The following is a 115,343-nucleotide window of genomic DNA, read 5'->3' as shown; positions in this document are numbered from 1 at the left end:
GCTCGACGATGCGCACTATCGCGCGAGCTTCGGCGTGCCCAATCCGAATCTGCCGCTGATCGCCGAGTTGAAGAAGGCCGGCGTGACCGTGTCCGTGTGCGGCCAGGCGGTCGCCGAACATCACTTCGAATACGACTGGCTCGCCAACGACGTGACGCTCGCGCTCTCCGGCCTCACGACGATCACCACGCTCGAATCCGACGGCTACGTGCTGATGCCGCTCTGACCGACATTCATCGCCCATCATCATGACGTCAACGTCCCAGCGTAAAACGCGCGTGTTCGCGGCCGTGATCGCGAGCCTTGCGGCGATCGTTTCCATCGCGTCGGTGCAGGCGGCGGACGTGTCGTCGCAAGCTTCCTTGTCGCCGCCGTGGCAGCACGGCGAGAACAACGACGCGATCGACCGCGGCTTCGACTTCACCGAGCCCGACGCCGACAATCTCGCCGATTTCCACGGCGATCCGCAGCACGCGGCGCTCGCGCTGTATGTCGGCGGCAACTACTACTTCGCGATGGCACCGCTCGTGAAGGCGTTCGAGACGCGCTATCCGCAGTATCGCGGCCACCTGTACTGGGAAACGATCCCGCCGGGCATGCTGGTCAAGCAGATTGACGACGGCGGCACGATCACCGTCGGCAATCTGACGTGGACCGTGAAGCCCGACGTGTATCTCGCCGGTCTGAAAGCGGTGCAGACGCAGATCGGCCGCAGGAAGCTGGTCGCGCCCGCCGTCCCGTACGCGACCAATACGCTGACGATCATGGTCGCGAAAGGCAATCCCGCGCACATAGAAAACCTCGCCGATCTCGGCAAGCAGCAAGTGAAGCTGGCGATGCCGAATCCTCAATTCGAAGGCATCGCGCGGCAGATCAAGGCGTCGCTCGCGCATGCGGGCGGCGATGCGCTGGTCGACAGCGTCTATACGTCGAAGGTGAACGATGGATCGACGAAGCTCACGCACATCCATCATCGGCAGACGCCGCTGTGGATCATGCAGGGCAAGGTCGAAGCTGGCGTGACGTGGCAATCCGAAGCGGTGTTCCAGGAGCAGATCGGTCATCCGATCGGCCACGTCGACATCTCCCCCGCCGACAACACCACGGCGATCTACGCCGGCGCGGTCGCCGCGAACGCGCCGCATCCACAAGCCGCGCGCCGCTGGCTCGACTTCATCCGCTCGCCCGAAGCACTGGCGATCTTCGAGCACTACGGCTTCAAGCCCTATCACCCGGAAACGCCGAACGGCCGGACCGACTGAAACTCTTCAACCCGTTTAAGCGCCGCGATCACAACCGCGCGGCGGTTCGCTGTCGCGCCTCGAAAGGAAATCGATCGTGTCTGCCAAATCCCTGTCCGTCGGCTCACAGTCGGGTCGCCCGACTGAACCCGGTTCGCTCGCCGGCTTGTTGCTGGCGGCGGCGATCGCCGGCTTCGCGCTGTGGCTCGGGCGCATGGTCCCCGTGGTCGGCGGTCCGGTGATTGGCATCGTCGCGGGCATCATCGTGCGCAACGTGTTTTCGCCCGGAAGCCGCTACGATCCGGGCATCCGTTTCGCGTCGAAGCACGTGCTGCAATGGTCGATCATCGCGCTCGGCGCGGGCCTGAGCCTGTCGCAGGTGGCGCGCACCGGCATGCATTCGCTCGCCGTCACGGCCGTCACGATCACCGTCGCGGGCGTCGCCGCGTGGGGACTCGGCAAGCTGCTCGGCGTGGGCGGCAAGCTCAAGCTGCTGATCGGCGTCGGCACGGCGATCTGCGGCGGCTCGGCGATCGCCGCGGTTACGCCGATCATCAAACCCGACGATCACGAGACCGCCTTCGCGATCTCGACGATCTTCCTGTTCAACCTCGTCGCCGTGCTGCTGTTTCCGGCGCTCGGCCATCTGCTGCATCTGTCGGACGCGGGCTTCGGCATGTGGGCCGGCACGGCGATCAACGATACGTCGTCGGTGGTCGCGGCCGGCTATACCTACAGCAAGGCCGCGGGCGACTACGCCACGGTCGTCAAGCTCACGCGCGCCACGCTGATCATTCCGATCTGTCTCGCGCTCACCGTCGCCGTCGCGTATCGCGCGAAGCAATCAGGCGCGGCGCAGTTCAGTCTGTCGCGCGTGTTTCCGTGGTTCATCCTCTGGTTTCTGGTGGCTTCCGCGATCCGCACCGCCAATCTGATTCCCGCGACCTGGCAGCCGGTCATCCACGACGCCGCGGAATTCATGATCATCGTCGCGCTGACGGCGATCGGACTGTCGTCGAATCTGCGGCGCATGGCGGCGACGGGCATTCGTCCGGTATTGCTCGGGCTAGGCGTATGGGTCGCGGTGTCGGTCAGCAGTCTCGCCGTGCAACTGGTCGCGGGTCAATTGTGAGCGAGCGCCCGCATGGCGCCCCCACCGTGCTACTCCCGCGCAAAAGTTCATCAGGCGGCGGCTGCGCTGGAGCCGCGGCTCGCACGAAGCTCGAAGCAAAATATCGCCCCCGTACCTTCGTGTTCGATCAGACGGATCTGCGTATGATGCAACTGCAACATACGCTGCACGATCAGCAGGCCAAACCCGCCACGGTGTGTGCCGCCCGAACCAGAAGGACGCTCGAATAGCCCATCGCGCAGGTTCGGCGGAACGCCCGGCCCCGTGTCGGTGACTGTCACCGAAACCTTGTCGTCGCGATACGCGAGATCGACGCGAACCGTGCCTTCGGCAGGCGTATGACGAATCGCGTTGTCGAGCAGATTGGTCAGCACGCGCTCGATCATTCCGAGGTCGGCGCATACCGTCGGCAGACGCCGCGGAACACCTGCGCGCAGTTGGATGTGGCGCGCTTCGGCCGGCAACTCGAATTTCTGGAACACGTCCTGCAGCAGATCGACCAGCGAGAACTCTTCCCATGCCGGTTGTACGTCGGCATGTTCCAGCCTGGCCAGCTCGAAGAGCGCCTGGGCCAGCCGCCCAACCTTGGCGCTTTGCGCGATGGCGATTGCCAGATAGCGTTTGCGCTCCGTTTCGTCGAGCGTGTCGGCCTTTAGCGATAGCGTTTCGAGGTAGCCGTGCAGCGACGTCAGCGGCGTGCGCAGGTCGTGTGAAATATTGGCCAGCAATTCGCGCCGCTGCTGGTCCTGCCTGATAAGCGCGCGCCACTGTTCACCGATGCGCGCGGCCATCTGTGCGAAGGTGGTCTCCAGTATGGCGAGTTCATCACGGGCTCCCGCCGAAGAGGAGCACGGCACCTGTGGCTGGGTATCCGGTTCGCCGTTGGCGTCGAAACGAAGCATCGCAGCCGATAGCCGCCGCAAGGGACGCGTGATGAGTCCAAATGCCATCAGACCCGCGAGTAATCCGAGCAACGCCACGAGTGCCATGTACCACAGCGTGGTGCGCAATACCGAACTGGCGTCCACGCGCTCGGCGAGCGCATCGTGTGCCTCGCCGAGCAGCACGACGTAGATGTAGCCAGATGGCGTTTGCCCATCTGCCCGCAATGGCGCGGCGCTGAACACCTTGCGCCCGTCGGTGCTGCGCGGGTCGTCGCCCAGAATGGGCAATGCGTCGCCCGCGATAAAGCGGCGAATGGGCGCCAGGTCCACCTGCTCGCGCTTCACATGTCCAGCGGGCGCGTCGTCGCCTCGGATGCGACCATGACTGTCGAGCAGATACACCTCGACGCTCGGATTGACCACCATCAACTCGCCGAACAGTTGCCGCACGGCATCGGGCCGCAGGCCCTGCGCGTCCATCAGCGAGGCGCTGCGCGCGATGTGAGCCGCGAGGTCGCGCGACAGGCCCTGTATCACGACCTTGTCATGCAGGTCGCTGGAGCGGATCTGCAGCCACGCCGACGCGCCGCAGCACGCGAGCAGCAGCGCGGAAAACACGATTGAAAGGCGTTGGGTGAGCGTGAGCTTCATCGCGCATCCGCCGTTGAGGTTCCCTGCGCCGACGCGTCGTCGGACGGCACGGCCAGCTTGTATCCGCGCCCCCACACGGTCAGTATCCGTGTGGGCTGCGCCGGATCGGCTTCGATCTTCGCCCGCAACCGGTTGATGTGCGTGTTGACGGTATGTTCGTATCCTTCGTGCTGGTAGCCCCATACCGCGTTGAGCAGAGCCATCCGCGAAAACACCTTGCCTGGCTGCTGCGCGAAAAAGTACAACAGATCGAATTCGCGCGGCGTCAGTTCAATCGGCCGGCCGTCGACGCTGGCCTCGCGTGTCAGCGGATCGACGGTGAGGCCGGCGATCTGGAGGATACCGGCGTCGATCCGCGAATCTTTTGCCATCGCTTCGACGCGTCGCAACAGTGCCTTGACGCGCGCGACCAGTTCCAGCACGGAGAACGGTTTCGCGAGGTAGTCGTCGGCGCCGAGTTCCAGGCCGAGAATCCGGTGGACCTCGCTGGACCGGGCGCTGGTGATGATGATCGGCGTGTAACGCGTCATCGCACGGGCGCGCCGGCAAATCTCCAGTCCGTCGACACCGGGCAGCATCAAATCGAGGATCAGCGCGTCCCAACCGCCCTGCTCCAGCAACCGCAGGCCTTCGTTGCCGTCGGCGCTGTGCACGACCTCGTAGCGTTCGTCCCGCAGATGCAGGGTCAGCACGTTGGCGATGTCTACATCGTCTTCGACGATCAGGATGCGCTTTGGATGATCCATGGAGCGTGTGAGTCTGCAGCGGTTGAGAGAAGTTGCCGGAACCGACACCGGAAAGCGACCGTTGCGTCATTGTGCAAAATTTCCGGGCAGCGAGTTATCACATTTAATTTAACTTTTCGTGAGGACTTCGATACTGCTCGCGCCATAGGATAACGCCACGTTCAGCAGATCTGGCCTTAAGGAGCACATCATGCAAAGTCGCAGACGCTTTGTGTTTTCAGGCGCCGCGGCCGTGGCGGCGCTGGCTGCCGCGAGCCGCTGGCGCTCGCTGGCCGCCGCGCCGACAGATACCGGCAAGCCAGCCGAAAGCTTCGAATTCGTGCGCACGGACGCGCAATGGCACCAGTTGCTGACGCCGTCACAGTACGCCGTTCTGCGCAAGGAAGGCACCGAGCGGCCTTATACCAGCCCGCTGAACGACGAGCACCGGGCGGGCGTGTTCGCCTGCGCCGGCTGCCGGCTCGACCTCTTTTCGTCGAGCACGAAGTTCGACAGCCATACGGGCTGGCCAAGCTTCTGGGCGCCGCTCGACCACGCGGTCGCGACTCGTGAAGACCGTTCATTCGGCATGTCGCGCACGGAGGTGCATTGCTCGCGCTGCGGCGGTCATCTCGGGCACGTCTTTGACGACGGCCCCAGGCCCACCGGCCTGCGCTACTGCATGAACGGCGTCGCCATGAACTTTACGCCGACGGCGACCTGAGCCCCGACGTCCCCGATAAACCGTTAAACCAACGCCTGGAACAGCCATGTTGCTCATCGTTCTCGCCTACCTCGGTGGTGTTCTGACGATCCTCAGCCCGTGCATCCTGCCGGTGCTGCCGTTCGTTTTCGCCCGTGCCGATCAGCCCTTCGTTCGCAGCGGGCTGCCCCTGCTCGCCGGCATGGCGCTGACGTTCGCCGTCGTGGCAACGCTTGCCGCGATTGGCGGCGGCTGGGTCACGCAGGCCAACCAGTACGGCCGCTGGTTGGCCATCGCGTTGCTCGCCGTATTCGGGTTGACGCTGCTGTTTCCGCGCTTTGGCGATCATTTGATGCAGCCGTTGGTGAGTGCCGGCAACCGGCTCACGAATCTTGCGCAGGCCGACGGCCACCCGGTGCGCGTAGGCTCATCATTTCTGCTCGGCATTGCGACCGGCCTGCTGTGGGCTCCGTGCGCCGGTCCCATTCTGGGATTGGTGCTGACCGGCGCCGCGCTGCGAGGCGCGAGTGTCGGCACGACGCTGCTGCTGATTGCCTATGCGGCCGGCGCGGCGACCTCCCTCGCGGTGGCATTGTTGATCGGTGGCCGGGTGTTCGCGGCGATGAAACGTTCGCTTGGAGCCGGCGAGTGGATCCGCCGCGGCATCGGCGCGGCGATGCTGGGTGGCGTGGTGGCGATTGCTTTCGGCCTCGACACAGGCGTACTTGCACGGGTCTCGACGGTTGCGACGGGCGGTATCGAACAGAAGCTCGTCGATCGTTTGTCGCCCGGCGCGAAGCCGGCCGATACGGCGAGCAACATCGCGAACGGTGGCGTCATGATGGCGGCGAAGACCGCCGCGGGTTCCGTCGACTCAACTGCCGCGGCCTCGGGCACGGCCGGCCTGGGCGGCGCGATGGTGGCTTCGTCGGGCGCCATGATGCATGCATCGCAAAGCGCGTCCGGGGATGCGCCGCCTCTGCCGGTCGAAGGCGTGCTGCCGTCGCTGAACGGTGCGGTTCAGTGGCTCAACTCGCCGCCGCTCAGCGTCCAGGGTCTGCGCGGCAAGGTGGTGCTGGTCGATTTCTGGACCTACTCGTGTATCAACTGCCTGCGGTCGCTGCCCTACGTGAAAGCGTGGGCGGACAAATACAAGGATCAGGGGCTCGTCGTCATCGGCGTGCACGCGCCGGAATTCGCGTTCGAACGCAATATCGACAATGTGAAGAAAGCGACGCACGACCTCGGCATCGACTATCCGGTGGCGATCGACAACAACTACGCGATCTGGCGCACGCTGAACAACCAGTACTGGCCGGCACACTACTTCGTGGACGCGCAGGGTCGCATCCGTTACCACCACTTCGGTGAAGGCGACTACGCGCAGTCGGAGAAGGTGATCCAGCAACTGCTGACGGAAGCGGGCCACGTGGACGCCGCAAAGATCGCGACCGGCTTGCCCGGCGGTCGCGCGAAAGGCGTGCTTGCGGCCGCCGACAATGACGACATGCAGTCGCCGGAGACTTATATCGGCTACGCGCGCGCCGAGAACTTCGCCTCGCCGGGCGGAGAAACCGAGGACAAGCCGTCTACGTACACCGCGCCTGTGCGGCCCGCGCTGAATGACTGGGGACTCGTGGGCAAGTGGCGCGTCGGCGCCGAGCACGCTACGCTCGCGGCCCCGTCCGGACAGATTGTCTACCGCTTCCACGCTCGCGACCTGCATCTGGTGCTGGGCCCGGACAAGGACGGCAAGCCCGTGCGGTTTCGCGTCAGCATCGACGGCGCCGCGCCGGGCAATGCGCACGGCAGCGATATCGGCGCCGACGGCATGGGCACGGTAACGGAGCAACGGCTCTATCAACTGGTGCGCCAGACCGGCGATATCAAGGACCATACGTTTTCGATCCAGTTTCTGGACCCCGGCGTCGAAGCCTATTCGTTCACATTCGGCTAAGCCACGACGGGACACCTCGACATCCGATATACGCATCACATTCAAAGGGGCTGACCATCGTGAGCAAAACAGCGACTACCCACGCTTCCCCGTGGAAGCGCTCTTCCATCGCCAGACTCGCGGGTATCGTTGCGCTCGCCGTTGGGGCGATCGCAGCGCAGCGGATGGCGAACTCCGCCGAACCGGCGACGAGAATTCCGCCACCGGCCCAGGACGAAAAAGCGACGGCGAACCATAGCGAGACCGCCCTATTTGCGGGCGGCTGTTTTTGGGGCGTGCAGGGCGTATTCGAACACGTGCGCGGCGTGCAACAGGTCGCCGCGGGCTATACCGGTGGCGCGGCTGACACCGCTCAATACGAAACAGTGAGCGAAGGCAATACCGGTCATGCGGAATCGGTTCAGATCACCTACGACCCGACGCAAATCACCTACGGGCGTTTGCTGCAAATCTTTTTCTCGGTGGCGCATAACCCGACCGAGCTGAACTACCAGGGGCCGGACCACGGCACGCAGTATCGCTCGGCCGTGTTTCCGCTGAACGCCGGGCAGCGCAGGGTCGCGCAGGCGTACATTGCGCAGATCGGCAGGGCGCAAGTGTTTTCCGCACCGGTGGTCACGCGTGTGGAAAACGCCACGGGATTCTATCCGGCGGAAAATTATCATCAGAATTTTCTCGCACTCCATCCCGACTACCCGTACATCGAAATTAACGATCTGCCGAAAATCGCCGATCTGAAGCGGATGTTCCCTGATATCTATCGCGGCGATCCGGTACTGTTCAAGACCGCTGCACGGTAGAAGGCGGTTGCGCACCGGCGGAGCTATACACGCCACGACATGATCGATATGCGCCGGGTCGGGGTGGCCTCATAGCGATTGTCGCCGTAATATACGCAAGACTACATCGCCCCGCTTACCAGCAGGATCTGGCCCGGAGACCCGAAGATGGACATCGTGCATACCACTGCTCCGCCCGCAACCATCGGGCAGACAGAAACGCTCCATATCACCGGCAGCGTTGAGCGTCCGATGGCACTCCCGTTCGATGCGCTTCGGCACTATCCAGGCGTGACGTGCGCCCCATTCGAGCTGCGCTGCTATACCACGCAGCGGTTCATCCGCACCGTTGCGCCCTATCGTGGCGTGCGCCTGACCGAACTGCTTCGTCAGGCCGGTCTGCGTAACGACGTGCACGGCGACTTCAAGCGCATGGTTTTCCTCGCGGTGGGACACGACGGCTACTTCGTGACGTTTTCATGGCACGAACTGTTCAACTCGCCAGTCGGCGAGCAGGTCATCGTCGCCTACGAGTGCGGCGGTACAGTGCTCGACGCCGACAGCGGCGGCCCCGTTCTTTTCTCCCGTGCCGATCTCGTTCCCGCGCCGCGCCATATCAAACGCCTTGCGCGCATCGAAGCCCGCGTACTCACCCTCTGACGCCGCATCGGCCCGATTCCGGGCAGCAACACGACTGACGGTTCCTGACGGGATGCGGGACGCAGTGCAGGTCCGGCATGCGCCGCGGCACATAGTCCCGATGTTCGTCCCGTTATAAACCCGGCGTGACTGGGCGAGCACGCATGACCCCGCAGATCTCCTGAATTGACATACCGCCATATCGGCCCGTATACAGCTATACACGGTGTAAAACAACGGCGGTTCGTATGTCCAGGGAAGTTATCGACTCCTACCTGCTCAAGGTCCTTCACACCTTGATCACCGAGGCAAGCGTTTCGCGGACGGCCGCATTGGTCGGCCAGTCGCAGCCGACGATCAGCGTCGCGCTGCGCAAGCTGCGCGCAATGACGGGCGATCCACTGCTGGTGCGCAGCGGCAGCCACATGGTTCCCACCAGCCATGCTCTCACGCTGATCGAGCCGACCGCGCAGGCGCTTGCGGGCATCGCCGCGGTGCTCCATCCCACTACGGCTTTCGATCCGTCCACGACGCGCAGGACCTTTCACATCGGCTCCCCCGACTATCTGGATGTGTTCTTCCTGCCCGCGGTCGTGGATGCTTTCCATACTCAGGCGCCGCGCGCGTATCGAATTCCAGCATCTGATGACGGTAGACGGAGGCTATGAGCACGGCCTGGAAAGTGGCGCGCTCGATCTCGTGATCGGGAACTGGCGCACACCGCCCGAGCATCTGCGCCTCCAGCCGTTGTGCAAGGACGATCTCGTCTGTCTGCTACGCGCGCAGCATCCAGTCAAACCCGGCAAGCTGAGCCGGGAGGTCTATCAGGAAGCTGGACACCTGGCCGTCACCACGCACAACGCACCGGGGCTCGGCACGATCGATATCGAACTCGCACGCAATGGTCTGGTGAGGAATGTGATGACCACCTTGCCGTACTTCGGCATGGCGCCATACGTGCTATTGCGCTCGAATCTGCTGTTTACGACCACGCGAGCGCTGGCCGCGCACTATTGCAATCTGCTTCCGCTCAGAATCGAGCCCATTCCCGGCGAGCCTCGGGCACTCACGTATTACCAACTCTGGCACGACCGCACGCATCGCAGCGCGGCGGCAATATGGTTGCGGCGTCTCGTGGCCGATGTCGCGAAAGGACTTGCACTGAATACCGGCGTTCCGATGCATTGATAAATCGTGAACGCCGGAACGCAACAGGCGCCCGGTCAGTGGCGGCGGCCCGTCGCCGGATGCGCGCGAACCACATCCGGTAGTCACGACACCGCGCGTTCCTGGTCGTACCCGCTACTCGTCATCTGCTTCAGCAAAGCAGCCTTTTCCGCGGTGGCGGCGCCGAGCAGGGCAAAGCCGGTCACGCGCCTCGTCACGACGTCTTCACAGACGGCGCGTACCGCGTGAGGCGGGTCCTGCAAAGGTGCCTCGACCATCCCGCGTCCGTCCGGCAACAGAGGCGCGACGACAACGGCCGGCACAGCGGGCGTCTTGACGACGACCGGCATCACCGGGAAATCGACGCGAGTGGGCGTCCCGCATAGCGTGCGGGCGAGCGCTCGCGCAGCGTGCATGATCGGCAAGACGTAGGGCTGGACGCGTCCCTCGATTGCCGCGCAATCACCGAGCGCATAGATATCTGGCGCACTGGTGCGGCACCATGCGTCCGTGCTGATGCCAGCTTCAACCCGCAGCCCGGCCTCTTTAGCCAGCGCCGTTCTCGGCACAAGGCCAGTCGCCGAGACGACGATATCGGCATCGAGCACGTTGCCATCGGTCAGCGTCAGCAGGTAACCCGGCTCACGCCGCGAAACAGCCGTTACGCCGCAACCCAGCCGCACGTCCACGCCAGCGTCGGACAATGCACGGGAAAACACGGCTCCCGCCTCGGCCGGCAGCAGCCGCGAGAGTGGCACGCCGGCCGGGTCGATCAGGGATACGGCGTGGCCGGCTGCGACCAGATCGTTGGCAAACTCACAGCCGATCAGGCCGGCACCGAGGATGGCCACCGAACGGCACGACGCGAGCGCCTCGCGAAAGCGGATGTAGTCGCCGAGGTCGTTGATGGAGCGCACGTCACACGCGCCGTCGCCTTCTACCGGAACGCGCCGCGGATCCGCGCCGGTCGCAAGCACCAGCGCGCGGTACGGCTGCCTCTGTCCGTCGACTACGATCACGTGCTCATCCGGCACGATCCGCTCGACGTGGCGATGGGTCCAGACACGCGCGCCCAGTTGCGCGGCCATTTCTTCCGCGTCGAAACTCGCGAGGTCATGCGGCGCCCTCTTCATCGCGAGTGCATTCGATAGCGCGGGCTTCGAATAGAAGCTGCCGTCGTCGCGGCTCACGACGATAACAGGCGTTTGCGGGTCGAACTTGCGCAGTTCGCGCGCCACTGTATAGCCACCAAGGCCCGTGCCGACGATCACGACGGGATCCGTTTGAGTCGCCGGGAGAACGGGCCGCGTCATGCCGTCACCAGCTGCATTTCGAAGTCGTGCTTGCCCGTCGCGCAGTCCGGGCACATCCAGTCGTCGGGCACATCCTCCCAGCGTGTGCCGGGCGCAATGCCCTCGTCGGGCAACCCTTTGGCCTCGTCATAGCGAAACCCGCAGATAACGCATTCCCAGATCTTCATTGCTTCGTCTCCCGGTGTGCACTAACGGACATATGCCTGGCCCAGTCCGATCTCCGCGAGTGCGCGGCGGTATGCACCGGACGAGCGGTCAGCGAGAATCGGCGCTTCGAGTGAACGGTCGACCGGCAGTTCCTCGGGACACTGCAACTCGACGATTGCCCGGTCTTCCTCGAATACCTGACGGTTGAACGCGTAGACGTCGTCAAGTGGCAAGTCCCTGTCGAAATTGCGCGCTATCGGAACGAAGAGACGCGTGAGCCGCGCGGACACCGGGCTCGCTGCATTGAGGATCGCGAGGCGACCATTGCCGGGAAAGTGGACGGTCAGCCGCGCGAAGAACGGCACATCGACCTCGAATACCCGGCGCCACAGGAAACCTTCCGGCGCGCGATGTTGCATCGGCTTCGGAAAGTTGCTCACCGTGCTCGCGTATTCCGCACGCAGACCGTTTGGGCGACGTTCGACGGAGTAGCGCGGAACAACCGGATTCCTGCGATCCGCAAAGCTGTCGTGATGGATCCACGCGAAATGCGCGACGTCGATGAAGCCTTCCGTCTGTCGCCCCGCCGATGCGCGGATGTCGATCGAGGGCGGCAGGATCTGCTGATATCCGTCCGTGTTCCAGGCCGGGAAATCCGGCAGCGGACATTCACCGCCGCCGAGCGACACCCACACGAGCCCATAGGCCTCCTGTACCGCATACGTCGTCAGGCATAGACGCTCCGGAATCGGGCCCTCGGGTTGCGAGGGAATGTAGCTGCATTTTCCATTGGCCGCGTATTCGAGGCCGTGATAAGGACAAACGAGATTGCCGTTGTCGACCCATCCGCGGCTCAGCGGCGCGCCGCGATGTGGACACACGTCGCGCGCCGCGACGATACGTTCTTTCGAACGAAAAACGACGAGCGGTTCGTCGAGCAAGGTGACGCTCAGCGGCTTGTCGCGCACGTCATTCGCGAATGCAACGGGATGCCAGTAACGGCTGAGAATCTCCCAGTCACGGGATTCGAAAGTGCAGTTGCGGGGCATGGCAGGCGACCCTGCACGGGTCAGCGTGACCACCTGGGGTTGAGTCATTCGTGTCTCCTGAATCGTGTGGACTCGTCAAAGCGCTATCGAGGACGGAATCGATCGCTGCGTGTACACAAGGTTATTCAGGTGCGGGGGCTCTTCCCATCCCGTCATCAACATGTAGTCTATGTAACCATCGGCATGGAATGGAACGACCAGGCCTGAATGGTGATTGCGGGCAAAAGACAGTGATTCGCTGTGTCCACTACCATTTACATAACTCCGCGTTGGAAGCGTGGTTTTCAGGTCCGCGAAGTCGAGCCCACTTTCGGTACCGCGCTATTCTCTTCATAGATCGGGTCCCAGTTAATCGCGAGCGCGACGAGGAGCCCGATCACCGGCACCACGGCGATATAAAGCAAAGTCGTCGCCATTCCCGCCGAGGCCGTGATGATCGGAAACAGGAAGAAGCCCAGGATGCTGCCGCCGCGCGCCATGCCTTGTCCCCAACCGGAGCCGAGGCCGCGCAGTTCGGTGGGGTAAGAGAGGGTCGCGAGCGTCATGCCCTGCCCCGGGCCGATCGAATGACCGAAGATCATGAAGGCAAGCAACCCGGCCATCAGATATGGGCTCAGTTGGCTGTGCATCGTGCCGAAGACCAGCAGGCTCACCGCTACGATACAGTACCCGAGCATCGACATGCGTCGTACGCCGACGGTGCCCGAATACCTCGCGCCGAGCGCCGCGCCCGCAATGCCGAACAGGTTGAAGCACACCGCGCCGAGAATGGCGTTGGTCATCGAATTTCCGAAAATGGCTTGTGACATCGACGGAATATTGAAGCCCACGGAGAAGTACTCGACCGCCTGAGTAATGCAGATGACCGACGCGAGGATCGTGCGCGGAAGATACTTGCCCTTGAAGAGCGCGGAGAGAGTCTGTTTCGCGTCGTGCGATTCCTTGAGGCTGGACGCTTGCAGATCAACGCGGATGTTGTAGGTCTTTTCCAGAATCTTCGCGGCCTGGTCGAGCGGCAGATTGTGCGCGGCCCAGCGCGGGCTTTCATCGGCGAAGAAGTAGCGTGCCAGCAGGATAATCAACGCGGGAATCGCGCCAAAGCCGATCGCGAAACGCCACAGATGATCGCCGAACACCGAGGTGTCGAACGGCAGAATGACGAGTCCGCTGAACGAGGCCGCGACATACCACATGACCTGCCAGCAGCCGACGCTCGCTGTCTTCGACTTCCTGTTCACGATTTCCGCCACGTACGACAGTGCCACGGGAAAATCCAGACCGACCCCGACTCCCATCAGCAGACGGAACGCGAGCAGCACCTCGAAGCTGGTCGACAGCGCCGCGCCGATTGCCGCGACGACCAGTAGCGCCACGTTGATGATGAGAATCTTGAAGCGGCCGATCCGGTCGATGTAACGCCCGCCGACGATGCCGCCGAGGCATGCGCCGAACGCCATGATCGCGGTGATTAGCCCGACTTCGGTCGGTGAGAGATGAAACGCCTGCCGCAATTGCACGATGCCGACACCGAGGCTCGCGAAATCATAGGCATCCACGAAGATGCCGCCGAGCGCGACGAGCGTAAGCAGTAGCGTGCGTTTGTCGGAGGGGTGCGCATCCACAAAGCGCTCTATGTCCTGCGGTGATTTGACAACGAGCCGATCCATGATGTGTCTCCTTCCATATATAAGTGTGATGTCGTGTCAGGCGGGTTCCGTGATTCGTGCTCGTAGTTCCGCGGGCTCCGGTACGATGCCTATGCCCGCCGCGTCGCCAAGTGAAACGCGTCCGTCCTTCGGCGTCGCGATCGATCCGCACAGCAGCGTGCGCAGAGGATTCGGATTGGCGTCGACTTCGAGCATGCCGTTGCCGCCCGCCGCCGCAAGGAGATGGCCTGACGCGAGAAGGCCGATGCCGCCGCCCAGGTAGTGCGGGCAATAACGTAGACCCGCGGCGCGCACCGCGTGGATCACCGGCCAGCAGCCGGAAATGCCGCCCCACTTGGCCGCATCGGGCTGTACGACGCTATAGGCACGCTGTTCGACATAGGTGGCGAACGTCGCGGCGTCCGCGAGGTTTTCGCCACCCGCGATCGGCACCGGAGATTGTTCGACGAGCGCGCGCCATTCATCGACGGGACGATTGCAACGCAGCGGCTCTTCCAGCCAGCCGAGGTCGAAAGGCGCGAATCCGCGAGCCATTTCGATCGCGGTTTGCAGATCCCACGCCTGATTCGCGTCGACCTGCAACGTGCATGCGTCGCCGATAATTTCACGCAAGCTCGCGAGACTGCGCAGATCGCGCTCACGCCCGAAGCCGACCTTCAGTTTGAACGAGCGATAACCTTCTTCCAGTTTTTCTCGCGCCAGCGTCTCCGCGCCAACCGGATTGAGGCCGCTTGCGTAGATATCGATTTCGCCGGAAGCACCGCCAAGCAGGCGCCACAGGGGCAGTTTCGCCCTGCGCGCCCATAGATCCCACAACGCCAGATCGATCCCCGCGATAGCCTGCGCGAACGGCCCCGCTTCGCCGGATTGCAGCGCAAGGACTTCAGTGCGCTGCGTGAGCATGTGAAACGTATCGACAGGATGCACGACCCGATGCTCGACGAGCATCGGCCGGAAGATCGATTCGACGAGCCGTGCGCGATGCTCCGCGCCCACCGACGGGAAATTGCACCAGACTTCGCCCCAGCCTGCGACGCCGTCGGCATCGGTCACGCGCACGAACACGGCGGGACGGTCGTGCATGGTGCCGAAGGATGTACGCACCGGCGTGGCGATCGGCGCGCGGAATACGAACGTATCGACACTGACGATGCTCGGCGGCTCCATGCCGTACGTGTCCAGTCGCGGAAACGCTCCGTGTCGCGTTTCGGTCATCTGTCTGTCTCCCGAAGTTATTTTCAAGATATAAAGTATGGTTTATAGTACTACCATGCTTTAGAACCTGGCAAATACTTTCGATGCAGCCCGGATGCAAACGCGGCATGGGCTCACACTGATGGACAGGAGACGGCCATGCGGAAAGATCAGAAGATTTACGACTACGTCATCGTCGGCGCGGGATCGGCGGGATGTGTGCTTGCCAACCGGCTTTCCGCCGACCCGGCGTGCCGCGTACTGTTGCTGGAGGCGGGCGGCAAGGACGGCCATTTCTGGTTGAAGCTGCCGGTCGGCTATTTCCGCAGCATCTACGATCCACGCTTCTCGTGGCAGTTCAAGGTCGAGCCCGAGGCGACCACCGGCATGCGCGAGATCGTGTGGCCGCGCGGACGCGTGCTCGGCGGATCGAGCGCGATCAACGGCCTGCTCTATATTCGCGGTCAACGTGCCGATTACGACGACTGGGAAGCGCTCGGCGCGCACGGCTGGTCGTTCCGGGACGTGCTGCCGTTCTTCAAGCGCTCGGAGAAATACGCGGGCGGCGAGACGCTTTATCACGGCGCGTCGGGTGAGTTGGGCGTGTCGGACCTGCGCAATGATCATCCCTATTGCGAGGCGTGGCTGCGCGCGGGCGAAGAGGCAGGCTTTTCGCGCACGAAGGATTTCAATGGCGAAAAGGACGACGGACTCGGGCCGTATCAATTGACGATTGCCGGCCACTGGCGTTGCAGCGCGGCGACCGCTTTCCTGCACCCGGTTCGTCATCGCTCGAATCTGACCGTGATCACCGGCGTGCACGTCACGCGCGTGCTCTTCGAAGGCAGTGATGCGTGCGGCGTCGAATACGTGCTCGACGGCGCGACGCATCAGGTCCGCGCCGAGCGCGAAACGCTGCTTGCAGCGGGCGCGCTGCAATCGCCGCAACTGTTGCAACTGTCCGGCATCGGCGATGCGGCACAACTCAGGCAGCACGGCATCACGGCGCGCGTGCATGCGCCGGAAGTCGGCCGCAATCTGCGCGATCACTATCAGGCACGCGTCATCGTCAAGCTGAAGGAACGCATGTCGCTCAACGACGACGTGCGCAATCCACTCAAGCTTGCCGGCATGGGCGCGCAGTGGCTGTTCGGCAAGCGCGGGCCGCTGACCGTCGGCGCGGGACAGGTGGGCGGGCTGGTGGCGACGGAACACGCGGAGCGCGGCCGTCCGGATGTCCTCTTCAACGTGATGCCGCTGTCGGTCGACAAACCCGGCGATCCGTTGCACGGCTTCTCGGGGTTTTCCGCTTCCGCGACGCAATGCCGGCCGGAATCAGCGGGAACGGTCGGGTTGCGCAGCGCCGATCCGTTCGCGCCCCCGCTGATCCATGCCCACTATCTACGTGAGACGAAGGACGTGAAGACGCTCGTCGCGGGCCTGAAGCTCCTGCGCGAAATCTACGATCAGCCGACATTCCGCCCGCTCGTCACCGGCGACGAATATTTACCCGGCACCGGCCTGAAAACCGATGCCCAGCTCGAGACCTTCGCGCGGCAGAAAGGCGGCACGGTATTTCATCCGGTCGGCACCTGCCGCATGGGCTCGGACGATCGGTCCGTCGTCGATGCCGAACTGCGGGTGCGCGGCGTGAACAGGCTGCGCGTTATCGACGCGTCGGTCATGCCCAGCATGATTTCGACCAACACGAACGCTGCCGCGATCATGATCGGCGAGAAGGGTGCCGCGCTCGTGCAGAAGCGGATCTCGTCGCCCGCGGCCGCAAACGCACTATAGTAGAGACTCCATAGTCCAGACATGCTGACAATGACACGTGCCTCGCTGGCAAGCCCTATCCCGCTTTACCTTCAGATCGCCGACGCGCTGCGTGACCGCATCACGCGCGGCGTGTGGCGGCAAGGCCAACTGATTCCGACGCTCGAGCAGATCGCCGATGAATTCGACGTGGCGCGCGTCACCGCGCGCCAGGCCGTGCAATTGCTGATGACCGAAGGCGCGCTCACGCCGCAGCGCGGGCGTGGCACGTTTGTGTCGGCGGCGGCGCCGTCGGTGAAGCCCGTGCAGGTTGTGACGACTCTGCAGGACCTCGCGGAGATGTACCGCAAAACCACGCCGGAGCTTTTGACAGTCGACGAGAACAGCCGCGCGCCTGCAATCGGCTCGGCGCAAGGGACGCTCGCGCCGGCGTATACGCACATGAAACGCGTGCATTCGACTGACGGCGCGCCCTATTGCGTGATTTCGCTTTATGTAGACGAGCGCATTTTTTCTAAAGCGCCAAAGCGTTTTCGCACACAGATGGTCATTCCGCTATTGATGGGCTTGAAACCATGTCCGATTGCGAAAGCCCACCAAACGCTCACCATCGGCAGCGCCGACGCGGAAACGGCGCGTCTCCTGCGCGTGCCCGCGGAGTCGCCGGTCGCACGCGTGGAACGCGTGTTCAATGACAAGGATGGCGTGGTTATCTATTACGCGGATGTCATCTATCGCGGCGATGTCGTGAGAGTGGAGATGGATCTGGGCGGGACGTTGGAGAGCAAGAAATAGATATTGAGGTTCACGGGCGTCAAATCACACCCTGGTCGTGACGCCAGCCCGGCACGATCACGACGAACACAACGCGCTTCATGTGCGAAGCGTCCCGACATCCGCTACCGACGCAGCCCAGCTTCCGGCGCGCCGCGGCCGGTTCTCGTAGGCGAACGATGCGCCGGCTGCCGACTGGACGATCCTGCCGCCCTCGAGGCGGATCACCCGGTCGGCCACGTTGAAATACCGGTCGTCGTGCGACACCACGATCAACGTCTTGCCCTGCCGTTTCAGCTCGGGCAGGAATTCCGTGTAGAACACACGCCGGAAGGTCGGGTCCTGATCGGCGGCCCATTCGTCGAACATCATGATCGGCCGTTGTTCGAGCATCGCGTGAATCAGCGCGAGCCGCTTGCGCTGTCCGGTCGACAGATCAATGGTCGAAAACGCGCCGTCCGCGATCTGAACCTTGTGCGCGATCTCAAGCTGTTCCAGATATGTTCCGGCACGCGCCAGCAATGCCGGATCCCGCACCACCAGATCGTCGAACAGGTAGTAGTCGGAAAACACGGCCGAGAAAAGCTGCCGGTAGTCGTCCCTTGCGTCGGCACCGACCGGCTCGCCGTTCAGAAGAATCTCGCCGCGATCCGGGACATACAAGCCCAGCAGAAGCTTGATCAGGGTGGTCTTGCCGCTGCCGTTCTCGCCGATTACGAACAGCGTTTCGCCGCCTTCGATCTTCAGGTCGAGCGGCCCCATCCGGAACGGCGCCTGGCCCTCGGACTGCGTAAAAGCCCACGTCGCGCCCGCCAGTTCAATGCTGCGGACTTCGGGCAAGGGCCTGGGTACCGCGTTATCGAGCAGGCGCGTTTCCCGGTTGGTAAACTGCGCGCTCAGCTCGCCGACGCGCTGGAACGACACGCTCGCCTGGCTCCACAGCGGCAGGCCGCCCACCAGGGTTTCAACGGGCCCCCGCACGTACAGCAGCACGATCACGAAGCCGCTGACGACCCCGCCCGGCACGCCCAGACGCTGCTGGCACAACAGGATCAGACCGATCACGATGAAGAACAGCATCGCGCCCGTGGCATTGGCGCCGTAGAACAACCGCATCGCCCGGATTTTCAGGTCTGCAACCTGATCGGCGGCGCCGGAAAGCAGCACGCCGTATACGTTGAACCGGCGGTCCCGGTTAATGCGTAACTCCTTCGCGCCTTCCGTGATCGCCCGGTACTGTTTCTGGAGTTCGTCCTGTGCGGCACGCACGCCCTTGTAGTGCCGCTGCCACTGCGACAACGCGTACTGGTTGATCAACGCACCCGCGACGATGGCCACCGCCGCGACGACGAACAGAACGGGCGACAACCCGATCATGTAGACGACGCACCCGATCGTCACTGCCAGCGCGACCGCATAGCTGGGGAAATTGAACGTGAACGCACTAATGGTTTCGACATCGCTGTTCAGCGTGGAGAGCAACCGATGGATGCGGTAGCGCTCGATGGCGTCGACCGGCGCGCAGACGATCCGCGCCGATATGTCCTTGCGCAGGGCAGCGACGACCTTCTGCCCGATCATGCTGTTCACGATTCCGGCGACGGCATTACACGAGAGCGTCACGACGCACAGCGCGGCGTAAGTCACGATCGCCTTCGTGCTGATCACGCCGGCCGCATGCAGCCCGTCGTTGATGACGGCGAGCAGCCACGCGGTGCACAGGCCACCGACGACACCCGCCGCCGTCGAAAGCAGGGCGACCGGCCAAAGCGGTCCAAGCAGCCAAAGCAATTCCTTGCCGAAGCCCGTCTTCATTTTTTCAACGTTTTCGTCAGCCATCTGAAACCTTCGTCTGGATTACGCTGCTGTATTCAGCGTACAAAGCTCATGGGGGTGCCCGTGTCGGGGTGCGCGATCACGCCCATGCGAATGCCGTAAATGGACTGCAAGCGCTCCGCGGTCATGATCTCGGCGGGCGTGCCCTGCGCGACCATCTCGCCGCCGTGCATCGCCACGATCCCGTCGCAATAGCTCGCCGCCATGTTGACGTCGTGAAGCACCACGACGATGCCGAGCCCCCGCTCGTGAGACAGTCGCCGAACGAGCGACAGCACCTCGACCTGGTGCGCGACGTCGAGCGCGGAAATGGGCTCGTCGAGCAGCAGATAGTCCGCGTCCTGAGCGATCAGCATCGCGAGCCAGACGCGTTGACGCTCGCCTCCCGAAAGCGTATCGACAAGCCGGTCCGCGAAACCCGTGACGTCCGTGAGCGCCATCGCCTCGGCCACTTTGCGCCGGTCCTCCGGGCCCGAACGGCCAAGCGCGCCATGCCACGGATAACGGCCAAAGGCGACCAGCTCCTTGACAAGCACACCGGCCGCCGAGGGCGGATATTGCGGCAGATAGGCGACCTTGCGCGAGAACGCTCGCAGGCTCCAGTCGTCCAGCGACCGGCCTTCGAATTCGATGACGCCGCCGGTCGGCGCCTGCTGCCGTGCGAGCATCCTGATCAAGGTGGATTTGCCCGAGCCATTATGGCCGATCAGCCCCACCACCCGGCGGGCCGGCAACGTCAAGGACACCGACGACACGAGCAGCCGCTGCTGGATCGAAAACGATACGTCCCGCAGCACGAAGATGCCGTCATCGGCGATGGTGGAAGCGGAAAAATCTGGTTGCATGTTTGACCACGAGGTGAAAGCCATGACGGGTACGCGTGAAACGGCGCGCTCAGGACCGCTGGCGGTACATCAGCAACAGAAAATACGGACCGCCGATGAAAGTCGCGAACAATCCGGCCGGGACCTGGTCCGGAAACAACACGTTGCGTCCCAGCCAGTCGGCCATCACGAGCAGGGTCGCGCCGATCAGCGCGCCGCCGAGCGCCTGTGCCACGGCGCGCCGGAAACCGAGCATGCGCGCGAGATGCGGTCCCATCAACCCGACGAACGAAATCGGCCCGACGATCAGGGTCGACGCGGCGGTCAATACGGCCGCAAGCAACAGAAGCAGCCGCCGGTGCACGCCGACGTCGAAGCCCAGCGAGCGCACCGTGGCGTCGCCCAGCGGCAGAATGTCGAGCGTGCGGGTAAATAGCGGCAACGCGACGCAACCGAGCGACGCAACCGCGAGCGCGGCAAACGCGTCGGGCGGCTCGACCCGATAGGTAGAGCCGGACATCCACGCCTGCAGCAGCGCCATGCGCGGGTCGCCCGCCGATACCAGAAGCGCGGCGAGACCGCTGAACACCGTCGTCACGGCGATCCCGGCCAGCACGAGCCGTTCCGGCGAAAATCCGCTGCGCCGCCCGAGCGCGAACATCAGCGACAGCGTCGCCAGCGCGCCCGCCAATGCGCAGATGAGCTGTTCGAACTTGCCGGGCGAACCGGTCATGAACAGCAGCACGACGAGGCCGAGCGACGCGCCCGACGAAATCCCCAGTACTTCCGGGCTCGCCATCGGATTGCCGGTCATGCGTTGCATCAACACGCCGGCGACCGCGAGCATGGCGCCCGCGGCGAGCGCGCCGCCCACACGCGGCAGCCGGATCGAAAGCAGCGGACGAAGCATGTCCCAATCGGCGAAGTGCCAACCGGTGGTGGTGCGATTGAAGTCCGAAGCCAGCCAGACGCTGACGGCAAGCAGCAGCAGCGCGGCGGCGATCCGCCCGGAGCGTGAACCCGTTGCCGGCGCGTGCGGCGCGGACTCCGGCAGCGCGAGCGTCTGGCCCTTGAGTCGCGGCAGAAGCCACAGGAGCAGCGGTCCGCCGAGCAGCGCGGTCGCCGTACCGGTCGGGATCTCGGTCATGAAAAGACCGGCGAGCTGAACCGTCTGATCCGAGATCCACAGCAGGCAGGCTGCGATCACGGGCGCCCAGACGATGCGTGCCTGCAGCGTGCGTGCACCCGCAAGGCGCGCGAGTGCCGGACCCGCGAGTCCGATGAAGCCGATCACACCGACCGCGCTGACCACCACGGCGGCAAGCGCCGCGCCGAGCACCATGGCGACCGCGCGAATCGCCGTCACCGGCAGTCCGAGGCTGCGGGCCGTCTCGTCGCCGATTTCAAGCATGGCGAGCGGACGGATCATCAGCGCGACGATAACGAAGCCGACCGCGATACGCGGCAACAGATAAGTCACCGCGCTCCAGTCGTTCTGGTCCAGCATGCCGCTCTGCCAGATGAACAGCGAACCGAGGCTGTCGCCGAAGAACAGGGTCAGCATCGACGAGAATGCTCCGGAACAGAGCGTGACGACGAGACCGCCCAGAATCACGGTCAACGGCGAGAGCGCGCGGCGCCATGCAATGGCGAGCACGACGGCCACCGCCGCGAGCGCGCCAGCGAGCGCGATCCATTCGCGTCCGAACAGCAGCCACGCTGGAAACCAGAGCGATGCCATCGTCAGCGCAAGGCTCGCTCCCGCCGCGACACCGAGCGTCGTCGGCTCGGCGACCGGATTGCGCAGCACGTACTGGAAGATCAACCCCGACAGTCCAAGCGCCGCGCCGCTCAGCACCGACACGACGACACGCGGCAGCAGCGCATACCGTATCACCACGACGTCGAGGCTGGCCGGATGCGCGTGCAGCACTTCGCCCCAGCGCGCGACAGGCAGATGCGCGGCTACGCTCGCCACGGTTTCAAGCACTGCGACCATCAGCATCAACACGGCGAACATCGCCGGCCCCGCAGTGCGATGGGACCGATCCGCCTCCACCACGCTAGCCATGCCGTATTTCCCCGTTGCTCAAGGCCGCGGCGAGATGACCGGCGAATGGCCCCGCAAGCGGCAGCGATCCGAACACGTCGAACAGCGGGATAGCGTGCACGCGCCCCGCCCGCACCATCGGCAGACTGTTCCAGAACGGGCTGACACGCAGCCTGCGAAGCGCCGCGGTCGTATCGAGGCCGTAATTCACATAGACGAGATCGGCATCGGGATGCGCGACGAGTTTCTCGACGCCGACAGTCACGAAGCCGAAGCCGTTGGTGTGGCCGTCCCACGCGTTCGGCACGCCCATCATCTTCATCACGTCGTACATGATGCTGTTGCGGCCATAGACGGTCATCGTGCGCCCACCGTCGTCCAGGGTGACGAGATAGGCCGGACGGTCACCCCGCGCGCGCAGCGCCGATGCGGCGCGCGCGATATCCGCTTCGAGCCGCGACACGTAAGTCCCGGCCACGGCCGAACGATCGACCACGCCAGCGAGGCGCCGGAACTCGGCGACCGCGCGGCCATAGGCGCCGGGCTCCCCGGTGTAGATGTCGAGGTTCAGCACGGGCGCGACGCGCGCCAGCATGCGGCGCGTATTCTGCGGAATCGTGCCGGTTACGATCATGGCGGGAGCCAGCGATTCGAGCACTTCCAGATTCGGCTCGACCGGCGGCCCGACATTGGGGATATCGGGCGGCAAATCCGGCGTGCCGCCCATCTCGCGATAAAAGTCGGCCGACGGCGCGCCGATGGGTTTGATCCCAAGAGCAAGCACGGATTCGGCGCCCGCGCGGTCAGGCGTGGCGATCCGCATCGCGTCGCCTTGCGCGATCAATCCGGACGCAGCGTAAACGTGGGGCGCAAGCACCCATGCGGGCGCCATCGTCAACGCATCGCGCAGGAACCGGCGTCGGGAAATCAACAGCATTCTGCACTTCCGTTTCAGGGCAAGGCAACGCGCCGACGACGACGGCACGCCGCCCTGCTACCTTCAGATTTTCGCGCGCAACGTGAACAGCACCTTCACAGGATCGCCATAGTAATTGCCGCCCGCACCCGCGACCGTTGCAAAGTACTTACGGTTAAACAGGTTCGTGACACTCAGCGCAGCCGAGATGTTTTTCGTGATCTGATAGCCGATCGTCGCGTCCACCGTTGCGTAGCCCGGCGCGACGACGTTACCCACACCGTCCGAATAGTACGTGCTGCTCTGCGCGTACAGTGCGCCGCCCACATTGAAGTCGTGCAGCTTGCCCGGCAACTGGTAGTTCGTCCAGAGTTTGAACAGATGCTTCGGCGTGGTCATCGAGAACGGCGAGCCCACGTTCACGCTCTTGTCCAGGCTGTTCACCATCGTATAGGTATAGCCACCCGACACGGTCCAGCCGGGCAGTACCTCGCCGCTCGCTTCGGTCTCCACGCCACGGCTGCGCGCATCGCCTTGCGCCAGATAGAAGCCCAGATGCTCGGGATCCGAAAACGCGCGATTGTTCTCGTCAATCTGGAACAATGCAACCGACGTATTCAGCTTGCCGCCGAAGTACTCGCCCTTCAGGCCGATTTCGTACTGGTTGCCTGTTACCGGCTTGATCATGCTGCCGTTGAAGGTGAAAAACGACGTCTGCGGCTTGTAGATCGACGTATAGCTTGCATACGCGGAATACGTGTCGTTGATGTCGTACACGAGACCGACGAACGGCGTGAATTTCGGCCCCTCGCTCGTATGCGAGTAGGTCTCGCCGAATTCGTTGTAGTCCGGATTGGAAGCGGGCGTCAGCGTGCTGTTCCACCACGTGATGCGGCCGCCTACAACGAGCGTCAGCGGATCGAGAATACTGAAGCGCGCATTGCCATATATGCCGTACTGGTTCGTCGACGTGCTGTACTGGTTGCGCGGGCCGCCCGCGAAGTCATCCGAGTAGAGCGATTGCGAAGTGAAAATGTTCGTGGCGTAGTCGCCCCAGATATCGAGTCCGCTATCCGGATTGATGAAGTACTGCGTCGAACGATCGCTCTGATGCAGGTAGTTCGCGCCGAACGTCAAATGGTGGGTACGGCCAAACAGCCTGAACGGTCCCGTCGCGTACAGGTCGACCGCATCCTGCGTGTTGGCGTCCTGGTAGTTGTAGCTGTACGGGTTGCCGTCATTGGTCGCGGGATCGACGGGACCGCCCGGCACGCCGTTGAGAAAGTGCGAATTGATCTGCAAATGGTTGTAGGCGACCTTCGCCGACCACCCGCCGCCGAGCTTCTGCTCGACTTCCGCGAAGGCGTTCGTCTTCTCGCTGTTCAGGTAGTCCCACGGCGCGCCGATATACGCGCTGCGCGGTACGGGCACGAGCGCGTAGTTCGAGTACGCGGGAATGCCGTACATCACGTGGCCAAACTCTTTCGTGTAGCTGAAGCCGACGCGTGCGGTCGTGGTCGAGGTCAGATCCGCCTCGAGGGTCCCATAGACCTGCTGGTCACGCTGCCAGGACCCGTCCTGCATCAGATGCTGGTCGTGCTGGTCCGCGACAATACGCCCCCGCAGCGTGCCTGCCGCGTTCAGCGGGCCGCCGATATCGACCTGCGCGCCGCGGTTGGCATAGGTGCCGACCGAGACTTGCGCCGACGCCTGAAACGTCGAGGGTGCCCGCTTACGCACGAGGTTGATCGTGCCGCCGTCTCCGCCAAAGCCGTTATAGAGGCCGGCCGGACCGCGCAGCACCTCGATCCGGTCATACATCGCCAGATTGTCGGCAATCATCCCGCCGCCGCTCGACGGGATCGCCGTCGGCACGCCGTCCAACTGGAATGTCGTAATCGGAAAGCCGCGCGCGTAATACCCGGTGTCTTTGGGATTGAGCAGGTTGACCGTCACGCCGGGCACGAACCGCATCACGTCATCGACGGACCTTGCGTTCTGAGCCTGAATCTGCTGCTGCGTGACGACGCTCACCGACTGCGGAATTTCACGTCGCGCAAGTGGAATCTTCGAGCCGACGGTGGTCGGAGGATTCACTGCATCCGCCGCCGCCCGATCCGCCGATATATTGACAGGCGGTAGTTCCGCGCCTGACGTCTCTGAGGTGGACGACGCCGCTTGCGCGGGCGCGGCTGCCTTCGTGGACGTCGTATCGGTGGACTGCTGCGCCTGCGCCACCATCGAAAAAACCATCCCTGCCGCGAACGCACCGGCGGTCAAAAAAAAGTGCCGCGCAACCGCGTCCGCCTTACCCTGTTCTGCTTTCCTGTTCTTCATGCCCCGATCTACCAAAGACAACTTCCCCAAAATTAAGGTCGAACCATATTGGTCGACCCGCCCCAAGCAAAAACACAAGCGATAGTGGGAAGGTTGCTATTTATTTTTTGTGCGGTACTTCAGCACGTGAATGCACTTCGACATGCCCGGCAACACAACGGATTTCGTCGCGTGACGTCCGCCGGGCGCGTTCACATACGCGGGGAAACGGCGCCGCCGAACTCATTACCAAATAAATGAGAACCATTAACAACGTATCCGGCGAGTTGCCCTAACCCATTGACTACATGGGAAGGATAGCGATTTCCACTGCGGAAAGGTCGAAATCGGATAACGAATTTCGGAAAATCTTTCGACACTTTTGCGTTATAGTGGCGGCTACCTGATGCTGGACGTCCATCGCGCCAACTCACCTCGAAGCCGGGCTATGAAAGAATTTCTGATCAAACGCTACCCAAGATCCCGCCAGCCCCTTGCGCGCAAAATCCTTGCATGGGTCACGCACTACCGCCACGGCGAACGTACGCCGTGGCATCAGCACGAGTATGGTCAGCTCGCCTTTGCGCTGCGCGGAGTCATCCGGCTGCTCACGCCAACCCGCACATGGACACTGCCACCGTCCCGCGCGATATGGCTGCCATCCGATATCGACCACGAACAGCACGCTGTCGGAGATTCGGAGGTATGTAACGTCTACATCGAGCCAGATGTATTCCCGTGGGCATGGACCCAACCCACCATCGTCGCCCCCACCTCGCTGGTCCGTGATCTGGCGATCACCTTGAGCGCGGGCGGAAGTAAATACGCACCCGACAGCCGCGAAGCACTCGCCGGTGCGCTGTTGCTAAAAATGCTGACGGAATTGCCGCCACTGCACGAAAGCGGGGTACCGTTGCCGCGCGACGAACGGCTGCTGAAGATCTGCGAGCACATGATGAACGACCCGTCGAGCGAGCGGACACTGGATTCCTGGGGCGAGCAACTCGGCGCGACGGGCCGGACCCTTGCCACTCATTTCAAGGCCGAAACGGGCCTGACGTTCGGGATGTGGCAACGGCAGTTGCGCGTGGCCGAAGCGATTACGCGTCTCGCCACGGGTCATTCGGTAAGGAAAGTATCGGACGAACTCGGCTACAGCACGCCCAGTGCATTCATAGCCATGTTCCGGCAAGTGACCGGGGACTCGCCCCAGCGCTATCTGGCAACGCGGTAGATCGCGTCGCTCTTTTAGTGCAGCGTCGCGGCGCATCTTCATAGGCCAGCAGGTTCTGGTGTATAGAACGGTCCGTGGTTTAACCTGATGTGCAATTCGCTCGATACCCAGTACTTTTCATATCGACACATTAGACGCCGCGGCGAATAACATCCCGATGCTCGTGCGGCGAGAATTGTAGTCACCCATGGTCCAGCTCGCTCGAGCAGACTATCCAGTGGCTAGGAAAAGCGGTAATCGAAATGGCTAAATGAGCGATACCCGTTCAGCGCATCCATCAGATGTCGATGATGGGTCGCAGTAGCGCCTGTCCCTCATACAGGTATCGCAAATGGCGCTCGCGGATGTCAGCGAGCGACAGCGACGACACCTGCGTGGTGATGGTAAGACTCGCGCGCATTTCGCCCGCCCGGTTCGTCAGCGGCACGCCGAGAATGCGCATTCCGACTTCGTACTCCTGGTCGAGCTCCGCATAACCCTGCACGCGGATCTGCTCGATGATTGCCTTGATCTCCGCGACCGACGTGCGCGTGAACGGCGTGAGCGGCTTGCGCTCGACCCGCGCAAGATACGCGTCCACCTCCTCGTCGGGCAACGAGGCCAGCCACAGGCGGCCGCTGCCGGTGCAGTACATCGGCAGTCTGTAGCCTTGCCGGATCGACAGCGACGACACATTCGCGATGCGGCTGCGCACGATATGCACCACCTCGTCGCCGTCGTGTACGGCGACCGACACGTGCTCGCGCGTTTCCGCCGCGACCTTTTCGACGATCGGCCGCAGCATGCGCGGCAAACGCGCCGAGTCCACGTAAGCCTGGCCCACGCGCAGCGTCTTGGGGGTGAGCCAGTATTTCCGGCTGTCGGTCTGCGCGTAGCCATCATGCACGAGCGTGAGCAAAAAGCGCCGCGCGGCGCTGCGCGTCAGACCGGCAAGGCGCGCGACATCGGCCACGCTGAGCTGCGGCATGTCTTCGGTGAACAGTTGAATGATCGCAAGACCTTTCTGCAAACCGACGATCAGATCGCGTTCGTGAATGACGGGTGAAACCATGATTTCGCCTGGGGAACCGTAAAAGTAGTGCGATTATCGCATCGCCATTGCGCTAATTGGTCGATCTTCCCGATAGCGGCGTTGCCCGCAACCGGGCCGGGTTGCAACATGAGTACCGTTCGTAACAAACGTCTGGTGCAATTCATGATTAGCGGCACGACCGAGCTGTTGGCCATCGTTGGTTCCCCCATCGCGCAGGTGAAGTCCCCGGAGAACTTCAACGCGTGGTTCGCCCGGCATAACAAAAACGCGTCGATGATCCCCATCGATCTCGAACGCGATTCGCTCGACAGTTTCGTCGACACGCTGCGCGCATGGCGTAATCTGCGCGGCTGCGTGGTGACCGTTCCCTACAAGCACGAGATCGCGAAGCGCGTCGACGTGCTCAGCGAAAGAGCGCGGGCACTCGCCTGCGTGAACGTGATCCGCCGTGAAGTCGACGGCACGCTGGTCGGCGACATGGTCGACGGCGACGGTTTCATCAACGCCGTGCGCCGCCACGGCTTCGAGCCGCGCGGCACGCGCGCGCTGATCGTCGGCGCTGGCGGCGCCGGCAGCGCGATCGCCTGGTCGCTGAGCGAGAACGGTGTCGCCAGCCTCACGCTCGCCGATCTCGATGCCGCGCGCGCGCAACGACTGGGCGCGCTGCTCGCCGCGCGCTTTCCGACAGTGGCGACGAGCTTGCAGTTCGATTCACTCGAACCGTTCGATCTCGTCATCAACGCGTCGCCGGCCGGCATGCCCGGCAACGACGTATTGCCGATCGCGGAGGATGGATTAGCCACGCTGCGCGCCGGCACGCTCGTCGCGGATGTCGTCACGACACCCGAAACCACGCGCTTCCTGGAGTTGGCTCACCGCACGGGCTGCCGCATCCAGACGGGGGCCGAAATGGCTCTGGCCCAGTTCGGCAATCTGGGCGCATTCATGAAAATGACGCCGCTTACGGCGTGATCGCCGTGGCCCCGCGTGCGCCGCACGGCGCGCGAGCGTGGCCACGGCACCCACTCGAACATCAAACAAGGAGACCACAGATGGACATCGACAAAAAAATCCCGGCGCCATCCCGGCAACAAACGAGGCGCGCGACAGCCAGCGGCTGGATCGGATCGGTGCTCGAGTACTACGACTTCTTCATCTACGCGCAGGCGGCGTCGATGGTGTTCCCGCAGTTGTTCTTCCCACATGGCAATCCGAAGCTGGCGATCGTCGCATCGCTCGCGACCTACGGCGTGGGTTACGTCGCACGGCCGATCGGCGGTTTCGTTCTCGGGCGCCGCGGCGACACGCACGGTCGCAAGCATCTGCTGCTGCTTTGCATGTTCCTGATGGGTGTCTCGACGTTCGCGGTCGGCCTGCTGCCCACCTATCAGCAGATCGGCATCGCAGCGCCGATCGCACTGGTCGTGCTGCGTCTGATCCAGGGCTTCGCGGTGGCCGGGGAAATCTCGGGCGCCAGTTCGATGATCCTCGAGCAGGCACCGTTCGGGCGGCGCGGCTATTACGCGAGCTACGCGCTGCAAGGCACGCAGGCAGGCCAGATTTTCGCGGCGGCCATCTTCATGCCGCTCGCGTACTGGTTGCCGGCCGACGCTTTCGCTTCGTGGGGCTGGCGCATCCCGTTCCTGCTCAGCGCGTTCGTGCTCGCGGCCGGCTACGTGATCCGGCGCAGCGTCCAGGAGTCCCGGGCTTTCATCGACGAAGGCTCGCAGGGCGCGATTCCCGAGTCGCCGATCCGGGTCGCCTTTCGCGAAAGCTGGCGGGACATCGTTCGCATCGCGGTGATGGCGTCAGCCGCCGTGATCGCGATGGTCGCGACGATTTTCGGCGCGGCCTATGCAGTGCAGCCGGCCTACGGTATCGGCTTTCATCCCGACACCTATCTCGTGATACCTCTGGTGGGCAACATCGTCGCCGTGATCGTGATCCCGTTCGTCGGCCGGCTGTCCGACCGGATCGGGCGGCGCATCCCCGTCGTCGTCGGTTCGCTGGGCGCGGGTCTGCTGTCGTACGTCTATCTGTATGCGATCAGCGCGGGCAATGCACCTGTCGCGATCGTCACATCGGTCCTGATGTGGGGTGTCGTCTATCAGGGCTTCAATGCCGTGTTTCCGAGCTTCATGCCCGAACTGTTTCCGACCCGTACGCGCGTGTCGGCAATGTCGATCGGGCAGAACGTCGGCATGGCGCTGACCGCGTTGCTGCCGTCGCTGTTCGCCGCGATCGCGCCGCCGGGCACGAAGGATATTCCGCTGTTAATCGGTACGGTCACGCTCGTGATCACCGCCGTCGCGGCGCTCGCGGCCTGGACGGCTCGGGAAACCTACCGTACGCCATTGCACGAACTGGGTGGACCTGGTTCGGGCCGGCGCCCGGCCGCGGGCATTGCATCCGCGGATGCGGTCGAGGCTCGCTGATGAAGAGGCACGCGTAGTGGCGAACGACGATCGCACTGAGGCGGCGGGCTGGCTGCTCTAGTCGATCGCGTCGTCGCGGTGGCGGCCTGCCTGGATTTCGACGTGATGGCCGGCAAAGAGAACTCGTCCATCGAAGACATCGCAGCCGAATCACTGTCCGACGAATCGTTTTTCGTCGACAAATTGGGAAGTAAATTCCGCCCGGAAGCGATGTAGAAGCAGAACCGCAGCCAATAACGCCACGATTGCACCAACGTAGAAGATCGACCAGCCGATGAATGGAAGCAATTGTGTGAGGCCGATCAGAAAGATTGTGCTTATCAGCCTGCTGATGCCGAACAGCGCGGCGTAGTCCGTGGCCGGCTGCTGACTACGCGCCCATCCAAGTATCGTTGCGCAGATCACGACATAAAAGCCGCTAACGCCGCCATTAACCGAAATCGTTCCAACGATGCACCAGGCCTGGACGTGGGTCTGAAGACCAAACAGCATCAATCCAACCGATGTGATGGAAATCGCAGCGAACGCAAGAATACTTCGCTGCGGACCCAGGCGAGTCAGGAGAGGAGCGGCAATAGCCGACGCCGCGAGTCCGCATAATGGTGTCAGCGTGCCAACGATCCAACCGATCTTCGCCAATGGCACCTTGACGTCGACGAGCATGATGCGGTTGAGACTGAACAGCGCAAAAAGCACACAGGAAGTGAATGCGAGCAATGCGAGTTGCCGGCCGTTGCCGGTGCGGCGTAAGGTGACGAGGAGACTCGCACGAAGCGGAGCAATATCACTCATCGGCGCATCGTAGTCGCGATTGAACACAAGAGGAAGCGGCGCAAAGAACATAAGAACCGCGAAGCCCAGAAATAAAGACTGCCATCCAAGCCTATGCGAAAGGGCGACGAATACACCTCCACCAATGATCGCCCCCAAGGAGAGCGCGCAAAGCTTGAGACTGGCGGCCACTGGCCTATAGGAAGGCGGCACGGCCGTGACAGACAATGCATCAAGAGCCACGTCCATCGTGGCAGCCGCAAATGCCACGGTGAGCGCGAGCCCAAACAGAATTGCGGGATGCACCGTTTCGGTGGCTGCAATCGCTAACAGAACAATGATCGAGACTGCCTGAGCCGCCAGGATCCAGGCAACCCGAGGGGTCTTCCGGGACAAAGGAATCGAGTCAACCAATGGAGCCCAAAGGAAGGTCAAGCCGAACGGCAGAAGAATAGCGAACAGCCACCCAATCGAGCCGATATCGAAGCCACGGCTGCGTAGCAGCGGCGGCAGGCCGCCTTGAAGCAATCCAAGAACAATTCCGAACGCGGCGTAGAGAATACCAATGGCAACCAGAAGCGGGATTGCCGAACGGTGGCTCTGAACAGTGATCGCCAAGGGTGTGTCCGCTGTTGTACCGGTTTTGTTTGATGTCGACATCGACTCACTTTCCTGAAGAATCAGAGTGGCTTTCAGAATTTGACGGAGGCGCCGACTCCGACTATCCGACCGGGACCGACGATGACCTCCTGCACACCACTGGCGGTCTGTCCAAGCGCTTCATAGCGCTTGTCGAGGAGGTTGTACGCAAACGCATAGACGCTGAGATCCTTACCTTGCCAACCCACTCGCGCATTGAGGATGTTGTAGGGATCGAGCCTGAAGCTGTTCTGGACATCGGCTGCTCGGCTGCCGACGTATTGGTAGGTTCCGTTGACAAAAATGGAACCGCCCGAGAACCCGAGTTTCCGCGCGGGCAAGTGGTAGTCCGCGGTAAGGTTCCCCGTGAAGTGGGGAACGTTCGGGACATCACTACCATTTACGGCGCCCGTTGGGCTACCAGTGGGAACGTCCTGAAACGAAGCATCCGTGTATCCGATGCCGCCACCAAGGCTGAGCCCGGGTGTCACCTGCACGTGGGTTTCAAACTCGCCGCCGAACGTGTGATAGCTCAGCACGTCAGTCTGGAATGCGATGCCTCCAGTGCCGAAGGCGATAATGTGGCCATTGGCAACGTCGTTGTAGAAAACGGCGCCGTTGAGGGTCACCCGGTCATCCCACAGCGTCGACTTGAATCCGGCTTCGTATGTCCAACTGAAAGACGTCGGGAATGGGTTCTCACGGTCGCCAAGCGGAGTATTCTGTGAAAGATAGGGGAACCCGCCAGCGACCGCACCGCGGCCCACATTAACGTAAGTCATGAAGTTCGGAGACCAGTCATAGCTGAGGCCAGCACGGCCGGTGACGAAGGTGTCCGAAAACGACGCGCTTTCTGCGAAATTGGCCACGGTAGTTGGAAAACCCCCGCCGATAAAATTGTAATTGGCGCTCTTGTCTTCATGGGTAAGGCGCAGGCCAAGCGTACCTTTCAGATGACCGGAAATAGGTACCGTCGCCTCGCCAAACGCGGCATAACTGTTGGTCGTGAGATCGTTATGCTGTTGGCCGCTGAAAGGACGGAGGCTGAACTGATCGACATTCGCACCGTCGGTAGCAGTCGAAAAAACCGACCTGAAGAAATTGACCCCCGCGGTCCAGAGGACGGGTTGTTCCGGTAGGGATGACACTCGGAGCTCCTGATAATATTCCGTGTCGCCCAGATTGAAACTCAGAAGGTTCTTTGTTGGATCGGCAAATGCCGAAGGTGGCAAGTCGAGGATCGCACCAAATATCAGTCCATCGGTGTTATCAAGCAACTGGCGGACATCGGTTCGACTGACGCTCGACAACGAGGTGAACTGGAAAGAGTCGAATGTGTGCTCAATCCTCAGATTCGCGCCATAACTGTGGCGCGTGAAATCAGGTCGCGGATCGGTGGCGCTGCACGGAAAGCAGGGGCTATCTCGCAAGATGCGGTAAGGGATCGAATCGTTATCGCGGTTGTAGCTGAACGTGAGGATTGCGAGCGTATTGTCATCCGGAGTAAACAATAGAGAGCCGCGAGCGGCACCAATCTGATTGTCGCCATCCTTACCGCCAGACGTGATGTTGGTGACGTCACCGGCCTTCGTGTTGTACTGAAGCGCAAGTCGCCCCGCCAACTTATCCGCCACCAATGGCGAATTCGCAATAAGCTCACCCAAACCCCAGCCATTACTGCCAACCTCCCCGCGCAGAGAGTAAGACGACCGGAAATCCGGCGTATTCGGTACAAGATTGATGGCGCCACCTTGCGAGTTTCGCCCCCAAAGCGTTCCTTGAGGCCCTCGCAGAACCTCACCGCGAGCCATGTCGAGCGTGGTAGCGGGAAGGCCATAGACCGACTGCGGTATCTCGCCGATGTAGAGGGGAACGGATGTGTCATCAGCCGACAAGGGATTGATGGAGCCCAGCCCCCGGATGTTGAACGAGTTAGCGTAAATGCCACCGAGTTGCACAAAACTCGTGTTCGGCGCGGACCTCGCAATTCCCGCGTTGGATGACGTTGGCGCGATGTCCTGAAACTGCCGTCCTGACAATACGGTCATGCTGATCGGAACCTGCTGGGCAGGCTCGTTCTGCTTACGTGCCGTCACTACGACCGGCGCAAGTTCGGTCGACGCCGAAGTGGCCGGAGAATCGGAGGGTGGCTGCGGGCTGCCTGGCTGGCCAGGCGTTGAACTTTCACTGGATGGCCCGCCTGTTTCTTCGGCAAAAGCCGGTCTTGCAATGCCAGAAGAGAAGACGGCAGCAACGGCCGCTCCCTGAATCAGCCATCGAAAGTGTACGCGCCTCAATAATCTCCCCGTACCCAATGCCATATCAGCCCCTTTTCAAGACAAATGTCAGCGAAGTCGCCACGTCTCATCAATTGATAATGCGACGTATTTCTTCTTTATTTCGTGAGTAGTGGCTCGAGTGATGTGATTTAAGTGCCCAATAGAAAACGATAGTGAACAACTGCCCGCTCGATTCGAGCCGGCTATCCAGCGAGTGTCGAGCAAAGATCGAATGACGGAACGGAACCCTTCGTCACCAGAAACGACTGAACACAAAGTCCAATCGTGTTTCCCAGACGGGCCATAAGCAGGTTAAGTGCGTCCCTGGTATCGGAAGCAGCTACCATGACGCCCTTTCCACCCTCAGATGTCTGCCGTACAGCAAGAGCAATCAGAATCACGCCCGTTCTTCGGGCATGGGCAATCGCGCATTCGAGTGTGCCGCTGAAATCAGCCGTTTCGAAGAGAATGCTGATCTGGAGTGAGTACATGACAGTGCTCGACCTGATACAGGAAACATGGATTGTTAGCCGCGCAATTGGCGACTCGAGGTCAAATGCATGACCGCGTCCACCTCTATCGCAGCATTAAGGGGAAGCGATGCAACAACAATAGTGGTCCGCGCCTGGTAAGGTTCCTGGAAATATTCCGACATGACCTCATTTACGATGGGCCAACTCGAAAAGTCCGTGAGATATAGAGTCAACTTGACGACAAGACTCAAGTCTCCTCCCGCTGTACGACAGACCGAGCGCAGGTTTCCGAACACACGGCGTATTTGTGGTTCGATTCCTTCCTCGAGCGTCATGGTCCCGGGATTGAGACCAATCTGGCCAGCAAGGTAAACGATGTCGCCGGCCAGGATTCCCTGTGAATAAGGTCCCAAGGCACGCGGTGCGTCAGCAGTCGATATGGCTTTCATGAAAACTCCTTAGTACGCCCGGAATCGGTACGGCGACATTTCACGATTTGCTTGCCGAGATGAAGGCGTCGGAATGGAATGTATGGATGGAAAGTCCGCGGGATGCGCAGAAATCACGGCGTGCGGCATCCACCATGGCCGGGGCCCCGCACGCGTATACTTCAAATTCGGACAGGTCATCGAAATCATCCATCACCGCGTGATGCACGAGACCGGTACGCCCAGACCAACGCTCACGCTCCGCGATGTCTGAAAGGACTGGAACATAACGAGTCAACCACCCGCTTTCCACCCACCGTTGCAAATGTGAAAGATAAAGATCCTGTTGCGTGCGGCAGCCCCAATAAAGAAACAAACTGCGTGAGTCGCCCCGCTTCCTCGACGCTTCAACAATTGACAGGATCGGTGCGATGCCCGTGCCGCTTGCAAGCAGTATTGCCGGGACCGAACGCTCCGGACGGAGACAAAACGTTCCGAACGGAGCCTCGATCCGTAATATGTCCTTTTCTTTCAGACCAGAAAGCATCTGATCGGAGAATCGCCCGCCCCGCATCTGTCTTACATGGAGCTGGATCTCGGTTACTCCGTCAGCGCCGGGCGTCGTGGCAATTGAATAACTGCGGCGCCCACCATCGCGCATCAGAATGTCGACGTATTGCCCCGCGGCGAATTTCAACGGGTTTATTTCGGGTAGTCTTAGCGTGAGAACCGTAACGTCGGGAGCAACACGTTCGATCTTGTGAACGCGCGCGGGCATACGTCTTGGTGTCACAGCGCCAACGACGAGCTCTTCTGCATCGATCACCAGGTCGGTCAATGGCTTCGCTTGACAAAGTAGCGTCGTACCAACGGACCGGTCGTTTTCCTGTATGTCTACCTGGCCTTCCAGCACGCGAGCCTCACATGCCCCGCAGATACCGTTGCGACAACTGTGGGGAAGCACGAGACCCGATTCCAGTGCACCGTCAAGCACCGTCTGGTCGCCGCGAACGACGTATGTTCGCCCGCTACGTAGCAGCTTGACGCAGAATTCACGATTTTCGGTCATTCGCGACATGGCAGTTCAGCGTTGAAGTTCACGCAATTCCCGGACAGACCAAAAAGGCCATGCGGCTAGCGCTATCGTCCCGATAGAGAGAATCAGGCTCGCACGGTAGTCACCGGTAACGTCATGCAGGATTCCGGCCGCCAATGCACCGAGCGATGAACCGACCGCACTGGTCGCCAGAATCGTTCCGTAAATCGTTGCCGCGCGCGGTCCAGAAAAATGCCTGGCCGAAAGGGCGGATACGATCGGGCCACGCGTTCCTTGGAACGCTCCATAGATCAACACGACACCGGCAAGCACGAGGAACTGATCCTGGACCGACAACAACAGGAGCAGCAACATGCCGATCGCCGTGCCCACGAAGCTCACAATCGCGGTAAGCCGTCCGCCCCACCTGTCCGACGCGACGCCACTCATCATGACGCTGATAACGGACAAGACGCTCATAATCCCGAAGCATCCCGCCGCAGTGAGAGGAGAGAATCCCAAATCTGTCAGATAGGCGATGAATTGCACCAGTACCGCGTACATTCCGATCGACGTGAAAAAGAAGACACGCACGAGGCTCCAGTAAAAGGGAGAACACAATGCTGCGCGCACCGTCCAGTGTGAATCTTTCCCATGTTGAAGAACATTGGAGTGGAGGCGCGAATCTCCCGTCTCGAAGCGTCGCCAGGGAACAAAAATCAGTTGTACTCCGACGAACAGCAATATGCCCGACCCAAGCGCGCGATATGCCGTTCGCCAGCCATCGCGCATCACGAGAAATTGCACTGTGGGCACCAGAATCAGTGATCCGACACCCGCCGCCGAAAATACGAAGCCAATCATCGACGCGAGACGTCGGCGATACCAGCGTGCCAATAAGGCGGAAGCCGGCACCATCCCGATCAGGGCGGAGCCGACACCCACAAGGCCGCCAATAGTTGCATAAAACTGCCAGAGATGATTAAGCGTGCTCGCGGCTATTAGCGAAAGCCCTACAACGAATAACCCGCCCACATACACAACACGCGGACCATAACGATCGACAATCAGACCCACTGCGGGAGCAACGATTCCGTTGAGGAGCAGATACAGCGAGTAGACACCGGTCAACTCCGTACGAGTCCACCCGAACTCCCGCTGCAACGGAAGCAACATGATCGTATAGGCATCGCCGATGCCCCGACTGAAGAGGTTAAACGCAAAGCACGTTGCCACAACAGCCAGGGCCGGATAGCGCTTGTCTATGCTCGAGGTCATTCTGCTTACAAGGTCAGACGGCTGACGACGCGACCTTTCACAAGGTGTTCATCGATAATTTCATCGATGTCCTCGCGTTCTACGAAGGTGTACCAAACCCCTTCCGGATAGACCACCATTACGGGGCCCTCATCGCAGCGATCAAGGCATCCCGCCTGGTTGATGCGTATCTTTCCAGGCCCGGCCAGTTTCAGCTCGCTGATTCTCGACTTCGCATAGTCCCTCATATCCTGAGATCCGTGATTGTTGCAACAGTTTTGCCCCTCGGCTCGCTGGTTACAGCAAAAGAAAACGTGATGCTGATAGAAATTCATGTTCCAATCCCCTTTCAGGAAGGCTCGACACGTCAGAGCAGGCGCAGAAAAGACTCTGCGTTGCCACTCATAAATTTGCGCAATGCCGAGTCGGGCTTGTCCTTCCAGAAATCCCATTCCATGACCATTTCGACAGTGTCAGGGAAGTGGGACTCCCCATGCGGATAGTCCGACTGATGCATCAGTGCGTCCTCACCTAACATTTCGACGCAGAATTTCGTGATTTCAGGTCCTTCAAACGGCTCCGCACCCACCCGAAAACGTCCCATACGCACGTAGTCGATCGGTTCGTATTTCGTTTGAGGCGTGGCTCCGCCGACATAGTTGACCATCTCGCCCAAGCGGGTTACCCAGTGAGGCAGCCAGCCATGTCCCACTTCCGATGCCGCAGCATTGATGTTGGGATAGCGATCGAAAATCTGTCCGACAATCAGATACGACAGGAAACGGGCGGCGGCCCACGGGTGTGCAGCGGTACGCGCTACTGCGGCATTCCCCCATACGTCCCGATAACCGGGGAAATACGGAGGTTCATAGAAAAAACTGTGGAAAATGATCGGTAAGTGCGCGTCGTTCATTTCATCCCACAGGGGATTCAAACAGGGATGATCTACCGGCATATCCGGCGGAAGAAGAGGCCATACCGACGACACCCACTTTTCCTTCTTCAGTCGCCTGACTTCCTCAACGGCCCACGCCGGGTCGGCACCCGGAATCAGAACCATGCTCTTCAAGCGATCGGGAGCCTGTGCGCAATACTCAGCGATGTAGTTGTGATATGCACGGTAAAGGCCTTCAATGAGCGTCACGTCCTTTACACCCGAAACAGCGGTACACCACGTTCCAGGAATGAGCAGATCGACATCCCGCCCTTCCATGTCCATGTCACCGAGTCGAGCGCTCGCATCTTCGTCCTGAACACCCGGCTGCGGATCGATTCGATGATGACTCGATCGTTTTGTCACCCGTTTCTCGAGAGCGCCTCGCCCACCTGCCGTAAGCTGGGTATTTTCGCTCTGTGGCGCTTCGCCCGGAAACCTGTCGTACGGGTAAGGAGCAACGGTAATGGTCGTGAACTTTCCGGAACCATAATCCTGCACCCGAAGGTACGGATCCAGTTCCTCGATCCGCGCCTTAAACGATGGATCCATGTATTTGACCAACGTATCGAAGCTGGGGTTGACATGGGTATCCATATCAATGACACGATAACCATTTTTCATTTTGACATCCTAAATAAAGTTGAAAAATTTATATACTAAGTTCAGAAACTTATATGGATCAAGACATATGCGTCCTCAAATGACGTTCGTTCGAAGTAGCTCTGGGGCAGCCATATAAGGATTTCCGAGAAAACGTTCCCGTAGTCGGCGCACTGCATCTGTTCCGTTCTTCTGGAAATCGCTGAGGAATTCCCAGCCAGCCGCATGCATCGCCATCTCAAGCTCATAAGGCTGTCGGTACTCGCACAAGTTGAGCTTACTGGCCAATTCGTAGGTCATCCAGGTTGCCGGTACGGTGCAGGGCACCTTCAGCGCACTGACCGTCGTCCGTGTATCTTCTGGCGAGGAAACTCCCCCGAGATAGAGTACGTCGGCGCCAGCTTCTTCGTATCGTTGCAGTCGCTCAATGATCTTCTCCAGCGGAGTATCACCATGGAAGTCGTAACAGCGCACGCGGATAACGAAGTCAGGGTCGAGCTTCTGCCGGATCAAACTCGCGGCGCGGATCTTCTCGACCATCTCTTCTGTTGGTACAACACCCATGCGGATGCCATGCTCCCGGTCCACATTGGCCGCACCGCTCCCCTCCGGGAAAATTCGGTCGTCGATATCCATGCCGGCAAGGCCAATGCCGATGTATTCCTCCACTGCCCGCTCCAGAAAAGCAGGCCCACGGCCACAAACTTCATCGCAATCCATCACGACTGGCAAAGAGACCGCGCGCACAAAGAACTTCGCGATGAACACTTTCTCCGTCATCGTAAGATAAGTGCCCGGCATCGCCAGCATCGTTCCGAATGTCACGTCTCCACCGAGAAAAATGTATTCAAAACCGGCCTTCTCGATCATTCGTGCCGCATAGGCTGTCGGTGCACTCGCTACGTGCATAACAGGCTGACCTTTCCGGGAAAAAATCTGCCGAAGCCTCGTGCTCTTTCTTTCTCCGTCATCCATATTCACTCTCCTTTTCATGTGACTTCATGTGACATTCACACTGGACAACCATGGTCGTTGACAAATTGGCCATCTGTGCATAGCCGTCGAGCGCACTCGATCGTGCTCATCGAGCAAGGTCAATTACGACATCCTCGTATTTTTCCGGTCTGGTTATCTGGTTGCTATCGGTCAGCAACTTAACAAGAGTTTCATAATTTTCTCGCGATAGCCTCCCGTCTCTTGAGAAAACAGGTGTCTTTTGGGTTTCGTCCAGAACCATCGCGTTAAGGATCGACGGATCCATTCCGCTGAAATAGGTTCGCGCAATCCTCGCGACTACCTCTGGGCTTGAATAGAGAGTCTGAATCCCCTTTTTGAGCGCTGCGACAATCTTGACCAGCAGCGCTCTACGCGGGCCGTCCAGCTCAGGCCCCACCAGCAACGCCTGTCCTGGGTAGATTTCAGTTCTGAAGTCGTGAATCACCTTTATTGACTTATCGAGCTGCATTTTCGTCAGGAACGGAGTCACAGTCATTGCGGCATCTATTTCTCCATGGCTGAGGGCGGCCGAAACCGTAGCACCAGAGCCCAATCCTATGATCTTGAAGTCGCTTTCCGTGAGCCCTTCCCTGCGGATGTACAGACGAAGGATCAGATCCGTGAGTGAGCCGGTCGCCGTCACACCAATCCGCTTGCCCTTCAGATCAGCAAGTGACCTGGCCATGCTGCTCGTGGGCACAACAAGAACACCCGGATCCTTGTCCTGGATGAGCGTCGCGACCCGGATGTTCTTGCCCTGCTCGCGCAGTTTGATAGCCGTCTCCGCAGCACTAAACGTCGCGTCAACGTTGCCTGAAAGAAGCGCACCGACGGCCGCTGGACCGCCCTTCATCGAAATCAGGTTCACGTCTAAACCTTGTTCCGCGAAGTAACCTTCGCTGATGGCGATATACAGAGGCATCACCGTGAACGATCGGCTGCCTTCGGCGATTTTGACCTCCGTGTTTCCGGAAGCTTGAGAAAAAGGTGTCATACCTGTAATTAGTAGAGCTATAAAAAATCTTGAGATTTTTGCGGGGATTTTCATTTTTTTGCCTTTCAGGTTACGGCTGTGATTTCAAGGCGTGACGTTAGCTTTCCATGGTGTGAGTCGCCGCCCAATGAACTGAACCGAAATATCCAGAAGAACAGCAATCAAACCCAGTACGATCAGGCCGACCATGACACCGGTAGTATCGAATATGCCGGCCGAGTACGCTATGTACCAGCCGAGTCCGTGGCTTGCAGCAATGAATTCCCCAATGATGGTCCCGATGAGAGACATAGCCACACTGGTTCTGAGCCCTCCGACAATCCACGGCAATGCCGAAGGTAACTGCACTTTCGTCAGCAACTGATAGGGTGTCGCACCCAGCGAGCGTCCAACCTGCAGCAAAACGGCATTTGCATTGGCCACCCCGTCGTAAGTCGAAAGAAGACAGACGAACAGCACAATCGAAGCACCGACCGCGACCTTTGATGCAATGCCAATCCCAAACCACACTACGAACAGTGGCGCAAGCGCCGCTCTCGGCAAGCCATTAATGGCAACCAGAAACGGATCAAGAATACGAGCTACCCGGGGCAACAGCGCGAGCAGTATTCCAAGGACCACACCAGCAACTGCGCCAATGACGAAAGCAAGGAATGTCTCTGCCGCTGTGACGTATATATGTTCGAACAAGGCACCGGAAGAAATCAGGGTGCCAAATCTGGCGATAATCTTCGATGGCGACGAGAAAAGATAACGATCCATCCATCGCAGATCGACGAAAGCCTCCCAGGCCGCCACAATCAGGAACAACACGCCGATTCGGCAAATCAGCAGGGACAATGAATTCCGGTACTTGTCGGATAAGCGCAATTTCCAGCGTTTATCGAAAGTGCGTACCTGTTCAAGCAGCATGTTGTTCTCCGCCTAGCGGTTCAATATCCTCCCATACGGGCTTCAGGTAACTGGCAAAGCGCGAATCAAGACGCGCCGTGCGACTGTCGCGTGGCCTGTCGAGAATGATCGGATGCTCGCGAATCACACGTCCTGGACGGGCTGCCATTGTGATGACGCGATCGGAGAGCACGACAGCCTCTTCGAGGTCGTGCGTGATAAAAATGACTGTCTTGTGCATCATCTGAAGCAGATGTAGCAACAGATTCTGCATGTGGATCTTCGTTTGCGCGTCCAGCGCGCCAAAGGGTTCGTCCATCAGCAATAGCTCTGGATCAATCGCTAGCACGCGGACAATCTCCGCCCGCTTGGCCATACCGCCAGATAGCTGATGCGGATAGGCTTCCGAGAACTCCGCAAGCCCTACCTGTTCGATCAGATCCATTGCTACGCGCCGACGTGTCCCGCGGTCCACGCCACGCAGTTCCAGTCCCAATTCGACATTGGCGCACACGGTCCGCCACGGCAGCAAGGACGGCTGCTGAAACGTATATCCGACGCTGCGGTGCGCACCTGTAACCGGCACACCTCGCATGGCAACCTGCCCGGAATCTGGTGTGACCAACCCCGCGATGATATTGAGAAGCGTGCTCTTTCCACATCCAGAACTACCGACAATGGAAACGAACTCACCTTCCTCGACGCGAAAGCTAACACCCGCGACTGCCGGGGAAGCGTGGCCCGCACGATCGAACCGCTTCCATACATTCGAGACTTCCAGCATGCTGGGCATATTCAGCTCCCGATTGCCTGCGCTCCGGCTTGCGCACACATTTCGTCTTCGCCGGCGAGCCCCCCTCCACATCCGACACCGCCAATCATGACCCCGTCGCGCGTGAGCGGGAATCCACCCGGGCCAGGCACCAGCTTGAGACTGTCCGAGATGCTGGTCCAAAAAGCCGGGTTCTGGCGAAAGTGTTCATCGTATTCATGCGTCGGCCTGCGAAAACCCGCCGCCATGACCGCTTTGCCTCGCGCCGTCTCGAATGTCGGGAAACTGCACGTATCGCCGCGCACGAAGTAGACGAGATTGCCGGACTCGTCGACCACCGCCACGCTCATCGTGATATGAAGCTCCCGCGCTCTGGTCTGCGCGGCATCGGCCACTGTGCGCGCAAGGGCTTCTGTCATGATTCGGGCCGGAATCTGCGCACGCCGGTCAGTCTGCAATGTTGTCATGGTGTTCTCTCTGCTGGGGACAGGGTATAAGGCATGCTGGCCGCATCTGAGGGCCGAGCGTAATACTGACGACGTCTGAGCGACTCAGCGTCCAGTTGTGGCCCGATAGGACCCGCGTCGACCAGTTGAGCCAGCGCATCCGAGATACTCCGGGCACACTCGGTGACATGTTTCGCGTGGTCTTCGAGCTGCTTGTCTCCGAACCTGGAGTTCGGGCCATACAACGCAACGCTACCGATTACCGTAGCTCCCGGCGCATGGATCGCCGCCGCCACGGAAGACCAGCCTTCGTGGCGCTCGCCATGGCTGACGACATAACCGGCTTTGCGCAATTCGGGAAGACTGCGTCGCAGCGCTTCGCTGTCCAGCAACCGGTCCGCTCCCTCTTCTCGTGCGCCGTTTTCGATCACAGTTTCGATGACTTCGACAGGCTGAAATGCGAGCAACAGCCGTCCGGAAGCCCCACGGTAAAGAGGGCCGCGCCATCCGACCGGAAAGACGACGCGTAGCATCTGCTCGCTCTCCACACTGGCGACGCAAACAGCCTCGTTGCCCTCCATCACCATGAGGGTCGCGGACTCTCCGCTCAGGGCGGCCATTCTGTTCAGGAATGGAGAAGCCACCGGCACCAGGTTATGGGCTCGCATCAGATTGGTGGCCAATTCGACGAGTCGCTCACCACTCGCATACAACCCCTGATCGCTCACCTGCACGATCAATCTTTCGCGCTTCAAGGCCTGTAGCACCCGGTGAATGCTGGCCACAGGCATATCCAGGTGTCGGCTGAGATCCCGCACACCCACGGGCGACTGTATTTTGCTGAGGAATTCCACCACTCGCATTGCGTTGCCAAGAAGATCTCTTTGCATAATGATCCGTTTAACGGAACGACTGTTCCAGTGAGGATGACCCAAAGTTAGGTGCTTAAAATTGCAACGTCAAGCGCTTTTATCGACGCATCGATAAATAGGCGTAGGGAATTTCCCCCATCCGATGGCTACGATCGACCCTTCGGCGTTGGGGGAAGCGGTGCTCCACACGACGACGTGCCCGCTCCATCCACTCACCGCAACCGCGCAGATGCGATGCGCCTCACCAGGGTCAACCCGAATTGTTGTAAACGTCGTCGCTCTCTATCTTTCAACGTCATACGTATGATGTAGAAGGAAAATCATGGCGACGTTGCATCGACAGGTTCTCAACCAGATAGGCGAACAGATTTGCTCCGGCAAATTCGCGCCCGGCGACATTCTTCCGTCCGAACCCGAGCTTGCGGAGCAATTGCAGGTCAGCCGGATCACGATCCGGGAGACGATGAAGTCGCTGTCCGCGAAGGGCATGCTCGAAGTCCGGCGCCGGTACGGCACGATCGTGCTGCCACGGTCGCAGTGGCAGTTATTCGACCCGGACGTCATGACCTGGCGGGCCCGCGCTGGCGCCGTCGACACCAGCGTGATCCGGGACCTGATGGAGCTGCGTCTGATCATCGAACCCAATGCGGCAAAGCTCGCGGCGAGGCGAGCAACCGACGACGACCGGAAAGCGATCCGGCGCGCGTTCAAGGCGATGGAGCGGGCGGTGGCCGGCCACTGCGAATATGTTCCAGCCGACCTCGCATTCCACGGTGCGATCCTTGCCGCTTGCCACAATCAGTTCGTCCAGCAGATGCAGAACGCCCTGTCGGCGATCCTGCGAACGAGCTTCGAGCTGAGCTCCGAGATCGTCGGCGGTCCGGCACGCTCGCTGCCGATGCACGAGGCGTTGTGCGTGGCGATCGAGCGCGGGGATGAAACAGCGGCCGAACAGGCGGTCCTGACGCTCATCCGGCGCGCCGAGCAGGATTTCGACGATCGCGCGAAGCTCGCGTCGACTGCGAACGACCAGCCGGTCTGATCTAAACCCCTTCACGAAACCTGATGCATCGCGCCCGGCAACGGGCTGCGAGGGGCGCTGTTGCATCCCGTTTCGCTCCACCCGACAAGGAAGACGACATGACACAGCTTTTTGACCTCAGCGGCCGCACGGCGCTGGTGACCGGTTCGGCGCGCGGCATCGGCTTCGCGCTCGCGGAAGGACTGGCCGCCGCGGGCGCACGCGTGGTACTGAATGGCACGCGCGCCGATACGGTGGCCGAAGCCGTCGCGTGTCTCGCCGCCAAAGGGTTCGACGTTCTCGGTCGCGCGTTCGACGTGACCGACGAGCAGGCGGTCGCCGCAGCCTTCGATGCATGGGATGCCGCGGGCATGCAGATCGACATCCTGATCAACAATGCGGGCATCCAGTTTCGCAAGCCGCTCGTCGAGCTGGAACTGAACGATTGGCAGCGCGTGATCGACACCAATCTGACGAGCGCGTTCATCGTCGCGAAGCAGGCAGCGCGGCGCATGATCGCGCGCGGTACGGGCGGCAAGATCGTCAACATCGGCTCGCTCACGAGCGAGGGCGCGCGTGCGACGGTCGGCGCCTACACGGCGGCCAAGGGCGGCATCAAGATGCTGACCCGCGCGATGTGCGCCGAGTGGGCGTCGTCGAACATCCAGGCCAACGCGATCGGCCCCGGCTACATCCTCACCGACATGAACAAGCCTCTCATCGAGAACGCGGCTTTCGACGCGTGGGTGAAGAGCAGCAATCCGTCCCAGCGCTGGGGCCGGCCGGACGAACTCGTCGGAACCGCGGTTTATCTGTCGTCGTCGGCATCGAGCTATGTGAACGGTCAGATCATCTTCGTCGACGGCGGGTGGCTCGCCGTTCTCTGATTCAGGTTCGCGCGGAGAACAGAAAAAAGGCATCCCGCGCGAACGCCCCTCTTGCGCCTTACCCATTCGGAGACGTCATGGAAAGTGTCAAACCCGTAGCAACACAGAGATGGTGGTATCTGATGCCCATCATCTTCATCACCTACAGCCTCGCCTATCTCGACCGCGCAAACTACGGCTTCGCGGCCGCGGCGGGTATCAGCGAGGATCTCGGCATCACGTCCGGCACGTCGTCGTTGATCGGCTCCCTGTTCTTTCTCGGCTATTGCCTGTTTCAGGTGCCGGGCGCGATCTACGCACAGCGCAACAGCGTGAAGAAGCTGATTTTCATCAGCCTGATTCTGTGGGGACTGTGTGCCGCCGCCACCGGGATGGTCAGCAACATTCCGATGCTGATGGCGCTGCGCTTCGTGCTCGGCATAGTGGAGGCGGCCGTGATGCCGTCGATGCTGATATACATCAGCCGATGGTTCACGCGCGACGAACGCTCCCGCGCCAACACGTATCTGATTCTCGGCAATCCGGTGACGGTCCTGTGGATGTCGGTGGTCTCCGGTTATCTCGTGCACAGCTTCGGATGGCGCGAGATGTTCGTGCTCGAAGGACTGCCCGCGCTGGTATGGGCCATAGTGTGGTGGGTCACGGTCAAGGATCGCCCGGCCGACGCACCGTGGATGACCGACGCGGAAAAGACCGAACTCAATGCACGCCTCGAAGCTGAACAGGCGCACATCGCGCCGGTGCGCAATTACAAGGCCGCCTTCCGTTCGCCGATCCTGCTCAAATGCTGCGCGATCCACGCACTGTGGAGCATCGGCGTGTACGGCTTCATCATGTGGCTGCCGTCGATTCTCAAGTCCGCGTCCACGATCGATATCGTGTCGGTCGGGTGGCTTGCCGCCGTGCCATATCTCGCCGCCATCGTACTGATGCTGCTTGCGTCCTGGCTCTCCGACAAGACGCGCAATCGCAAGCTCTTCGTTTGGCCGCTGCTGCTCGTCGGAACGATCGCGCTCGTCGCGTCGTACCTGATCGGCAGCTCGCACTTCTGGCTCTCGTTCGTTTTACTGGTCGTGGCGGGAGCGACGATGTACGCGCCATATGGGCCGTTCTTCGCGTTTGTGCCCGAGCTGATCCCGAGCAACGTACTCGGCGGAGCGATCGGACTCATCAATTCAAGCGGAGCACTGGGCGCGTTTCTCGGTTCCTGGATCGTCGGCTACCTGAACGGCGCGACCGGCAGTCCCGCCGCCTCCTATATCTTCATGGCCGCCGCGCTGCTGCTGTCCGTGATCCTGACGATAGCGCTTCCGGCCTCGACGGAGCAGCACGCCAGGCAAAGCGGCGCGTTTCCCGCCGCAACGCATACTCGCTGATCATTCACTTCGCGCTGACGAAAATGGCAACGTTCATCACTGATGTAAAAGTCATCCTGACCGCGCCGGAAGGCATCAACCTGACCGTCGTGAAGGTCGAGACCAACCAGCCCGGCCTCTACGGTCTCGGATGCGCGACTTTCGCGTACCGGCACGTCGCGGTCAAATGTCTGATCGAGGAGTATCTGCGGCCGCTGCTGATCGGTCGCGATGCCGAGGCAATCGAAGATCTCTGGCAACTGATGCATCAGAACGCGTACTGGCGCAACGGCCCGATCGAGAACAATGCGATCTCGGGCGTCGACATGGCGTTATGGGACATCAAGGGCAAGATGGCGAACATGCCGCTGTATCAACTCTTTGGCGGCAAGTGTCGCGAAGGCGTGCCGATCTATCGTCACGCAGACGGCCGCGACCTCAACGAACTGTGCGAAAACATTCAGAAGTATCGCGAGCAGGGGATCACGCATATCCGCTGCCAAAGTGGTGGGTATGGCGGTGGCGCCTATGGCGGCGCGCCATCGAGCGCGCCCCGCGGCGCAGCGCAAGGCGTGTATCTCGACAGCAGGAAATACATGCGCGAGACGCTTGAACTCTTCGACGGCATCCGCAGCAACATCGGCTTCGATGTCGAACTGTGCCACGACGTGCATGAGCGGCTAAAGCCCGTCGAAGCAATCCGGTTCGCCTGTGAGCTCGAAAAGTACGACCTGTTCTTCCTCGAAGACGCGATCGCGCTCGAGGAAGGCGAATGGATCCGTCAGTTGAGGGAAAAGACGATCACGCCGTTGGCGCAAGGCGAACTCTTCAATAACCCATACGAATGGCGCTTCCTGATCACGGAGCGGTTGATCGATTTCGTTCGCGTTCATCTGAGCCAGATCGGTGGCATTACGGCGGGACGCAAGCTACAGATCTTCGCGGAACAGTTCGGCGTGCGGACAGCCTGGCACGGTCCGGGCGACATGTCGCCGCTCGCGCACGCGGCGAACATCCATATCGATCTTGCGGCGCGCAACTTCGGCGTGCAGGAGTGGTCCGGCACGGAGCCGCCGAACTTCGTGATCCAGGAATTGCGCGGCCCGAAAGCCGCGCTGCTCGACGTATTCCCGGGCTTGCCGGAATTCCGTGACGGCCACGTGTATACGAACGACAAGCCGGGTCTTGGCGTCGATATCGACGAGGTCGAGGCCGCCAGGTATCCGTGTGAGAACACCGTGACGACCTGGACGCAGACGCGTCTTCGCGACGGGACGCTGCAGTCCCCCTGAGCGGGCATCATTGTGTTGCGCTGCCCGTTGAGTGGATTCAACCATGCACGTGTACGAACCGACCCTCAACCGTCTGAGTTCCGTTCACCCCTCTTCAGTGGCGTCGGCATGTATCAATACCGGCCGGTCCGCTTCCTCGAACCAGTGTTGGTCACAGTTCTCTCCTGGGCCGCCACGATCGATCACCAGAAAAGCTGCCTCGCGATCCGGCACGATGAGCGTGTGATGCCAGGTACCCGGACGATAGTTGACTCCCTGCGTTCCATCCGTGATGAAAGCACTGAGCCGCTTCGGCTTATCGGCATTCCGCTCCTCGGCCACGACCACGACAAATGGGCAACCGGTCAGCGGAATGAATGCCTGGCTCGACAATGGGTAGCGCTGTACGCATTTCACGGTAAAGGGAAACGTATTTGGCCGGGTCGTCAAAATACTCACGATCGGGCGTCCATGCTCCCTGGCAACGTCGATGTGCGCCAGATCGTGATAACGCCTGGCCATACCGTCATTGATCTGGAAACCCTGCTTGCCCCCGATCTCGACGACATCGCCGAACGAGGCGAATCGATCCCGCGTCAGGGGTTCAAGTGGTAACCGCTTGATGCTCATCGCGCGTACTCCATGATTTTTATCGGCCGGCGAGGCCCAGATTGATTCCCGCGCGCCGCGCGGCATAGTGAATATGCTGTTCGACGGCCAAACGCGCTTTGGCGGGATCAGAATCGGCAAGCGCATCGACGATCATCTCGATTTCCTCGATCGACGAGACAATCGAACTGAAGCGCTGGTCGGCGAATGCCCATTGATTACTTTGCTCAATCTCGGCGCGCAGGCTCTCCCCGATTTCCTCAGCCATACGGTTTCTTGACCAACGCAGGATATGGAAATGAAATGCCGTATTGCGCTCGCTCAGTGCGTAGATATCGTGGCGAACTGCTGCCTCGCGCATCTCGGCAACGATCCGCCTCAATTCACCCAGTTGCCTGTCGGAAAGCGACGACGCCAGCAGCATCACCGCCATGCCCTCGATGGCATAGCGCATCTGGTAGACCTCTTCCAGCGCATACTTTCCCGCCGACCGCCATTCCCGCGTCGCCTGTGTCTGACGCTGCTCGGCGGTCAGCACAAAGACCCCTCGCCCCGGTTCGATACGCAGATACCCCAGTGTCTCCAGGACGCTAAGCGCCTCGCGCAGCGAGTTTCTGCTCAAATTGAGCTGCTCCGCGAGGTCTCGTTGGGAAGGAAGGCGGTCACCCGCACGCCATGTTCCGTTGAGAATGAGTTGCTGGATCGTTTCCACCGCATGATGGCTGACCGGCAACCGATCCGGTCTTGGCGAGCTGCCCTGCGATAACGGCGTAATGGCATTGCGCGCGCGCTCGCGCGCGACTGATTCGTCCATAAATATTTCCTGGTCATGCGACAGTCCATGTCCGGATAGTCTAATCCACAAAATCGGCACGGCTTCCCGCCGACATCATTGTGTCGACGCCGTCGTCCTGATCTCCCGGCAGTTGTTGCCCCCGTTGTTGCCCCGTTTCGACAATTCTTTTTTTCTTGACGCATCACCTCGACGTTGGTTACTCTCAGTACCAGTCCTACTGGTCCTACCAGTAGGACTGGTACTCACTCTCTGACGGAACCCCTGCTATGGCGGCTGACCCTGTGATCCCCTCGCGCTCGCCCGGCGCGCGTGGCACCGCAATGACCTGGCTATCGAAACTCTACGTTCAGGTCATTATCGGCATGATCGTGGGCGGCTTCATCGGTTATTTCAGCCCGCATATCGGTCAGTCATTGATGCCGCTCGCCGAAGGGTTCATCAAGCTGATCAAAATGATGATCGCCCCCATCGTCTTCTGTTTCGTCGTGACAGGTATCTGCGGCGCGGGGGACCTGAAAAGGGCGGGTCGGGTTGCCGCAAAAACGATCATCTACTTCGAGATCGTCTCGACGATTGCCATTCTGATCGGGCTGGTTCTTGCTTACCTGCTTAAACCCGGCGCGGGTATGAACATCAATCCGGCCGCCCTCGATCCTTCCGCCGTCGCGGCGTTCGGCGGCAAATCCGCCCATGTCGGCAATGCCGTCGACTTCGTCCTGAACATTATCCCGTCCACGTTCCTGGGCGCGTTCGCCAAAGGCGACATCCTGCAAATCCTGCTGCTTGCCGTCCTGCTGGGTGTCGCCCTGCAAATGCTCGGCGAACGCGGCAAGCTGGTCGCCGGTTTTATCGATGACCTCTCGCAGGTGCTCTTCAAGGTGATGGGGATCATCGTCAGGCTGGCCCCCATCGGGGTCATGGGCGCCATCGCTTTCACCACCGCCAGATTCGGCATCGGCACCATCCAGCGACTGGGCGCGCTGGTCGCCGTGTATTACCTGTGTTGCGCCGTCTTCATTGTCGTCGTGCTTGGTACCGTGATGCGACTGGCCGGACTCAGCCTGTGGAAATTCACGAAGTATTTCAAGGATGAAATCCTGATCGCCATGGGATCCAGTTCATCGGATGCGGTGATGCCCGTAGTGATGGCAAAACTCCGGCATATGGGGATCAAAAGCACGACCGTCGGTCTCGTCATTCCCACCGGCTACTCATTCAATCTGGACGGCTTTTCGATCTGGCTATCCCTTTGTGTCGTCTTTATCGCTCAGGCCACCAACACGCCGTTGTCACTATCGGACCTCGCGCTGATCCTGGGCATCTCGCTTCTGACGTCCAAGGGAGCTCACGGCATTCCCGGCTCGGCAATCGTCGTGTTGGCGGCCACGCTCTCCGCCGTACCCGCGCTTCCGGTGGTTGCGCTCACTGTCGTCCTCGCGGTCGACAAGCTACTCGGCTATGTCCGCATCGCCGTCAATCTGCTCGGCAATTGCGTGGGGGCGGTCGCGATTGCGGCGTGGGAAAAAGATATCGACATGCCGCGCGCGCGCAGTGTCCTCGATGGCCATCTGGAATTCCGTTACGACGCGGAAGACAACGTATCCCCCGAGGCATTCAGCTCCTCACCACAGAACTGAACGGCAATCGCCCTGCCGCTCCAAACCAGCGGATGCCGCAATGATCCGCGATATCACCAGAACCACTTTTCGGAAGAGAATCGACATGGACAGACAACCTCCCGGTATTTTTGGTCACAACCGCGCCGCGCTCACCCCACTCTATGCCGTGATGCCGGCCGCAGGAGTGCTGGACAGCCGCTTGCCGGATTTCAGGAATACCGTGGTGCGCGTACTGACCTCGCCCGCCATGGGGGCCAAATTCGCCCAGATCCTGCTCGAGATCGGTCAGGATGGCGGCATGACGAAGACTCGCGACGACAACCTTGAACATTTTTTCTATGTCGTCGGCGGGACCGCGGCTCTGGAGATTGGAGAAACGACGCACACGCTGGCGGCGAGCGGATACGCTTACGTGCCGCCTGGTGTTGCATATCGCCTGCAAAACCGGACAGACGTGGCGGCCAAGGTCATCTGGATCAAGCGGCCTTATGACAGGATCGATCTACCGGTCCCGCAAGCGTTGACAGGACATCGCGAAAATGTTCCGAAGGTCAACAAGCACACGACGGGTCGTTATTGGCAGCATCTGCTTCCCGCGGGCGACATGGCGTTCGACATGGAAGTCAACATTCTGGGCTTCGCACCCGGGACGTATTTCCCCTGTGTCGAAACACACGTGATGGAGCACGGCCTGTACATGCTGGAAGGACAGGGCATGTATCTGCTGGGCAACGACTGGCATGAATGCTGGACAACTGATTTTGTCTATATGGGACCCTTCTGCCCGCAGTTTTTCTATGCGACGGGTTGGGAGGAAGCCGCCTATCTGCTATACAAGGACGTCAACCGCGACGTGAAATTCTGATGGCCGATTGAGTCTCGCCGATCCGGCGTGCCTGTGGCGCAGTGCAGTGACGTATTTCTCGAACTGCGCAAGCCCGGTACGCCACCTCCCCTCGTCACCAGTGCCGCGCTTTGCGCCGCGGCACACCTGTCATATCGGGCTCGCAACGCCTTCCAGCGGCTTCACCTCCGACAGGTGATTCGCCCGACTCTTGTTCATTCGACGTTCTTCTTCGTGCCGAATCAATGACGTCGATTCTCTTCCGCTACCCCCGTCGCCGGCGGTCCCGTTGGCACATCCATCCATCGCATCAACCATGAACAGCGGATTCACGCCGCCGTTGCAGGTCGCAACTGCCGTACGCGGCGCGCATCGATAAACAACGGTACATGCTGGGCGGCAAATCAGACCAGATAGCTAGGGATTCGGGTGTAACGTCGACTCGAGGGTTGTGTTTGCAGGCGGGAGGCAATCATAGTCCTATCAGCACGATACGAAATCGATCACGGATCAGTCATATGGAGACGAGGAACAACGAGATGGATTCGACAGCACTCGCGCAATACGCCGCGGACGAGCCACGCACATCCCGATGGGTGGTACTGGGCGCATCGTTAGGTACCGTATTCGAATGGTACGACTTCTTCCTTTACGGCAGCCTCGCCACCTATTTCGGCATCTGGTTCTTCCCGCCGGACAATCAGACAGCCGGCCTGCTTGCGAGCCTGGCCACGTTCGGAGCGGGATTCGCGGTACGTCCGCTGGGTTCGCTCGTCTTCGGCAGGCTCGGCGACATGGCGGGACGCAAGAACACGTTTCTGCTGACGATCATTCTGATGGGCGTGTCCACGGCGGCAGTGGGTGTGCTGCCGACCTTCGATCACATCGGCTGGACCGCGCCCGTGCTGCTGGTAGTACTGCGGCTGATACAGGGGCTCGCGGTAGGCGGCGAATTCGGCGGTGCGACTGTCTACATCGCCGAGCATTGCGCGCCGCGCGTACGCGGCTACAAAACGAGCTGGATCCAGATCACCGGTTCCGCGGGATTTCTGCTGGCCACGGTGGTGATTTTTGCGGCGCGCGCCCTTATTGGCCCACAGGCATTTGCGCAGTGGGGCTGGCGCGTGCCGTTCGGGTTTTCTCTGGTGCTGCTGGCCGTGTCGATCTGGATTCGCTTCAAGCTCGACGAGTCCCCCGTCTACCTGAAAATGAAGGCTGCCGGCCAGGTGTCGAAAGCGCCGCTCACCGAAGCGTTCGCCGAGCCACGCAACCTCAGGGCCATGTGCATCGCGCTGCTCGGCGGCACCATGCCGCTCGGCGTAACGTCCATCGCGGCCTCCGTCGCTCCGCTGATCCTGCTGTCAGGTCCCCTTCACGTCGATGCGCTGCAGGTCTACGGGATGATGGCCGTCGCCCTGATCGTCACGCTGCCGCTGTATGTGGTGTTCGGCAGTTTGTCCGACAGGATCGGGCGCCGCAAAGTGATGCTCTGCGGTTGCTTGCTCGCGCTGCTTACGTGCTATCCGGTCTTCTCATTGCTGGGCCGTTATGCGAATCCGGGCCTGATGGAATTTCAGCAGCGCGTGCCCGTCACGGTCGCCGCGCGCGATTGTCATATGCGTTTCTTCGTAACACCGAACACCCGCCTGTCGACATGCGACAAGGCACAGCAGTTCCTGTCTCGCGCCGGAGTGAATTACACGAGCGTACCCGCCGACGGTACGGATGACGTCGTCACGCACATCGGCACGACCACCCTGACGGGCTTCGACGAAGCGCACTACCGGGCCGCCCTGGCGGCAGCGGGCTGGACGCCGTCGGCAAATCCCGCACGCGTCGACCGGGTCGCGGTAACCTTGCTGCTGATGGTGTTGCTGGCCTGTACCGCGATGATCAGCGGTCCGATGGCCGCTTATCTGAGCGAGCTCTTTCCAGCGCGGATCCGTTACACCGCGGTTTCCTTTCCATTCCATATCGGCAACGGCTGGTTCGGCGGCTTCCTGCCGCTGGTCATGAGCGCGCTCGCAACCAGTACGGGCAACATGATCGCCGGCGTGGCCTATCCGATCGTCATGCTGGCGATAGCGTTCGTCGTAGGCTTGCGTTATATGCGCGACGCCCCTGTCGAACCGATGTAGCAGGTCGATGAATTAAACAACCGGCCGGACCGGGGCAGCCCGATCAGTTGTTCTGATCGGGCTGCTTTCTTTTCGGCAGATCATGATGGATCTCCGTTACGTCTATCGCGTCTATCGGAATCGGCAACCCAGTAAAAAGGCCAGAACCGTGCAGACGATTCTGGCCGGCGCGTGACCGGCACGGCCGATGCCGTGCCGAAGCCCGATGTGTCAGTCCGCTGTTTCCGCGAGTTTGTCGAGGCCCGCGATTTCCCCTTCGTTCGCCAGCAGCGCACGCTTGCGCACATAGCGCATGATGCTCGTCGCGCCATAACGCGAGCCGCCCATCCCCGATTGCTTGAACGCTGTCTTTTCGCCGTCGAACATCATGACGCGCGGCAACTCGGTATCGTTGATGCTGACGCCGCCCGCCTCCATCTTCGTCGCGAAGTCTCCGGCAGTATGCGTGTCGGGGCCGAACACCGCGCCGCTCAGTCCATAAATTGAATCGTTCATCAACTGTTCGGCCTGTGCATCGCTGGCAAAGCGCATCACCGGCACGATCGGGCCGAACGTTTCTTCCGTCATCAGCTTCATGCCGTGATCGACATTCGTGACGATGGTCGGATCGATCCATACGGCGCCGTCCACGCGCTCGCTCCTGCCCCCGAGGGCGAGCGACGCGCCTTTGTCGATCGCGTCCCGCAGTTGCGCGTCGATGATCGACGCCTGTCGCTCGAATATCATTGGACCGTAGTGGCCGCCATCCCCCATCACATAGCTGCGCCGCAGACTCCCGGCCTGCATGCACAGCTCGTCGACGAGCGCGTCGTACAGCGACTCGTGAGCATAGACACGCTCGATCGCATAGCAGACCTGCCCGGAATTGTAGAGCGCGCTGCGCAGGATGCAGGTGGCCGCGCGCTTCACGTCGGAGCCCGCGAGCACCACCGCCGCGTCCTTGCCGCCGAGTTCGAGGAAAGCGGGAATGAACGCCTGCGCGGCCGCGCTCGCGATCTTCCGCCCGGTCGACACACTGCCGGTGAACACGACCGCGTCCGCCTGCGCAACGAGCGCCGCGCCCGTGTCCGCGCCGCCGGTCACCAGAGTAATCACGCCGCGCAACGCGGGCACGGCTTCGATCGAGCGGCGCAGCGGCTCGATGAAGCGCGGCGTGATTTCGCTCGGCTTGATCACGACAGTTGCACCCGCGACGAGCGCCGGAATCGCGTCGATGAACGACAGCACCAGCGGAAAATTCCACGGGCTGATCACGCCGACGACCGGATAAGCGGGGTACGTCACCTTGAACACGATATCCGGATGCGCGGCGAGCTTGCGAAACGGTGTCGCGAGCACGTTCGGCGCATGTTCGCAGAAACCGTGGATAAAGTGGGTCACGGCACCCAGTTCTTCGGCGGAGATGCGATGGCGCGCGGTATCGATCGACAGCGCGGTGACGATGTCGTCGCCATGCGCTTCGAGCGAGGCGGCCCACTCGAGCAGCGCCGCGGTGCGATGCGCCAGCCCGCCCGCCTCCCACGCGCGCTGCGCGCCGCGGCAACGGCCGCGCCGATCCGCGCGGCATCCATGTTTTCGATTTCGTAGTCGAACTCGCCGGTCCGAGGGTTGCGTACAGCGATAGAGGTCATCGTGTTTTCCTTGCGTTGCGAAGAGGTCGCCAGCCCGCGCGCTCAATCGCGCGGGTCTCGCGGTATCGATTCATGCTAGCAACGGAACAACGCGGGGAATACGCGCGCAGCGGCAATACAGCCGTTTTCCTATATCAAAGTGCGCGACGCGAACGCATGGGCAATACTCACGGCCGCTCGGACGGCGTGCGCTTCGCCGCGTCCTTGCACGGCGCGTCAGCGCGCGGCGCCGCTTCGTCAGCCGGCACGCGCCGCGCGATCTGGCGCGCGACCACGCCCCCGTCGGCAGGCGGCAGCGATGCATGGGATGACGCAAGCGCAATCGGACTCGCGAGACGGCGCGCGTCCTTGGGCGCGAAGCCGAAGTAGTCGCGAAACGCCGCCGTGAAACTCGTCTGATGCTGATAGCCGACCGCCAGCGCGACCTGTCCAACCGGCTGACGCTCGCCGACGAGCAGGCGCAGCGCATGGCTCATCCGGCAGCGATGGCCATATTCGAAGATCGTCATCCCGTACAGGAACTTGAACCCGCGTTTGAGCTTCGACGCGTTGGTACCGACCGCACGCGCGAGTTCGGGAATCGTCGGAGCGAGACGCATGTCGCCGACGATCATCTCCCGCGCCTGCTCGATCAGCCGCAGATCGCGCGCCGATAGCGTCTCGCCGGGGTTATCGGCCCGCGCGTGCGCGAGCCACATTTCGATGCATGCGCAAAGGATCTCGGTGCACTTGCCTTCCAGATAGAGCATCTGCCGCGCGCCCCGGTACGGCGACGCAAGCAGTTGTCCGGCGATCTGAAGCGCCTCGACGCTGAACGGCATCTGGCGGTTGTAGATCTGATCGAATGCGACCGCCGCGAGCTCGGCGTGAATGCGGTCGGCCTCGCTGCCGAGCGCGCGCAGCAACCGGTCGAAATAGCGCTGGGTGACGTAGAGCCCGACCGATTGCCAGGGGCCCGGCCCGCACGTCACCTGATAGCGCACATCGGCGCCCTGGCGGCATACGAGCAGATTCGGCGCGTTGACCTGCAGCGTGCCCGTATCGGAGAAGTCGACGCTTGCCGGCCCGGACAGCGAAAAATGGAACTCGACGAACGATTCGGGCAGCACGCTCTCCGAGCGGCTGTGTGCGTAATTGCAATCGGAAATGACGAGGAATATCTCGTCGCGAATGCTGGCCATGCGCCAGACGCCCTCTTCCGCGCCGCCCGGCACCGGCACCACGGCGCCATACAGTCCGAATTCGGGCACGCTGATGCAATCGGGCCGCGTGCGCAGGTTGTCGAACGCCTCGGTCAGGCGGGACTCGGGTCCGGCGAGTGAAGTGCGAAACAGACCAGATGACGACGTCGGCATAACGGGCTCCGGATGAAGGGCGGCACGGCCACCCGGCATTATCCGCCCGCCGCGAACGCGCGCGACGCGCGGCCACGCGCTGTCGCGCGGATAAAAACCGCATTTCCTAATTCGGCGCCCCGATCGATGCGCTGGCGCCGCCGCGTCGCGGGTATAAGTCGAAGATCGGCCACACCGCGCGGTGACGCGACGTCTGCCTGTCGTCGCGCCCATGCGGTGAACCGCCACTGCATTCCACTCCATCCCTGAACGGAAGTCGCGACACGATGAGACATTACCTTTCCCGCCTGCGCGCGCGCGGCGAACTGCTGAGCGTCAAGCGCGAGGTCGATCCGCGCTACGAAATCGCCGCGGTCGCGCGCCGGCTTCAGCAGGAAACGACGAGGCCCGTGCTGTTCGAGAACGTTCGTGGCAGCCGCCTGCCGGTGCTGATGAATCTGTACACCGACCACCGGCGGCTGTGCGAAATCATCCGCTGCGAAGGCAACGAAACATTCTGCGCGCGGCTCGATCGCGAAATCTCGCTCGCCGCGACGCTCGAGACGCCGACCGAACGCGTCGGGATGCCCGCCGACTGGATCACGGGCAAGCTCTCCGACCTGCCGGTTCCCACGTATCACGCGCGCGACGGCGCGCCGTACATCACGGCCGGCGTGTTCGTTGCCAAAGACCCCAGCGGCGGCCGTGCGAATCTCTCGTTCCATCGTTCGATGATCGTCTCCGACGACGAGTTGCGCATCCGGCTCGGCGGCACCCACGATCTCGCGCGTTTCCAGCAGCAGGCCGAAGCCCGCGGCGAACCGCTGGAGGCCGCGATCCTGATCGGCGCGGATCCCGAGATATTCATGAGCGCATGCGTGTCGTTGCCGCCGGACGGCGACGAGCTCGCGCTCGCCGCCGCCATGCGCGGCGGCCCGATCGCCATGCGCCCGGCGTGCACGATCGATCTCGAGGTGCCCGTCTCGGCCGAGATCGTCATCGAAGGACGCATTCTGCCGAACGTGCGCAGGCCCGAAGGTCCGTTCGGCGAATTCATGGGCTATTACGTCGAAGTCGGCGACAACCATGTGTTCGAAGTCACCCATGTCGGCTGGCGCGAAGGCGCGGTCTTTCAAGGTCTGATCTGCGGTTCGCACGAAGATCTGCGTCCGCTCGAAGCCGCCACCGCCGCGCGCATCTACAAGGCCATTTCGAGCCAGGTGCGCGGGGTGCTCGACGTGAGCTGCCGGCCGACCGTGATGAACACCATCATCAAGCTCGACAAACAGTACGAAGGTCACGCGCAACACGCGCTGCTCGCCGCGCTCGGCTCGCATCTCGACTACAACAAGCTCGTCATCGTAGTGGACAAGGATGTCGACATCTACGACATGGAAGACGTGATCTGGGCGTTTCTCACGCGAGGGCGAGCCGACACGCGCACGATGGTGCTGCACGACGTGCCGGGCTTCTACCGCGACGCGCACAAGGACCACTGGGGCCGTCTCGCGCTCGACGCCACCCGGCCGTGGGGGCGCGAGGCCGAGTTCGAGCGCAAGACCATTCCCGGTGACGCACAGATCGTGCTCGACGACTACCTGCCGCATTTCTCCGCGCAGGCGGCGACATGAGCGGTGTCGCGCAAAAGCGCGTCGTCGTCGCGATCACGGGCGCGACGGGCGCTGTCTATGGCGTGCGGCTGCTCGACATGCTGCGCCGCTGCGGCGTCGTCACGCATCTGGTGGTGTCGCGCGCGGGCTGGATGACGCTGCTCGACGAGACCGGTCTCGAGCGCAACGCGCTGCGCGACGCGGCGAGCGTCTGTCACGACCCGAACGAGGTGGGCGCGAGCATCGCAAGCGGCTCGTTCCTGCACGACGGCATGGTAATCGCGCCATGCTCGATGAAAACGCTCGCGGCCATCGCCCACGGCCTCGACGACAACCTCGTTGCGCGGGCCGCGAGCGTCACGCTCAAGGAGCACCGCAAACTCGTGCTGCTCGCGCGCGAAACCCCGCTCACGCTCGCGCATCTGCGCAACATGACGCTGGCGGCCGAGATGGGCGCGACGGTGATGCCGCCGCTGCCCGCGTTCTATGCAAAGCCCGACAGCCTCGAAGCGATGGTCGACTATACGGTGATGCGCGTGCTCGATCAGTTGCACATCGAGCCGCCGGCGGCCATGCCACGCTGGCAAGGACTTTTCGCCGCGCGCTAGCCTGCTCGCGCCGGCCGCGCCTCGCGCAGCAGACCTGTCCCGTCAACCTGCTTGCACCGTTGCCCCGGCGGACTTCCGGCGATTTGCACCGCGCTTCCCGCGCTGTGCCATCGAGAGCAGCGTGACGAGCACGAACAAAGACGTAACGAGCTTCAGGTCGGAAGGCTGGAAGCCGATCACGAGCACGACGGAAATGAGCTGGAAATAGACGACCGAGCCGAGGACAGGCGCGAGCACCTGACGCACCATCGAGCGATTGCCGACGATCGCCTCGCCGAGCAGCAGCGCCGCGAGTCCGTTGACCAGCACGCCGAAGCCCATGTTCACGTCGGCGAAACCCTGGTTCTGCGCGAGCAGCGCGCCGCCGAGCGCCGCGAACAGATTCGCGAGACCGAGACCGACCAGCGTATAGACCTTCACGTTGATGCCCTGCGCCTTGGCCATCGACGGGCTCGAGCCGATCGCGCGCATCGCCAGCCCGTGCTGCGTGCCGAGGAACCAGAGCACGCCCGCGCCGAGCACGGTGTCGATCGCGCCGAGCAGCACGATACGCGGCAGATAACCGCCACCCGCGTCCGGCAGCCACGAGAATACGCTCGCATAGGCGAACAGCGCCGAGTTCGGCTGCCCCATCACGCGAATGTTGACCGAGTACAGCATCGAGAGCACGAGAATGCCGCACAGCAGCGTGTTGATCTTCGCTTTCTCGTGGATCGCGGCGGTGAGCAGCCCCGCGGCGAAACCCGCGAGCGCGCCGCCGAGCAGCCCGATCACCGGATCGAAGCCCATCATCAGCAGCTTCGCGCAGACGCACGCGCCGAACGGAAACGACCCCTCGGCCGTCATGTCCGAAAAGCTGAGAATGCGAAACGGGATCATGATTGCGAGCGCAATCAGCGCATAGGTCAGGCCCTGCATCATCCCGACCGGAAAAAGCCCGATAAAGCCACTGATCAGATTCATGCGTTCACCGTTCGCGTGATGGGCTGCTCTTCGTTGAAGGTCGCCATCAGGCGCTCCATCGTCATCGCGCGTTTCGCTTCGCCGGTCAGATCGCCCACGATGCGGCCATCGCGCATCATCACGAGACGGTTGCCGAAATCGAGCGCGTGCTGCATGTTGTGCGTCACCATCAGCGTCGTGAGTTTCGCTTCGCGCACGACCTGTTCGGTCACGCGCATCACGATCGCGGCGGTGCGCGGATCGAGCGCGGCCGTGTGCTCGTCGAGCAACAGCAGCAGCGGTCGCTGCAGCACGGCCATCAGCAGCGAGAGCGCCTGCCGCTGGCCGCCCGACAACAGCGACGCCTGGGCCTTCATCCGCTTCTCGAGGCCGAGGTCGAAAGACGCGATCCGGTCGCGGAACGCATCGGCCTGCGCGCGCGTGAGTCCGCGCCCGAAGCCACGCGCGAAGCCGCGCTGGTTCGCGACGGCGAGATTTTCCTCCAGGCTCAGCGCGGCGGCCGTGCCGATCGACGGGTCCTGGAACACCCGTGCAATATACCTGGCCCGCCGGTGCGTCGGCAGCGCGGTGATCTCGCGGCCATCGATCGAGATCGACCCCTGGTCCGGCATCACCTCGCCCGCGAGCAGATTCAGGAAAGTCGACTTGCCCGCGCCGTTGCCACCCACCACCACCGCGAAATCGCCGGGCAACAGCTTCAGCGACACGTCGGTCAACGCAACACGCTCGTCGATCGTGCCGGCATGGAACGTCTTGCCGATCCGCTCGACCGACAGGAGCGGCGTGTCCTTTTCATGCATCGTCATCACCCGGGCGGATTGCCGCGTTTTCAGTTGATCAGGCATCGGCAATCCTCGAAAGACTTCGGAATGGTCAGACCCAGCTTCGCGAACTGGCCGCGGCTGATCGACATCACGTAGTCCGACTTCGCCGGCTTCATGACGGGCAGTGCCGAGGTAGCCTCGCCCTTCAACGCGCGCACCGCCACCCGCGCCGCGTTCGCGCCGACCGATTCGAGCGATACCGCATACGACGCATCGGCCATGCCCCGCTTGATGGCTTCCGTTTCCGAGCTGATGACCGGCACCTTCATCCTCTGCATGGCCGCGGCCACGGCGGGAATGGCCGACTGCACGAGATTCGAGCCCGTGATATAGACGAACCCCACGCCGTTCAGCAACTGCGCGCGCTGCGTGATGTCGTTCACGCTGTCCACGCTCACCGGCCGGAACTCCAGTCCCGCGCGCGCGGCGGCAGCCTGCAACGCATGGGTCGTGACGACGTCGTTGGCCTCCCCGGCATCGTAAAGCGCACCGAACGATTTCACGCCCGGCAGCAGCTTTTTGGCGAAGGCAAGCACCGCATCGAAGTCCTGCAGATCGGACGCGCCGGTGAAGCGCTCGCCGCCATGCGTCCAGCCCGGCGTGAGACCGGCCGCGACCGGATCCGTGACCTCCGCGAAAATCAGCGGAATATGGCGATCGCCTACCGCCGACAACGCGACCTGCGACACGGATGTCGTCAGCGTCAATATCAGCGCGGGCTGCTTCGACAGGATCTGCGAGAACATTTGCGGCATCAGCGCCTGCGTGAAATTCGCGTCGCTGTACACATAGTCGACGTTCTTGCCATCGACGTATCCCTCGCGCGCCATCTCGTCCTTGAACCCCTGAATCGTCCTCGCGAGCGACGGATGCGGCCCGAGGTTCGCAATGCCGACCGTCACCGGCTGGCTGGCCTGCGCACTCGCCGGCGCCGGCGCGGCCAGCCAGCCGGCGAGCGCGATCACTCCCGCGACGAGCGCCGCGCGCCATGTCTGCCGCGCAACGGGCTTGTGAAGTGCTGTAGTGGTCGATTCGTTCATTACGGGTATCCCGCGGGTAGATGGGTGGGGAATTTGTAGCATCGATAGCGCGGGCGAACTTATTCGACAGGCGGCTTTTGCCGTTTCGCTAAGAATTCGTTCGCTTTGCCTGGATTTGCGCGCGTTCGAGCACGATCCCGGCGGCGCGCTCGCCGCTCGCGCAGGCTCCCGTGAGCAGCGCCTGCGCGGTCCAGTCGCCGCAGTAGACGACCGGCCGCTCGCTCGCGCGCGCCGGGTCTTCCTGCCAGCGCCAGAATGCGCGCAAGCGCTCGCCGTAGCCCGGCGCGAATACCGGCAATTTGCAAGGTAGCCACTGATTGGCGACTGCCACGACGTGCCGGTCGAAATCCGGCACGCGCGCGCGCAACTCGTCGCGCAGGAGCGTATCGAGGTCGTCCGTGCAGCCGCGCCGCCGCGCTTCGTCCACGGCCTCGGGGGTCAACTGGCAATAGATCTGCGTGAGCGGTCGGCCGCTCGCCGGCGCCGCCGGCATCTGCTGAAACGTCGAGATGCGGCTCGCGACGTCGCGCGACGCGAACTGCATCAAGGCGGGCAGCGGCTGCGCGAAGCCATAGTGAACGACACCGAGCGCGTTGTATCGCACCTCGGCAAGCATCTCGCGTTCCGCGGCCTCGGGCGTGCGCATCAGCGCGCCCGCGAGCGAGCCCTCGACCGCGCAGACCACGTGATCGGCCAAAAGCGTCTCACCGCCGGCGAGCGTCACCGCGACACGCCGCGCATCGGCCTCGCGCCGATATTCGACCGACGCAACCCGCGCGCCGGTTCGCACGTCCAGTTGCCGGGCGAGTGTCTGGCACACGAGTCCCATTCCGCCTCGCAAGGTATGGACCGTGTCCTCGCCGACGAGATGCGGCACCGTGGTGAGATAGAACAGCGACGACAGCGTCTCCGGATTGAAGCTGCGCGTCGCGCGAAACACCGGTTCGACCAGGCTTGCGAGCGCATGCGGACCGATCTCGCCGCGTATGTAGTCGGCCAGCGTCAGCCGGTCGGCTGCGGGATCGACGTCGAGCGCGCTCACCGCCCAGTCCGGGTCGACGCGGCGCTTCAACGCCCGCATCCGCAGCGCGTGCGCGATCAGCGCCACGCGCTCGCCCATCGGCAGCCCCGGTGTCATCAGCGAACGCACCGTCGGCATCAGTTCGATCAGATGCTCGCCGCGCGGCGTCACGCAGCGTGCGCTCAGATTGCGTAGCGGGATCAGCGCGTCGCCGAGCGCGAGGTCGGCAATCAGCCGGTTGAATGTGCGCCCGAACGGATAGACGAGCCGCGCGCCGCTGTTGAACACGAGGTCGCCGGCGTGCCGGTCGCCCATGCGGCCACCGACCGTATCGGCCGCCTCGAGCACCGTCACGCTCAGGCCCGCCTGCCGGAGCCGGTACGCCGCCGTGAGCCCGGCAATGCCGGCGCCGATCACGACGACCTGTGCGCCGTTGCCGCCCGACCTTGCGGCCGCCATGGACGGATCGCGCGCGAGCGCGTCCGCCGTACAGAGTTTTTCAGTCATCTCGACACGACACGACGTTCAGGGTTTACGCAAGCGGCTTGCCGACCGAACGCGGCACGCGCAGCTCGATCAGCTTGACGCCCGGCCGCGCGAGCGCATCGGCGAGCGCAGGCGCGAACCCGGCCGTCTCGTCGACCACCCATCCCCTGGCGCCGAATGCGTTCGCGAGCGCGGCGAAATCGATCATGCCGAGTTCGGTGCCGACGCTGCGCCCGAACAGGCGTCGTTGCGCGCCGTCGATCGCGCCGTACGCGCAGTTGTTGATCACCAGCACGAGCAGCGACACGCCGAGGCGAACCGCCGTCTCCAGTTCCTCCACGTGCATCGTCAGGCAGCCGTCGCCGGCGATCGCAACGATCTGGCGTGTCGGCGCAGAAACGAGCGCCGCGCCGATGGCCGCCGCGAGACCGTAACCCATCGCCCCGCTCTTCGGCCCGAGTTGGGTCCCGTAGCGGCGATGCTTCAGATAGCGCTGCGGCCACACTGCATACGCGCCCGCGCCGGACGTGACGATCGCGTCATCGTCGAGCGCGTCGTTCAGCGTCGCGTAGACGGCGCGCAGATCGACGGGGCCTTCGCAGCGTCCGCCCGACACGAACGCAAGCCGCGCGGCGCGCGCATCGGCCAGCCAGCGCCGGCGTTCGTCGAGTCGCTCGGGCGCGATCCAGGGCTCGGCTTCGGCCATGCTCTCGCGATACCAGGCATCGACCGCGGCATTCGGCTCCGCGAGCAGCGCGAGGTCGGCATGATAGACCGCGTTCAGCTCGCTCGCATCGGCATGGACATGCACGAGGCGCTGCGCACGCATGCGCCGGTTTGGGTCCGGCTCGATCAGCGCGAAGCCCTTGAAGCCCTCGCCGAGCGTGTTCAGCTCGCCGAGCCGCCCGTTCAGCACGATCAGCAGGTCCGCATCGGCGACGCGCGCGGCGAGCGCCGGGTCGATGCCAATGCCGATTTCGCCGATGAAAACGTCGTCGTCGTGATCGACCAGATCGCGGCGGCGATAGGTGGTCGCCACCGGTATCGCGTGCCGATGCGCGAGCTCGGCGAGCCGCGTCAGCGAACCCGGCTGCCAGCCCGTGCCGCCCGCGACCAGCACTGGCCGGCTCGCGTGCCGCAGCAGATCGCGCAACGAGCCCAGTTCGTCGTGCGCGATCGAAGGCCGCGGTGCGCACGGCAGCAATGGAACCGACGCGCGCGCCTGCGCCTGCGCGACGTCTTCCGGCAGCACCAGCGCCACCGGCCCGCGCCGTCCGCTCATCGCGATGCTCCACGCGCGCGCGAACATTTCGCCGATCCGCTCCGGCGCGTCGATCGTGCCGACCCATTTCGTCAGTGATCCAAACGCTTTCGGGAAATCGTCATACCCGAGCATCGCTTCGCGGCCGGAAATCGCGCGGCTCGCCTGACCGATGATCAGGATCATCGGCGCGCTGTCGGTAAAGGCGGTGTGCACCGCGAGCGTCGTGTTCAGCGCGCCGGGCGCGCGCGCGACGACGCATACGCCAGGCTTGCCGCTCAACTGCCCGATCGCTTGCGCGGCGTAGGCACAACCGGCTTCGTGGCGAAAGCTCGCCAGCGCGATCCGCGGTGCGTGGGTCGCGAGCGCATCGACGACCTCCAGCACGCCCTCGCCCGGAATGTACGTGACGACGGGAACGTCGAAGGCCGCCAGCGTATCGGCGAGGATTCGCGCGCCGCTCGCCGCCGGCTGCGCATCCACGGCTGTCGTACTGTCGCGCGGGGCGTCACCCGCGGCTCTTTCTCGATTCATCTGCTCCTCGGCATGTCATTCATCCTGTACGGTTGCTCCGCTACCCGGCGCGACGCGCTCAGAATCGATGGTAAATCCCCGCGGTGATCGCGACCTGACGTTTGGTCGACGAGGCGCCACCGCTGCCGCTCGCATACTCGATATTGGCGTGCTGCGCATCGCCTGCCGCCAACTGGAAGATACCGACCAGGTACAGCGCCGTGCGCTTCGAAAGGAAATAGTTGTTGATCAACGAAAACTGATGATATTGAGGGCGGAAGTCGGTCGGTTGCACGTCGCCGAGGGTATACACATAGTCGAAGTTGACCTGGAAGACGGGCGTAAAGAAGTGGCTGACGTTCGCTTCGAGATTGGTGTAGCTCGCCCGCCCGTTCTGCAGGCCAAGCTGCCCGACACCGAGGTTGTCGAAGCGGCTGTGCGTAACGACGAGCCCGGCGAAGGTATCGCGCGTGAACGCATACTGGCCACCCGCGCCATACAGCTCCATGCTCGACGGCGTGATCGCATAAGTGTAGGTCGGCGAGGCGGCCGAAATCGACGCGAATTGCGACGTGTTCCAGAGCCCCTCGCTGGCGGCCGACGCGGGATGATTCATCCGCATGTACGCGGCGGACAGCTTGACGCTGCCCTGCGCGTAGTTCACGCCGAAGCCGAGCGCGCTCTGGTTGCCGAAGCTGCCGGCCACGCCGCCGAAACTGTACATCGCACCCGCCTGCAGGCCCCGGTACGACGGCGACACGTACTTCACGGCATTATTCGTGCGGAACTGATAGTTAAAGTTGTTGTTGTCGCCCACGGTCGCGGTATAGCCGTTCCACATGAGCGGCGACGAATACTGCGCGAGCCAGTCCTGCGTGAGATCGTACTGGCGCCCGAATGTCAGCGCGCCGAAGCGGTCGTCCTGCAGGCCGACGTACGCCTGGCGTCCGAACAGACGACTACCCTGGGCCATCGTACCGGTGTTCGGATTGAAACCACCCTCGAGCACGAACACGCTGCGCGTGCCGCCGCCGAGATCCTCGACACCGCGAAAGCCCCAGCGGCTAGGACCGTTTGCCGTACCCAGCGAAGCGCCTTTCAGCGAGTTGTTCGAATAGATGAGACCTCCCATGACCACCCCGTACAGGGTGACACTGGAACCCGTCGTACTGCTCTGCGCGTGTGCTGCAAGTGCCACCGAAAGAAGCAGGGCCGTGGTACAGATACGTTTCATCTTTATAGTCCGGTGATAAGACGGTGAGGAACGGAAACTGGATGGGTCGGGTCGTGCACGCCGCGTTCACCCATGAACGCATTCGCAGGGACAAAGACTAGAAAGCGACACCCCTTATGACAATCGCACCAAAATAGTTAGAACCGTTTTCCTTCATCTAAGGATCGCTTCACTAGGGCGACGCGTCTGCCCGCGCGTTGTACGGAACTCCGGCTAGCGACGGCATGATTCGACGTGCTTGCCCGGTTCATGTGCTTTGCGCTTCAAGAACTAGTCAATCGGAACTGTTTGTGTCCCTGCAAGGAATTGCGCCCGGGTGATGGGCGAAAATTCGACGCGTCGGGTCTATCCGCGCGCGGGTGACGATATGAGTCCCGCCGCGGAACCCAGCAATTGACGACGACAATGAGCAAAGAGACGCTTTCAAGCCGCGCAATCGCGGCGCCGGCTACGCGTGCGCGCACCGTTCATGGCGTGAGCATGGGCATCCTGACGCTCGACACCGGCTTCGAGCGCTTGCCCGGCGACATCGGCCACGGCGCGACCTGGCGCTTCCCGGTGCAGTATGGCGTCGTGACCGGCGTGACCGGCCCTCAGGTGATGGCGGCGACAGGCGGCGACTTCGCGGCCGCGCAGCCGTTGATCGACCGGTTCGCCGAAGCCGCCGCGCGGCTCGTCGAGCTCGGCGTGGACGGCATCGCGACGAGCTGCGGGTTCCTGGTGGCGTTCCAGGCGGCGCTGACGGAATGCTGCACGGTGCCGGTCGCGACCTCGGCGCTGCTGCAGATTCCCTCTGTCGCGGCGCTGCTGCCGCAACGGCAGTGCGTCGGCATTCTGACCGCGCGCCGGAGCGCGTTGACGGCCGGGCACCTGCGCGCGGCGAACGCGCCAGCCGATCTGCCCGTCGCGGGCCTGCGCGACGATAGCCGCTTCCTGAAGAATCAGCTCACGAACGCGCCGCGGGTCGATTTCGACGAACAGGCGAACGATCTGCTCGAGTGCGCGAACCGGCTGATGTCCGGGCATCCGAACGTCGGCGCCATCGTCAGCGAATGCAGCAACTTCGCGCCCTACTCGGCGCTGTTGAGCGAGCGGTTCGGCGTTCCCGTGTTCGACATCGTCACGATGGTCGAGTGGTTTCATGGGGGGCTGCGGCCGAGGCGCTTCTGACGTTTCCGATCCCTGCGCCGTGCAACGCGGCGAGCCGGACACGTTACGTGCTAGAGATCCGGCCAATTCATTTGCTCGCGGCATTTGTTTGAAGCAGGGATTGACAAACTTGATCATCTCGCTAGAATAACGGTCTAGCTTGAAGACGTGCCCAGGTGGCGGAATTGGTAGACGCACTAGGTTCAGGTCCTAGCGGTGGCAACACTGTGGAGGTTCGAGTCCTCTCCTGGGCACCAGAAAAATAGATCCAGATTAGCTTGCTGGATGATGGCAAAGTCCGCTCTATTGCGGACTTTTTGCTTTTGGGGGCGCCTGAAAGACGTCGCGTCCCGCGACAAGCCGACATCGAGTGAGTACGTTTTTTGAGTACATGAAAGTTCGAGTCCTGGAAATGTACTCACCGCACCGCCTCGCATTTCTGCCGCAGGGCGCAAAACCAGGTTTGCCTTCCATCGTTTCTCCCCGCAGTCCAACACGCCTTACTTCGCCGACATCGCTAACAGTTGCTGCGCCGGCCGCAGACTTCGCACGTGCAGTTGGAGCACAGCTCTGGCGCCTCGGCCGTTGCCGTGGCCAATCTCACCCAGGATAATGCCTACTCCTGCTGACTAACGCCGCGCGCACGGACGGCTGCATGACCGACTCTCCAAGCCCTTGGGGCGACGACGATTACCGACACTGGTTGACTGAGCTCAAGCAACGGGTCGAGTTCGCTCGTCAACGTGCAGCGGCAAGCGTGAATCGCGAACTGGTCACTCTGTACTGGCAGATCGGGCGCGATATCCTGGACCGTCAGCAACGCCAAGGCTGGGGCGCAAAGGTCATCGACCGGCTTGCACGGGATCTAAAGGCGGCTTTTCCCGACATGCAAGGATTTTCACCGCGCAATCTGAAGTACATGCGGGCGTTGGCCCAGGCATGGCCGACGCCGGCAATTGTGCAACAGGCCGTTGCACAATTGCCTTGGTCTCATATCGTGACCTTGCTGGACAAGCTCAAGGAGCCGAGCGCACGCGACTGGTACGCGGCCCAATCGCTCGAGCACGGCTGGTCCCGCAACGTCCTTGCGATGCAGATCGATACCCACGCTTATTCGCGCGCCGGTGCCGCCATCACCAATTTTGACGCGCGGCTGCCGCCGCCGCAATCCGATCTGGCGCGCGAAGCATTGAAGGATCCGTACGTGTTCGATTTCCTGGGGCTAACGGAAGATGCTCAGGAGCGCCATATCGAAACTGAGCTCACGCGTCACATTACGCGTTTTCTGCTCGAGCTGGGCGCGGGCTTCGCGTTCGTTGGTCGCCAGTACCGGCTCGTAGTCGGTGGCGACGAATTTTTCATCGACCTGTTGTTCTATCACCTCAAGCTGCGCAGCTACGTGGTGGTCGAATTGAAGGCGACGCCCTTCCGTCCCGAATACGCGGGCCAACTCAACTTTTATCTCTCTGCGGTCGACGCGGAACTGAAGGGGCCCGAGGATCAGCCGACGATCGGCTTGCTCTTATGCCGGGAAAAGAACCGGCTCGTCGCAGAATACGCGCTGCGCGGGATGACCAATCCGATGGGCGTCGCGGAATACCAGCTTTTGCGTCAGGTGCCGGCCCCGCTCGAAGCGGGCTTGCCATCGATCGATCAGATCGAGGCGGAACTCGGCCCCGATCTGCCCGACGCCGAATGACGTCGGTATAAAAGGCGTCCAGCGGGATAGTAGACGTAGACATCTCGCTCTTGACCGATGCGATGGCGCGGTCTGTAGGCTGATCCTCTTTGGCTGGGTCCACGTGCGCATGTAGTGGATCACATGATTGGCCGCCTGAATGTTGACGCCAAACCCTACGGCAAGCAGAGAAAGACCGCCCACAAGGTCTTACGGGGGTTTTTGTTTATGCCGGCCAAGCCGGAACACGGCAAGCCATGCGCGGATGAGTGCGTTTTTAAGTACATTGAAAGTTCGAGATCACCCGATGTACTCACCCTGTCTCTCACCGTCCGCGAAGTCGAAGCCTCCCGCCCCGGCCGAAGCCCTACGGTGTCGCCGACGGCGACGGTCCGGTCGCCGATATTCTCAACCTCGATAACATGCTCCATTGCACCGCTATCGAAGGCGAGACCTCTGGCCGGTTAACGGCTAACGGGCAACGGCGGACTTGCGCCGCAGCCATTCACCCAAGACCAGCAGCGAGATCGAGAACAGCACCAGGATCGTGGCCAACGCAACGATCGTCGGCGTAATGCTGTCACGAATGCCGCTGAACATCTGGCGCGGTATCGTGACCTGATCCGGGCCGGCGAGAAACAACGTGATGACGACTTCGTCGAACGACGTGGCGAATGCGAACAATGCGCCGGAAAGCACGCCTGGCAGGATCAGCGGCAACGTCACGCGGAAAAACGTCTCCACGCGTCCCGCGCCGAGGCTCAGGCTTGCGTTCACGAGCGTCCTGTCGAAGCCCTTCAGCACCGCGCCGACCGTCGTCACCACGAACGGCGCGCCCAGCAGCGAGTGCGCGATGATGAGCCCGACGAATGTCCCCGCCAGATGCAGCCTCATGTAGAACAGGTACATGCCGACGGCAACCACGACCAGGGGCGCCACGAGCGGAGAAAGAATCACCGCGGTCAGCAGCCGCTTGCCCGGAAAGCTCGCACGGTCGAGCCCGAGCGCGCAAAGCGTACCGAGCACGGTGGCCAGCACCGTGGCGCTCGGCGCGACGATGAAGCTGTTGCGGATTGCGCGCCACCAGATATCGGAAGTGAACAGCACGCGATACCAATGGAGCGACCAGTGCGACACCGGGTACACGAGGAACGAATCCGCCGAAAACGACAGCGGCACGAGCGCGACAATGGGCAGCGCGAGATACGCGAGCAACCCGTAGCAGAGCACGCGCAACGCGATGTACCAGACTTTCTCCGGCAAGCCTGTCGACGGCTCGAATGCGGGCATGAGTCTCATGGCGTCACCGCCGCCCGGAACATGTGCCGGCGCCCTGCGATGAGCATCCGGTAGACGACGAACAGCAACGCGGTCGCAATCAGCAGCAGCGCGCTCAACGCGGCGGCGAGACCCCAGTTGATCGAGGTGTTCGTGAAGTAGGCGATGTAGTAGCTCAGCATCTGGTCGCCCGCCCCGCCGAGCAGCGCCGGCGCGATGTAGTAGCCGAGCGCGCTCACGAACACGAGAAGCGCGCCGGCTGCGACGCCGGGCGCCGTGAGCGGTGCGTAGACCCGCCAGAACGCGCTGAACGGATGACTGCCGAGCGAGACGGCGGCGCGCTGATAGGTGGGTGGAATGCCTCGCATGACCGCGTTCAGCGGCAAGACCATGAACGGAATCAGGATGTGCACCATCGAAATGACGACGCCCGTGCGGTTATAGATGAGATCGAGCGGCGTATCGACGACGTGCATCGCGAGCGCCAGCCGGTTGATCACGCCCTCGCGCGGCAGCACGACCATCCAGGCCGCGATGCGCACGAGAATCGACGTCCAGAACGGGATCAACACCGCCATCAGCATGAGCCGCTGCCGCGCCGCGGGAAGCCTGCTCAGCCAGTAGGTAAGCGGAAAGCCGAATACGACGACGAGCGCGGTCACCACTGCGCTGATTCCGAAAGTGCGCCCGAGTATCGGCAGAAAAACGCGCTGCTCGGGCGGCAGCATGGCGACGCTGCCGTTGGTGTCGAGATGGCTGTCGACGGCGCGCAGCAGATAGACAGCCGTCAAAGGCCGCACCGCGCGTCCGATTGCCTGCCACGTTTGCGCGTCGCCCCAGCGCGCGTCGAGCTGAACCAGATCCGCTTTCGCGGCGGCGCCGTCACGGGCGGCGCCTGCCGGCCCCGCGCTTTCGGCAAGGTGATCCAGGTGGCGGCGCGTGCGCAACAGCAGCACCCGCATGCCGGGCACGTCGCGGTTGAGCCGCTCCGTCGCGTCGCCGAGCGTCCCCGCGTCGTCCGCGGCGACGATATCGGCCGATAGCGTGCTGAACGCCGCCGCGGGCGGCACCGACACGCCGTCCCAGGTCGCCAGTGCGCGCGCCGTGGCCGGGAACGCCTGCGCGACTGCCGGATCCCACGCAGCCCGCGTCAACAGGCTCGCGATCGGCACGACGAAAAAGACCAGCATGAACAACGCAAGCGGCGCGATCAGCAGCAGCGCGCCGCCCACATCGCCACGTGAGCGCGGCCTGCGCGCAACGCGCGAGCGAGCGGCCGCGGGCGGGCGCTCCGGCGCGTCGACCATCGTTCCCATCTCCTGAGCGCCCGACGGATTCGACATGGCGGCCGCCCGATCAGCGCGCGGCCCAGGCGGCGAAGCGCTGGTCGAGGTCATCGCCGTGCTCGTCCCAGAACTCGCGGTCGTTCACGACGCCGACCTTCGCGTGCTCGGGCGTATTGGGCAGGTTCTTCAACTGCTCGGGTGACATCTTCGCGAGCGCTTTGGTATTGGCCGGGCCGCCGGGCTGCTTCGCAAGGAATGCGGCCTGCTGATCGACGCCGCTCACAAAGTTGATGAACTTCAGTGCATCGTCCTTCATCGGCGAGCCCTTCGGAATGACCCAGTAGTCATAGTCCGAAATCGCGCCGTTCCAGACGAGGTCGAGCGGCTGCCCGGCTTTCTGCGCCGTAATGATCCGGCCGCTGAAGACGGTCGACATGGCGACGTCGCCGGACACGAGGAATTGTGCCGGCTGGGCGCCCGCGTCCCACCACTGGATGTTGGGCCGAAGTTCGTCGAGCTTGCGGAAGGCACGGTCGACGCCTGCGGGCGTAGCCAGCACCTTGTACACGTCGGCCGGTTTCACGCCGTCCGCCATCAACGCGAATTCGAGGTTGCCTCGCGCGGTCTTGCGCATGCCGCGCTTGCCCGGGAATTTCTTCGTGTCCCAGAAGTCCGCCCAGCCGGCCGGCGCGCTCTTCAGCAGCTTCGTGTTGTACGCGAACGTATTGGCCCACGCGAAGATGCCCACGCCACAACGCGTCTTCGCCGCATGATCGAGCTGGCCGCTTTCCGCGATCTTCGACCAGTCGATGCGCTCGTACAGACCGCTGTCGCAGCCGCGGCCAACATCGGTCGATTCGACCTCCACGACATCCCAGCTCACCTGGTGGCCGTCGACCATCGCCTTGACCTTCGCCTGTTCGCCCGAATACGAGGACGCCGTCACGTCGATGCCCGTCGCGGCCTGAAACGGTGCGATGAATGCGCTTTGCTGCGCGTCGGCCAGCGTGCCACCGTAGTTGACGACAGCGAGCGGCCGCGCGAGAACGCCGCAGGACAGCGATTGAAGCGCGCATGCGACCGCCAGCGCGCCGATCCATTGAGTATTACGCATGATGTCTCCCCCGATTGATTGAAAAAGCGTTAAGCGAAGATCCGCACGTGTCGTTCGGCAAAACGCAGTACGACCGCGTCGCCATTCCCTATGCCGCCGAGGCCCGCGTCGTCCAGCGGCACCTTGACGAACCCCGAACCCTGCCCGGCCACGGAGAACCGGAAGCGAACGTGGTCGCCGAAATACAGCGTCCCCTCCGATCGCGTCCGCATCGTGTTGACCGTCGCGTCCGCGCCCTCCGCGCTTGCCTGTTCGCCCAGCGCGATCCGTTCCGGACGCACGCAGGCGCGCACCGCATCGCCAACGCGCGGCGCACCGATCACCCGGCCCATCAGCACTTCGCCGCCCGGCAGACCGACCTCGCCTCTCTCGCCATCGAGCGACAGCAGGCGGCCAACGAAGACATTGGTGTCACCGACAAAATTCGCGACGATGCCGTTGCCCGGCGTTTCGTAGAGCGCATCGACGCGGTCGATCTGCTGGATCCGCCCGTCGTCGAACACCGCCACGCGGTCGGACATGGTGAGCGCTTCGCTCTGGTCGTGCGTCACGTAGACGAACGTCAATCCAAGCCTCGCGTGCAGATCCTTCAGCTCGATCTGCATGTGTTCGCGCAGACGCTTGTCGAGCGCGCCAAGCGGCTCGTCCATCAGGACGAGCCGCGGGTTGAACACCAGGGCCCGCGCGAGCGCAATGCGCTGCTGCTGCCCGCCCGAAAGACTTGCCGGCAAGCGCGTGGCGTACTGGCTCATCTGCACCATGTCCAGGGCGCGCTTCACGGCAGCCTGTCTTTCGGCCGCGCCTACCCGGCGCACCGTCAGCGGATAGGCGACGTTTTGCGTGACCGTCATGTGCGGAAACAGCGCGTAGTTCTGGAACACCATGCCGATATTCCGCTTGTGTGGCGGCGTGACGTTCAGCAGCGTGTCACCGAGCCAGATTTCGCCCTCGGTCGGCGATTCGAAACCGGCCAGCATCATGAGACACGTGGTCTTGCCCGACCCGGACGGTCCGAGCAGCGAGAGAAACTCGCCTTCGTAGATGTCGAGATCGAGTCCTTCCACCACGCGATTGACGCCGTCGTAGCTCTTGCCTACGCCACGAAATCGCACCAGCGGCTTGCGGTCATTGACCATGACGGCCTCCCTCCTGAGGAATCCACCCTGCGCGCATGCGCTCAGGACATCGCCGCGACGACGAGGTCGCCCATCTGCGCCGTGCCCACCCGCTTCGTTCCCGGCTCGGCGATGTCCGCCGTGCGGTAACCGGAGGCGAGCACCCGGCGCACCGCGCGCTCGATACGCGTGGCGGCCGCATCGTCCGCGAAGCTCATGCGCAGCATCATGGCCGCGGAGAGGATCGAAGCCAGCGGATTCGCGATGTCCTTCCCGGCAATGTCCGGCGCGCAGCCGTGCACGGGTTCGTAGAGCCCCTTCGTTCCCTCGCCGAGCGACGCCGACGGCAACATGCCGATCGAGCCCGTGAGCATCGACGCCTCGTCCGAGAGAATGTCGCCGAACAGATTGCCGGTCACGATCACGTCGAAATGCCTTGGAGTCCGCAGCAGCGCCATTGCCGCCGCATCGATATAGAGGTGTTCGAGTACGACGTCGGGATAGTCGCGCGCGACCTCGTCCATCACCTCGCGCCAGAGTTCCATCGCTTCGAGCACGTTCGCCTTGTCCACCGAGCACACGCGCGACCGGCGCTGGCGCGCGGCGCGGAATGCGACGTGCGCGATTCGCCGTATTTCCAGTTCGTCGTAGCGCATCGTATTCACACCCACGCGCATCCCGTTCTCTACCGTCACGCCGCGCGGGCTGCCGAAATACAGGTCGCCCGTCAGTTCCCGCAGGATCAGCAGGTCCAGCCCGTCGATATGCGCCGATTTCAGCGGCGACGCGCCGAACAGCTCCGGATACGCGAGCACCGGCCGGAAATTCGCAAAGAGCTGCAATTCCTGGCGCAAGCTCAGCAGCGCGTCGCCGGGACGCAGGCCGCGCGGCAGCGTTTCATATTCGAAGCCGCCTTCGGCCCCGAACAGGATCGCATCGGCTTCGAGGGCGAGCTGCCTTGTCGCTTGCGGAAGCGGGTGGCCGGTACTGTCGTAGGCGCAGCCGCCGATGAGCGCATGCTCGCATTCGAGCGGCATGCCTTCGTTGCGTAGCACGCCCAGCACCTTGAGCGCCTGCGCCGTCACTTCCGGGCCAATCCCGTCTCCGGGGAGCACTGCGATTTTCATTCTTCGTCCTATGTCAGGTTTCGGTCCGTATGCCCGGGAGAGATTGCCGCCCGCACCGCGTCTACGTTCGGCCGGGACCATTGCGACGCTCGAAGTCGTCGATCTTCGCGGCAAGGCGCAACGTGATGTCGATTTCGTCGAGACCATCGACGAGGGCTTCTTTTGAGAACGCGTCGATGTCGAACACAAGCGTTTTGCCGTCCGGCGCGATCACGCGTTGCCCCGGCAGATCGACCCTGATGCGCGCACCGGGTCGATCGGCCAACCACGCGCTCACGTGCGCGACGAATGCGGCGTCCGCGCGGATCGGCAAGACGCCGTTCTTCAGACAGTTGCTGAAGAAGATGTCGCCGAAGGTGGTCCCGACGATGGCGCGAATGCCGAAGTCGGCCAGCGCGTGGACGGCCTGCTCGCGCGACGAACCGCAGCCGAAGTTCGGGCCGGTCACGAGGATCCGAGCATTCGCATAGTCGTGCCGGTTCAGCACGAAATCCGGGCGAACCTCGCCGGTTTGCGGATCGAACCGTTGATCGTGGAAGAAGTAGCGCCCGTAATCGCGCCGGCGGGCATGCATGAAGCGCGCCGGAATGAGCTGATCGGTGTCGATGTCGGCGGCGGGCAGCGGCACCGCCACGGCCTCAAGCGTGGTCAACGGTTGCATCGCGCAGCAGCTCCCGATAGTCGACGATATATCCCGTAACAGCGGCGCCCGCGGCCATGCCGGGGCTCATGAGGTGCGTGCGTACGCCCCGCCCCTGGCGCCCGACGAAATTGCGGTTGGTCGTGGATGCGATACGCTCGCCGGAACGGCCTTCATCGCCGTTGATCGCGAGGCACATCGAGCAGCCCGGCTCACGCCACGCCGCGCCGGCCGCCATGAAAATGCGGTCGAGACCTTCCGCCACCGCGGCGTTCTGCACCGCACGCGAACCCGGCACGATCAGCGTGGGCACGCGAACCCGCCGGCCGTCCAGCACGGCTGCCGCCGCGCGCAGATCTTCGAGCCGGCCGTTGGTGCAGGAGCCGATGAACACCCGGTCGATCGCGATTCCCTCCACGGGCTGCGCGGGTTGCAAATCCATGTAGTCGAGCGCGGCAAGCGTGCGCTCCCGCTGCGCGGTGTCGCCGATGTCGGCGGGATCGATCACCGTTCCGCCGATCGGCGTCGACTGCGCGGGATTCGTCCCCCAGGTGACCATCGGCGCGACCCGTGACGCGTCGAGGCGCACCTCGCGCTCGAACGCCGCACCGGCATCGGTCCGCAGGGTTCTCCAGCCGGCAACCGCGGTATCCCACGCAGCGTCCTTCGGCGCGAAAGCGCGGCCACGCAGCCATGCGAACGTGGTTTCGTCAGGGGCGATCAAGCCGGCGCGGGCACCCGCCTCGATCGACAGATTGCACAGCGTCATGCGTGCTTCGACGGACAAGGCGGCGACCGTCTCGCCCGCGTACTCGACCACGTGACCGACGCCGCCGGCCACGCCGATCCGCGCAATCATCGCGAGTGCGAGATCCTTGGCGGTCACGCCGGCAGCGAGGCGGCCCGTGAACGCCGCGCGCATGGTGGCCGGGCGGCGCTGCCACAGCGTCTGCGTCGCCAGCACGTGCGCGACTTCCGATGCCCCTATGCCGAAGCCGAACGCTCCGAGCGCGCCGTGCGTCGACGTATGACTGTCACCGCACACCACGGTCATGCCCGGCAGCGTGAGCCCCTGTTCCGGGCCGCTCACGTGCACGATGCCGTGGCGCGGATCGTCGAGCGCGAACATCGGCACGCCCTGTTCGCGTGTGAAGTGAATCAGCCGCTCGACCAGTTCGCGCCGGTCGTCATCGACGATATCGGCGATCGTCCGGCCGCGGGAGGACGCATAGTGGTCGGCCATCGCGAACGTCGCCTCCGGCCGCCGCACGCGCAGCCCCTTGCGCGCGAGGATGTCGAACGTGTCGCGCGGCAGGTCGTCGCCGACGTAATGCCGGTCGATGTAGATCAGCGTGTGTCCGTCGTCGCGCTCATGGACGACATGCCGGTCCCACAGCTTGTCGAACAGCGTGCGCGCGGAGGTCGAGGGAGAAGTCACACAGGCTCCAGAACGTACCGCCGGGTGGCCGGTACCGATGGAGCCCAGTTTGCGTGCATCAAAAATACGGCTGAAGACGTATTTCGGAACACATGATGCGTCAACCGCGATGGCAGGCGCCGCCGTGCCGCGGCAGCGTCAAGCCGTAAGGAAGTCGACGAGCAGACGTGTCGCGGTCGGCAATTCCTCCGCCTGGCGAATGCAGAGCTTGTGGAGGCGGCTTGCCCACGGCTCGTCGAGTGGTATTTCCGCGATGTGCATTGCCGCGGCGCGACCGGTGACGAAATAGTCCGGCACGATGCCGATGCCGAGTTCGGCCTGCGCCATCCGGCATACCGCATCGAAACCCGCCACGCGGATGCGCGATCGCAACACCCGGCCCGCCTCGCGCGCGAGCCGCTCGATGAGCGCCTGGATCGAGCTGTACGGCTCCTGCATGATGAGCGTGTAATCGAGCAATTCTTCGAAGCGCAGGTCCCGGCGTCCGACGAGTGGATGGCTGGCCGGCGCGACGACCACGAGCCGGTCCACATAGCAGGGCATCACGTCGAGATTGTCGACCGGCTGATCGCCCCAGAAGATGCCGAGGTCGGCTGCGCCTTCGCGGACCGCATGAACGACGCCGGTGCTCGTATCGGGCCGAAGCTCGACGGTCACGTTCGGGTAATCCCGCATGAAACGCCCTAATGCGTCGGGGAAAAAACCGAACAGCGCCGACTCGTTCGCCGACGCGCAAATATGTCCGCGGGCGCCTTGCGTCCCGGCGGTGAATTCCGCCATTTCGCTTTCGAGCCGCGTCAGATCGCGCAGGATGCGGCGAGAGTGACTGAGCAGTGCTTCGCCGGCACTCGTCAGCGTCACGCCGCGGCGATGACGTTCGAGCAGCGGCACGCCCAGCGCGAGTTCGAGATCCGCAAGGCGCTTGCTGACCGCCGACGGCGCCAGATGCTCGCGTTCGGCTGCCTTCCCGATGCTCGCCTCCTCCACAACGGCGATGAAGAGCCGTAACGTCACGAGGTCGAGCCGCGAGAGAAGCTGACTGCGCAACGGCGACGACGGACAGACTTCCTCGCAGCTGCTTTCGGAGCGGGTCTTGTACATGGTTTTCACGACGTCGGGGTGTTGTGGTTCACCGGGTTGCGGGAATAGAGCTGGCGCACCAGATGTGGGATCGATAATTGTACGCAGTCGATCGCTACGCAGCGAGCGGCACTATCATCCAGGACAACCGCTTCAGTGAGGCTTCGGGCGTCCTGGACATGTTTGGCCCAGAAGAACGGCTTCGGAGCGCCGGTTTGGCATGGGCACCCGCTTGCGTAAGCAACGCTTATGGTTAGGAACAACGCCGCTTAGGCATCCACGTTTCGCAGCGGGTTCGGCTACCGTAGGGCAACGCGCGCGGTGCTCGAGGCCGGCGCGCCGCCGCCGGCGAATCATGCGCGCAAACGAACCCGAGGGTATTGAACATGCAGAGTCTGGCTTTCGGACACGTTTTTCGTGCCGATTCACCTCTCGTCCTCGTCACACCGCACAGCGGCACCCGGATTCCCGACGAGCTTCTGGGCAACGCGTCGTGGGCCGCGATCGAGGGACGTATAGCCGATCCGGCGGGTCTCGCGCTCGCAGCCCTCGCCGCGAAGCGCGGCATCACGACGATCAGCGCGCGCTACCATCCGTGCGTCATCGACTTCAACGTGGCAACGGAAAACCGTCCGTTATCGCTGCGCCTGAACCGCGGCGGCCTGTGCCGCACGCACACGTCGCGCGGCGAGCCGCTCTACGACGACGCTCACCCGCCGTCCGAACGCGAGATCGAAGCACGCGTCGAACAGTACTGGCGTCCCTTTCACGCGGCCGTGGCGGCGGAAATCGAACGCTTGCGCAGCCTTCACGCCAACGTGTTGCTGCTGGTCCCGCACGCGAGCTACTGGCTCTCGCCTTACCGCAACCAGAGCGGCGCGCTCGACTGCAACATCGGCAGTAATCGCGGCCGTTCGTGCGACAGGCAACTGGTGTCCGCGCTCACCGATACCGTCGGCGAGCACGGCCGCTCGTGGGTCGTGAACGGCAAGGTCGCGGACGTGTTCGCGGCACAGTGCTACGGCGTGCCCGGTGAAGGCATTCACGCCGTCGAAATGGAGATCGCGGGCCGCTGGCGCACCGCGCTCGAATACGAACGCGAGCAGGAAGAAGGCGCCGAGGCCATCGCCACGCTCGGCGCGCTGCTCGATGCGCTGGAGGACGCGGTCGCACGCTTGCCGGCCGCACATGCGCACGCGCCATCACACGCCACGCCGGCCCACGCCGGGCGGCTTCCGAAGTAGCGGCGACGCGCCCTTCCCCAATATGGGCGCTCAGGCAACCGTGTTAACATTTTGGCTGTCACGTCGCAGGCGACCATGAAAGAAAGCGCACCTGAACATTATCCGGACTGGGATCTGCTCGCGAGCTGGGTGGCCGTCGTCGAATCGGGTTCGATTTCGGACGCGGCGAGCCGCCTCGCGATCTCGCAAGCAGGCGTCTCACAACGCATCAAGGCGCTCGAAACCATCCTCGACACCACGTTGCTCGATCGCGCCACGCGTCCCGCGCGGCCCACCGCTGCCGGTCAACGCCTGTTCGAACATGCGACGGTGCTGCTGCAAGGCGCGGACCAGATGGTCGAAGCGGTGCGCAACGTCACGCGCGCCAAGCGGGTCGTCGTGCGTCTCGGCTGTGTCGATTCGTTCGCGGCCACCATCGGCCCGATCATCATCAAGGCGCTCGCGGGCACTTCGCATCAAATCCGTCTGTGGTCGGGCATCACGCCCACGCTCGACGCGCAGCTCGACGCGCGCCAGCTCGACATGGCCGTGACCACCACCGAGCTTTCGCAGGCGCCCGGCATTCGCCGCCAGAAGCTGTTTTCGGAACCCTACGTGGTCGTGTTGCCGCGCAGCTTCGAAGTGGACCGCTTCACGACGCTCACCGAACTGAGCCGCCAGCTTCAGTTGATCCGCTACAGCGCGCGCTCGGTCATCGGCCAGCACGTCGATGCGTATCTCGCCGCCAACGCCGAAAACATCGAGCGCACCTGCGAATTCGACGCAACCGATCCGATGCTGAGTCTCGTTGCCGCCGGCCTCGGCTTCGCGGTGAGCACGCCACTGTGTCTGTGGCAATCGCGCCATTACGTGCCCGATCTGCGCGTGGTCGCGCTTTCATCGTTCTCGCGGCACGGCCGAACGTACCAGGGCCTGAGCCGCTCGTTCTTTCTCGCCTCGCGCGAGAACGAACTCGGTCATCTGCCCGCCGATCTCTACGATCTGCTCAAGCGCGCTTTCGAGCGCCAGGTGTCGCGCGACATCGCCAAGGCGCTCGCGCTCGCGCCCGAGGAAGTCTGTATCGCCGACGAGGAATGAAGCGCGCCGCGCGTTCCACCGCTTCCATAACGCGCGCCGATCCAAAGCATAAGTCGGCGTTTAGCAACGCCCGGTTTACCGCCTTGCCTCTAGTCTGGACACTGAGCCTCGCCTTCGGCGACGAGCGGCGCCGGCGGTGTTTTCGAATCCCCTTCCCTAAGGAGCCAGTGTGATTTCAGGTCCTCAATTCCCGCTGCCCGCGAACGAACCCGAAGTGCATTTCGGCGCGGGCACGCAGGCGCAAGTGGCACTGCGCAAGGCGCTCGAACAGCGCGACGTGGTCGACATTCCTGCCGTGATCGACGGCAAGCGCTACTTCTCGAACGACGTCGTCGAAGTGCGCGCGCCGCACGACACGCAACGCCTGCTCGCCCGCATTCACCGTCCGGGCGAAGCGCAGATCCATGAAGCAATCGCGAGCGGCAAGCGCGTGGCGAAGGACTGGGCCCGACTCACGCATGCAAGCCGCGCCACCATCCTGCATCGTGCCGCCGACATCATCGCGACGCGCTCGCGCATGAGGATCAACGCCGCGACGATGCTCGGCCAGAGCAAGACGGTCGAAGAGGCCGAGCCGGACAGCGCCTGCGAGCTGATCGACTTCCTCCGCTTCAACGCCTATAACGCGCAACGCGTGTACGCGGAGCAGCCGATGTCGGTGGCGACCGCCGCGAACCGCGCCGACTGGCGCCCGCTCGAAGGCTTCGTCTACGCGGTTTCGCCGTTCAACTTCACGGCCATCGGCGGCAATCTGACCACGGCGCCCGCGATCATGGGCAATACCGTGCTGTGGAAGCCTTCGGAAAAATCGGCGCTCGCCAATTACATCTTCTTTGAAGCGCTCGAAGAAGCGGGGCTGCCGCCCGGCGTGATCAACTTCGTGCCGGGCGAAGCGGAACTCACCACGCGCGTGGCGATGGCCTCGCCGGATCTCGCGGGCATTCACTTCACGGGCTCGTCGGCGGTGTTCCAGTCGCTCTGGAAGGGCGTGGCGTCAAAGGTCGATTCGTTCCGCACGATTCCGCGTCTCGTGGGCGAAACGGGCGGCAAGGATTTCGTGCTCGCGCACGCGTCGGCTCATCCGTCCGAAGTGGCCATCGCGCTGATTCGCGGCGCGTTCGGCTATCAAGGGCAAAAGTGCAGCGCCGCCTCGCGCGCCTACATCCCGCGCAGCCTGTGGTCCGCCGTGCGCGACGAACTGCGCGAGCGTCTCGCGGAGCTGAAGGTCGGCGACGTGGCCGATTTCAGCACGTTCATGGGTGCCGTGATTTCCGAAGCCTCGCATCAGAAGCTGAGCCGCGTGCTGGCCGCGGCAAAGGATGACCCGGCCGTGACGTTCGTGAGCGGCGGCAAGACATGGTCGGAGCCGGGCTACTTCGTCGAGCCGACCGTGCTCGAAGTGAGCGACCCGAAGCACGCGCTGATGACCGAAGAACTGTTCGGGCCGATCCTCGCGGTGTTCGTCTACGACGACAACGCGTGGAACGACACGCTCACGCTGATCGATTCGACGAGCCCCTACGCGCTCACCGGCTCGATCTTCTGCACCGACCGCTTCGCGCTGCATCAGGCCGAAGACGTGCTGGTCAACGCCGCGGGCAACCTCTACCTGAACGACAAGCCGACCGGCGCAATGATCGGCCAGCAGCCGTTCGGCGGCGGCCGCGCGAGCGGCACGAACGACAAGGCCGGTTCGTATCTGAACCTGTTGCGCTGGGCCTCGCCGCGCGTCGTGAAGGAAACGTATCTGCCGACGCGCGAGTGGCGCTTCGGCGCGTAACCGCGCGCCAGCCGTTGCGTCCCGGCATCGTCGGGGCGCCGTGAAAAAGGGCTCATCGCACGATGAGCCCTTTTGCCTTACATGTTCGGATAGTTGGGACCGCCGCCGCCTTCAGGCGTGACCCAGACGATATTTTGCGTCGGGTCCTTGATATCGCAGGTCTTGCAGTGAATGCAGTTCTGCGCGTTGATCACGAGCGCGCGCTCGCCTGCTGGCGCATCCGTGAACTCATACACACCCGCCGGGCAAAACCGCGTTTCCGGCCCGGCATAGCGGGCGAGATTCACGCGCACGGGCACGCTCGTGTCCTTGAGCGTGAGATGGGCGGGCTGGTTCTCTTCGTGATTCGTGTTCGAGAGAAACACCGACGAAAGCCGGTCGAAGCTGAGCTTGCCATCGGGCTTCGGATACTCGATCGGCTTGCATCGCGCTGCCGGAAGAAACGTTTCGTTATCTGAATGACGATGATGGAGCGTCCACGGCACGCGACCACCCAGCACCTTTTGCTCGAAACCGACCATCATCGTGCCGACGTAAAGCCCTTTGCTCATCCACTGCTTGAAATTGCGCGCGCGATGCAGTTCCTCCCTGAGCCACGACTGCTCGAATGCCTCGGGATAGGCGTCGAGCGTGTCGTTGCCGCGCCCCGCTTCCAGCGCCTCGAACGCGGCTTGCGCGGCCATCCTGCCCGACGCGATCGCCGCGTGACTGCCCTTGATACGCGACGCATTGAGCAGGCCCGCTTCGCAGCCGATCAGCGCGCCGCCGGGAAACACGAACTTCGGTATCGACATGAGCCCGCCCGCCGCAATGGCGCGCGCGCCATACGAAAGACGCCGGCCGCCTTCGAGAAACCGCCGGATCGAGGGGTGCGTCTTGTAACGCTGAAATTCCTCGAACGGCGACAGATACGGATTCGTATAGCCCAGCCCGACGACGAACCCCACCGCCACCTGGTTGTCGTTCAGGTGATAAAGGAACGAGCCGCCATAGGTGTCGCTTTCGAGCGGCCAGCCGGCGGTGTGAATCACGAGGCCCGGCTGATGCGAGGCCGGATCGATCTCCCAGAGTTCCTTGATGCCGAGGCCGTACACCTGCGGATCGGCGCTTTCATCCAGCCTGAAACGGCCGATCAGCTCACGGCCGAGATGGCCGCGCGCGCCTTCCGCAAAGAGCGTATAGCGCGCATGCAGCTCCATGCCGGGCTGGAAGTTCGCGGTCGGCTCGCCGTTCCTGCCGACGCCCATGTTGCCCGTCGCCACCCCGCGCACTTCGCCGTGTTCGCCGTAGAGCACTTCCGCCGCCGCGAAGCCCGCGAAGATCTCCACGCCGAGCGCCTCGGCCTGCTCCGCGAGCCAGCGTGTCACGTTGCCGAGACTCACGACGTAATTGCCGTGGTTCCTGAAGTTGTCGGGCAGCAGCCAGTTCGGCACCTGTTTCGCGCCGCGTTCGGAAAGAAAGAGAAAGCGGTCTTCGGTCACCGGCACGTCGAGCGGCGCGCCGCGTTCCTTCCAGTCGGGCATCAGTTCGGAAAGTGCGCGCGGGTCCATGACTGCACCCGACAAGGTGTGCGCGCCGATGGCCGAACCCTTTTCGAGCACGCACACGCTGACGTCCGTGTCGCGTTCCCGCGCCAACTGCTTGAGACGGATCGCGGCCGACAAGCCGGCCGGACCTCCACCGACGATAACGACGTCATACGCCATCGAGTCGCGCGGGCCAAACCGCGCTGCGAAGTTATTCGTATCCATTTCGACCGATATTCGACTGTGCAGGACGGCTGCCGCGCGCGCCTGCATGAGCGGGCCGCAGCCTCGTGGATTTCCCGGCACGCCCCGCGCAAGGCGGCGCGACCGGCCTGAAATCCATCCTACGTCGCCGGATACCGGATGCCCGCGACATCACCTGCGCTTATACAGCATTCAAGCCCGCGTTGGCCTCGCAGGCACCCCGGATCTGATTCAACGCGGCGACGCGAGCGCGTCCCAACAATCGTCGATGCGCTTCGACAGCGATTGCTTCTGAATGCGCTGTGTGGGCGTCTTCGGAAACTCGTCGACGAGCGCGATGAAACGCGGCACCTGGAACTTCGCCATGTTCGCCTCGCACCACGCGACGAACGATTCGGGCGTGAACGCGGCAGCGCCCGGGCGCAGCTTGACGAACAGCTTCAGGTCTTCATCGGCGAACTCGTTGGTCACGCCGATCAGCGCGCTTTCCTCGACATCGGGATGGCCGTTCGCGACGTTCTCGACTTCCCACGCGGAGATGTTTTCGCCACGACGCCGCACGCTGTCCTTTTTGCGGCCGAGAAAATAGAAATAGCCATCGGCGTCCTGACGACCGAGGTCGCCCGTGTAGAGCCAGCCATTGCGCAGTGCTTCGCGCGTTTTCTCCGGGTTGCGGAAATAGCCTTCCGTGATCGTGCCCGGCTCTCGCGCCGCCACGCGAATTTCGCCGATCGATCCGGGCGGCAACGGCTGATCGTCGTCGCCCACGATCTCCACGTCGAAATAGTCGACGGCCTTGCCGATCGAACCGATCCGGCCGTCGAGATTCACGACGCTGAAGCTCGACGTTTCCGTCATGCCATAGCCTTCGCGCACGGGAATGCCGAAGCGCTTTTCGAACGCCTGCCACACGTCTACCGGCGCCCCGCCACCCCATGCGATCCGCAGCGTATGCTCGCGGTCACGCGGCGCTGGCGGCTGCTTGAGCAGCAGTTGCAGCACGCCGCCCACGAAATGCAGATGCGTGGCGCGATAACGCGCGACTTCGTCCCAGAAACGCGAGGCGCTGAAGCGCGGTACGAACGCGAGCGTGATCGGCTTCATCAGCGCCATCACCAGCACTTCGCTGCCGAACACGTGATAGATCGGGTCCCAGAAATGCAGCACGCTGCCGGGCGTGATCGAGCCGATCCACGACGAGCCAAGCGCCGCCGCGCGATACATGCGATCGCTCATCAGTACGCCCTTGGCGGGCCCACTCGTGCCCGAGGTGTAGAGAATCGCGCGCAGGTCCGCATCCTGTGCGGCGAAATCCGGCTCGGACTCGTCCACGTCGTCGCGAAGCCGCGCGAACTCGCCGCCGCCGTCCCCGGTGCGCCAGATCGCGCGCAACGCCGGAACGCGCGCCACCGCCGGCTCGAGCGACGGCGCATACACGTCGTCCGCAAGCGCGAACGCGGGCTCCGAGTCGACCAGCACGTGTTCGAGCGCCGCGCCCTTCAGATGCACGTTGACCGGCACCTGTACCGCGCCGAGCTTGCACAGCGCGAAGTACGCGAGCGCGTGATCGACGTGATGGGAAAGCATCACGGCCACGCGGGTTTGCGCGCGCACGCCGATGCGCGCGAGGCCGTTGGCGAGGCGGTTCACGCGCGCGTTGAGTTCGGCGTAGGTGAGCGAAACGTCGCCGGTACGGCAGAATACATGTTCGGGGTTGCATGCCGCACAGTCGCGCAGCAGTCTGGGGATGCTGTCATCCGCCGAAAAATGCGCCATCGATCGTATCCTCGTTGCGTTGGCCGGCCCGCTCACCAGAGCCACGTTTTCGTGTCGGTGAAGGTCCAGCGCTCGAAGCCGCTCGCTTCGTCGTAGTGACGCTCGAGTCGTACGTGACCGTTTAGCGTGCGCACGCTCATGTCGAAGAACGCGAATACCGCCGCGCGCAGCTGTGCCGAATGCGGGTACGGGAACGGCTCGAAGGTTTCGAAACTCAATTCGGCGGCGTCTTCGCCCAGCGCCTTCCATTGCGGCGCATTCCTGAACGCACCGATGATCGTGACATAAGTTTGCGCGAGCGCGGCCGGGCTATTGCCTTCGACCTCCGTCGCGGCCTTCAGCGACGGCGTGAACTGCACAGCCAGCAGTTTCATCGCTGCGGCGATCATATAGCTCGCCGCCTGCATGCCGAACTGACCGACCACCACTTCGATCGCATGCTTCACGTAATCGGCCGCGTAGTTCGCGCTGCCCTTCATCACGCGCGCTTCCGGCCACTGCGCCGGGTCGAGCCTGGGCGCCTTCGCCGCATCGAACTCGGGCGAACGATCGACATGCTCCACGCGAAAACGTTCTTCCGGGCTCAGATCGTGGTCGTACTCCATGAAATAGCCTTCGTCGTACGGGTGGCCTTCCGCGACGAACTTCGTCGCCACCCAGCCGAGTCGCGGACAACCGAGCAATTCGCCATTGCGCGGATGCCACGTCGACAGAATCGTGCGCCGTACCGACGACGGCACCGCCAGCGCGGAAATACCGGGAAACGTGCCCCACGGCGGCATATAGCGGATCCAGACTTTCTTCGGTGATTCCTCGACATATTGCAGTGTGAGTCCGCCGATCGAATTGCTGAAATAGTGATACTTCGCGGCCGTCACGGCAGGCGGATCGTTGCGAATGCCGAGCTTTTCCAGCGCCTCGACGAAGCGCTGCGACTGCTCCGCCGCCATCAGCGTGCGCCATACGTTGTTGAGCGCGGCCTCGCCTTTCTCGCGCAGGACGATGGCCGTCACGCCCGACACGACCGACCAGCCAAACGCCCCCGCAATGTCGACGCGCTTTTTCAGCGCCGCCATATCGTCATTGCCGAACTGCTTCGCTTCCATGCTTCCTCCTGTTTTCCGTTTTACCCGTGTCGCGCGCGCACTCACGACATCGTCCATTCCTTGAAGCGGCGCGTGATTTCATCGAAATTCTTTGCCCACCATGCGTCGTCCATCAACACGCTGTTTGCCGATTGCAGGTCGGGAATCCATTTGCGGCTTTCCGGGCTCATCAACGTAAGGGCTTTCCTGCTGCCCGGCGTATTGCCGATCAATTCCATGAAGGCCGCCTGCCGGTCGGGGCGCGCGGCGAACGCGAGGAACTTCATCGCGTTGGCCTTGTTCGGCGCGTTCTTCACGACGGCGAGATATTCGAAGCCATTGACGGTTTGCTCGAACGAGAAATCGACGGACTGTCCGGACGCCCTCGCAGGCTTGACGCGCGACGCGTAGGTGTAGCTGAAGTCGGTTTCTCCCGTTTGCAGCAGCGTGAGCGTTTGCGGCGTCTGGTCGATCCACTTCACCACGTTCGGCTTGATGCGCTCCAGTACGCGAAAGGCGCGATCCACGTCGAGCGGATAGAGCTGCTTCGGCGGAACGCCGTCGGCGAGCAGCGCGGCTTCGAAGGTTTCGCTCGGCCGGTTGCGGAAGGTGCGGCGCCCCGGAAACGCCTTCACGTCGAAATACTCGCGGAAATTACGCGGATGCTTGCCCGGCGGATATTTCGCCGGGTCCCACGCAATGCCGCCCACGAACACATACCAGGGCAGCAGATTGTTCCTGATGTCGATGACGAGATCGCTGCGATCGAACATCGACAGATCGAGCGGCTCCCAGAAGCCCGCGTTCGCGCCGGCCACCCCGAGCGCATTGGGCGCGTCGAACACGTCCCACTGTACGTTGTTGGTCTGGATCTGTGCCTTCAGTTTCGCGAGATCGGGCGTATCGATGATCGTGACCTGAACGCCGGTCTCTTTCGTGAACGGCTTGACGACTGACTCTTCCACGGCTTGCCGGTACGCGCCGCCCCAACTCACGAGCGTCATCTGACCGCCGGCCGCATGCGCTTTTCCCGAAGACAGAATGGCCGGCGCCGCGGCGGCGGCCAGTGCGATGCTCGAGACACCCGAGACGAATTGCCTGCGTCCCGTTGAAACGCTTTTCTGACGAAGTTTTGACATGGCGGGTCTTCTCACACTGTGGTTGGAATGAAGTGCCCGGCGAATCACGACACGTTCGCCGGTTCTGGATTCGGCGTGGAACGAGCCGTTACACCGAAGCTATGCAACCACAAATCGGCGGGGGGCATCGAGCACAAATGCTTATCCAATGAATAAGGCATAGTGATTCTGTTCGCGTCGCCGGGATGGCGAAATCGCCGGACCTGCAAACGGCAAGCCACCCCGGAACCGCGTGAATGGCACCCGAATACCGAGCAAACCGGTCCGTGCGGCATGCCAGCGCGACGGCCGCTTTTACTAATCATCGATCCTGCTTATATTGGCGCCCCGCGGTTTGTGGCGCTTCACACTTCGCCCCATACCCTTTGCTCAGGAAAGGACGCGAAACCGTGGACAAATATGATGTGGTCGTGATCGGCGCTGGCGTGATCGGCAGCTCCGTCGCATTTCAACTGGCGAAGCTCGGCGCGAAAAAAGTACTCGTGCTCGATCGAGGCACGATTGGGGCCGGCACTACGTCGCAGTCGTCCGGCATCCTGCGCACCCACTATTCCGTCAAGGAGAACGTGGAACTCGCGCTCAGGAGCTGGGACGTCTTCAACAACTTCGCCGCTTATCTCGGCGACGAAGAAGCGTCCTGCGGACTCGTGAAGTGCGGCTACATGATCGTCGCGAGCGACGGCGACAAGCTCGAACCGCTGCGCGCCTCGCTCGATCAGCAAAAGGCCCAGGGGGTGCCGCTCGAATTGCTCGACGCGAAAGCCGCGCACGAGCTGCTGCCGATCGCCCGCTTCGACGACGCCGCGCTGATCGGCTACGAGCCCGAAGCCGGCTTTGCCGACGCGTATCTCGTCGCTACCAGTTTCGCGCGCGCCGCGCGCCGCGGCGGCGTGACGATCCGCGAGAACGTCGCCGTCGACAGGATTCTTTTCGAAGGCAACCACGTAGTCGGCGTATCGACGAGCGTGGGCGACTTCGCCGCGGGCGTCGTCATCAGCACGCAGAACATCTGGACGCCCGAACTCGCGGGCTGGACCGGCCGCAACCTGCCCGTGATGCCCGAGCGCCACGCGGTGCTCGCGCTCGAATGCGACGCGGCGAAATACACGTTCTCGATGCCCGTCTTCAAGGATCTGGCCTCGCCCGGCATGCTCTATTACCGCAGCTACGGCGGCAGCCAGATGCTGGTGAGCGAAGGCGTCGTGGGCGAAAAACTCGCCGCCGCGCAAACCGAGCAAGGCGACATTCCGATGGACTACGTCGTCGAAGTCGGCGCGCAGGTGGCCGAGCGCTTCCCGGCGTACGAGACGGCGGGCATCGCGTCGTCATGGACCGGCGTCTACGACGTCACGCCCGATTGGAATCCCGTGCTCGGCCGCCTGCCCGGCATCGAAGGTCTGGTGGTCGGCTATGGCTTCTCGGGGCACGGCTTCAAGCTTTCGCCGACGGTGGGCCGGGTGCTCGCCCAGGAAGCGCTCGGTCTGCCTACCGACGTCCCGCTCGAGCCGTATTCGATCGGGCGCTTCGAAACGGGCGCGCTGCTCACCGGCAAATACGGCCTTGGCGCGGTGTCGTGAGCGCGCGCCGATAAACGCCGCCCAGGCGCGCGCGTCGTGCTCGTCAGGTTGTCGCCCATCGCATCGACATCAACGAATGCAATTGAGTATTCCGAGGAAACCGGCATGAAAGTGATTACCGCGGTCAAGCGCGTCGTCGATTACAACGTGAAGGTCCGCGCCAAGGCGGACGGCAGCGGCGTCGATATCGGCAACGTCAGGATGTCGATGAATCCCTTCGACGAAATCGCCACCGAAGCGGCCACGCGCCTCAAGGAAGCGGGCCACGCCACCGAAGTCGTGGCCGTCTCGTGCGGCGTCGCGCAAAGCCAGGAAACGCTGCGCACCGCGCTCGCCATCGGCGCGGACCGCGGCATTCTCGTGGAAACCGCGGCGGAATTGCAGCCGCTCGCGGTCGCGAAACTGCTCAAAGCGGTGATCGAAAAAGAGCAGCCGCAACTGGTGATTCTCGGCAAGCAGGCCATCGACGACGACGCGGGTCAAACTGGCCAGTTGCTCGCCGCCCTGCTCGACTGGCCGCAGGCGACATTCGCGAGCGCGATCGAAATCGGCGACGGCACGGCCACCGTCACGCGCGAAGTCGACGGCGGTCTCGAAGTGATCTCGCTGCGCCTGCCCGCCATCGTGACGACGGATCTGCGCCTGAACGAACCACGCTACGTCACGTTGCCCAACATCATGAAAGCGAAGAAAAAGCCCATTGAAACGCTCACGCCCGAGCAGCTCGGCGTCGATCCCGCGCCGCGCCTGAAGACGCTCAAGGTCGTCGAGCCGCCCGTGCGCAAGGCCGGCGTGATCGTGCCGGACGTAGCCACGCTCGTCGAAAAACTCAAAACCGAAGCGAAAGTGATTTGAATGACGACTCTGGTGATCGCCGAACACGGCGAAGGTCAACTAAAGCCCGCGACGCTGCACACGATCGCCGCCGCGCAGCAGATCGGCGACGGCGTGCACGTGCTCGTGACGGGCCACGCCGCGCGCGCCGCGGCGCAAGCCGCAAGCCGCGTGGCCGGCGTCGACGAGGTCATGCTGATCGATGCGCCGCATCTCGCGGATGCGCTCGCGGAGAACGTGGCGGCGCAGGTCGTGGCGCTCGCCTCCGGTTACACGCATCTGTTCTTCCCCGCCACCGCGTTCGGCAAGAACGTCGCGCCGCGCGTGGCCGCGAAGCTCGACGCGTCGCAAATCTCGGACGTAATCGCGATCGACGCTCCGGACACGTTCCAGCGCCCGATCTACGCTGGTAACGCGATTGCCACGGTGCAATCCGGCGACGCCGTGAAGGTCGCGACGATCCGTATGAGCGCGTTCGAAGCGGCGCCGGCGGAAGGCGGCGGCGCGTCGATCGCCGAAGTACCGGCGGTGCCCGATAGCGGCCTCTCGTCGTTCGTGCGCCGCGAGATCGCGACGAGCGATCGGCCCGATCTCACGTCGGCGCGTGTGGTGGTGTCGGGCGGTCGCGGCCTCGGCAGCGCCGAAGACTTCGCGCGCCTCGATCCGCTCGCGGAAAAGCTCGGCGCGGCCATCGGCGCGTCGCGCGCCGCCGTCGATTCGGGTTATGCGCCGAACGATCTGCAAGTCGGGCAAACCGGCAAGATCGTCGCGCCGGAGCTCTACGTGGCGGTCGGCATTTCGGGCGCGATCCAGCATCTCGCGGGCATGAAGGATTCGAAGGTGATCGTCGCGATCAACAAGGACGCCGATGCGCCGATCTTCGGCGTGGCCGATTACGGTCTGGTCGCCGATCTGTTCGAAGCGGTTCCCGCGCTCGCGCAAGCGCTGTAATGCGTCGCGGCGTTCGCGCCGCGTTCGTCAGCGATTCCTCACGTTCAGCGTCCCAGCGCCCGCACCGCCTCGAACGCCGTCGTCACCATACGCTCGACCACGGGCTCGACCTTGCGCGCGATTTCAGGCCGGTACGCGAACGGCGGCGTCTCGCTCATGTACGTCGACTGGCACATTTCGAGCTGCACCGCGTGCACGCCCTTCCGCGGCTCGCCATACGCGCGCGTGTTGTAGCCCCCCTTGAAGCGCCCGTTGACGATCCACGTGAACGGCTGACCGTCGAGCGTGCGCGTGATCGCGTCGAGCACGCTGGCGTCGCAACTGAGTCCGCTGTTCGTGCCGAGGTTGAGATCGGGCAGCTTGCCGTCGAACAGGCGCGGCAGAACGCTCGCGATCGAATGCGCTTCCCACAGCAGCACGGCGCCGGATTCGGCGGTCAGGCGATCGAGTTCCGCGCGCAACTGCGCGTGATACGGATACCAGTACTGTTCGAGACGGCGCGCGACTTCGGCAGCGTCCGGTCCGCTGCCGTTGCGATACAGCGGCTCGCCGCGAAACGTTTCGGTCGGGCACAGGCCGGTGGTCGTCTGGCCCGGATAGAGGCTTTCGCCCGACGGCGGCCGGTTCAGGTCGATCACGTAGCGCGACACCCGCGCGCCCAGCACCGACGCGCCCAGCTTTTCCGCGAATGCGTAGAGACGATCGAGATGCCAGTCGGTATCGGCGACTTCGCCGGCGACATCGGTCAACTGCTCGCGGATGTCGGCGGGAATCGCCGTGCCCAGATGCGGAATAGAGATGAGCAACGGCACCGTGCCGCAGCGAAAATCGAAGGTCGGGGAAGTCATGTGGGAGCGATGGTCGTGACGTTGAGGGGAGCGGCGTGCGTTGCTTGCGATAACAGCGATAGCACGCGGCCGTGCGCGGCGAGACGATCCGCGCCGAGCGCGGCAATGCTCGTGCAGCCGAGCAAACGCATGCAGATGTCGAATTCATTGCATAGCAGCGCCAGCACACCGCGCGCGCCGTCGAGACCGTCGGCCGCGAGCCCATAGAGCGGCGCGCGGCCGAGCAGCACGCCTTGCGCGCCCAGCGCGACGGCCTTCGCGATATCGCTGCCGCGCCGGATGCCGCCATCCACGAGAATTTCCGCGCCGCGCGGCGCGATGGCCGCCGTATGCGCAAGGATGTCGATGGGGCTTAGCGCGCCGTCCAGTTGCCGGCCGCCGTGATTCGACAGCACGACGCCATCGGCTTCATGACGAAACGCCAGCGCGGCATCCGCGACGGTCTGGATACCCTTGATGAAGATCTTGCCGTGCCAGTGACGGCGCAGCCACGCGATGTCGCGCCAGGCGAGCGAGGTATCCATCTGCCGGCCGAGCGCCGCCGCCTGGGCTTCGATTCCCGCTCCGAGCCGCGCGCTGCGCGCGAGATTCACGAGTTGCGGCACGCCGTGCACGCCCACTTTCGCAAGCCAGCGCGGATGCGTGGCGATGTCCCACAGCAAGCGCGGCGTCCAGCGCAGCGGCAACGTGAAACCCGTGCGCGCGTAGTGATCGCGCTGGCCCGTCACGGGCGTATCCACGGTCAGCAGCAGCGTCGAGAACCGCGCGGCCCGCGCGCGCGCCATGATGTCTTCGGCGATGCGCCGGTCCTGCTGCACGTAAAGCTGGAGCCAGAGCGCGCCGTCCGACGCGGCGCGCACGTCTTCGAGCAGACTCGTCGAAGCCGTCGAGAGCGCGAACGGCAGTCCGGCCGCATGCGCCGCGCGCGCGAGCGCTTCCTCGGCGCCGCGGCAGTAAAGACCGTTCAGACCGGTCGGTCCCACGACGGCGGGCCACGCGGCCTCGCACCCCCCGAGCGTCGTGTGCGTGCTCACGGTCGAGACGTCGACCAGCACTTTCGGCGCGAAGGCGATCGACTCGTAGGCGGCGCGATTGCGCCGCATCGTGATCGCATCTTCGGCGCCGCCTTCCAGATACGACCACGCGAAATCGGGCAGATAACGCCGGGCCGCTTCGCGGTAATCGGCAACGTTGGCGAACACCATTGGCGCGACTACGCGGCAGCGGACGACGACGCGGGCAGCACGCGGCCCGGATTCATCGTGTCGTTCGGATCGAGCAGGTGCTTCATCTGCCGCATCAACGCAAGTTCGTTCGCGTCCTTGTAAAGCGACATCTCGGGCACGTGCAGCGAACCGATGCCGTGTTCCGCGCTGAACGTCCCGCCCATGCCCGCCGCGATGTCGTAAAGACGATGACTCAGCGCGAGTTGCACGCCGGCCTTGTCCGCGACGCTCGCCCAGTACGCGTGCGAAAACATCGCGATGTAGTGGAGATTGCCGTCGCCCATATGGCCGACCACCACTTGCGTGGCCTGCGGATAATGCTCGCCCAACGTCTTCTGCGCCGCTTCGATGAAATCGGGAATGCGATACGTGGGCACCGCGATGTCGTGCGTGAGGCCCATGCCTTCGCGGCCATTCGCTTCGGTCACGTGATGGCGGATGTGCCACAGGTCCGCGCGCTGCTGCGCGCTCGCGGCCACCACCGCGTCGATTATCACGTTTGCTTCGAACGACGGCGCAAGCGCATCCGTCAGGCGCGCCGCGATGGCTGCGTCGTCGCCCGACGAGGCGGCCAGTTCGACGAGCACGATCCACGCCGGCGTTTCGTCGAACGGATTGCGCGCCTTGGCGGCATGGCGCAGCGAAATTTCGAATTCGCTGCACGAGATCAGTTCGAGCCCGACCAGTTCGCCCGGAAACGCCGCCTGAAGCCTGAGCCCTTCCTGCACGGCGGCGTGCACCGTATCGACGCCCAGCATCGCCGTGGCCGTCGCGCGCGGACGCGGGTAAAGCTTCAACGCCGCCTGCGTAACCACGCCCAGCGTGCCTTCGGCGCCCACGAACAGATTCTTCAGATCGTAGCCGCTGTTGTTCTTGCGCAGCGTGCGAATGCCGTTCCAGACACGCCCGTCGGCAAGCACGACTTCGAGTCCGAGCACGAGGTCACGCGTGTTGCCGAAACGCAGCACGTTGGTACCGCCCGCATTCGTCGCGATGTTGCCGCCGATCTGACACGAGCCTTCCGCGCCGAGCGTGAGCGGAAAAATGCGGTCGGCGTCGAGCGCGGCCTGCTGGAGATCCGCGAGAATGCAGCCGGCCTCGACGGTCATCGAATTGTTGCCGGCGTTGACTTCGATGATGCGGTTCATCTTCGCGAGGTTCAGCAGCACGCTGTTACCCGACGCGTCGGGCACCGAGCCGCCGCACACGCTCGTGTTGCCGCCTTGCGGAAACACCTTCACGCCGTGCGAGTCGCACCACGCCAGCACCTTCGACACCTGCGCGGTGTCGCGCGGAAACACGACGCACGCGGCGCGCCCCGAATGGCGCTTGCGCCAGTCGATCAGATGCGGCGCCATGTCGGCATCGCTTTCCAGCACGTTGGCGATACCCGCGAGTTCGCGCATTGCCTCGACAATCATGGCCCGATTCATGGTTCGATCATTTCCTCAACACGACGGCATCGCGCGCGGCCCAGCGCACAGCCAGTTGCTGCCCGACATTCGCGCGTTCCGCGGCGCGCGCCGAAATGCCCTTCACGAGCAGCGTCGCGCCGTCGGCGAGCGTCAGCTCGAAGCGCGTCATGCCGCCCACGAACGAGACCTGCGCGATCGTGCCCACGCACGTGTTGTCGTCCTCGGGGCGCATCTGCTCCACTACGTCGATCTTTTCCGGACGCACCAGCACCTTCACTTTCGCGCCGATCGCGTGACCTTCGATGCTGCGCACCTTGAGCACGCGATTCGCGGAAACACGCACCACGCCATCGGCCTGCACGGCGCCTTCGATCAGGTTGGACTCACCGACGAAGTCCGCGACGAACTCGTTGACCGGCTCGAAGTACAACTCGTCGGGGGTGCCGAGTTGCGCGATGCGTCCGCCGTTCATCAGACACACGCGGTCCGAGAGATTGAGCGCCTCCTCCTGATCGTGCGTGACGTACACCAGCGTCGTGCCGAGATCGCGATGCAGCCGCTTGATTTCGCCCTGCAACTGATCGCGCAGTTTCTTGTCGAGCGCGCCGAGCGGCTCGTCCATCAGGATCACCGAAGGCGAATAGACGATGCAGCGCGCGATGCCCACGCGTTGTTGCTGGCCGCCCGACATCTCGCGCGGCTTGCGATTCTCGTAGCCGGTCAAGCCGACGCGTTCGAGTGCGTTGCGCACGCGCTGCTGGATCTCCGACTTCGCGATGCCGCGAATGCGCAGCGGAAACGCCACATTGTCGAACACATTCAGATGCTGCAGCAGCGCGTAGTTCTGGAACACCATGCCGAGGCCGCGCTCGCGCGGCGGCACGCTCGACACGTCCTTGCCGTCGAGCACGATGGTGCCCTCGGTCGGCGCGACGGCGCCCGCGATGATGTTGAGAATCGTGCTCTTGCCCGAGCCGCTCGGTCCGAGCAGGCTCAGGAATTCGCCTTTGCGGACCGAAAAGTCCATGCTGTGCAGCGCGACCGCGCTGCCGTAATGCTTGCTCACGCCGCGAAACACGATCATGTCTTCCATGCCGCGCTGCGCCGCGACGCTACTCGAGGCTTCCTGGCCCGCCTGCGCGGTCCCGGCCGGCGGACGGCCGTCGTTATCCAGTAGAACGTGTGACATGTTTTTCTCCAACCTCAATGCGACGACTCGGGCGCAGCCGGCTGAAGCCAAACCGACACGCAACAGAAAACCAGCGAAAGCAACGTGAGCAACGCGGACACGGCCGCGATCACCGGCGAAATATCCCATTGAATGCTGCTGTACATCCGTACCGGCAACGTGGTCGTCGCGGGGCTCGTGAGAAACCATGCGATGACGACTTCGTCGAACGACACCAGAAACGCGAACAACGCACCCGCGAGAATCGACGGACGAAGCTGCGGCAAGACCACCTTGAAGAACACGGTGCCGCGCTTCGCGCCCATGATCGTGGACGCGAATTCCAGCGCCGGGTCGAGCTTCTTCACGCCGGCCATCACCGTCATCATCATGAACGGCGTGACATAGGCGACGTGGCTCACGACGAGGCCGAACGTCGAGCCGACCAGATGCAGCCGCGAAAGGTACAGATAAAGGCCGAGCGACATCACGATCACCGGAACCAGAATCGGGCTCATGAGCAGCAGCATCACGAAGCGCTTGCCGGGAAACTCGTGACGCACGAGTCCGTATGAGGCAGGTAGTCCCAGCAGCACGGAAACGAGCATGGTGAGACTCGCGACCTTCAGGCTCTGCAGGATCGGACCGACCCAGCTAGCCGACGTGAAGAGATGCACGTACAGCGACGTCGACCACACGCGCGGCGGGAAGGTCAGCTCTCCGTCGCCGCCGAACGAAATCGGAATGACGATGAGCGTGGGCACGAGAATGAAGACATACACCAGAATGGCGACGAGGTTGCGCAGCCGCGCATAACGACGTGCCAGTCCATCGACGACGACACCGCGCCGCACTGCCGGCAAACCTGCTTGCATCGATGTGCTCATGCCATCACCCTTTTCGAATCGCGCTTCTGGAACCGCTCCGCGCCGAGCGCCGCGAGCGTGACGATGCCGAGCAGAATCACGCCGATGGCCGACGCCATGTTCCAGTCCATCGTTTCGCGCGTGTAGAAGTCGACGAGATTGGACATCATCGCGTCCTTGCGGCCGCCCAGCAGCGCCGGAATCACGAAGAAGCCCATCGACATCACGGTGGTGCTCAACGCCGCGGCGGCCACGCCCGGCATGGACAACGGCAGCGTGATGCGAAAGAAAATACGCGGCGGCTTCGCGCCCATGATTTCCGAAGCGCGGTAGAGCGACTGATCGATGGCGAGCAGACTCGCGAGCACCGGGAAGACGATGAACGGGATCAGATAATTGGTCATTCCGACCATCACGCCGAAGCGGTTGAACAGCATCGGCAGTTGCACCTGCGTGGCGAACACGACCGACAACAGCTTGTTGACGAGCCCGTCGCGGCCGAGCAGGACCGTGAACGCATAGCTTTTCACGAGAATGCTGGTCCAGAACGGCACCAGCACGAGCACCATGCAGAGGGCACGCTTCTTCGGCGTTTGTTTCGCGAGATGCATGGCGATCGGATAGCCGAGCAGCAGGCTGCACAGCGACGCGCAAATGCTGATCTCGAACGTCGACCACAACGTGCGCAGAAAGAGTTCACTGCCGAAAAGGCGTCGATAGGCCGAAAGCGACAGGCCGCCGTCCACCCAGAAACTCGTGTAGACCACATACGTCAGCGGTACGAGCACGACGAGAAATAAAAATAGCGTTGCGGGGCCGACGTACAGCAACCCGTCTTTTCTGCCCTTCATCATGCCTCCTCCTGCTGAGATGCCCGACTGCGAACCACGCGCCTCGACGTTACGACAGCACCCACTCCTTGAAGCGCAGCGTAAGTTCGTCGTAATGCTCGGCCCACCAGACGTCGTTGCTGATCAGGTTCATCTTGTTGTTCGGGTCCGACATCCATTTGCGCACGTCGGGCTTGACGAGCGCAAGCGCCTTCCTGCTGGCCGGCGTGTTGCCGAGATAGTCCATGAGCGCCGCCTGGCGATCCGGGCGCATCGCGAACTGCACGAACTTCATCGCGCTCTGCCGGTTGGGCGCATTCTTCAGAACGACCAGATATTCGAGCCCGGTGAGCGTCTGCCTGAACGAGAAGTCGATCGGCTTGCCCGCTTCCTGCGCGGCCTTCACGCGAGTCGAGTAGGTGTAGCTGTAATCCACCTGATCCGTTTCGACGAGCGAGACCGTTTGCGGCGTCTGGTCCACCCATTTGCCGATATACGGCTTGATGCGGTTGAGCGCGCGAAATGCGCGTTCGACGTCGAGCGGATAAATCTTTTCCGGCGGCACGCCGTCGGCGAGCAACGCGATTTCGAGGGTTTCGCTCGCGCGGTTGCGCAGCGTGCGCTGGCCGGGAAACTTCTTCACGTCGAAGTAATCGGCGAATGTTTCCGGGTGCTTGCCCGCCGGATATTTGCTGTTGTCCCAGCAGATGCCGCCCGTAAAACCGTAGAACGGCACCGCGAATTTCGTCATCGGCGCGATCAGGTCGCTCGGGTCGAACAGCGCCGGGTCGAGCGGTTCCCAATAGCCGTTCTTCGCGCCCGTCATCGCCATCGGGCCCACCGCGTCGAACACGTCCCATTGCACGTTGTTCGTCATCACCTGCGCCTTGACGCGGGCGAGATCGGGCGTATCGACGAGTGTCACATGGACGCCGAATTCCTTTTCGAACGGCTTGGCGAGCGCTTCCTCGACGCCCTGATGGTAGTTGCCGCCCCAGCTCACGACCGTGAGATTGCTCGCGGCCGCCGCCTTGCGCGAGGTGACGATCAGCGGCGCGGCAACGGCCCCCGAGAGCAGCGTGGCACCCGCCGCCTGAAGAAAACGGCGGCGCGGAAGAACGAGGTTGTTATCGGATGACATGGGATCCTCTCTTTTCGTATCGATGATCTCGGTGCGACTCACACGCCCGCCGCGGCTGGGGAATACCCGGCCTCGCGCGCGACGAGCGGTGCCATCACGTCGGCGAGACGCCGGCGAAGCGCGGCCGATGCGGGCTCGAGCGGCGCCAGTACGTCGCCGAACGGGAGGCCTAGAAGCGACAGCGCGGCCTTGATCGGCGCGGGATTCGGCTCGGCGAAGATCGCGTCGATCAACGGGCGCAGCGTGGCATGCAGCGCGACGGCCTGTTCGAGCTGGCCGTTCGAGGCCAGCGCCAGCACGCGCGCCCACTGCTTCGGCACGAGGTTCGAGCTGGAGATGATGCCGCCCACGGCGCCCATCGCGACGTGCAGCGGCAGCACGTCTTCCTCGCCGCTCAGGATGGCGATCTTCGAAGCGGTGAGTTCGGCCGCGCGCATCTGCGTGGCGAGATCCGGGTTGCAGGCCTTGATGCCCACCACGCGCGTGAGCGCGGCGAGCTTCGCGACGGTTTCGTAATGGAGCGAGACGCCCGTGCGATACGGGATTTCGTAGAGGATGATGTCGGCGTCGACTTCATCGGCGAAACGCTGGTAGTAATCGACGATGCCTTCCTGCGTGGGCCGGAAGTAATACGGCGTGACGACCATCAGCGCCTTCGCGCCGGCCGCGACGAAGGCCCTCGCGTTATCGACGGCGTCGCCGAGTCCCGGCGAAAGAATGCCCGGCACGACGGGCAACGCGCCCGCCGCCGCTTCGAGCGACGTTTCGACGACGCGCAGGCGTTCCGCGAACGACAGCGACGTGTATTCGCCGGTGCCGCCCAGCGGCACCACGCCGTCCGCGCCGGCTTCGACGAGTTTTCCGATCTGCGCGGCGAGCGGCGCGGCGACGAAGCGGCCGCCCGCATCGAGAGGAGTGGGGACTGCCGTCAAAATGCCTGCATAGGGATGCAACTTGCTCATCGGTACGCTCTCGAGAATGGGCCGGTCAAGGTCGCCGGGAATTTGAATGACACGCCATGGCTGGAACGATAAGGAGGCAAAAAACCCCGGCCCGCACCATCAGTATCAGTTACCCTCTTTATAAGGCCTCGTTATTCAATGAAGAAAGGAATGGGCGGAATGACGCGCGGCCGGTCGGAGTCCAGCGCTCCAATCCGCGCAAACGGCCATGAGGCGAGGGTTTCCGCCGATGCGCCGATGTGGCACCCATCTACCATAACTCAGACGATTTCGCGCGGACAATGCGTTGATCTGACGCTCAGCCTGTGCTTCCCCCCATCCGGCAACCGTGTAATCCCGGATGCGCCGAGCCATAAATTCGCATGATAACTGGCTTAAAAATTATTAGTTTCCTAAGACTCCTTTCAAAGCCTATGCTGCGTTCACTTGCATATCGCAAGCATCGCGCCAGTCGATTTCGAATAAGCGGCCGCACGTCATCATTCATCCCCTTTAGGTGGTCATAATGCGCCTGACACCAGCACAGCTCCGTCAATTCAATGAAGACGGTGTTCTCATTCTTCCCAATCTTTTTTCGGATGCCGAAGTCGAAGTTTTACGCGCCGCGATGAATCGCGTATTGACTCAGGATAATCCGGCGAATATCAGGGAAAAGAAAAGCGAGGTCGTGCGAACGGCAATGGGACTTCACGTGCGTGACGAAGTGTTTGCGCGGCTTTCCCGCCATCCGCGTTTCGTCGAACCGGCCAGACAGATTACCGGCCAGAATCTGTATATCCAGCAGTCGAAAATCAACGTGAAGGAAGCGTTCACGGGCGAAGTGTGGCAATGGCATCAGGATTTCCCGACGCATCATCGCGACGACGGCGTGCCGCGGCCCGAAGCGCTCAATCTGCACGTGCTGCTCGACGACGTGAACGAATTCAACGGCCCGCTGTATTTCATTCGCGGATCGCACCGGTTCGGGCCGGCGGCCAGCATTTACGACACAACCACGACCAGCCATCCGCTCTGGGTGATCGATCCCGGCGTCGTCAGGCAAATGACCGATAAAGGCGATCTGATTTCCGCCAAAGGCAAAGCCGGCACCGCATTGATCTTCGGTGAATGTGTCGCGCATTGCTCACCGCCGAATCTTTCACCGTGGACGCGGGCGATTTTCTCGCTGATCCTGAATCCGGTCGCGAACCGGTTCACCAACCCGAAGCGTCCGGAATATATCCATCATCGCGATCTCACGCCGGTCACGCCGCTTCACGACGGCTGCCTGCTCGATGAACTGGAGCCGGTGGCATGAATATCCAATAAGAAGCGCCGGATTATCACCAGCATAATCCGGCGCCGGAATGCCGACGAGTCATAGACGCTCGAGCGCCCCCCAATAAGTCTCGCCAAGGAGATCACCCATGAAACAGCCCGCGCGCAAAGCATCGCTTATCGCGTATCTCGTGTTTGCCGCGTTATCGGTGGCCGGCGCGGCAAGCCACGCGCAGACCGGCGCCGCGAGCGCGTCGGCGACGGCAGCGAAGGTAGTCAGGATCGGCGTCGCCGGGCCGTTGACGGGTGGGCTCGCGCACTTCGGCAAGGACAACGAGAACGGCGCGCGCCTCGCTGTCGAGGAAATCAACCAGACCGGCCTCGTCATCAACGGTCAGCGCATCACACTGGCGATCGACTCGCAGGACGACGCAGCCGATCCGAAAACCGGCACGCAGGTCGCGCAGAAACTGGTCGACGACGGCGTCGTGGCCGTCGTCGGGCACTACAACTCAGGCGTCTCGATCCCCGCGTCGCGAATCTACAGCGATGCCGGCATCGCGCAGATCTCGCCGTCGTCCACGATTCCCGATTACACGCTGCAAGGCTTCAAAACGACGTTTCGCCTCGTCGCCACCGACGCCGCGCAAAGCCCCGCGCTGGCGGCGTACGCGGTCAGGCATCTCGGCGTGAAACGCGTCGCCGTCGTCGACGACGCGACACAGGCCGGCCTCGGCCAGGCGAGCGAATTCGAAAAGGCGGTGCGCGCCGACGGCGGCACGATCGTCGCGCGCGAGGCGACGACTGCCAGCGCCATCGACTTCCGCGCGATCCTCACGAAGATCAAGGCCACGCGCCCCGACACGATCTACTTCGGCGGCACCGACGCCGGCGCGGGCCCATTCGCGAAGCAGGCCGCCGGACTCGGCCTGACGGCGCGCATTCTCGGCTCGGACGGCATCTGCACGGAGAAAATGGCCGAACTGGCCGGAGACGCGGTGAACCGGGTCACGTGTTCGGAGGCCGGCATGCCGCTCTCGAAGATGAGCCGGGGCGACGCGTTCAACTCGCGATACAAGGCGCGCTACGGCGAGCCGTTGGTGCTGTACGCGCCGTTCACGTACGACGCGGTGTTCGTGATCGTCGAGGCGATGAAGCGCTCGAATTCGACCGATCACGCGAAGATCCTCGACGCGATTCACCAGACCGACTACACCGGCGTGACAGGCCACATCGTGTTCGACGCCAAAGGCGACATCAAGGAGCCGGCGATCTCGATCTTCGATTTCGAGCGCAACAGGAAGACGCTGCTCGACGTCGTCAGGCTCTGAGCCCGCATCATCTCTCCACGGGAAAGAGCATGACCACGTCCACGCTCGCCGGTTTTTCCAACGACGTCGATTCATTTCCCGCCTGGGCGGAAATCGATCTCGACGCGCTCGGCCGCAACTTCGATCTTCTGAAGGCGCGCGTCGGCGCGGACCGCCAGATCATCGTGCCGGTCAAGGCGAACGCGTATGGCCACGGCGCGGTAAGCGTCGCCCGGCATCTCGCCGCGCGCGGCGCGTACGCGGTGCAGACCGCGTGCGTGCGCGACGCGGTCGAGATCCGCCGCTCGGGCAATCCGGTCAGAATCGTCACCTATCCCGGCGATCTTCGCGCCGACCTGTCGACGCTGCTTCAACACGACATCGTGCCGAGCGTCGTCGATCTCGACGGTGCGCGGCACGTGTCCGACACCGTGTCGCGGCCGACCGCGATCTACGTGAAAATCGACGCGGGATTGCAGCGCCTCGGCGTGTTGCTCGAACACGCCGAAGACGTCGTGATGCGGATGGCCGCGTTGCCGAACCTGTCCATCGACGGTCTGTACACGCACCTGCCGATTTCCGATATGCGTCACGCGGCGTGGGCGCGATCGCGAATCCGCGCGTTCGAAGCGCTCGTACTCGATCTCGAACGCCGCGGCCTCGAGCTGCCGATGACCCAGGCGCGGGCAAGCGCGCACGTGATGGCGCGGATCGACGACGGCTTGAGCGCCGTGTGCGCCGGTCATCTTCTCTACGGCCTGAGCCCTTTCGCGACTTCCGAAGCAATCGATTTTCCGACGAAGCCGGTGCTGGGCGCATTCCGCTCGCGTCTGATCCAGGTCCGCCCGACCGGAAAGTCCTGCACCGAAACGCCCTACGGCGGGGACTTCCGGAACGTCGAAACGACCGGCGTGATTCCCGTCGGCCGCGCGCATGGCGTCCGCCGTCCGCTGAAGCAGCCGGCGAGCGCCGTTCTCGTAGCGGGCCGTCCCGCGCGGATCCTCTCCGTCACGCTCGAATACACCGTCATCGATCTGACGGACCACCCGAACGTCCGTCCCGGCGAAATCGTTACGTTGCTCGGCGACGATGGCGATGCTTCACTGAGCCTCGACGATGTCGCGACGCGCCCGGACTGTACGCCGCTCGATTTCTGCATCGGCTTGCGCGGCGTCGCGTTCCGCTATCGCGGCGCGCGGTGAACGGAACTACAGCGCCGGCAGCAGCGATCGCACGTGCTGCTCGAACCGCTCGAGCAGTCGCGACGGCGGCCGCCGGCCGCGCTTCACGGTCAGACCGATCACCGGAAGCGCCGGCAGCCCGCTCGATTCCGGCAGCACTTCGAGATCCGGCGGCACCGCGGTCTGCGTAATGACGGCGATCGCCTGACCCGAGCGCACGACCGCCGTGAGCCCGATCATGCTGCCGCTCGCATAGGCGATGCGATAGCTGCGGCCGGCGCGATCGAGACACGAAATGGCCGCCTGATGGTCCAGCGTGTCCGGCTCCGAAAGCGCGAGCTGAAGCGGATCGAAGTTCATCGCGTCGCCGCCGCGGCTCTGCACCCATACGAACGGCTCGCTGCGCAGGAACTGATCGCGATTGTTTCCGGTGTCGGGCAGCGACACGATCGCGAGATCGAGGACGTGATCGTCGAGCTGTTCGAGCAGGCGCGTGGTCTGCGCGCACACCACTTCGACGAGCACCTGCGGATGCTGCTGCGCGAAGCTCTGCAGCAGGGTCGGCAGAAAAACGTACGAGTAATCTTCCGGGCATCCGAAGCGCAGACTGCCCGACAGACTCTCGCCCATCAGCTCGGCGACAGCTTCGTCGTGCACGTCGAGAATGCGCTTGGCGTGCAGCAGGAAGCGCTCGCCGTACATCGTGAGCATTACGCCGCGCGCGGTGCGAATCAGCAGCGGCTGCTGCACCATGATTTCGAGCCGCTTGATCTGCTGACTCAACGCGGCCTGCGTGCGGCCGACCTGCCCGGCGGCGCGGCTCATCACGCCGGACTCCGCGACGGCCACGAAGTTGCGCAACAGATCGGGATCGAGATGGGGAATCATGCGGCAAACTTAACCGACTTCCGTGGCGCGCACAATCTAGGGTTTGCCGGCGTTCCCGCACCCGGGAATCTCACGAGCGGACCGGGAACGTCAGCGCGTCCAGCTCCGTCGGGCCGCCCGTTAATGCGATGGGTCCGGTGTCGCCTATCAGCACGGTGTCCGAATGACGAAAGCCGCCCACTCCGTCGATATAAAGACCCGGTTCGATGGTCAGGCACATGCCCTTTTCGATTGGCCGCTCGTAGCCGTCGGCGAAAAACGGTGCTTCGTGCGCGGTGACGCCCATCCCGTGCCCGGCGCGGTGGAGCAGCCGATCGCCCATCCCTGCGCGGCGGAAGTGATCGTTGACCCGTCGATCGACCTCGCTCAGTAGCTCGCCCGGTACCGCGGTCTCGAACGCGATGCGCCGCGCTTCCATCATCACGTCAAACGTCTGCCTGGCCGCATCGGGCACGTGGCCGATGAAGAATGTCCGCTCGACTTCCGCGCCCGTGCCGTTCATCACCGCGTTAACGACCGACACGTGCGGTCCGCCTTCTGCCATCCGCATGTCGATGTCGGTGAAATTGTGCGGGTCATGCGAAACGCTGCCCGGCTGGAAGACCGCAATGATCCGGGTCGCGGTCGGATTGATGGACGGATCGTCGGCAAGCAGGCGCGACATGATCATCCCGCGCAGCTTCGCCGACGTCTCGGCCATGCCGAGACCGGGGCGCGCCTCGGCCAGCAGCGCATTGTGCGCGTCGGTCGCGAGGCCGCATGCATAGACATGCCGACCGATCTCATAAGCCGACTTGATCATGCGGACGTCATCGACGATGTCGACGCATACGCGCTCGCCCGGAATCTCCATGTAGATCTGCAACGGACAAATCGACTCCACGCCGACCCGCTCCCCCGCTTCGAACAACTCCTTGAACCGGTCGCTCCACGCGAGCCCGGCCGGCGCCGGGAACTCGAAATAGGAAACGACTTCGATATCGCCGATGGCGCGCGTCTTCACGTGCGGGATTTCGAGTTGAGGCACGACGAACTGCGGCCGCCCGCTACGCGGGATGACGAGAACGAATGGCCGCTCGTGAACCATATTCGCAAAGTTCGTCAGGTAATAGATGTTGTCGGGATTGAACGACACATATCGATCGAGCCCTGCTGCTGCCATTCTGGTCTGCACGCGTTCGAGGCGTCCGCATCCCGCACAATCTGAATGTCAGCTTCAACTTTGTCGAAGGCGAATCGCTGATCATGGGCATCAAGGGCGTGGCCGTGTCGTCGGGCTCGGCCTGCACGTCGGCGTCGCTCGAGCCCTCTTACGTTCTACGCGCGCTGGGACGCAGCGACGAGCTCGCGCACAGTTCGATCCGCTTCACGCTGGGACGCTTCACCACCGAAGCCGAAGTCGACGAGGTCGTTCGCCAGGTCACGCAGACGGTGACGAAACTGCGCTCGCTGAGCCCGTTGTGGGACATGCATCAGGAAGGCATCGACCTCAGCACGATTCAATGGGCGGCGCACTGAAATCGCGCGTTCGCCTACGCACCGGCCGCGCGGGCCGCCGCCCGTTGCTGGCTGGCCTGCAGGTGCGCGAGGTCGAGCGCGGCCTGGTCACCGTTGCTCACGAGGCGGTCGACCAGCGAGCACAACACCTTGAATTCGGTGCGCGTGACGCCTTCGAACAGCACGTCGTTGATGCGTTGCTGGGTGGGCAGGAGATCATTGAGCAGGCGGTTTCCGGCGGTGGTCACGGTAAGCCGCAATTTGCGCTTGTCTTCCGGATTGGCCTTCTTGTCCACGACTCCGAGCTTCTTGAGCTTGTTGGTCTCGACCGTCACGAACGCGCCGCTCAGATGCAGATGCTCCGCGAGGCGGTTGACCGTTACCTCTTCGCGCGCCGAGAGATGCGCAATCGAGCGCAGCAACGAATATTGCACGCCCGTGAGCCCCGCGAGGCTTCCGAAACCGTCCCGTATCGACAATAGACGCGCGGCGAACGGAAGCAAGCCGTTGACGAGGTGCCGGAATTCGGCATCCGATCCGTCAACGAGGCAGGAAGAATGAGTAACGGTGAGAAGTTTTGAATTGGCGCCGGCTGCCATAGGTCTATGCTCCATTAGCTTGTTTTCCAAGCTTTGGAACTAATTTTAGCAGATGCCGATGCGTGCCCATCTCAGGATGCGGAGGTGCTCCTCGCCGGCAACACCCTGAAACCATCGGACACCCAGGGGCATCGCCGCGGGGTGCGCCGCACGTCGCCAATCGGCCCTCTGGCGCACAAGCGAACGCTTTATGCCCGGCACGCAGCCGCGTACACGCCAATGACTTCGCGAATCTTGCTCTGGATGAGACTCCCTGGCGAAGCATCGATCAGACCGCGGCGGAACTGCCAGTACTGTTCGGGCAGATAGCGACTCAGCAGGTTTTCGGGAATAGCGACGTTCGTCAGATTGTTCATCAGCGTTTGTGCTGCCCCGTCGATTTCCGGATCCGCCCAGTAATAGCGTACCCGGTCGCTATAGCTGTAGGTTCGCAGCAGTCGTTTTTCCTGGTCATTGCCGTGGTAGTACTGTTCCCAGTTTCCCGGTCTGGCAAGCATCACCCTCTCGACGATCTCCGGCAGGTTCGACCTTGTGTCGGCGGGAACGAGCTCGCGCTCGATGTCGGCGAGCGCACACAGTGCCTCCCGCAGCGCAAAGGTGACGCCCGGCCCCACTTTCAGAATGGCGAATCCATCGCGGACCAGCGCGGTGAGCGACTCCGGCTTCTGATAGTCGGTGGAGTGCGCTTCGAAGACCATGCCAGGCAACTGCTCGAGAACGCAGGAGAGATTCGTCGCCAGCTCGGGCTTGTAGTCGACCACCTTCGTGTGGTCGAACTCCACGCCGGGCTGAACGACGAGCGCGATTACACGTTGCCATGCATCATCGAGGCCCCGCTCATGCCAGGCCTGTCTATGGACGGCAATCGTATCCAGCGCCGCCTCCGGACGGGTGACTTCGACCGTATCCAGTTCTTCCGCGGCACCGCCGGGAACGGGAACCTCGGTGCCAATGATATAGACCGGTTTTTCGCGTTTGCCTGCGCCTTTGCCTGCGCGTTCGGCCGCCGCTTCGGCGATCGCGCACAATCGCGACGCCCTCGCCGCAACGATATCGTCCGAGAGACGCGCGGGATCCCCGGCACAGCTCATGCTGGTATCGAGGTGAATCTTGGTGAAGCCCGCCGACACGTACGCGTCGATCAGTGCCTCCGCGCGTTGCATGGCCTCCTCCGCGGGAAGTCTGCGCCACGCGTTGGGCCCGAGATGGTCGCCGCCGAGAATGAGCCTCGTGCGCGGCAGGCCGGCGCGGTCCGCGAGAAGATGAACGAATTGGACAAAATCCGCGGGCTTCATGCCCGTGTAGCCGCCGAACTGGTCGACCTGATTCGACGTCGATTCGATCAGCAGCGGCGTGTCGTCAGCCAGCGCCTGCTTCATCGCCGCCTCGAGCACCCATGGGTGCGCGGAGCATATCGAGTAGATACCCTTGAGTTTCCTCGCGGCGCCCTCGTCGCCCGAGAGCCGGGATACGACATTAGCCATGAGATTGCTCCGAGGATTGAGCAATGAAGTCATCGAGTTGCGCGAGCGTTGCCGTGCCTTCCATCGGACCGCGAAAAGTCACGGCCCGCGCGCCGGCCGCGCACGCGTAATTCAGAGCCTTCTCGACGCCAAAGCCCTGGGCGCGACAGGCAATCCAGGTTCCGCCAAAGCAGTCGCCGGCTCCGGTCGGGTCGACCTCCTCCACGGCCAGGGCCGGCAGACTGAGCTCCGTCGTGCCGTCGTAGTAACTGCAGCCGTCCTTTCCGCGCTTGATCACCACTTCACGCACGCCACGCTTCAGGAGTTCGTCGACGGCGCCCCGCTCGGTACTCGCACTCGCGAGGAGCATCACTTCGTGTCCGCTCGGCAGGAACACGTCGGTGTAGTCGAGGATGAAGTCGAGTGCTTCGCGCATTTCCGGAATACGGAGCATTTCCTTACGGATGTTCGGGTCGAAACTGACCGTGCCACCGTGTCCCTTGACGGTCTCGATGACCTTCTTCATCGCTTCGATGATGCGAAACGAGAAGAGCGAGGAACCCATCACGTGAAAGTGGCCACACTGCTTCAGCAGATCGTCCCGGATATTGCCGACCGAAAGATGTCCCGACGCGCTGTTCGCAATGTTGTAGATGAAGTCGCGCTCGCCGTCTTCACGATAGGTCACGAATGCGCTGCCGGTCGTCGCCGTCCTGATGACCGAGATGCCTGAAACATCGACACCGTCCGCGCGCAAACGCTCGACGTTGAGTGCGCCGAAGTCGTCGTCGCCGACGCAGCCTATCATCGCGCCGCGGCTTCCGGCCTTCGCGACCTGGTCGATGAAGATAGCCGGCGCGCCGCTCGCGTAGGGGCCGATGAGCGTGCCGGGCCGGCGAAACGACTGGCCACGCCCGGTCGCCATGATCTCGACCAGGATTTCGCCCATCGTCAGGATGTAGCCGGCTTTACCGGCCCTGTTCAGTTCAGTTTCAGTGTTAGGCATGGCGCTTCTTCGTTTGAACGTCGATGCAAACGGCGACGAGAATCACGACGCCCTTTACGATCAGTTGGTAAAAATACGGAACACTCAGCAGGTTCATGCCGTTGTTGATGACACCGATGATGAGCGCGCCGATCAACGTGCCCGCAATCGTGCCGTAGCCGCCGTTCAGGCTCGTGCCACCGAGTACGGCGGCGGCGATTGCGTCGAGTTCGTAGCCAAGACCCGCATTGGGCTGCGCGGAATACAGACGCGAGGTCATCAGTACGCCGCCGATGCTCGCCATCAGGCCCGAGAGCATGAAGATCGTAATCCTGAGGCGCTTGACATTGATGCCCGAATAGAGGGCTGCTTCGCGATTTCCCCCTGCCAGATAGGCCTTCCGGCCAAAAACCGTTCTGGAGAGGACAAAGTGGTTGAGCGCCAGCAGGACGAGCAAAACCCAGATTGGAATCGCGATACCCAGCACGGAAGCATTACCCAGCGCGGCGAAGCGGTCGTCGTCGATCGAGATCGGTACGCCCGCCGATGTGATGTAAGCCAGTCCGCGAAAAACGCCCATCGTTGCGACCGTGACGATGAACGACGGAATGGTGAGTGCCGCGGTCAGCGTGCCGTTGACGAATCCGAGCAGCAGCCCGGATGCCATTGCCAGCACGACGGCCAGCGCGGGATGCAGGCCGTGTTGCATCGCGAAGGCCGCGACGGTACCGACGAGCGCCATCACGGCGCCCACCGAGAGGTCGATATCGCCCAGCAGCAGCACATAGGTCATGCCGAAGCCGAGGATGGCGATGATGGACACCTGCATGACGACGTTCAGCAGGTTGCCGAGCGTCAGAAAGTTCGACGACAGAACGGCGAAGAGCACGCAAAGCAGGATGAGCCCACAAACGATGCCGCCATAGTGGCGCAGCCACTTCGAGAATGCGGTCACGCTACGCGTACGACCGCTCGACGGATCCATGCCGGCGTTGGGAGTGAGTTCGGAGGGTTTCATGCTTGTGAAGCTCCTGTTGCATACGACATCACCGTTTCCTGCGTCAGTCCTGTCGTATCGAATTCCTTGACGAGACGCTTCTCGCGCATTACGGCGAGGCGATCGCTCATGGCCAATACCTCGGGCAACTCCGAGGAAACCAGAACGATTGCGGTGCCGGCGTCGGCAAGTTCGCGCATCACACGATAGATTTCGAACTTCGCGCCGACATCGACGCCCCGTGTGGGTTCGTCCAGAATCAGCACTCGCGGCCTTAACGAGAGCCATTTCGAAAAGACGACCTTCTGCTGGTTTCCCCCGCTCAGATCGCCCACTGCCTGATGCGGGCCGGCAGTCCGGATCTTCATCCGGTCGATCGCGTCATGCGTCTCCCGTTCCTCGAATCGGCGGTCGAGGATGCCGAATCGCGCACCTTTTCTCTCGAAGCTCGCCATCGTGACGTTTTGCGCGATCGAATGCATGAGCACGAGCCCTTCGTGCTTGCGATCTTCGGTCACGAACGCAATCCCTGCTGAAATCGCGTTCTCCGGAGAGCGCAAACGCAACGGTTTGCCGTCCATCACGATCTGGCCGTCCGGGCGTCCGATGCCGAACAACGCGTTCATCACATCGGAACGACCGGCGCCGATCAGGCCAAAGAATCCAAATATCTCGCCGGGCCGCACACTGAAGCTGATGTCGTGGAACTTTCCTTCGATCGTCAGATTTCTGACTTCGAGCAGCGGTGAGCGCCGCGCGTCGAGCGCCGTGGTACGCGGCAGATAGGCACCGCTCATCTCGCGCCCGACCATCAGGTTGATCAGCGCTCCGATGGTCGTCCCGTTCTTGTCGTGCGTGCAGATGTACTGACCATCGCGCATCACCGAGATATCGTCCGAGATGCGCATGATCTCGTCCATCCGGTGCGAGATATAGACAACGGCCGTGCCCCTTGCCTTCAGCTTCATCACGATGTCGAACAGCACTTCGGCGTCCCGGTCACTCAGCGACGACGTCGGCTCGTCCATGATGACGAGGTCGGCATCGCGGCTCAGTCCCTTCGCAATTTCAACGAGCTGCCGCTGCGCCATCGACAGCCGCGCGACCGGCGTGTGGGGATGGATATCGATGCCGAGATCGTCGAGCAGATCCCGCGCCCGACGCATGAGCGCCTTGAAGTCGACGATGCCGAACCGGCGCGGCTCATGCCCCGCGAAGATGTTTTCGGCCACGCTCAGATTCGTCGCGAGGCTCAGTTCCTGGTAAATAATCGAGATGCCCGCCGCCTGCGACTCCGACGGGGTCGCAAACGTTACAGGCTCGCCGCGCAGAAGAACCTCGCCACGGGTTGGCACGTGCACGCCCGCAAGAATCTTCATCAGGGTCGACTTGCCGGCACCGTTTTCGCCGAGGATCGTATGAACGCGGCCGCTGCGCAACTTGAGCGACACGTCCTTGATCGCCTCGACGGGTCCGAACGACTTGGCAATCGAGCGCAATTCGACGAAAGGAGTTTCGGCGCCTCCGGCGGACACGACCCCGCCCCCCGGCCGCGGCATCGCGCCCGACGGCCGGGTGCTCAGACTATTCGGGTGCGAGATCATTTCGACGCTTCGTGCATATAGATCCCGGGCGTCACGGGGATCTGCTTCGCCACCGGCTGTTTCTCGGCAACCTTCACTGCGGTGTCGATCGCGATCGCGCCCATCTTCTCGGGATACTGACGGATCACCCCGACAAAATTCGGATTTTTGTCGACGGCCGCGCGAGCCTCGGGCATGCCATCAAACCCGATGACCTTGACATGGTTGCCCGCCGACTTGCCGGCAACTGCCGCCGCCATCGCTGCGTCGTCGCCGAATCCGAAGATTCCGTCGAGATCGGGATGCGCCTGCAACATGTTCTGCGCCGTGGTCAACGCTTCGGCACGGGTCACACCCGGCTGGACAGCGACAATCTGGACGCCTGGACATGCGCCGAGTGCCTTTTTGAAGCCGTTGACACGATCGATGACGGATTGCACGGTCGGATAGTCAATCACACCGACCTTGCCCTTCCCGCCGAGGACCTTGCACATCAACTGTCCGGCCATCTGGCCGCCTGCGTAGTTATCGGTCGCAATGTGGGAGGCCACCTCGATGCCCTCCGCGCCGATATCGACGGTAATAACAGGAATACCCGCCTTCCCGGCGATCATCACGGCCGCCTTGACGCCCTTCGAATCCACCGGCGAGAGCACGATGACGTTGACCTTGCGCGTGACGAAGTCCTGCACGTCGGCGATCTGCTTGCTCAGGTCCTGATTCGCGATCGAAATATCGAGCTTCGCGTTGTCCTTCTGCGCTTCCTGCTTCATCGCGTCGGCGAGAGCGACGTAGAACGGGTGCTGCTGGGTAAGAAGGGATGCGCCAATCGTCACCTGGTCGGCGTGAGCGAATGGGGCCGCGGCGAAAGCGCCGGTGGCGGCCAGCGCCGCGGCAATGCGTTTGTACGTCAACTTCATTTGTCTCTTCCTCTGACAGGGTTAGGTCGTGGACTTGCGGAACTCGAGGATTCCGCTGTCCCTTCGGTGGAGCTGAAGGCCTTTGCGTGGCATCAGGTCCATTGTTGGCGGGTCAATTCCATCGTCGATGAGCAGCACGTCTACATCGCGTACGTCTGCAAAGATTTCACCGTCGCGTTCGTTCAACTGCGGCTGGTACGCAACGATGATCGTTCGCCTGGCCGTTTGCGCGGCGGCCTGAAACACACGGGCCACACCGGGGTCCGCGCAAAGCAGGTTGCCGTCGCGGTCGAGACCCGAGGCCTCCAGGAAGCACAGATCGATCGAACGGCGCGCGACCGACGCCTCGGCGTCGGGACCGGTCATCGCCGATGCACGCTGTTCCAGTTGGCCGCCGGTCAATGTCAGTTCGCAGTGCAGGAATCGTTGCGCCGTTTGAGCCATCCCGACGTCATGGACCAGCAATGCGAGATTCGAACGATCAGACAGAAACGGCACGATCTTGTGGACGATTTCTCCACTGCCCAGCATCAGTGACTCGTGATCGTCAACGGATTCAGCCGCAAACCGGGCAATCGTCGTTTCCGAAGCCTTGCGGGTCGCGCCATCGGCCACGGGCACCAGCATGTTTTCCCCCGGCCTCTGCGCGAGATAACGGGCCTTGCCGAAAGACCGCACGAGGTAACGCTGCTGCTCGAGATACGTCAGATCCGTACGAATGGTGACGCTCGAAACGTCGAATGCCTGGCTGAGCTCCTCGACCGACACCTCGCCGCGCTTGCGGACCAGTTCGACGATTTGCAGCCGTCGCCTCAGGGAACTCTTGTTTGCCTGCATGTCTCCGATCTCGAAAGAATGACTTTTGTTTTGAAAGATTTTAGTTTCGATTCGAAAGAACGTCAAAGCGAATTTTAGAATCGAAAGATAGGGGTTTTCCCGTAATAGAGCGTACGTGAGGCGCGGCGCGCTGCCGCGCGAGTGCGGGTATCCGCCCGAAGATGGCTACCTTCGGCACGACAGCGGAATCTTTCGATTACGACGCGGTGGCGTGACAAATGACGCGAAGCTTGCAGCGGATAGAAGAGAATTCGCTGACGTGCGCGCGAGTCTGACTTGCGCAAATCGGGGAATCGAAAGGGTGGCCGGTTAACGGAGTGCGACGTGACTCAAGGTCACGCCGCCGCGCCCAAGGGGGTGCTCTACTGGAAAAAAAGGCGGGGTGGGCGCCTCGATGAGCGCCCCGCGCGCAGCCGTGGCGAATCTCAAGACGCCTGGATGTCCCGGCGAACGAGCGCGGCTCTCTTTCGCAATGCGCCAACCAGCCACATCAAGACAAGCGACAGCACGATCCAAAGTGTAGCGGCGGCCAGAATAGCCGGGCTTATCTGTTCGCGAAGGCCCGACCACATCTGCCTCGGAAGAGTGAAGTATTGCGGACTGGGCAGCAGGAACAGCGCGAAAACAACTTCATCGAACGACGTAATGAAGGCAAGCACTGCGCCTGCTGTCACGCCTGGCATGATCAGGGGCAGCGTAACCTTGCGAAAGACCATCCACGGGGGCGCCCCCATGATGGCCCCTGCTCTTTCGAAGGACCGATCGAGGCCGCTGACGGAAGCCAGAACGGTGACAACCACGAACGGAATACCGAGCGCCGTGTGCGCGGCGATCAACCCCCAAAGATTGTCGACGAGGCCGACCTTCGCGAACACGAAGTAGGTTCCCGCGCCGGTAACGATCGTCGGGACCACCATCGGCGCAAGAATGAAGCTCATCATCAGCGACCTGCCGGGCAGCAGGCGCTGCCTCAGACCGAGCGCCGCCGCGGTACCGATCGACGTAGCAAGAATAGTCGTCGAAACGCCTGCAACAACGCTGTTTCTGACTGAGAGCAACCAGCGCGGATTGGTGAAAAACGCGTCATACCAGCGCAGAGACCATGCTTGCTCGTGCAGATGCAACATCGCTCGCGAAAATGTGAAATAGGGTTCGGCGTTGAACGACAGCGGGATGATCACCAGAACCGGAGCAACGAGAAAGAAGAAAATCGTCGCGCAGATCAGTACGAACAGAACACCCCATGCTTTCTCGATGGGTGACCGGAACGGCCGACTATGCATGTTCATGCTCAACCCATCCTCAAATTTTCAGCGCCGACCAGCCGGGTGTACACGAAATAGAGAGACAGCACGGCAACGAGCAGCACGATGC

Annotated in this window: 102 protein-coding genes, 1 tRNA gene and 2 pseudogenes (2 of these 105 cut by a window edge); 36 read left to right on the top strand and 69 right to left on the bottom strand. The window is 62.7% G+C overall.

What is annotated here, in order from left to right:
• The 3 genes from QM685_RS12535 to QM685_RS12525 form a co-directional block, all read left to right on the top strand.
• On the top strand, positions 1 to 226 hold the final stretch of the coding sequence (locus tag QM685_RS12535; RefSeq protein ID WP_415116268.1) for a DsrE family protein. It extends 341 nt beyond the left edge of the window; 226 of the gene's 567 nt are visible here — the last part of the coding sequence; the start codon falls outside the window, past its left edge; it ends in the stop codon at positions 224 to 226.
• A gap of 22 nt (positions 227 to 248) precedes the next feature.
• Entirely contained in the window at positions 249 to 1,262 is a 1,014-nt protein-coding gene (locus QM685_RS12530) for a substrate-binding domain-containing protein (RefSeq protein WP_415116266.1), read from the top strand.
• Positions 1,263 to 1,338: 76 nt separating this feature from the next.
• Positions 1,339 to 2,373, top strand: a complete 1,035-nt coding sequence (locus QM685_RS12525; protein WP_415116264.1) for a YeiH family protein — start codon at positions 1,339 to 1,341, stop codon at positions 2,371 to 2,373.
• A gap of 50 nt (positions 2,374 to 2,423) precedes the next feature.
• On the opposite strand, the gene QM685_RS12520 is transcribed toward QM685_RS12525, so the two are convergent.
• Both QM685_RS12520 and QM685_RS12515 read right to left on the bottom strand, forming a co-directional pair.
• Positions 2,424 to 3,908 (bottom strand): ATP-binding protein, encoded by a 1,485-nt coding sequence (locus tag QM685_RS12520; RefSeq protein WP_415116262.1) that lies wholly within the window; start codon positions 3,906 to 3,908, stop codon positions 2,424 to 2,426.
• Complete coding sequence (locus QM685_RS12515) at positions 3,905 to 4,654, bottom strand: response regulator transcription factor (protein ID WP_415116260.1); 750 nt, start codon at positions 4,652 to 4,654, stop codon at positions 3,905 to 3,907. The genes QM685_RS12520 and QM685_RS12515 overlap by 4 nt, the downstream gene beginning before the upstream one ends.
• Positions 4,655 to 4,844: 190 nt before the next feature.
• Here QM685_RS12515 and msrB point away from each other — a divergent pair, with 190 nt between their 5' ends.
• From msrB to QM685_RS12485, 6 genes are all read left to right on the top strand, one after another.
• Positions 4,845 to 5,357, top strand: coding sequence for a peptide-methionine (R)-S-oxide reductase MsrB (gene msrB, locus QM685_RS12510; RefSeq protein WP_415116258.1), 513 nt, complete (start codon positions 4,845 to 4,847; stop codon positions 5,355 to 5,357).
• Between the two features lie 46 nt (positions 5,358 to 5,403).
• Positions 5,404 to 7,293 (top strand): cytochrome c biogenesis protein CcdA, encoded by a 1,890-nt coding sequence (locus tag QM685_RS12505; protein WP_415116256.1) that lies wholly within the window; start codon positions 5,404 to 5,406, stop codon positions 7,291 to 7,293.
• 59 nt (positions 7,294 to 7,352) lie between these two features.
• Positions 7,353 to 8,093, top strand: coding sequence for a peptide-methionine (S)-S-oxide reductase MsrA (gene msrA / locus QM685_RS12500; RefSeq protein ID WP_415116254.1), 741 nt, complete (start codon positions 7,353 to 7,355; stop codon positions 8,091 to 8,093).
• 147 nt (positions 8,094 to 8,240) lie between these two features.
• Positions 8,241 to 8,732: a molybdopterin-dependent oxidoreductase gene (locus tag QM685_RS12495; RefSeq protein ID WP_415116252.1), complete on the top strand. Its 492-nt coding sequence runs from the start codon at positions 8,241 to 8,243 to the stop codon at positions 8,730 to 8,732.
• A 227-nt stretch (positions 8,733 to 8,959) separates the two neighbouring features.
• The gene (locus QM685_RS12490; RefSeq protein WP_415116250.1) at positions 8,960 to 9,379 is read left to right on the top strand and encodes a LysR family transcriptional regulator; all 420 of its coding nucleotides are present in this window, start codon (positions 8,960 to 8,962) and stop codon (positions 9,377 to 9,379) included.
• Entirely contained in the window at positions 9,357 to 9,899 is a 543-nt protein-coding gene (locus tag QM685_RS12485; RefSeq protein ID WP_415116248.1) for a LysR substrate-binding domain-containing protein, read from the top strand. The genes QM685_RS12490 and QM685_RS12485 overlap by 23 nt, the downstream gene beginning before the upstream one ends.
• Positions 9,900 to 9,982: 83 nt before the next feature.
• Here QM685_RS12485 and QM685_RS12480 read toward each other — a convergent pair whose 3' ends face one another.
• From QM685_RS12480 to QM685_RS12460, 5 genes are all read right to left on the bottom strand, one after another.
• A complete protein-coding gene (locus tag QM685_RS12480; protein ID WP_415116246.1) occupies positions 9,983 to 11,191 on the bottom strand; it encodes an NAD(P)/FAD-dependent oxidoreductase in 1,209 nt (402 codons plus the stop codon).
• Positions 11,188 to 11,358, bottom strand: a complete 171-nt coding sequence (locus QM685_RS12475) for a rubredoxin (protein WP_415116244.1) — start codon at positions 11,356 to 11,358, stop codon at positions 11,188 to 11,190. Before QM685_RS12475 ends, QM685_RS12480 begins: the two co-directional genes overlap by 4 nt.
• A 21-nt stretch (positions 11,359 to 11,379) precedes the next feature.
• On the bottom strand, positions 11,380 to 12,435 hold the full coding sequence (locus QM685_RS12470; RefSeq protein ID WP_415116242.1) for a Rieske 2Fe-2S domain-containing protein: 1,056 nt from the start codon (positions 12,433 to 12,435) through the stop codon (positions 11,380 to 11,382).
• A 236-nt stretch (positions 12,436 to 12,671) separates the two neighbouring features.
• Positions 12,672 to 14,054 carry an MFS transporter gene (locus QM685_RS12465; RefSeq protein ID WP_415116240.1) on the bottom strand — a complete coding sequence of 461 codons (1,383 nt, stop codon included), beginning with the start codon at positions 14,052 to 14,054 and terminating at the stop codon, positions 12,672 to 12,674.
• Between the two features lie 36 nt (positions 14,055 to 14,090).
• Positions 14,091 to 15,269, bottom strand: coding sequence for a mandelate racemase/muconate lactonizing enzyme family protein (locus QM685_RS12460; RefSeq protein WP_415116238.1), 1,179 nt, complete (start codon positions 15,267 to 15,269; stop codon positions 14,091 to 14,093).
• 138 nt (positions 15,270 to 15,407) lie between these two features.
• Here QM685_RS12460 and QM685_RS12455 point away from each other — a divergent pair, with 138 nt between their 5' ends.
• The gene (locus QM685_RS12455; RefSeq protein WP_415116236.1) at positions 15,408 to 17,045 is read left to right on the top strand and encodes a GMC family oxidoreductase; all 1,638 of its coding nucleotides are present in this window, start codon (positions 15,408 to 15,410) and stop codon (positions 17,043 to 17,045) included.
• Positions 17,046 to 17,066: 21 nt separating this feature from the next.
• Positions 17,067 to 17,819: a GntR family transcriptional regulator gene (locus tag QM685_RS12450; RefSeq protein ID WP_415116234.1), complete on the top strand. Its 753-nt coding sequence runs from the start codon at positions 17,067 to 17,069 to the stop codon at positions 17,817 to 17,819.
• A 78-nt stretch (positions 17,820 to 17,897) separates the two neighbouring features.
• Here QM685_RS12450 and QM685_RS12445 read toward each other — a convergent pair whose 3' ends face one another.
• The 5 genes from QM685_RS12445 to QM685_RS12425 form a co-directional block, all read right to left on the bottom strand.
• The gene (locus QM685_RS12445; protein WP_415116232.1) at positions 17,898 to 19,637 is read right to left on the bottom strand and encodes a cyclic peptide export ABC transporter; all 1,740 of its coding nucleotides are present in this window, start codon (positions 19,635 to 19,637) and stop codon (positions 17,898 to 17,900) included.
• 32 nt (positions 19,638 to 19,669) lie between these two features.
• Positions 19,670 to 20,479, bottom strand: coding sequence for an ATP-binding cassette domain-containing protein (locus QM685_RS12440; RefSeq protein ID WP_415116230.1), 810 nt, complete (start codon positions 20,477 to 20,479; stop codon positions 19,670 to 19,672).
• 49 nt (positions 20,480 to 20,528) lie between these two features.
• Positions 20,529 to 22,529, bottom strand: a complete 2,001-nt coding sequence (fhuB, locus tag QM685_RS12435; RefSeq protein WP_415116227.1) for a Fe(3+)-hydroxamate ABC transporter permease FhuB — start codon at positions 22,527 to 22,529, stop codon at positions 20,529 to 20,531.
• Positions 22,522 to 23,445 carry an ABC transporter substrate-binding protein gene (locus QM685_RS12430; protein ID WP_415116225.1) on the bottom strand — a complete coding sequence of 308 codons (924 nt, stop codon included), beginning with the start codon at positions 23,443 to 23,445 and terminating at the stop codon, positions 22,522 to 22,524. The genes fhuB and QM685_RS12430 overlap by 8 nt, the downstream gene beginning before the upstream one ends.
• Before the next feature lie 63 nt (positions 23,446 to 23,508).
• Entirely contained in the window at positions 23,509 to 25,521 is a 2,013-nt protein-coding gene (locus QM685_RS12425) for a TonB-dependent siderophore receptor (protein ID WP_415116223.1), read from the bottom strand.
• Positions 25,522 to 26,188: 667 nt separating this feature from the next.
• Here QM685_RS12425 and QM685_RS12420 point away from each other — a divergent pair.
• Complete coding sequence (locus QM685_RS12420; RefSeq protein ID WP_415116221.1) at positions 26,189 to 26,974, top strand: AraC family transcriptional regulator; 786 nt, start codon at positions 26,189 to 26,191, stop codon at positions 26,972 to 26,974.
• A gap of 277 nt (positions 26,975 to 27,251) precedes the next feature.
• Here the strand turns inward: QM685_RS12420 and QM685_RS12415 are convergent, their stop codons facing one another.
• A complete protein-coding gene (locus tag QM685_RS12415) occupies positions 27,252 to 28,025 on the bottom strand; it encodes an IclR family transcriptional regulator C-terminal domain-containing protein (RefSeq protein WP_415116219.1) in 774 nt (257 codons plus the stop codon).
• 108 nt (positions 28,026 to 28,133) lie between these two features.
• On the opposite strand from QM685_RS12415, the gene QM685_RS12410 reads away from it, so the two are divergent.
• Positions 28,134 to 28,979 carry a shikimate dehydrogenase family protein gene (locus QM685_RS12410; protein ID WP_415116217.1) on the top strand — a complete coding sequence of 282 codons (846 nt, stop codon included), beginning with the start codon at positions 28,134 to 28,136 and terminating at the stop codon, positions 28,977 to 28,979.
• A gap of 80 nt (positions 28,980 to 29,059) precedes the next feature.
• A complete protein-coding gene (locus tag QM685_RS12405) occupies positions 29,060 to 30,442 on the top strand; it encodes an MFS transporter (protein ID WP_415116215.1) in 1,383 nt (460 codons plus the stop codon).
• A 150-nt stretch (positions 30,443 to 30,592) separates the two neighbouring features.
• On the opposite strand, the gene QM685_RS12400 is transcribed toward QM685_RS12405, so the two are convergent.
• The 14 genes from QM685_RS12400 to QM685_RS12335 all read right to left on the bottom strand — a co-directional run bounded on the left by QM685_RS12400 (position 30,593) and on the right by QM685_RS12335 (position 43,824).
• Positions 30,593 to 31,873: an MFS transporter gene (locus tag QM685_RS12400; protein WP_415116213.1), complete on the bottom strand. Its 1,281-nt coding sequence runs from the start codon at positions 31,871 to 31,873 to the stop codon at positions 30,593 to 30,595.
• A 32-nt stretch (positions 31,874 to 31,905) separates the two neighbouring features.
• A complete protein-coding gene (locus QM685_RS12395) occupies positions 31,906 to 34,173 on the bottom strand; it encodes a TonB-dependent receptor (protein ID WP_415116211.1) in 2,268 nt (755 codons plus the stop codon).
• A 161-nt stretch (positions 34,174 to 34,334) separates the two neighbouring features.
• Positions 34,335 to 34,622, bottom strand: coding sequence for a hypothetical protein (locus QM685_RS12390; protein ID WP_415116209.1), 288 nt, complete (start codon positions 34,620 to 34,622; stop codon positions 34,335 to 34,337).
• A gap of 35 nt (positions 34,623 to 34,657) precedes the next feature.
• The gene (locus tag QM685_RS12385; protein ID WP_415116207.1) at positions 34,658 to 35,053 is read right to left on the bottom strand and encodes a Rid family detoxifying hydrolase; all 396 of its coding nucleotides are present in this window, start codon (positions 35,051 to 35,053) and stop codon (positions 34,658 to 34,660) included.
• 40 nt (positions 35,054 to 35,093) lie between these two features.
• Positions 35,094 to 36,110, bottom strand: coding sequence for a 2Fe-2S iron-sulfur cluster-binding protein (locus QM685_RS12380; RefSeq protein ID WP_415116205.1), 1,017 nt, complete (start codon positions 36,108 to 36,110; stop codon positions 35,094 to 35,096).
• A 6-nt stretch (positions 36,111 to 36,116) separates the two neighbouring features.
• On the bottom strand, positions 36,117 to 37,346 hold the full coding sequence (locus tag QM685_RS12375) for an MFS transporter (protein WP_415116203.1): 1,230 nt from the start codon (positions 37,344 to 37,346) through the stop codon (positions 36,117 to 36,119).
• Positions 37,347 to 37,351: 5 nt separating this feature from the next.
• Positions 37,352 to 37,660 (bottom strand): (2Fe-2S) ferredoxin domain-containing protein, encoded by a 309-nt coding sequence (locus tag QM685_RS12370; RefSeq protein WP_415116201.1) that lies wholly within the window; start codon positions 37,658 to 37,660, stop codon positions 37,352 to 37,354.
• A 32-nt stretch (positions 37,661 to 37,692) separates the two neighbouring features.
• A complete protein-coding gene (locus QM685_RS12365) occupies positions 37,693 to 38,883 on the bottom strand; it encodes an amidohydrolase family protein (RefSeq protein WP_415116199.1) in 1,191 nt (396 codons plus the stop codon).
• Between the two features lie 75 nt (positions 38,884 to 38,958).
• Complete coding sequence (locus QM685_RS12360; protein ID WP_415116197.1) at positions 38,959 to 39,837, bottom strand: isocitrate lyase/phosphoenolpyruvate mutase family protein; 879 nt, start codon at positions 39,835 to 39,837, stop codon at positions 38,959 to 38,961.
• Between the two features lie 106 nt (positions 39,838 to 39,943).
• Complete coding sequence (locus tag QM685_RS12355) at positions 39,944 to 40,906, bottom strand: ABC transporter substrate-binding protein (protein ID WP_415116195.1); 963 nt, start codon at positions 40,904 to 40,906, stop codon at positions 39,944 to 39,946.
• 30 nt (positions 40,907 to 40,936) lie between these two features.
• Positions 40,937 to 41,764 (bottom strand): ABC transporter permease, encoded by an 828-nt coding sequence (locus QM685_RS12350; RefSeq protein WP_415116193.1) that lies wholly within the window; start codon positions 41,762 to 41,764, stop codon positions 40,937 to 40,939.
• Entirely contained in the window at positions 41,754 to 42,536 is a 783-nt protein-coding gene (locus QM685_RS12345; protein ID WP_415116191.1) for an ABC transporter ATP-binding protein, read from the bottom strand. Before QM685_RS12345 ends, QM685_RS12350 begins: the two co-directional genes overlap by 11 nt.
• A gap of 2 nt (positions 42,537 to 42,538) precedes the next feature.
• Positions 42,539 to 42,982 (bottom strand): GlcG/HbpS family heme-binding protein, encoded by a 444-nt coding sequence (locus tag QM685_RS12340; protein WP_415116189.1) that lies wholly within the window; start codon positions 42,980 to 42,982, stop codon positions 42,539 to 42,541.
• Positions 42,979 to 43,824, bottom strand: coding sequence for an IclR family transcriptional regulator (locus tag QM685_RS12335; RefSeq protein ID WP_415116187.1), 846 nt, complete (start codon positions 43,822 to 43,824; stop codon positions 42,979 to 42,981). Before QM685_RS12335 ends, QM685_RS12340 begins: the two co-directional genes overlap by 4 nt.
• A gap of 331 nt (positions 43,825 to 44,155) precedes the next feature.
• Here QM685_RS12335 and QM685_RS12330 point away from each other — a divergent pair, with 331 nt between their 5' ends.
• The 4 genes from QM685_RS12330 to QM685_RS12315 all read left to right on the top strand — a co-directional run bounded on the left by QM685_RS12330 (position 44,156) and on the right by QM685_RS12315 (position 48,388).
• On the top strand, positions 44,156 to 44,875 hold the full coding sequence (locus tag QM685_RS12330; RefSeq protein ID WP_415116185.1) for a FadR/GntR family transcriptional regulator: 720 nt from the start codon (positions 44,156 to 44,158) through the stop codon (positions 44,873 to 44,875).
• Positions 44,876 to 44,973: 98 nt separating this feature from the next.
• Positions 44,974 to 45,741: an SDR family oxidoreductase gene (locus QM685_RS12325; protein ID WP_415116183.1), complete on the top strand. Its 768-nt coding sequence runs from the start codon at positions 44,974 to 44,976 to the stop codon at positions 45,739 to 45,741.
• Between the two features lie 77 nt (positions 45,742 to 45,818).
• Positions 45,819 to 47,117, top strand: a complete 1,299-nt coding sequence (locus QM685_RS12320) for an MFS transporter (RefSeq protein WP_415116181.1) — start codon at positions 45,819 to 45,821, stop codon at positions 47,115 to 47,117.
• A 23-nt stretch (positions 47,118 to 47,140) separates the two neighbouring features.
• The gene (locus QM685_RS12315; protein ID WP_415116179.1) at positions 47,141 to 48,388 is read left to right on the top strand and encodes an enolase C-terminal domain-like protein; all 1,248 of its coding nucleotides are present in this window, start codon (positions 47,141 to 47,143) and stop codon (positions 48,386 to 48,388) included.
• Between the two features lie 84 nt (positions 48,389 to 48,472).
• Here QM685_RS12315 and QM685_RS12310 read toward each other — a convergent pair whose 3' ends face one another.
• Complete coding sequence (locus QM685_RS12310; protein WP_415116177.1) at positions 48,473 to 48,997, bottom strand: ureidoglycolate lyase; 525 nt, start codon at positions 48,995 to 48,997, stop codon at positions 48,473 to 48,475.
• A 19-nt stretch (positions 48,998 to 49,016) separates the two neighbouring features.
• On the bottom strand, positions 49,017 to 49,790 hold the full coding sequence (locus QM685_RS12305) for a FadR/GntR family transcriptional regulator (RefSeq protein WP_415116175.1): 774 nt from the start codon (positions 49,788 to 49,790) through the stop codon (positions 49,017 to 49,019).
• 248 nt (positions 49,791 to 50,038) lie between these two features.
• On the opposite strand from QM685_RS12305, the gene dctA reads away from it, so the two are divergent.
• The 3 genes from dctA (at position 50,039) to QM685_RS12290 (ending at position 54,373) form a co-directional block, all read left to right on the top strand.
• On the top strand, positions 50,039 to 51,409 hold the full coding sequence (gene dctA, locus QM685_RS12300) for a C4-dicarboxylate transporter DctA (RefSeq protein ID WP_415116173.1): 1,371 nt from the start codon (positions 50,039 to 50,041) through the stop codon (positions 51,407 to 51,409).
• Between the two features lie 40 nt (positions 51,410 to 51,449).
• Entirely contained in the window at positions 51,450 to 52,256 is an 807-nt protein-coding gene (gene allE / locus QM685_RS12295) for a (S)-ureidoglycine aminohydrolase (RefSeq protein ID WP_415116171.1), read from the top strand.
• Positions 52,257 to 52,624: 368 nt separating this feature from the next.
• A complete protein-coding gene (locus tag QM685_RS12290; RefSeq protein ID WP_415116169.1) occupies positions 52,625 to 54,373 on the top strand; it encodes an MFS transporter in 1,749 nt (582 codons plus the stop codon).
• 210 nt (positions 54,374 to 54,583) lie between these two features.
• Here the strand turns inward: QM685_RS12290 and QM685_RS12285 are convergent, their stop codons facing one another.
• Together QM685_RS12285 and QM685_RS12280 are read right to left on the bottom strand one after the other, a co-directional pair.
• A complete protein-coding gene (locus QM685_RS12285) occupies positions 54,584 to 56,050 on the bottom strand; it encodes an aldehyde dehydrogenase family protein (RefSeq protein WP_415116167.1) in 1,467 nt (488 codons plus the stop codon).
• 121 nt (positions 56,051 to 56,171) lie between these two features.
• Positions 56,172 to 57,359: a helix-turn-helix transcriptional regulator gene (locus QM685_RS12280; protein ID WP_415116165.1), complete on the bottom strand. Its 1,188-nt coding sequence runs from the start codon at positions 57,357 to 57,359 to the stop codon at positions 56,172 to 56,174.
• A gap of 266 nt (positions 57,360 to 57,625) precedes the next feature.
• On the opposite strand from QM685_RS12280, the gene QM685_RS12275 reads away from it, so the two are divergent.
• Both QM685_RS12275 and QM685_RS12270 read left to right on the top strand, forming a co-directional pair.
• Positions 57,626 to 58,969, top strand: a complete 1,344-nt coding sequence (locus QM685_RS12275; RefSeq protein WP_415116163.1) for a UbiD family decarboxylase — start codon at positions 57,626 to 57,628, stop codon at positions 58,967 to 58,969.
• Positions 58,966 to 59,556, top strand: coding sequence for a UbiX family flavin prenyltransferase (locus QM685_RS12270; protein ID WP_415116161.1), 591 nt, complete (start codon positions 58,966 to 58,968; stop codon positions 59,554 to 59,556). The genes QM685_RS12275 and QM685_RS12270 overlap by 4 nt, the downstream gene beginning before the upstream one ends.
• A gap of 42 nt (positions 59,557 to 59,598) precedes the next feature.
• Here QM685_RS12270 and QM685_RS12265 read toward each other — a convergent pair whose 3' ends face one another.
• The 6 genes from QM685_RS12265 to QM685_RS12240 all read right to left on the bottom strand — a co-directional run bounded on the left by QM685_RS12265 (position 59,599) and on the right by QM685_RS12240 (position 66,898).
• Positions 59,599 to 60,519, bottom strand: coding sequence for an ABC transporter permease (locus QM685_RS12265; RefSeq protein WP_415116159.1), 921 nt, complete (start codon positions 60,517 to 60,519; stop codon positions 59,599 to 59,601).
• Positions 60,516 to 61,319 carry an ABC transporter ATP-binding protein gene (locus QM685_RS12260; protein WP_415116520.1) on the bottom strand — a complete coding sequence of 268 codons (804 nt, stop codon included), beginning with the start codon at positions 61,317 to 61,319 and terminating at the stop codon, positions 60,516 to 60,518. The genes QM685_RS12265 and QM685_RS12260 overlap by 4 nt, the downstream gene beginning before the upstream one ends.
• A gap of 29 nt (positions 61,320 to 61,348) precedes the next feature.
• Positions 61,349 to 62,383, bottom strand: coding sequence for an ABC transporter substrate-binding protein (locus QM685_RS12255; RefSeq protein WP_415116157.1), 1,035 nt, complete (start codon positions 62,381 to 62,383; stop codon positions 61,349 to 61,351).
• 88 nt (positions 62,384 to 62,471) lie between these two features.
• Positions 62,472 to 63,911 (bottom strand): flavin monoamine oxidase family protein, encoded by a 1,440-nt coding sequence (locus QM685_RS12250; RefSeq protein ID WP_415116155.1) that lies wholly within the window; start codon positions 63,909 to 63,911, stop codon positions 62,472 to 62,474.
• A gap of 25 nt (positions 63,912 to 63,936) precedes the next feature.
• A complete protein-coding gene (locus QM685_RS12245) occupies positions 63,937 to 65,685 on the bottom strand; it encodes a thiamine pyrophosphate-dependent enzyme (RefSeq protein WP_415116154.1) in 1,749 nt (582 codons plus the stop codon).
• A 58-nt stretch (positions 65,686 to 65,743) separates the two neighbouring features.
• A complete protein-coding gene (locus QM685_RS12240; protein WP_415116152.1) occupies positions 65,744 to 66,898 on the bottom strand; it encodes a porin in 1,155 nt (384 codons plus the stop codon).
• A gap of 405 nt (positions 66,899 to 67,303) precedes the next feature.
• Here QM685_RS12240 and QM685_RS12235 point away from each other — a divergent pair, with 405 nt between their 5' ends.
• From QM685_RS12235 to QM685_RS12225, 3 genes are all read left to right on the top strand, one after another.
• Positions 67,304 to 68,068 (top strand): aspartate/glutamate racemase family protein, encoded by a 765-nt coding sequence (locus tag QM685_RS12235; protein WP_415116150.1) that lies wholly within the window; start codon positions 67,304 to 67,306, stop codon positions 68,066 to 68,068.
• A gap of 149 nt (positions 68,069 to 68,217) precedes the next feature.
• A tRNA-Leu gene (locus QM685_RS12230) sits at positions 68,218 to 68,304 on the top strand.
• 398 nt (positions 68,305 to 68,702) lie between these two features.
• The gene (locus QM685_RS12225; RefSeq protein WP_415116148.1) at positions 68,703 to 69,746 is read left to right on the top strand and encodes a PDDEXK nuclease domain-containing protein; all 1,044 of its coding nucleotides are present in this window, start codon (positions 68,703 to 68,705) and stop codon (positions 69,744 to 69,746) included.
• A 23-nt stretch (positions 69,747 to 69,769) separates the two neighbouring features.
• Here the strand turns inward: QM685_RS12225 and QM685_RS12220 are convergent.
• From QM685_RS12220 to QM685_RS12180, 9 genes and pseudogenes are all read right to left on the bottom strand, one after another.
• Positions 69,770 to 69,920 (bottom strand): annotated as a pseudogene (locus tag QM685_RS12220) (helicase-related protein); the annotation flags it as partial.
• Between the two features lie 276 nt (positions 69,921 to 70,196).
• Positions 70,197 to 71,024, bottom strand: coding sequence for an ABC transporter permease (locus QM685_RS12215; protein ID WP_415116146.1), 828 nt, complete (start codon positions 71,022 to 71,024; stop codon positions 70,197 to 70,199).
• The gene (locus tag QM685_RS12210) at positions 71,021 to 72,346 is read right to left on the bottom strand and encodes an ABC transporter permease (protein WP_415116144.1); all 1,326 of its coding nucleotides are present in this window, start codon (positions 72,344 to 72,346) and stop codon (positions 71,021 to 71,023) included. The genes QM685_RS12215 and QM685_RS12210 overlap by 4 nt, the downstream gene beginning before the upstream one ends.
• Before the next feature lie 13 nt (positions 72,347 to 72,359).
• Positions 72,360 to 73,403 (bottom strand): polyamine ABC transporter substrate-binding protein, encoded by a 1,044-nt coding sequence (locus tag QM685_RS12205; RefSeq protein ID WP_415116142.1) that lies wholly within the window; start codon positions 73,401 to 73,403, stop codon positions 72,360 to 72,362.
• A gap of 29 nt (positions 73,404 to 73,432) precedes the next feature.
• Positions 73,433 to 74,539 carry an ABC transporter ATP-binding protein gene (locus QM685_RS12200; protein WP_415116140.1) on the bottom strand — a complete coding sequence of 369 codons (1,107 nt, stop codon included), beginning with the start codon at positions 74,537 to 74,539 and terminating at the stop codon, positions 73,433 to 73,435.
• Between the two features lie 41 nt (positions 74,540 to 74,580).
• The gene (gene leuB, locus QM685_RS12195; protein ID WP_415116138.1) at positions 74,581 to 75,645 is read right to left on the bottom strand and encodes a 3-isopropylmalate dehydrogenase; all 1,065 of its coding nucleotides are present in this window, start codon (positions 75,643 to 75,645) and stop codon (positions 74,581 to 74,583) included.
• Positions 75,646 to 75,706: 61 nt separating this feature from the next.
• Entirely contained in the window at positions 75,707 to 76,306 is a 600-nt protein-coding gene (gene leuD / locus QM685_RS12190; RefSeq protein WP_415116136.1) for a 3-isopropylmalate dehydratase small subunit, read from the bottom strand.
• Positions 76,284 to 77,723, bottom strand: a complete 1,440-nt coding sequence (leuC, locus tag QM685_RS12185) for a 3-isopropylmalate dehydratase large subunit (RefSeq protein WP_415116134.1) — start codon at positions 77,721 to 77,723, stop codon at positions 76,284 to 76,286. The genes leuD and leuC overlap by 23 nt, the downstream gene beginning before the upstream one ends.
• Before the next feature lie 138 nt (positions 77,724 to 77,861).
• On the bottom strand, positions 77,862 to 78,824 hold the full coding sequence (locus tag QM685_RS12180; RefSeq protein WP_415116131.1) for a LysR family transcriptional regulator: 963 nt from the start codon (positions 78,822 to 78,824) through the stop codon (positions 77,862 to 77,864).
• Between the two features lie 365 nt (positions 78,825 to 79,189).
• On the opposite strand from QM685_RS12180, the gene QM685_RS12175 reads away from it, so the two are divergent.
• The 3 genes from QM685_RS12175 to pruA all read left to right on the top strand — a co-directional run bounded on the left by QM685_RS12175 (position 79,190) and on the right by pruA (position 82,904).
• Positions 79,190 to 80,047, top strand: a complete 858-nt coding sequence (locus QM685_RS12175; protein WP_415116129.1) for an N-formylglutamate amidohydrolase — start codon at positions 79,190 to 79,192, stop codon at positions 80,045 to 80,047.
• A gap of 75 nt (positions 80,048 to 80,122) precedes the next feature.
• Complete coding sequence (locus QM685_RS12170; RefSeq protein WP_415116127.1) at positions 80,123 to 81,124, top strand: LysR family transcriptional regulator; 1,002 nt, start codon at positions 80,123 to 80,125, stop codon at positions 81,122 to 81,124.
• A 169-nt stretch (positions 81,125 to 81,293) separates the two neighbouring features.
• A complete protein-coding gene (gene pruA, locus QM685_RS12165; protein WP_415116125.1) occupies positions 81,294 to 82,904 on the top strand; it encodes an L-glutamate gamma-semialdehyde dehydrogenase in 1,611 nt (536 codons plus the stop codon).
• 77 nt (positions 82,905 to 82,981) lie between these two features.
• Here pruA and QM685_RS12160 read toward each other — a convergent pair whose 3' ends face one another.
• The 4 genes from QM685_RS12160 to QM685_RS12145 form a co-directional block, all read right to left on the bottom strand.
• On the bottom strand, positions 82,982 to 84,655 hold the full coding sequence (locus QM685_RS12160; protein ID WP_415116123.1) for an electron transfer flavoprotein-ubiquinone oxidoreductase: 1,674 nt from the start codon (positions 84,653 to 84,655) through the stop codon (positions 82,982 to 82,984).
• A gap of 210 nt (positions 84,656 to 84,865) precedes the next feature.
• The gene (locus tag QM685_RS12155; protein ID WP_415116121.1) at positions 84,866 to 86,410 is read right to left on the bottom strand and encodes an AMP-binding protein; all 1,545 of its coding nucleotides are present in this window, start codon (positions 86,408 to 86,410) and stop codon (positions 84,866 to 84,868) included.
• A 32-nt stretch (positions 86,411 to 86,442) separates the two neighbouring features.
• Entirely contained in the window at positions 86,443 to 87,516 is a 1,074-nt protein-coding gene (locus QM685_RS12150; RefSeq protein WP_415116118.1) for a hypothetical protein, read from the bottom strand.
• A gap of 41 nt (positions 87,517 to 87,557) precedes the next feature.
• Positions 87,558 to 88,634: an ABC transporter substrate-binding protein gene (locus tag QM685_RS12145; RefSeq protein ID WP_415116116.1), complete on the bottom strand. Its 1,077-nt coding sequence runs from the start codon at positions 88,632 to 88,634 to the stop codon at positions 87,558 to 87,560.
• Between the two features lie 389 nt (positions 88,635 to 89,023).
• Between QM685_RS12145 and QM685_RS12140 the strand changes: the two genes are divergently transcribed.
• From QM685_RS12140 to QM685_RS12130, 3 genes are all read left to right on the top strand, one after another.
• The gene (locus QM685_RS12140) at positions 89,024 to 90,211 is read left to right on the top strand and encodes an NAD(P)/FAD-dependent oxidoreductase (RefSeq protein WP_415116114.1); all 1,188 of its coding nucleotides are present in this window, start codon (positions 89,024 to 89,026) and stop codon (positions 90,209 to 90,211) included.
• Positions 90,212 to 90,316: 105 nt separating this feature from the next.
• Positions 90,317 to 91,066 (top strand): electron transfer flavoprotein subunit beta/FixA family protein, encoded by a 750-nt coding sequence (locus QM685_RS12135; RefSeq protein WP_415116112.1) that lies wholly within the window; start codon positions 90,317 to 90,319, stop codon positions 91,064 to 91,066.
• Complete coding sequence (locus tag QM685_RS12130; protein WP_415116110.1) at positions 91,067 to 91,996, top strand: electron transfer flavoprotein subunit alpha/FixB family protein; 930 nt, start codon at positions 91,067 to 91,069, stop codon at positions 91,994 to 91,996.
• Between the two features lie 44 nt (positions 91,997 to 92,040).
• Here the strand turns inward: QM685_RS12130 and hutG are convergent, their stop codons facing one another.
• The 8 genes from hutG to dapA are packed head-to-tail and all read right to left on the bottom strand — an operon-like array spanning position 92,041 to position 100,452.
• The gene (gene hutG, locus QM685_RS12125) at positions 92,041 to 92,844 is read right to left on the bottom strand and encodes an N-formylglutamate deformylase (RefSeq protein WP_415116108.1); all 804 of its coding nucleotides are present in this window, start codon (positions 92,842 to 92,844) and stop codon (positions 92,041 to 92,043) included.
• Positions 92,841 to 94,049: an alpha-hydroxy acid oxidase gene (locus QM685_RS12120; RefSeq protein ID WP_415116106.1), complete on the bottom strand. Its 1,209-nt coding sequence runs from the start codon at positions 94,047 to 94,049 to the stop codon at positions 92,841 to 92,843. Before QM685_RS12120 ends, hutG begins: the two co-directional genes overlap by 4 nt.
• A gap of 8 nt (positions 94,050 to 94,057) precedes the next feature.
• A complete protein-coding gene (locus QM685_RS12115) occupies positions 94,058 to 95,503 on the bottom strand; it encodes an FAD-binding oxidoreductase (RefSeq protein ID WP_415116104.1) in 1,446 nt (481 codons plus the stop codon).
• A 7-nt stretch (positions 95,504 to 95,510) separates the two neighbouring features.
• A complete protein-coding gene (locus QM685_RS12110) occupies positions 95,511 to 96,674 on the bottom strand; it encodes an ABC transporter ATP-binding protein (protein WP_415116102.1) in 1,164 nt (387 codons plus the stop codon).
• A gap of 14 nt (positions 96,675 to 96,688) precedes the next feature.
• Complete coding sequence (locus tag QM685_RS12105) at positions 96,689 to 97,540, bottom strand: ABC transporter permease (RefSeq protein WP_415116100.1); 852 nt, start codon at positions 97,538 to 97,540, stop codon at positions 96,689 to 96,691.
• The gene (locus QM685_RS12100; RefSeq protein WP_415116098.1) at positions 97,537 to 98,373 is read right to left on the bottom strand and encodes an ABC transporter permease; all 837 of its coding nucleotides are present in this window, start codon (positions 98,371 to 98,373) and stop codon (positions 97,537 to 97,539) included. The genes QM685_RS12105 and QM685_RS12100 overlap by 4 nt, the downstream gene beginning before the upstream one ends.
• A gap of 46 nt (positions 98,374 to 98,419) precedes the next feature.
• Positions 98,420 to 99,490, bottom strand: coding sequence for an ABC transporter substrate-binding protein (locus QM685_RS12095; protein ID WP_415116096.1), 1,071 nt, complete (start codon positions 99,488 to 99,490; stop codon positions 98,420 to 98,422).
• A gap of 38 nt (positions 99,491 to 99,528) precedes the next feature.
• The gene (dapA, locus tag QM685_RS12090; protein ID WP_415116094.1) at positions 99,529 to 100,452 is read right to left on the bottom strand and encodes a 4-hydroxy-tetrahydrodipicolinate synthase; all 924 of its coding nucleotides are present in this window, start codon (positions 100,450 to 100,452) and stop codon (positions 99,529 to 99,531) included.
• A gap of 505 nt (positions 100,453 to 100,957) precedes the next feature.
• Here dapA and QM685_RS12085 point away from each other — a divergent pair.
• The 3 genes from QM685_RS12085 to alr all read left to right on the top strand — a co-directional run bounded on the left by QM685_RS12085 (position 100,958) and on the right by alr (position 104,221).
• Positions 100,958 to 101,749 carry a phytanoyl-CoA dioxygenase family protein gene (locus tag QM685_RS12085; RefSeq protein WP_415116092.1) on the top strand — a complete coding sequence of 264 codons (792 nt, stop codon included), beginning with the start codon at positions 100,958 to 100,960 and terminating at the stop codon, positions 101,747 to 101,749.
• Positions 101,750 to 101,858: 109 nt separating this feature from the next.
• Complete coding sequence (locus QM685_RS12080; RefSeq protein WP_415116090.1) at positions 101,859 to 103,040, top strand: branched-chain amino acid ABC transporter substrate-binding protein; 1,182 nt, start codon at positions 101,859 to 101,861, stop codon at positions 103,038 to 103,040.
• Positions 103,041 to 103,069: 29 nt separating this feature from the next.
• The gene (gene alr, locus QM685_RS12075) at positions 103,070 to 104,221 is read left to right on the top strand and encodes an alanine racemase (RefSeq protein ID WP_415116088.1); all 1,152 of its coding nucleotides are present in this window, start codon (positions 103,070 to 103,072) and stop codon (positions 104,219 to 104,221) included.
• Between the two features lie 6 nt (positions 104,222 to 104,227).
• Here the strand turns inward: alr and QM685_RS12070 are convergent, their stop codons facing one another.
• On the bottom strand, positions 104,228 to 105,088 hold the full coding sequence (locus tag QM685_RS12070; protein WP_415116086.1) for a LysR substrate-binding domain-containing protein: 861 nt from the start codon (positions 105,086 to 105,088) through the stop codon (positions 104,228 to 104,230).
• 70 nt (positions 105,089 to 105,158) lie between these two features.
• On the bottom strand, positions 105,159 to 106,262 hold the full coding sequence (locus QM685_RS12065; RefSeq protein ID WP_415116084.1) for a M24 family metallopeptidase: 1,104 nt from the start codon (positions 106,260 to 106,262) through the stop codon (positions 105,159 to 105,161).
• Positions 106,263 to 106,276: 14 nt separating this feature from the next.
• On the opposite strand from QM685_RS12065, the pseudogene QM685_RS12060 reads away from it, so the two are divergent.
• A pseudogene (locus QM685_RS12060) lies at positions 106,277 to 106,606 on the top strand (IscS subfamily cysteine desulfurase); the annotation flags it as partial.
• A gap of 14 nt (positions 106,607 to 106,620) precedes the next feature.
• Here the strand turns inward: QM685_RS12060 and QM685_RS12055 are convergent.
• The 9 genes from QM685_RS12055 to QM685_RS12015 form a co-directional block, all read right to left on the bottom strand.
• A complete protein-coding gene (locus tag QM685_RS12055) occupies positions 106,621 to 107,184 on the bottom strand; it encodes a MarR family winged helix-turn-helix transcriptional regulator (RefSeq protein ID WP_415116082.1) in 564 nt (187 codons plus the stop codon).
• 188 nt (positions 107,185 to 107,372) lie between these two features.
• A complete protein-coding gene (locus tag QM685_RS12050; RefSeq protein ID WP_415116080.1) occupies positions 107,373 to 108,701 on the bottom strand; it encodes a D-tagatose-bisphosphate aldolase, class II, non-catalytic subunit in 1,329 nt (442 codons plus the stop codon).
• On the bottom strand, positions 108,661 to 109,653 hold the full coding sequence (locus tag QM685_RS12045; RefSeq protein WP_415116078.1) for a sugar kinase: 993 nt from the start codon (positions 109,651 to 109,653) through the stop codon (positions 108,661 to 108,663). Before QM685_RS12045 ends, QM685_RS12050 begins: the two co-directional genes overlap by 41 nt.
• Positions 109,646 to 110,617 carry an ABC transporter permease gene (locus QM685_RS12040; protein WP_415116518.1) on the bottom strand — a complete coding sequence of 324 codons (972 nt, stop codon included), beginning with the start codon at positions 110,615 to 110,617 and terminating at the stop codon, positions 109,646 to 109,648. The genes QM685_RS12045 and QM685_RS12040 overlap by 8 nt, the downstream gene beginning before the upstream one ends.
• Positions 110,618 to 110,646: 29 nt before the next feature.
• Positions 110,647 to 112,233, bottom strand: a complete 1,587-nt coding sequence (locus QM685_RS12035) for a sugar ABC transporter ATP-binding protein (protein ID WP_415116076.1) — start codon at positions 112,231 to 112,233, stop codon at positions 110,647 to 110,649.
• Positions 112,230 to 113,048 carry a substrate-binding domain-containing protein gene (locus QM685_RS12030; RefSeq protein WP_415116074.1) on the bottom strand — a complete coding sequence of 273 codons (819 nt, stop codon included), beginning with the start codon at positions 113,046 to 113,048 and terminating at the stop codon, positions 112,230 to 112,232. The genes QM685_RS12035 and QM685_RS12030 overlap by 4 nt, the downstream gene beginning before the upstream one ends.
• Before the next feature lie 105 nt (positions 113,049 to 113,153).
• On the bottom strand, positions 113,154 to 113,969 hold the full coding sequence (locus QM685_RS12025; RefSeq protein ID WP_415116072.1) for a DeoR/GlpR family DNA-binding transcription regulator: 816 nt from the start codon (positions 113,967 to 113,969) through the stop codon (positions 113,154 to 113,156).
• A 425-nt stretch (positions 113,970 to 114,394) separates the two neighbouring features.
• Complete coding sequence (locus QM685_RS12020) at positions 114,395 to 115,258, bottom strand: ABC transporter permease (protein WP_415116070.1); 864 nt, start codon at positions 115,256 to 115,258, stop codon at positions 114,395 to 114,397.
• Positions 115,259 to 115,260: 2 nt separating this feature from the next.
• Positions 115,261 to 115,343: the 3' portion of an ABC transporter permease gene (locus QM685_RS12015; RefSeq protein WP_415116068.1), read on the bottom strand. The gene runs 1,177 nt beyond the window's last position; 83 of the gene's 1,260 nt are visible here — the last part of the coding sequence; the start codon falls outside the window, past its right edge; the stop codon is at positions 115,261 to 115,263.

The organism is Paraburkholderia sp. (genome assembly GCF_047605525.1).
GTDB lineage: Bacteria > Pseudomonadota > Gammaproteobacteria > Burkholderiales > Burkholderiaceae > Paraburkholderia.
The sequence above is the reverse complement of the archived record's forward strand: the minus strand, read 5'-3'. Positions and strand labels throughout refer to the sequence as shown.

Bases quoted from the DNA above. Each gene is read 5' to 3' on its own strand.
- QM685_RS12530 (WP_415116266.1), top strand. From the start codon at position 249: ATGACGTCAACGTCCCAGCGTAAAACGCGCGTGTTCGCGGCCGTGATC.
- QM685_RS12520 (WP_415116262.1), bottom strand. From the start codon at position 3,908: ATGAAGCTCACGCTCACCCAACGCCTTTCAATCGTGTTTTCCGCGCTG.
- QM685_RS12515 (WP_415116260.1), bottom strand. From the start codon at position 4,654: ATGGATCATCCAAAGCGCATCCTGATCGTCGAAGACGATGTAGACATC.
- msrB (WP_415116258.1), top strand. From the start codon at position 4,845: ATGCAAAGTCGCAGACGCTTTGTGTTTTCAGGCGCCGCGGCCGTGGCG.
- QM685_RS12505 (WP_415116256.1), top strand. From the start codon at position 5,404: ATGTTGCTCATCGTTCTCGCCTACCTCGGTGGTGTTCTGACGATCCTC.
- QM685_RS12495 (WP_415116252.1), top strand. From the start codon at position 8,241: ATGGACATCGTGCATACCACTGCTCCGCCCGCAACCATCGGGCAGACA.
- QM685_RS12490 (WP_415116250.1), top strand. From the start codon at position 8,960: ATGTCCAGGGAAGTTATCGACTCCTACCTGCTCAAGGTCCTTCACACC.
- QM685_RS12485 (WP_415116248.1), top strand. From the start codon at position 9,357: ATGACGGTAGACGGAGGCTATGAGCACGGCCTGGAAAGTGGCGCGCTC.
- QM685_RS12480 (WP_415116246.1), bottom strand. From the start codon at position 11,191: ATGACGCGGCCCGTTCTCCCGGCGACTCAAACGGATCCCGTCGTGATC.
- QM685_RS12475 (WP_415116244.1), bottom strand. From the start codon at position 11,358: ATGAAGATCTGGGAATGCGTTATCTGCGGGTTTCGCTATGACGAGGCC.
- QM685_RS12470 (WP_415116242.1), bottom strand. From the start codon at position 12,435: ATGACTCAACCCCAGGTGGTCACGCTGACCCGTGCAGGGTCGCCTGCC.
- QM685_RS12465 (WP_415116240.1), bottom strand. From the start codon at position 14,054: ATGGATCGGCTCGTTGTCAAATCACCGCAGGACATAGAGCGCTTTGTG.
- QM685_RS12460 (WP_415116238.1), bottom strand. From the start codon at position 15,269: ATGACCGAAACGCGACACGGAGCGTTTCCGCGACTGGACACGTACGGC.
- QM685_RS12455 (WP_415116236.1), top strand. From the start codon at position 15,408: ATGCGGAAAGATCAGAAGATTTACGACTACGTCATCGTCGGCGCGGGA.
- QM685_RS12450 (WP_415116234.1), top strand. From the start codon at position 17,067: ATGCTGACAATGACACGTGCCTCGCTGGCAAGCCCTATCCCGCTTTAC.
- QM685_RS12445 (WP_415116232.1), bottom strand. From the start codon at position 19,637: ATGGCTGACGAAAACGTTGAAAAAATGAAGACGGGCTTCGGCAAGGAA.
- QM685_RS12440 (WP_415116230.1), bottom strand. From the start codon at position 20,479: ATGCAACCAGATTTTTCCGCTTCCACCATCGCCGATGACGGCATCTTC.
- fhuB (WP_415116227.1), bottom strand. From the start codon at position 22,529: ATGGCTAGCGTGGTGGAGGCGGATCGGTCCCATCGCACTGCGGGGCCG.
- QM685_RS12430 (WP_415116225.1), bottom strand. From the start codon at position 23,445: ATGCTGTTGATTTCCCGACGCCGGTTCCTGCGCGATGCGTTGACGATG.
- QM685_RS12420 (WP_415116221.1), top strand. From the start codon at position 26,189: ATGAAAGAATTTCTGATCAAACGCTACCCAAGATCCCGCCAGCCCCTT.
- QM685_RS12415 (WP_415116219.1), bottom strand. From the start codon at position 28,025: ATGGTTTCACCCGTCATTCACGAACGCGATCTGATCGTCGGTTTGCAG.
- QM685_RS12410 (WP_415116217.1), top strand. From the start codon at position 28,134: ATGAGTACCGTTCGTAACAAACGTCTGGTGCAATTCATGATTAGCGGC.
- QM685_RS12405 (WP_415116215.1), top strand. From the start codon at position 29,060: ATGGACATCGACAAAAAAATCCCGGCGCCATCCCGGCAACAAACGAGG.
- QM685_RS12400 (WP_415116213.1), bottom strand. From the start codon at position 31,873: ATGTCGACATCAAACAAAACCGGTACAACAGCGGACACACCCTTGGCG.
- QM685_RS12395 (WP_415116211.1), bottom strand. From the start codon at position 34,173: ATGGCATTGGGTACGGGGAGATTATTGAGGCGCGTACACTTTCGATGG.
- QM685_RS12390 (WP_415116209.1), bottom strand. From the start codon at position 34,622: ATGTACTCACTCCAGATCAGCATTCTCTTCGAAACGGCTGATTTCAGC.
- QM685_RS12385 (WP_415116207.1), bottom strand. From the start codon at position 35,053: ATGAAAGCCATATCGACTGCTGACGCACCGCGTGCCTTGGGACCTTAT.
- QM685_RS12380 (WP_415116205.1), bottom strand. From the start codon at position 36,110: ATGTCGCGAATGACCGAAAATCGTGAATTCTGCGTCAAGCTGCTACGT.
- QM685_RS12375 (WP_415116203.1), bottom strand. From the start codon at position 37,346: ATGACCTCGAGCATAGACAAGCGCTATCCGGCCCTGGCTGTTGTGGCA.
- QM685_RS12370 (WP_415116201.1), bottom strand. From the start codon at position 37,660: ATGAATTTCTATCAGCATCACGTTTTCTTTTGCTGTAACCAGCGAGCC.
- QM685_RS12365 (WP_415116199.1), bottom strand. From the start codon at position 38,883: ATGAAAAATGGTTATCGTGTCATTGATATGGATACCCATGTCAACCCC.
- QM685_RS12360 (WP_415116197.1), bottom strand. From the start codon at position 39,837: ATGGATGACGGAGAAAGAAAGAGCACGAGGCTTCGGCAGATTTTTTCC.
- QM685_RS12355 (WP_415116195.1), bottom strand. From the start codon at position 40,906: ATGAAAATCCCCGCAAAAATCTCAAGATTTTTTATAGCTCTACTAATT.
- QM685_RS12350 (WP_415116193.1), bottom strand. From the start codon at position 41,764: ATGCTGCTTGAACAGGTACGCACTTTCGATAAACGCTGGAAATTGCGC.
- QM685_RS12345 (WP_415116191.1), bottom strand. From the start codon at position 42,536: ATGCCCAGCATGCTGGAAGTCTCGAATGTATGGAAGCGGTTCGATCGT.
- QM685_RS12340 (WP_415116189.1), bottom strand. From the start codon at position 42,982: ATGACAACATTGCAGACTGACCGGCGTGCGCAGATTCCGGCCCGAATC.
- QM685_RS12335 (WP_415116187.1), bottom strand. From the start codon at position 43,824: ATGCGAGTGGTGGAATTCCTCAGCAAAATACAGTCGCCCGTGGGTGTG.
- QM685_RS12330 (WP_415116185.1), top strand. From the start codon at position 44,156: ATGGCGACGTTGCATCGACAGGTTCTCAACCAGATAGGCGAACAGATT.
- QM685_RS12325 (WP_415116183.1), top strand. From the start codon at position 44,974: ATGACACAGCTTTTTGACCTCAGCGGCCGCACGGCGCTGGTGACCGGT.
- QM685_RS12320 (WP_415116181.1), top strand. From the start codon at position 45,819: ATGGAAAGTGTCAAACCCGTAGCAACACAGAGATGGTGGTATCTGATG.
- QM685_RS12315 (WP_415116179.1), top strand. From the start codon at position 47,141: ATGGCAACGTTCATCACTGATGTAAAAGTCATCCTGACCGCGCCGGAA.
- QM685_RS12310 (WP_415116177.1), bottom strand. From the start codon at position 48,997: ATGAGCATCAAGCGGTTACCACTTGAACCCCTGACGCGGGATCGATTC.
- QM685_RS12305 (WP_415116175.1), bottom strand. From the start codon at position 49,790: ATGGACGAATCAGTCGCGCGCGAGCGCGCGCGCAATGCCATTACGCCG.
- dctA (WP_415116173.1), top strand. From the start codon at position 50,039: ATGGCGGCTGACCCTGTGATCCCCTCGCGCTCGCCCGGCGCGCGTGGC.
- allE (WP_415116171.1), top strand. From the start codon at position 51,450: ATGATCCGCGATATCACCAGAACCACTTTTCGGAAGAGAATCGACATG.
- QM685_RS12290 (WP_415116169.1), top strand. From the start codon at position 52,625: ATGCTGGGCGGCAAATCAGACCAGATAGCTAGGGATTCGGGTGTAACG.
- QM685_RS12280 (WP_415116165.1), bottom strand. From the start codon at position 57,359: ATGCCGACGTCGTCATCTGGTCTGTTTCGCACTTCACTCGCCGGACCC.
- QM685_RS12275 (WP_415116163.1), top strand. From the start codon at position 57,626: ATGAGACATTACCTTTCCCGCCTGCGCGCGCGCGGCGAACTGCTGAGC.
- QM685_RS12270 (WP_415116161.1), top strand. From the start codon at position 58,966: ATGAGCGGTGTCGCGCAAAAGCGCGTCGTCGTCGCGATCACGGGCGCG.
- QM685_RS12265 (WP_415116159.1), bottom strand. From the start codon at position 60,519: ATGAATCTGATCAGTGGCTTTATCGGGCTTTTTCCGGTCGGGATGATG.
- QM685_RS12260 (WP_415116520.1), bottom strand. From the start codon at position 61,319: ATGCATGAAAAGGACACGCCGCTCCTGTCGGTCGAGCGGATCGGCAAG.
- QM685_RS12255 (WP_415116157.1), bottom strand. From the start codon at position 62,383: ATGAACGAATCGACCACTACAGCACTTCACAAGCCCGTTGCGCGGCAG.
- QM685_RS12250 (WP_415116155.1), bottom strand. From the start codon at position 63,911: ATGACTGAAAAACTCTGTACGGCGGACGCGCTCGCGCGCGATCCGTCC.
- QM685_RS12245 (WP_415116154.1), bottom strand. From the start codon at position 65,685: ATGAATCGAGAAAGAGCCGCGGGTGACGCCCCGCGCGACAGTACGACA.
- QM685_RS12240 (WP_415116152.1), bottom strand. From the start codon at position 66,898: ATGAAACGTATCTGTACCACGGCCCTGCTTCTTTCGGTGGCACTTGCA.
- QM685_RS12235 (WP_415116150.1), top strand. From the start codon at position 67,304: ATGAGCAAAGAGACGCTTTCAAGCCGCGCAATCGCGGCGCCGGCTACG.
- QM685_RS12225 (WP_415116148.1), top strand. From the start codon at position 68,703: ATGACCGACTCTCCAAGCCCTTGGGGCGACGACGATTACCGACACTGG.
- QM685_RS12215 (WP_415116146.1), bottom strand. From the start codon at position 71,024: ATGAGACTCATGCCCGCATTCGAGCCGTCGACAGGCTTGCCGGAGAAA.
- QM685_RS12210 (WP_415116144.1), bottom strand. From the start codon at position 72,346: ATGTCGAATCCGTCGGGCGCTCAGGAGATGGGAACGATGGTCGACGCG.
- QM685_RS12205 (WP_415116142.1), bottom strand. From the start codon at position 73,403: ATGCGTAATACTCAATGGATCGGCGCGCTGGCGGTCGCATGCGCGCTT.
- QM685_RS12200 (WP_415116140.1), bottom strand. From the start codon at position 74,539: ATGGTCAATGACCGCAAGCCGCTGGTGCGATTTCGTGGCGTAGGCAAG.
- leuB (WP_415116138.1), bottom strand. From the start codon at position 75,645: ATGAAAATCGCAGTGCTCCCCGGAGACGGGATTGGCCCGGAAGTGACG.
- leuD (WP_415116136.1), bottom strand. From the start codon at position 76,306: ATGCAACCGTTGACCACGCTTGAGGCCGTGGCGGTGCCGCTGCCCGCC.
- QM685_RS12180 (WP_415116131.1), bottom strand. From the start codon at position 78,824: ATGTACAAGACCCGCTCCGAAAGCAGCTGCGAGGAAGTCTGTCCGTCG.
- QM685_RS12175 (WP_415116129.1), top strand. From the start codon at position 79,190: ATGCAGAGTCTGGCTTTCGGACACGTTTTTCGTGCCGATTCACCTCTC.
- QM685_RS12170 (WP_415116127.1), top strand. From the start codon at position 80,123: ATGAAAGAAAGCGCACCTGAACATTATCCGGACTGGGATCTGCTCGCG.
- QM685_RS12160 (WP_415116123.1), bottom strand. From the start codon at position 84,655: ATGGATACGAATAACTTCGCAGCGCGGTTTGGCCCGCGCGACTCGATG.
- QM685_RS12155 (WP_415116121.1), bottom strand. From the start codon at position 86,410: ATGGCGCATTTTTCGGCGGATGACAGCATCCCCAGACTGCTGCGCGAC.
- QM685_RS12150 (WP_415116118.1), bottom strand. From the start codon at position 87,516: ATGGAAGCGAAGCAGTTCGGCAATGACGATATGGCGGCGCTGAAAAAG.
- QM685_RS12145 (WP_415116116.1), bottom strand. From the start codon at position 88,634: ATGTCAAAACTTCGTCAGAAAAGCGTTTCAACGGGACGCAGGCAATTC.
- QM685_RS12135 (WP_415116112.1), top strand. From the start codon at position 90,317: ATGAAAGTGATTACCGCGGTCAAGCGCGTCGTCGATTACAACGTGAAG.
- QM685_RS12130 (WP_415116110.1), top strand. From the start codon at position 91,067: ATGACGACTCTGGTGATCGCCGAACACGGCGAAGGTCAACTAAAGCCC.
- hutG (WP_415116108.1), bottom strand. From the start codon at position 92,844: ATGACTTCCCCGACCTTCGATTTTCGCTGCGGCACGGTGCCGTTGCTC.
- QM685_RS12120 (WP_415116106.1), bottom strand. From the start codon at position 94,049: ATGGTGTTCGCCAACGTTGCCGATTACCGCGAAGCGGCCCGGCGTTAT.
- QM685_RS12115 (WP_415116104.1), bottom strand. From the start codon at position 95,503: ATGAATCGGGCCATGATTGTCGAGGCAATGCGCGAACTCGCGGGTATC.
- QM685_RS12110 (WP_415116102.1), bottom strand. From the start codon at position 96,674: ATGTCACACGTTCTACTGGATAACGACGGCCGTCCGCCGGCCGGGACC.
- QM685_RS12105 (WP_415116100.1), bottom strand. From the start codon at position 97,540: ATGAGCACATCGATGCAAGCAGGTTTGCCGGCAGTGCGGCGCGGTGTC.
- QM685_RS12100 (WP_415116098.1), bottom strand. From the start codon at position 98,373: ATGATGAAGGGCAGAAAAGACGGGTTGCTGTACGTCGGCCCCGCAACG.
- QM685_RS12095 (WP_415116096.1), bottom strand. From the start codon at position 99,490: ATGTCATCCGATAACAACCTCGTTCTTCCGCGCCGCCGTTTTCTTCAG.
- dapA (WP_415116094.1), bottom strand. From the start codon at position 100,452: ATGAGCAAGTTGCATCCCTATGCAGGCATTTTGACGGCAGTCCCCACT.
- QM685_RS12085 (WP_415116092.1), top strand. From the start codon at position 100,958: ATGCGCCTGACACCAGCACAGCTCCGTCAATTCAATGAAGACGGTGTT.
- QM685_RS12080 (WP_415116090.1), top strand. From the start codon at position 101,859: ATGAAACAGCCCGCGCGCAAAGCATCGCTTATCGCGTATCTCGTGTTT.
- alr (WP_415116088.1), top strand. From the start codon at position 103,070: ATGACCACGTCCACGCTCGCCGGTTTTTCCAACGACGTCGATTCATTT.
- QM685_RS12070 (WP_415116086.1), bottom strand. From the start codon at position 105,088: ATGATTCCCCATCTCGATCCCGATCTGTTGCGCAACTTCGTGGCCGTC.
- QM685_RS12055 (WP_415116082.1), bottom strand. From the start codon at position 107,184: ATGGCAGCCGGCGCCAATTCAAAACTTCTCACCGTTACTCATTCTTCC.
- QM685_RS12050 (WP_415116080.1), bottom strand. From the start codon at position 108,701: ATGACTTCATTGCTCAATCCTCGGAGCAATCTCATGGCTAATGTCGTA.
- QM685_RS12045 (WP_415116078.1), bottom strand. From the start codon at position 109,653: ATGCCTAACACTGAAACTGAACTGAACAGGGCCGGTAAAGCCGGCTAC.
- QM685_RS12040 (WP_415116518.1), bottom strand. From the start codon at position 110,617: ATGGATCCGTCGAGCGGTCGTACGCGTAGCGTGACCGCATTCTCGAAG.
- QM685_RS12035 (WP_415116076.1), bottom strand. From the start codon at position 112,233: ATGATCTCGCACCCGAATAGTCTGAGCACCCGGCCGTCGGGCGCGATG.
- QM685_RS12025 (WP_415116072.1), bottom strand. From the start codon at position 113,969: ATGCAGGCAAACAAGAGTTCCCTGAGGCGACGGCTGCAAATCGTCGAA.
- QM685_RS12020 (WP_415116070.1), bottom strand. From the start codon at position 115,258: ATGAACATGCATAGTCGGCCGTTCCGGTCACCCATCGAGAAAGCATGG.